This is a genomic window from Pseudomonas sp. CIP-10 (assembly GCF_020911845.1).
Taxonomy (GTDB): Bacteria; Pseudomonadota; Gammaproteobacteria; order Pseudomonadales; family Pseudomonadaceae; genus Aquipseudomonas; species Aquipseudomonas alloputida.
Genome location: NZ_CP087160.1, coordinates 1,477,844 through 1,589,198 on the forward strand (window position 1 = coordinate 1,477,844; position 111,355 = coordinate 1,589,198).

110 protein-coding genes (2 of these 110 cut by a window edge) are annotated in these 111,355 nt (G+C 62.7%); 63 read left to right on the plus strand and 47 right to left on the minus strand.

Annotated features, from left to right (window positions below):
- A protein-coding gene (locus tag LMH93_RS06675) for a LysR family transcriptional regulator (protein ID WP_070095968.1) crosses the window boundary here: on the minus strand, positions 1 to 416 show its 5' end (the start). It extends 472 nt beyond the left edge of the window; 416 of the gene's 888 nt are visible here — the first part of the coding sequence; the start codon lies at positions 414 to 416; the stop codon falls past the left edge of the window.
- A gap of 141 nt (positions 417 to 557) precedes the next feature.
- On the opposite strand from LMH93_RS06675, the gene moaB reads away from it, so the two are divergent.
- Entirely contained in the window at positions 558 to 1,097 is a 540-nt protein-coding gene (gene moaB / locus LMH93_RS06680; RefSeq protein ID WP_012051495.1) for a molybdenum cofactor biosynthesis protein B, read from the plus strand.
- An 86-nt stretch (positions 1,098 to 1,183) separates the two neighbouring features.
- Here the strand turns inward: moaB and LMH93_RS06685 are convergent, their stop codons facing one another.
- Together LMH93_RS06685 and moaA are read right to left on the minus strand one after the other, a co-directional pair.
- Positions 1,184 to 2,083 (minus strand): bestrophin family protein, encoded by a 900-nt coding sequence (locus LMH93_RS06685; protein WP_230064943.1) that lies wholly within the window; start codon positions 2,081 to 2,083, stop codon positions 1,184 to 1,186.
- Between the two features lie 20 nt (positions 2,084 to 2,103).
- Positions 2,104 to 3,108, minus strand: coding sequence for a GTP 3',8-cyclase MoaA (gene moaA / locus LMH93_RS06690; protein ID WP_230064944.1), 1,005 nt, complete (start codon positions 3,106 to 3,108; stop codon positions 2,104 to 2,106).
- A 222-nt stretch (positions 3,109 to 3,330) separates the two neighbouring features.
- Between moaA and LMH93_RS06695 the strand changes: the two genes are divergently transcribed.
- A complete protein-coding gene (locus LMH93_RS06695) occupies positions 3,331 to 5,661 on the plus strand; it encodes an FdhF/YdeP family oxidoreductase (protein WP_230064945.1) in 2,331 nt (776 codons plus the stop codon).
- 109 nt (positions 5,662 to 5,770) lie between these two features.
- Here LMH93_RS06695 and LMH93_RS06700 read toward each other — a convergent pair whose 3' ends face one another.
- On the minus strand, positions 5,771 to 6,232 hold the full coding sequence (locus LMH93_RS06700) for an Lrp/AsnC family transcriptional regulator (protein ID WP_003254691.1): 462 nt from the start codon (positions 6,230 to 6,232) through the stop codon (positions 5,771 to 5,773).
- A gap of 92 nt (positions 6,233 to 6,324) precedes the next feature.
- On the opposite strand from LMH93_RS06700, the gene LMH93_RS06705 reads away from it, so the two are divergent.
- On the plus strand, positions 6,325 to 7,506 hold the full coding sequence (locus LMH93_RS06705) for a trans-sulfuration enzyme family protein (RefSeq protein ID WP_012051500.1): 1,182 nt from the start codon (positions 6,325 to 6,327) through the stop codon (positions 7,504 to 7,506).
- Between the two features lie 212 nt (positions 7,507 to 7,718).
- Here the strand turns inward: LMH93_RS06705 and LMH93_RS06710 are convergent, their stop codons facing one another.
- Positions 7,719 to 7,955, minus strand: a complete 237-nt coding sequence (locus LMH93_RS06710; protein WP_003254689.1) for a YdcH family protein — start codon at positions 7,953 to 7,955, stop codon at positions 7,719 to 7,721.
- A 252-nt stretch (positions 7,956 to 8,207) separates the two neighbouring features.
- On the opposite strand from LMH93_RS06710, the gene LMH93_RS06715 reads away from it, so the two are divergent.
- The 4 genes from LMH93_RS06715 (at position 8,208) to LMH93_RS06730 (ending at position 12,393) form a co-directional block, all read left to right on the plus strand.
- Positions 8,208 to 9,845 (plus strand): phosphoethanolamine transferase, encoded by a 1,638-nt coding sequence (locus LMH93_RS06715; RefSeq protein WP_060539146.1) that lies wholly within the window; start codon positions 8,208 to 8,210, stop codon positions 9,843 to 9,845.
- Between the two features lie 189 nt (positions 9,846 to 10,034).
- The gene (gene rnd, locus LMH93_RS06720) at positions 10,035 to 11,168 is read left to right on the plus strand and encodes a ribonuclease D (protein WP_047604268.1); all 1,134 of its coding nucleotides are present in this window, start codon (positions 10,035 to 10,037) and stop codon (positions 11,166 to 11,168) included.
- Entirely contained in the window at positions 11,165 to 11,458 is a 294-nt protein-coding gene (locus LMH93_RS06725) for a YcgL domain-containing protein (RefSeq protein ID WP_003254683.1), read from the plus strand. The genes rnd and LMH93_RS06725 overlap by 4 nt, the downstream gene beginning before the upstream one ends.
- Before the next feature lie 2 nt (positions 11,459 to 11,460).
- Positions 11,461 to 12,393, plus strand: a complete 933-nt coding sequence (locus tag LMH93_RS06730; RefSeq protein ID WP_004575888.1) for a D-2-hydroxyacid dehydrogenase — start codon at positions 11,461 to 11,463, stop codon at positions 12,391 to 12,393.
- 112 nt (positions 12,394 to 12,505) lie between these two features.
- On the opposite strand, the gene LMH93_RS06735 is transcribed toward LMH93_RS06730, so the two are convergent.
- Positions 12,506 to 13,099 (minus strand): nitroreductase family protein, encoded by a 594-nt coding sequence (locus tag LMH93_RS06735; protein WP_003254681.1) that lies wholly within the window; start codon positions 13,097 to 13,099, stop codon positions 12,506 to 12,508.
- Between the two features lie 145 nt (positions 13,100 to 13,244).
- Between LMH93_RS06735 and LMH93_RS06740 the strand changes: the two genes are divergently transcribed.
- The 3 genes from LMH93_RS06740 to LMH93_RS06750 are packed head-to-tail and all read left to right on the plus strand — an operon-like array spanning position 13,245 to position 15,165.
- Positions 13,245 to 13,694 (plus strand): YcgN family cysteine cluster protein, encoded by a 450-nt coding sequence (locus tag LMH93_RS06740; RefSeq protein ID WP_004575890.1) that lies wholly within the window; start codon positions 13,245 to 13,247, stop codon positions 13,692 to 13,694.
- Between the two features lie 41 nt (positions 13,695 to 13,735).
- A complete protein-coding gene (locus LMH93_RS06745) occupies positions 13,736 to 14,944 on the plus strand; it encodes a hypothetical protein (protein WP_230064946.1) in 1,209 nt (402 codons plus the stop codon).
- A 2-nt stretch (positions 14,945 to 14,946) separates the two neighbouring features.
- Positions 14,947 to 15,165 carry an aldehyde dehydrogenase family protein gene (locus LMH93_RS06750; protein ID WP_127644235.1) on the plus strand — a complete coding sequence of 73 codons (219 nt, stop codon included), beginning with the start codon at positions 14,947 to 14,949 and terminating at the stop codon, positions 15,163 to 15,165.
- 64 nt (positions 15,166 to 15,229) lie between these two features.
- Here the strand turns inward: LMH93_RS06750 and LMH93_RS06755 are convergent, their stop codons facing one another.
- Together LMH93_RS06755 and LMH93_RS06760 are read right to left on the minus strand one after the other, a co-directional pair.
- Positions 15,230 to 15,700: an RNA methyltransferase gene (locus LMH93_RS06755; RefSeq protein ID WP_003254677.1), complete on the minus strand. Its 471-nt coding sequence runs from the start codon at positions 15,698 to 15,700 to the stop codon at positions 15,230 to 15,232.
- Positions 15,701 to 15,772: 72 nt separating this feature from the next.
- Positions 15,773 to 16,144: a YajD family HNH nuclease gene (locus tag LMH93_RS06760; protein ID WP_003254676.1), complete on the minus strand. Its 372-nt coding sequence runs from the start codon at positions 16,142 to 16,144 to the stop codon at positions 15,773 to 15,775.
- 132 nt (positions 16,145 to 16,276) lie between these two features.
- Between LMH93_RS06760 and LMH93_RS06765 the strand changes: the two genes are divergently transcribed.
- Positions 16,277 to 16,555 (plus strand): hypothetical protein, encoded by a 279-nt coding sequence (locus tag LMH93_RS06765; RefSeq protein ID WP_003254675.1) that lies wholly within the window; start codon positions 16,277 to 16,279, stop codon positions 16,553 to 16,555.
- 243 nt (positions 16,556 to 16,798) lie between these two features.
- Here the strand turns inward: LMH93_RS06765 and LMH93_RS06770 are convergent, their stop codons facing one another.
- The gene (locus LMH93_RS06770; protein ID WP_230064947.1) at positions 16,799 to 18,841 is read right to left on the minus strand and encodes a S9 family peptidase; all 2,043 of its coding nucleotides are present in this window, start codon (positions 18,839 to 18,841) and stop codon (positions 16,799 to 16,801) included.
- A gap of 178 nt (positions 18,842 to 19,019) precedes the next feature.
- On the opposite strand from LMH93_RS06770, the gene LMH93_RS06775 reads away from it, so the two are divergent.
- The 3 genes from LMH93_RS06775 to LMH93_RS06785 are packed head-to-tail and all read left to right on the plus strand — an operon-like array spanning position 19,020 to position 20,836.
- On the plus strand, positions 19,020 to 19,517 hold the full coding sequence (locus tag LMH93_RS06775) for a hypothetical protein (RefSeq protein ID WP_003254673.1): 498 nt from the start codon (positions 19,020 to 19,022) through the stop codon (positions 19,515 to 19,517).
- 14 nt (positions 19,518 to 19,531) lie between these two features.
- Positions 19,532 to 20,305, plus strand: a complete 774-nt coding sequence (locus LMH93_RS06780; protein ID WP_003254671.1) for a class II glutamine amidotransferase — start codon at positions 19,532 to 19,534, stop codon at positions 20,303 to 20,305.
- Positions 20,306 to 20,314: 9 nt separating this feature from the next.
- The gene (locus LMH93_RS06785; protein WP_012051506.1) at positions 20,315 to 20,836 is read left to right on the plus strand and encodes a DUF2937 family protein; all 522 of its coding nucleotides are present in this window, start codon (positions 20,315 to 20,317) and stop codon (positions 20,834 to 20,836) included.
- Positions 20,837 to 20,970: 134 nt separating this feature from the next.
- On the opposite strand, the gene LMH93_RS06790 is transcribed toward LMH93_RS06785, so the two are convergent.
- Positions 20,971 to 21,882 carry a LysR family transcriptional regulator gene (locus LMH93_RS06790; RefSeq protein WP_003254668.1) on the minus strand — a complete coding sequence of 304 codons (912 nt, stop codon included), beginning with the start codon at positions 21,880 to 21,882 and terminating at the stop codon, positions 20,971 to 20,973.
- Between the two features lie 130 nt (positions 21,883 to 22,012).
- Between LMH93_RS06790 and LMH93_RS06795 the strand changes: the two genes are divergently transcribed.
- Genes LMH93_RS06795 through LMH93_RS06810 form a run of 4 tightly spaced genes read left to right on the plus strand, consistent with a single transcriptional unit; the run spans position 22,013 to position 25,685 of the window.
- The gene (locus LMH93_RS06795) at positions 22,013 to 23,299 is read left to right on the plus strand and encodes an MFS transporter (RefSeq protein WP_003254666.1); all 1,287 of its coding nucleotides are present in this window, start codon (positions 22,013 to 22,015) and stop codon (positions 23,297 to 23,299) included.
- Between the two features lie 9 nt (positions 23,300 to 23,308).
- Complete coding sequence (locus tag LMH93_RS06800) at positions 23,309 to 24,085, plus strand: 5-oxoprolinase subunit PxpA (RefSeq protein ID WP_033726002.1); 777 nt, start codon at positions 23,309 to 23,311, stop codon at positions 24,083 to 24,085.
- Positions 24,085 to 24,771, plus strand: coding sequence for a 5-oxoprolinase subunit PxpB (gene pxpB / locus LMH93_RS06805; protein WP_003254664.1), 687 nt, complete (start codon positions 24,085 to 24,087; stop codon positions 24,769 to 24,771). The genes LMH93_RS06800 and pxpB overlap by 1 nt, the downstream gene beginning before the upstream one ends.
- Positions 24,768 to 25,685: a biotin-dependent carboxyltransferase family protein gene (locus LMH93_RS06810; protein WP_003254662.1), complete on the plus strand. Its 918-nt coding sequence runs from the start codon at positions 24,768 to 24,770 to the stop codon at positions 25,683 to 25,685. Before pxpB ends, LMH93_RS06810 begins: the two co-directional genes overlap by 4 nt.
- A gap of 81 nt (positions 25,686 to 25,766) precedes the next feature.
- Here LMH93_RS06810 and LMH93_RS06815 read toward each other — a convergent pair whose 3' ends face one another.
- The 3 genes from LMH93_RS06815 to LMH93_RS06825 form a co-directional block, all read right to left on the minus strand.
- Complete coding sequence (locus tag LMH93_RS06815; RefSeq protein WP_003254660.1) at positions 25,767 to 26,945, minus strand: vWA domain-containing protein; 1,179 nt, start codon at positions 26,943 to 26,945, stop codon at positions 25,767 to 25,769.
- 13 nt (positions 26,946 to 26,958) lie between these two features.
- The gene (locus LMH93_RS06820; RefSeq protein ID WP_003254658.1) at positions 26,959 to 27,804 is read right to left on the minus strand and encodes an AAA family ATPase; all 846 of its coding nucleotides are present in this window, start codon (positions 27,802 to 27,804) and stop codon (positions 26,959 to 26,961) included.
- 187 nt (positions 27,805 to 27,991) lie between these two features.
- Positions 27,992 to 29,065, minus strand: a complete 1,074-nt coding sequence (locus LMH93_RS06825) for a DUF748 domain-containing protein (RefSeq protein WP_003254656.1) — start codon at positions 29,063 to 29,065, stop codon at positions 27,992 to 27,994.
- A 132-nt stretch (positions 29,066 to 29,197) separates the two neighbouring features.
- Between LMH93_RS06825 and cysK the strand changes: the two genes are divergently transcribed.
- Together cysK and LMH93_RS06835 are read left to right on the plus strand one after the other, a co-directional pair.
- Positions 29,198 to 30,172: a cysteine synthase A gene (gene cysK / locus LMH93_RS06830; protein ID WP_003254654.1), complete on the plus strand. Its 975-nt coding sequence runs from the start codon at positions 29,198 to 29,200 to the stop codon at positions 30,170 to 30,172.
- Positions 30,173 to 30,345: 173 nt separating this feature from the next.
- A complete protein-coding gene (locus LMH93_RS06835; protein WP_003254653.1) occupies positions 30,346 to 31,281 on the plus strand; it encodes an aspartyl/asparaginyl beta-hydroxylase domain-containing protein in 936 nt (311 codons plus the stop codon).
- 110 nt (positions 31,282 to 31,391) lie between these two features.
- Here LMH93_RS06835 and LMH93_RS29630 read toward each other — a convergent pair whose 3' ends face one another.
- The gene (locus LMH93_RS29630) at positions 31,392 to 31,520 is read right to left on the minus strand and encodes a hypothetical protein (protein WP_003254652.1); all 129 of its coding nucleotides are present in this window, start codon (positions 31,518 to 31,520) and stop codon (positions 31,392 to 31,394) included.
- 195 nt (positions 31,521 to 31,715) lie between these two features.
- On the opposite strand from LMH93_RS29630, the gene LMH93_RS06840 reads away from it, so the two are divergent.
- The gene (locus tag LMH93_RS06840) at positions 31,716 to 32,597 is read left to right on the plus strand and encodes a DMT family transporter (RefSeq protein ID WP_003254651.1); all 882 of its coding nucleotides are present in this window, start codon (positions 31,716 to 31,718) and stop codon (positions 32,595 to 32,597) included.
- A gap of 3 nt (positions 32,598 to 32,600) precedes the next feature.
- On the opposite strand, the gene LMH93_RS06845 is transcribed toward LMH93_RS06840, so the two are convergent.
- The gene (locus LMH93_RS06845) at positions 32,601 to 33,059 is read right to left on the minus strand and encodes a DUF4265 domain-containing protein (protein ID WP_004576044.1); all 459 of its coding nucleotides are present in this window, start codon (positions 33,057 to 33,059) and stop codon (positions 32,601 to 32,603) included.
- Between the two features lie 13 nt (positions 33,060 to 33,072).
- Complete coding sequence (locus tag LMH93_RS06850; RefSeq protein ID WP_004576045.1) at positions 33,073 to 33,948, minus strand: DMT family transporter; 876 nt, start codon at positions 33,946 to 33,948, stop codon at positions 33,073 to 33,075.
- 204 nt (positions 33,949 to 34,152) lie between these two features.
- Here LMH93_RS06850 and aceK point away from each other — a divergent pair, with 204 nt between their 5' ends.
- Positions 34,153 to 35,868: a bifunctional isocitrate dehydrogenase kinase/phosphatase gene (gene aceK / locus LMH93_RS06855; protein ID WP_003254647.1), complete on the plus strand. Its 1,716-nt coding sequence runs from the start codon at positions 34,153 to 34,155 to the stop codon at positions 35,866 to 35,868.
- Positions 35,869 to 35,887: 19 nt separating this feature from the next.
- Here aceK and LMH93_RS06860 read toward each other — a convergent pair whose 3' ends face one another.
- Entirely contained in the window at positions 35,888 to 36,748 is an 861-nt protein-coding gene (locus LMH93_RS06860) for a DUF6279 family lipoprotein (RefSeq protein ID WP_003254646.1), read from the minus strand.
- A gap of 130 nt (positions 36,749 to 36,878) precedes the next feature.
- On the opposite strand from LMH93_RS06860, the gene LMH93_RS06865 reads away from it, so the two are divergent.
- Positions 36,879 to 37,715 carry a CvfB family protein gene (locus tag LMH93_RS06865; RefSeq protein WP_003254644.1) on the plus strand — a complete coding sequence of 279 codons (837 nt, stop codon included), beginning with the start codon at positions 36,879 to 36,881 and terminating at the stop codon, positions 37,713 to 37,715.
- Positions 37,716 to 37,720: 5 nt separating this feature from the next.
- Here the strand turns inward: LMH93_RS06865 and LMH93_RS06870 are convergent, their stop codons facing one another.
- Complete coding sequence (locus tag LMH93_RS06870) at positions 37,721 to 38,101, minus strand: hypothetical protein (RefSeq protein ID WP_003254641.1); 381 nt, start codon at positions 38,099 to 38,101, stop codon at positions 37,721 to 37,723.
- Positions 38,102 to 38,336: 235 nt separating this feature from the next.
- Between LMH93_RS06870 and LMH93_RS06875 the strand changes: the two genes are divergently transcribed.
- From LMH93_RS06875 to def, 3 genes are all read left to right on the plus strand, one after another.
- Positions 38,337 to 38,516, plus strand: a complete 180-nt coding sequence (locus tag LMH93_RS06875) for a CsbD family protein (RefSeq protein WP_003254639.1) — start codon at positions 38,337 to 38,339, stop codon at positions 38,514 to 38,516.
- 160 nt (positions 38,517 to 38,676) lie between these two features.
- Positions 38,677 to 39,633: a YihY/virulence factor BrkB family protein gene (locus LMH93_RS06880; RefSeq protein WP_003254637.1), complete on the plus strand. Its 957-nt coding sequence runs from the start codon at positions 38,677 to 38,679 to the stop codon at positions 39,631 to 39,633.
- Positions 39,633 to 40,169, plus strand: a complete 537-nt coding sequence (def, locus tag LMH93_RS06885; RefSeq protein WP_098091209.1) for a peptide deformylase — start codon at positions 39,633 to 39,635, stop codon at positions 40,167 to 40,169. The genes LMH93_RS06880 and def overlap by 1 nt, the downstream gene beginning before the upstream one ends.
- Here the strand turns inward: def and LMH93_RS06890 are convergent.
- Entirely contained in the window at positions 40,124 to 40,528 is a 405-nt protein-coding gene (locus LMH93_RS06890; RefSeq protein ID WP_144000369.1) for a GNAT family N-acetyltransferase, read from the minus strand. The genes def and LMH93_RS06890 overlap by 46 nt on opposite strands.
- A 318-nt stretch (positions 40,529 to 40,846) precedes the next feature.
- Between LMH93_RS06890 and LMH93_RS06895 the strand changes: the two genes are divergently transcribed.
- The 5 genes from LMH93_RS06895 (at position 40,847) to LMH93_RS06915 (ending at position 43,852) form a co-directional block, all read left to right on the plus strand.
- Positions 40,847 to 41,104: a DUF2790 domain-containing protein gene (locus LMH93_RS06895; RefSeq protein ID WP_003254632.1), complete on the plus strand. Its 258-nt coding sequence runs from the start codon at positions 40,847 to 40,849 to the stop codon at positions 41,102 to 41,104.
- 188 nt (positions 41,105 to 41,292) lie between these two features.
- Positions 41,293 to 41,718 (plus strand): YybH family protein, encoded by a 426-nt coding sequence (locus tag LMH93_RS06900; RefSeq protein WP_014860685.1) that lies wholly within the window; start codon positions 41,293 to 41,295, stop codon positions 41,716 to 41,718.
- Between the two features lie 44 nt (positions 41,719 to 41,762).
- A complete protein-coding gene (locus LMH93_RS06905; RefSeq protein ID WP_014860684.1) occupies positions 41,763 to 42,107 on the plus strand; it encodes a YciI family protein in 345 nt (114 codons plus the stop codon).
- 21 nt (positions 42,108 to 42,128) lie between these two features.
- A complete protein-coding gene (locus tag LMH93_RS06910; RefSeq protein WP_003254626.1) occupies positions 42,129 to 42,614 on the plus strand; it encodes an SRPBCC family protein in 486 nt (161 codons plus the stop codon).
- Positions 42,614 to 43,852, plus strand: a complete 1,239-nt coding sequence (locus tag LMH93_RS06915) for an RNA polymerase sigma factor (protein WP_003254625.1) — start codon at positions 42,614 to 42,616, stop codon at positions 43,850 to 43,852. Before LMH93_RS06910 ends, LMH93_RS06915 begins: the two co-directional genes overlap by 1 nt.
- A gap of 118 nt (positions 43,853 to 43,970) precedes the next feature.
- On the opposite strand, the gene LMH93_RS06920 is transcribed toward LMH93_RS06915, so the two are convergent.
- Both LMH93_RS06920 and LMH93_RS06925 read right to left on the minus strand, forming a co-directional pair.
- Positions 43,971 to 44,441 carry a MaoC family dehydratase gene (locus LMH93_RS06920; protein ID WP_014755701.1) on the minus strand — a complete coding sequence of 157 codons (471 nt, stop codon included), beginning with the start codon at positions 44,439 to 44,441 and terminating at the stop codon, positions 43,971 to 43,973.
- 34 nt (positions 44,442 to 44,475) lie between these two features.
- Complete coding sequence (locus LMH93_RS06925) at positions 44,476 to 45,420, minus strand: alpha/beta hydrolase (protein ID WP_014860682.1); 945 nt, start codon at positions 45,418 to 45,420, stop codon at positions 44,476 to 44,478.
- A 218-nt stretch (positions 45,421 to 45,638) separates the two neighbouring features.
- Between LMH93_RS06925 and fadD2 the strand changes: the two genes are divergently transcribed.
- Complete coding sequence (gene fadD2, locus LMH93_RS06930) at positions 45,639 to 47,327, plus strand: long-chain-fatty-acid--CoA ligase FadD2 (protein WP_019750689.1); 1,689 nt, start codon at positions 45,639 to 45,641, stop codon at positions 47,325 to 47,327.
- A 331-nt stretch (positions 47,328 to 47,658) separates the two neighbouring features.
- Positions 47,659 to 49,356 (plus strand): long-chain-fatty-acid--CoA ligase FadD1, encoded by a 1,698-nt coding sequence (gene fadD1, locus LMH93_RS06935; protein ID WP_003254620.1) that lies wholly within the window; start codon positions 47,659 to 47,661, stop codon positions 49,354 to 49,356.
- 286 nt (positions 49,357 to 49,642) lie between these two features.
- Here the strand turns inward: fadD1 and LMH93_RS06940 are convergent, their stop codons facing one another.
- Both LMH93_RS06940 and LMH93_RS06945 read right to left on the minus strand, forming a co-directional pair.
- Positions 49,643 to 50,950: an NAD(P)/FAD-dependent oxidoreductase gene (locus tag LMH93_RS06940; RefSeq protein ID WP_003254619.1), complete on the minus strand. Its 1,308-nt coding sequence runs from the start codon at positions 50,948 to 50,950 to the stop codon at positions 49,643 to 49,645.
- 24 nt (positions 50,951 to 50,974) lie between these two features.
- Positions 50,975 to 52,339, minus strand: coding sequence for a glutamine synthetase family protein (locus LMH93_RS06945; protein WP_003254618.1), 1,365 nt, complete (start codon positions 52,337 to 52,339; stop codon positions 50,975 to 50,977).
- A 571-nt stretch (positions 52,340 to 52,910) separates the two neighbouring features.
- Here LMH93_RS06945 and hrpA point away from each other — a divergent pair.
- From hrpA to LMH93_RS06960, 3 genes are all read left to right on the plus strand, one after another.
- Positions 52,911 to 56,816: an ATP-dependent RNA helicase HrpA gene (gene hrpA, locus LMH93_RS06950; protein ID WP_003254617.1), complete on the plus strand. Its 3,906-nt coding sequence runs from the start codon at positions 52,911 to 52,913 to the stop codon at positions 56,814 to 56,816.
- 174 nt (positions 56,817 to 56,990) lie between these two features.
- Positions 56,991 to 58,112, plus strand: a complete 1,122-nt coding sequence (locus tag LMH93_RS06955; RefSeq protein ID WP_230064948.1) for a beta-ketoacyl-ACP synthase III — start codon at positions 56,991 to 56,993, stop codon at positions 58,110 to 58,112.
- A 131-nt stretch (positions 58,113 to 58,243) separates the two neighbouring features.
- A protein-coding gene (locus tag LMH93_RS06960; RefSeq protein WP_230064330.1) for an IS3 family transposase occupies positions 58,244 to 59,598 on the plus strand; the annotation gives its coding sequence in 2 pieces (ribosomal slippage) (positions 58,244 to 58,717 and positions 58,720 to 59,598; 1,353 coding nt in all).
- A gap of 148 nt (positions 59,599 to 59,746) precedes the next feature.
- Here LMH93_RS06960 and LMH93_RS06965 read toward each other — a convergent pair.
- Positions 59,747 to 60,991, minus strand: coding sequence for a putative porin (locus tag LMH93_RS06965; protein ID WP_003254615.1), 1,245 nt, complete (start codon positions 60,989 to 60,991; stop codon positions 59,747 to 59,749).
- Positions 60,992 to 61,253: 262 nt separating this feature from the next.
- Here LMH93_RS06965 and LMH93_RS06970 point away from each other — a divergent pair, with 262 nt between their 5' ends.
- Complete coding sequence (locus LMH93_RS06970; protein ID WP_004576866.1) at positions 61,254 to 62,381, plus strand: GNAT family N-acetyltransferase; 1,128 nt, start codon at positions 61,254 to 61,256, stop codon at positions 62,379 to 62,381.
- A gap of 105 nt (positions 62,382 to 62,486) precedes the next feature.
- On the opposite strand, the gene LMH93_RS06975 is transcribed toward LMH93_RS06970, so the two are convergent.
- The 4 genes from LMH93_RS06975 to LMH93_RS06990 form a co-directional block, all read right to left on the minus strand.
- On the minus strand, positions 62,487 to 64,319 hold the full coding sequence (locus LMH93_RS06975) for an ABC transporter ATP-binding protein (RefSeq protein WP_230064949.1): 1,833 nt from the start codon (positions 64,317 to 64,319) through the stop codon (positions 62,487 to 62,489).
- 62 nt (positions 64,320 to 64,381) lie between these two features.
- Positions 64,382 to 64,939, minus strand: a complete 558-nt coding sequence (locus LMH93_RS06980) for a peptidylprolyl isomerase (RefSeq protein WP_230064950.1) — start codon at positions 64,937 to 64,939, stop codon at positions 64,382 to 64,384.
- A complete protein-coding gene (locus LMH93_RS06985) occupies positions 64,933 to 65,745 on the minus strand; it encodes an alpha/beta fold hydrolase (RefSeq protein WP_003254611.1) in 813 nt (270 codons plus the stop codon). The genes LMH93_RS06980 and LMH93_RS06985 overlap by 7 nt, the downstream gene beginning before the upstream one ends.
- Positions 65,746 to 65,758: 13 nt before the next feature.
- On the minus strand, positions 65,759 to 66,682 hold the full coding sequence (locus LMH93_RS06990; RefSeq protein WP_003254610.1) for a LysR family transcriptional regulator: 924 nt from the start codon (positions 66,680 to 66,682) through the stop codon (positions 65,759 to 65,761).
- A 48-nt stretch (positions 66,683 to 66,730) separates the two neighbouring features.
- On the opposite strand from LMH93_RS06990, the gene LMH93_RS06995 reads away from it, so the two are divergent.
- From LMH93_RS06995 to LMH93_RS07005, 3 genes are all read left to right on the plus strand, one after another.
- On the plus strand, positions 66,731 to 67,045 hold the full coding sequence (locus tag LMH93_RS06995; protein WP_003254609.1) for a hypothetical protein: 315 nt from the start codon (positions 66,731 to 66,733) through the stop codon (positions 67,043 to 67,045).
- A 108-nt stretch (positions 67,046 to 67,153) separates the two neighbouring features.
- A complete protein-coding gene (locus tag LMH93_RS07000; protein WP_003254608.1) occupies positions 67,154 to 67,753 on the plus strand; it encodes an FMN-dependent NADH-azoreductase in 600 nt (199 codons plus the stop codon).
- Between the two features lie 267 nt (positions 67,754 to 68,020).
- Positions 68,021 to 68,896 carry a carboxylate/amino acid/amine transporter gene (locus tag LMH93_RS07005; RefSeq protein WP_003254607.1) on the plus strand — a complete coding sequence of 292 codons (876 nt, stop codon included), beginning with the start codon at positions 68,021 to 68,023 and terminating at the stop codon, positions 68,894 to 68,896.
- 42 nt (positions 68,897 to 68,938) lie between these two features.
- Here the strand turns inward: LMH93_RS07005 and LMH93_RS07010 are convergent, their stop codons facing one another.
- A complete protein-coding gene (locus tag LMH93_RS07010; protein WP_230064951.1) occupies positions 68,939 to 70,240 on the minus strand; it encodes a mechanosensitive ion channel family protein in 1,302 nt (433 codons plus the stop codon).
- A 103-nt stretch (positions 70,241 to 70,343) separates the two neighbouring features.
- Between LMH93_RS07010 and LMH93_RS07015 the strand changes: the two genes are divergently transcribed.
- Positions 70,344 to 71,705: a DEAD/DEAH box helicase gene (locus LMH93_RS07015; protein ID WP_230064952.1), complete on the plus strand. Its 1,362-nt coding sequence runs from the start codon at positions 70,344 to 70,346 to the stop codon at positions 71,703 to 71,705.
- 71 nt (positions 71,706 to 71,776) lie between these two features.
- Here LMH93_RS07015 and LMH93_RS07020 read toward each other — a convergent pair whose 3' ends face one another.
- Positions 71,777 to 72,049: a hypothetical protein gene (locus tag LMH93_RS07020; protein WP_003254599.1), complete on the minus strand. Its 273-nt coding sequence runs from the start codon at positions 72,047 to 72,049 to the stop codon at positions 71,777 to 71,779.
- A 215-nt stretch (positions 72,050 to 72,264) separates the two neighbouring features.
- Here LMH93_RS07020 and LMH93_RS07025 point away from each other — a divergent pair, with 215 nt between their 5' ends.
- The 4 genes from LMH93_RS07025 to LMH93_RS07040 all read left to right on the plus strand — a co-directional run bounded on the left by LMH93_RS07025 (position 72,265) and on the right by LMH93_RS07040 (position 74,279).
- A complete protein-coding gene (locus tag LMH93_RS07025; RefSeq protein WP_010955211.1) occupies positions 72,265 to 72,543 on the plus strand; it encodes a BrnT family toxin in 279 nt (92 codons plus the stop codon).
- A complete protein-coding gene (locus tag LMH93_RS07030; RefSeq protein ID WP_004576871.1) occupies positions 72,521 to 72,775 on the plus strand; it encodes a BrnA antitoxin family protein in 255 nt (84 codons plus the stop codon). The genes LMH93_RS07025 and LMH93_RS07030 overlap by 23 nt, the downstream gene beginning before the upstream one ends.
- Positions 72,776 to 72,851: 76 nt before the next feature.
- Positions 72,852 to 73,247, plus strand: a complete 396-nt coding sequence (locus LMH93_RS07035; protein WP_003254595.1) for a hypothetical protein — start codon at positions 72,852 to 72,854, stop codon at positions 73,245 to 73,247.
- A 105-nt stretch (positions 73,248 to 73,352) separates the two neighbouring features.
- A complete protein-coding gene (locus LMH93_RS07040) occupies positions 73,353 to 74,279 on the plus strand; it encodes a DMT family transporter (RefSeq protein WP_004576872.1) in 927 nt (308 codons plus the stop codon).
- Positions 74,280 to 74,378: 99 nt separating this feature from the next.
- Here the strand turns inward: LMH93_RS07040 and LMH93_RS07045 are convergent, their stop codons facing one another.
- Entirely contained in the window at positions 74,379 to 75,551 is a 1,173-nt protein-coding gene (locus tag LMH93_RS07045; RefSeq protein ID WP_108192208.1) for an MFS transporter, read from the minus strand.
- A gap of 106 nt (positions 75,552 to 75,657) precedes the next feature.
- On the opposite strand from LMH93_RS07045, the gene ptrR reads away from it, so the two are divergent.
- Positions 75,658 to 76,551, plus strand: coding sequence for a putrescine utilization regulator PtrR (gene ptrR, locus LMH93_RS07050; protein WP_003254589.1), 894 nt, complete (start codon positions 75,658 to 75,660; stop codon positions 76,549 to 76,551).
- Between the two features lie 124 nt (positions 76,552 to 76,675).
- Positions 76,676 to 76,804 (plus strand): PA1414 family protein, encoded by a 129-nt coding sequence (locus LMH93_RS29635; RefSeq protein ID WP_009683677.1) that lies wholly within the window; start codon positions 76,676 to 76,678, stop codon positions 76,802 to 76,804.
- A gap of 126 nt (positions 76,805 to 76,930) precedes the next feature.
- Here the strand turns inward: LMH93_RS29635 and LMH93_RS07055 are convergent, their stop codons facing one another.
- Positions 76,931 to 78,310, minus strand: a complete 1,380-nt coding sequence (locus LMH93_RS07055; RefSeq protein ID WP_012051556.1) for a sodium:solute symporter — start codon at positions 78,308 to 78,310, stop codon at positions 76,931 to 76,933.
- A gap of 132 nt (positions 78,311 to 78,442) precedes the next feature.
- Complete coding sequence (speB, locus tag LMH93_RS07060; protein ID WP_003254586.1) at positions 78,443 to 79,393, minus strand: agmatinase; 951 nt, start codon at positions 79,391 to 79,393, stop codon at positions 78,443 to 78,445.
- A 223-nt stretch (positions 79,394 to 79,616) separates the two neighbouring features.
- Between speB and LMH93_RS07065 the strand changes: the two genes are divergently transcribed.
- The 3 genes from LMH93_RS07065 (at position 79,617) to LMH93_RS07075 (ending at position 82,877) form a co-directional block, all read left to right on the plus strand.
- Entirely contained in the window at positions 79,617 to 80,510 is an 894-nt protein-coding gene (locus LMH93_RS07065; RefSeq protein ID WP_003254585.1) for a LysR family transcriptional regulator, read from the plus strand.
- Between the two features lie 137 nt (positions 80,511 to 80,647).
- Positions 80,648 to 82,213 carry a methyl-accepting chemotaxis protein gene (locus tag LMH93_RS07070; RefSeq protein WP_060538487.1) on the plus strand — a complete coding sequence of 522 codons (1,566 nt, stop codon included), beginning with the start codon at positions 80,648 to 80,650 and terminating at the stop codon, positions 82,211 to 82,213.
- A 64-nt stretch (positions 82,214 to 82,277) separates the two neighbouring features.
- Positions 82,278 to 82,877 (plus strand): tRNA-uridine aminocarboxypropyltransferase, encoded by a 600-nt coding sequence (locus tag LMH93_RS07075; protein ID WP_003254580.1) that lies wholly within the window; start codon positions 82,278 to 82,280, stop codon positions 82,875 to 82,877.
- Positions 82,878 to 82,939: 62 nt separating this feature from the next.
- Here LMH93_RS07075 and LMH93_RS07080 read toward each other — a convergent pair whose 3' ends face one another.
- The 3 genes from LMH93_RS07080 to LMH93_RS07090 all read right to left on the minus strand — a co-directional run bounded on the left by LMH93_RS07080 (position 82,940) and on the right by LMH93_RS07090 (position 85,570).
- A complete protein-coding gene (locus tag LMH93_RS07080) occupies positions 82,940 to 84,298 on the minus strand; it encodes a TolC family outer membrane protein (RefSeq protein ID WP_004576875.1) in 1,359 nt (452 codons plus the stop codon).
- 311 nt (positions 84,299 to 84,609) lie between these two features.
- Positions 84,610 to 84,975, minus strand: coding sequence for a YbaN family protein (locus tag LMH93_RS07085; RefSeq protein WP_003254578.1), 366 nt, complete (start codon positions 84,973 to 84,975; stop codon positions 84,610 to 84,612).
- A 7-nt stretch (positions 84,976 to 84,982) separates the two neighbouring features.
- Positions 84,983 to 85,570 (minus strand): YecA/YgfB family protein, encoded by a 588-nt coding sequence (locus LMH93_RS07090; protein WP_003254577.1) that lies wholly within the window; start codon positions 85,568 to 85,570, stop codon positions 84,983 to 84,985.
- A gap of 243 nt (positions 85,571 to 85,813) precedes the next feature.
- On the opposite strand from LMH93_RS07090, the gene recQ reads away from it, so the two are divergent.
- Together recQ and LMH93_RS07100 are read left to right on the plus strand one after the other, a co-directional pair.
- On the plus strand, positions 85,814 to 87,961 hold the full coding sequence (recQ, locus tag LMH93_RS07095) for a DNA helicase RecQ (protein ID WP_003254576.1): 2,148 nt from the start codon (positions 85,814 to 85,816) through the stop codon (positions 87,959 to 87,961).
- Positions 87,962 to 88,112: 151 nt separating this feature from the next.
- On the plus strand, positions 88,113 to 88,550 hold the full coding sequence (locus LMH93_RS07100; protein WP_003254575.1) for a MarR family transcriptional regulator: 438 nt from the start codon (positions 88,113 to 88,115) through the stop codon (positions 88,548 to 88,550).
- 33 nt (positions 88,551 to 88,583) lie between these two features.
- Here LMH93_RS07100 and LMH93_RS07105 read toward each other — a convergent pair whose 3' ends face one another.
- Complete coding sequence (locus tag LMH93_RS07105) at positions 88,584 to 90,770, minus strand: patatin-like phospholipase family protein (protein ID WP_003254573.1); 2,187 nt, start codon at positions 90,768 to 90,770, stop codon at positions 88,584 to 88,586.
- 67 nt (positions 90,771 to 90,837) lie between these two features.
- On the opposite strand from LMH93_RS07105, the gene LMH93_RS07110 reads away from it, so the two are divergent.
- Positions 90,838 to 91,119, plus strand: coding sequence for a SelT/SelW/SelH family protein (locus LMH93_RS07110; RefSeq protein WP_012051562.1), 282 nt, complete (start codon positions 90,838 to 90,840; stop codon positions 91,117 to 91,119).
- On the opposite strand, the gene LMH93_RS07115 is transcribed toward LMH93_RS07110, so the two are convergent.
- Together LMH93_RS07115 and LMH93_RS07120 are read right to left on the minus strand one after the other, a co-directional pair.
- On the minus strand, positions 91,120 to 92,010 hold the full coding sequence (locus LMH93_RS07115) for a DMT family transporter (RefSeq protein WP_003254570.1): 891 nt from the start codon (positions 92,008 to 92,010) through the stop codon (positions 91,120 to 91,122).
- Between the two features lie 259 nt (positions 92,011 to 92,269).
- Positions 92,270 to 93,037 (minus strand): helix-turn-helix transcriptional regulator, encoded by a 768-nt coding sequence (locus tag LMH93_RS07120; protein ID WP_003254568.1) that lies wholly within the window; start codon positions 93,035 to 93,037, stop codon positions 92,270 to 92,272.
- A gap of 127 nt (positions 93,038 to 93,164) precedes the next feature.
- On the opposite strand from LMH93_RS07120, the gene LMH93_RS07125 reads away from it, so the two are divergent.
- Entirely contained in the window at positions 93,165 to 93,962 is a 798-nt protein-coding gene (locus LMH93_RS07125; RefSeq protein ID WP_003254566.1) for a UDP-2,3-diacylglucosamine diphosphatase, read from the plus strand.
- Between the two features lie 38 nt (positions 93,963 to 94,000).
- Here LMH93_RS07125 and LMH93_RS07130 read toward each other — a convergent pair whose 3' ends face one another.
- A complete protein-coding gene (locus tag LMH93_RS07130) occupies positions 94,001 to 94,312 on the minus strand; it encodes a DUF962 domain-containing protein (protein ID WP_003254563.1) in 312 nt (103 codons plus the stop codon).
- Positions 94,313 to 94,465: 153 nt separating this feature from the next.
- Here LMH93_RS07130 and LMH93_RS07135 point away from each other — a divergent pair, with 153 nt between their 5' ends.
- The gene (locus LMH93_RS07135) at positions 94,466 to 95,527 is read left to right on the plus strand and encodes an AraC family transcriptional regulator (protein WP_003254561.1); all 1,062 of its coding nucleotides are present in this window, start codon (positions 94,466 to 94,468) and stop codon (positions 95,525 to 95,527) included.
- On the opposite strand, the gene LMH93_RS07140 is transcribed toward LMH93_RS07135, so the two are convergent.
- A complete protein-coding gene (locus LMH93_RS07140) occupies positions 95,484 to 96,938 on the minus strand; it encodes a TrkH family potassium uptake protein (RefSeq protein ID WP_004576878.1) in 1,455 nt (484 codons plus the stop codon). The two genes, LMH93_RS07135 and LMH93_RS07140, sit on opposite strands and share 44 nt — an antisense overlap.
- A gap of 102 nt (positions 96,939 to 97,040) precedes the next feature.
- Here LMH93_RS07140 and LMH93_RS07145 point away from each other — a divergent pair, with 102 nt between their 5' ends.
- Positions 97,041 to 97,598, plus strand: coding sequence for an NAD(P)H nitroreductase (locus LMH93_RS07145; RefSeq protein WP_003254557.1), 558 nt, complete (start codon positions 97,041 to 97,043; stop codon positions 97,596 to 97,598).
- 130 nt (positions 97,599 to 97,728) lie between these two features.
- Here LMH93_RS07145 and LMH93_RS07150 read toward each other — a convergent pair whose 3' ends face one another.
- The 5 genes from LMH93_RS07150 to LMH93_RS07170 all read right to left on the minus strand — a co-directional run bounded on the left by LMH93_RS07150 (position 97,729) and on the right by LMH93_RS07170 (position 101,755).
- Entirely contained in the window at positions 97,729 to 99,069 is a 1,341-nt protein-coding gene (locus tag LMH93_RS07150) for a sensor histidine kinase (RefSeq protein ID WP_003254555.1), read from the minus strand.
- A gap of 58 nt (positions 99,070 to 99,127) precedes the next feature.
- A complete protein-coding gene (locus LMH93_RS07155) occupies positions 99,128 to 99,544 on the minus strand; it encodes a Spy/CpxP family protein refolding chaperone (RefSeq protein ID WP_102885769.1) in 417 nt (138 codons plus the stop codon).
- 158 nt (positions 99,545 to 99,702) lie between these two features.
- Entirely contained in the window at positions 99,703 to 100,380 is a 678-nt protein-coding gene (locus LMH93_RS07160) for a response regulator transcription factor (protein ID WP_003254551.1), read from the minus strand.
- A 480-nt stretch (positions 100,381 to 100,860) separates the two neighbouring features.
- Positions 100,861 to 101,160 carry a YciI family protein gene (locus LMH93_RS07165; RefSeq protein ID WP_003254549.1) on the minus strand — a complete coding sequence of 100 codons (300 nt, stop codon included), beginning with the start codon at positions 101,158 to 101,160 and terminating at the stop codon, positions 100,861 to 100,863.
- Position 101,161: 1 nt separating this feature from the next.
- Positions 101,162 to 101,755: a septation protein A gene (locus tag LMH93_RS07170; RefSeq protein WP_003254547.1), complete on the minus strand. Its 594-nt coding sequence runs from the start codon at positions 101,753 to 101,755 to the stop codon at positions 101,162 to 101,164.
- Positions 101,756 to 101,822: 67 nt separating this feature from the next.
- On the opposite strand from LMH93_RS07170, the gene LMH93_RS07175 reads away from it, so the two are divergent.
- The 6 genes from LMH93_RS07175 to LMH93_RS07200 all read left to right on the plus strand — a co-directional run bounded on the left by LMH93_RS07175 (position 101,823) and on the right by LMH93_RS07200 (position 108,243).
- Complete coding sequence (locus tag LMH93_RS07175) at positions 101,823 to 102,683, plus strand: PHP domain-containing protein (RefSeq protein ID WP_003254545.1); 861 nt, start codon at positions 101,823 to 101,825, stop codon at positions 102,681 to 102,683.
- Between the two features lie 13 nt (positions 102,684 to 102,696).
- A complete protein-coding gene (locus LMH93_RS07180) occupies positions 102,697 to 103,326 on the plus strand; it encodes an L-threonylcarbamoyladenylate synthase (RefSeq protein ID WP_003254544.1) in 630 nt (209 codons plus the stop codon).
- 110 nt (positions 103,327 to 103,436) lie between these two features.
- Positions 103,437 to 104,177 carry a segregation and condensation protein A gene (locus tag LMH93_RS07185; RefSeq protein WP_162470266.1) on the plus strand — a complete coding sequence of 247 codons (741 nt, stop codon included), beginning with the start codon at positions 103,437 to 103,439 and terminating at the stop codon, positions 104,175 to 104,177.
- The gene (scpB, locus tag LMH93_RS07190) at positions 104,164 to 104,931 is read left to right on the plus strand and encodes an SMC-Scp complex subunit ScpB (protein ID WP_003254540.1); all 768 of its coding nucleotides are present in this window, start codon (positions 104,164 to 104,166) and stop codon (positions 104,929 to 104,931) included. The genes LMH93_RS07185 and scpB overlap by 14 nt, the downstream gene beginning before the upstream one ends.
- Positions 104,932 to 105,118: 187 nt before the next feature.
- On the plus strand, positions 105,119 to 106,186 hold the full coding sequence (gene rluB / locus LMH93_RS07195) for a 23S rRNA pseudouridine(2605) synthase RluB (protein ID WP_003254539.1): 1,068 nt from the start codon (positions 105,119 to 105,121) through the stop codon (positions 106,184 to 106,186).
- A 638-nt stretch (positions 106,187 to 106,824) separates the two neighbouring features.
- On the plus strand, positions 106,825 to 108,243 hold the full coding sequence (locus LMH93_RS07200) for an amino acid permease (RefSeq protein WP_178085909.1): 1,419 nt from the start codon (positions 106,825 to 106,827) through the stop codon (positions 108,241 to 108,243).
- A gap of 137 nt (positions 108,244 to 108,380) precedes the next feature.
- Here LMH93_RS07200 and LMH93_RS07205 read toward each other — a convergent pair whose 3' ends face one another.
- Positions 108,381 to 109,265 (minus strand): LysR substrate-binding domain-containing protein, encoded by an 885-nt coding sequence (locus tag LMH93_RS07205; RefSeq protein ID WP_230064953.1) that lies wholly within the window; start codon positions 109,263 to 109,265, stop codon positions 108,381 to 108,383.
- Positions 109,266 to 109,417: 152 nt separating this feature from the next.
- On the opposite strand from LMH93_RS07205, the gene ydiJ reads away from it, so the two are divergent.
- Positions 109,418 to 111,355: the 5' portion of a D-2-hydroxyglutarate dehydrogenase YdiJ gene (ydiJ, locus tag LMH93_RS07210; RefSeq protein ID WP_230064954.1), read on the plus strand. It continues 1,083 nt past the right edge of the window; only the first 1,938 of its 3,021 coding nucleotides appear in the window; its start codon is at positions 109,418 to 109,420; the stop codon falls past the right edge of the window.

Consider the following 111,355-nt stretch of genomic DNA (forward strand, 5'->3'; position numbering starts at 1 on the left):
TGGTTGCGGCTGAGGCCGTCGATGACCTGTTCCGAACTCAGCGAGCTGAGCTGAAAGTGCAGTTCGGGGTATTTTTCGCGCAGGGGCAGCAGCAGGTGCATGGGGTTGAAACTGGCCAGCGGCACCGTGCCCAGGCGCAGGCTGCCGACCACTTGGCCACGGCAACTGGCAGCCTCGGCCTGCAGGCCGTCATGGGCGGCGAGCAGGGTACGGGCCCAGGCCAGGATGCGCTCGCCGGCCTCGGTGAAACCTTCGAAGCGCTGGCCCCGCTTGACCAGCACCAGGTCCAGTTCGTCTTCCAGGTTGCGCAGGCGCATGGACAGCGTCGGTTGGGTGATATGGCACAGCGCCGCCGCCTGGCCGAAGTGGCGGGTCTGGTCGAGGGCGATGAGGAACTTGAGCTGCTTGATGTCCATGGAAGTGCCTGGCGTCTGGTTATGCAGACCTTAACCCACGTCTGCGATAGATGTCATTGATCGGCCGGTACGTCATATCGATTGGACGCCTCTGGGGGTATGCCTCTAGCGTGGTGAAAATACCCTTCAAGGAGCTTCACCGTGCGCGTCCAACTTGATGCGGTCTTCGTACCGCTGAACATCGCCGTGCTGACTGTCAGCGACACCCGTACCTACGACAACGATACTTCCGGCGCGCTGCTGGCCAACCGCTCGGTCGAGGTCGGTCACCGGCTGGTGGCGCGAGCGCTGCTCAAGGACGACCTGTACAAGATCCGCGCTCAGGTGGCCAGCTGGATTGCCGATGAACAGGTGCAGGTAGTGCTGATCACCGGCGGTACCGGCTTTACCGGGCGCGACAGCACACCGGAAGCGGTCGAGTGCCTGCTGGACAAGCGTATCGATGGGTTTGGCGAGTTGTTCCGGGCATTGTCGATTCTCGATATTGGCAGCTCGACCGTGCAGAGCCGGGCGTTGGCCGGTTTGTCCAACCGCACGTTGGTGTGCTGCCTGCCGGGCTCGACCGGGGCCTGCCGCACCGCCTGGGAAGGGATTCTGGCCGAGCAGCTGGATGCACGGCACCGGCCATGTAACTTCGTCAAACACCTGTTGCCGATCGAGGCCTGCGCAAGCCGGGGCTGAGGGTTACCGGGGGGGGCGGGCCCTGTGCTGTCCCTCGTAGGAGCGGTTTTACCCGCGAAGAGGCCAGAACAGGCAACCACCCCCGGTCAGCTCAACACATACCCCACCGGCAACAAGGCGGGAGGCAGCTGCTGTTCCCCCAGCCCGGCCAGCACATCGCGCTCCACAGTCCGCACCATGGCATCGGTCGGCAGATCGTTCTCATCGCGCCCGAACGGGTCTTCCAGCTCGTTGCCGATCGCATCCAGCCCGAAGAACGTGTACCCCACGATGGTGGTGAACAGCGGTGCCAGCCAGCCCAGTGGCTCGGCCAGGGCAAACGGCAGCAGCAGGCAGAAAATGTAGATAGTACGGTGCAGCAGCAGCGTGTAGGGGAACGGCAAGGGTGTGCCCTTGATCCGCTCACAGGTGGCCTGCACTTCGGTCAGGCCCACCAGGCGCTGCTCCAGCAGGTTGTAGCGCCATTCGCTGATCTGTTGCTGTGCGGCCAACCGTGAACAGTGTTCGCCGATTTCACGCAGGATGCCGTCGCACACATTGTGCGGGCTGATCGCATCGGCCCTGGCCAGCCACGGCCTGGCAGCTTCCCGTTCGTCCTCGTTACGCAGCCGGGCATTGAGTGCATGGGCGAAACCACACAGGTTGCGCAGCAGTTCGGCGCGCAGTGTTTCGTCGGTAATCGCCACGCTTTCCCGCACGAACGAGCGGGTTTCGATAATCAGTTTGCCCCAGGCCTTGCGCCCCTCCCACCAACGGTCGTAGCACGCATTGTTTCGAAAGCTCATGAAGATCGACAGCGACAGGCCCAGCAAGGTGAATGGCGTGGCGCTGACCGGGTAGAAATACGTCGGGAAATGCCGCTCGACCAGCACGATCAGCGCGGCCAGCAGTGTCACCATCAGGCAACGCAGGGCAATGCGTTTGACGATCGACCCCTTGAGGGTGAACAGCACGCGCAATACATCGGTGGAGAGTGGGACGATCATGGAAATCCAGAGACGGCTGCTCAGCCGCCGGTCATGTTCATGAAGCGCAGGATCTGCACATCGCCACCGACTTCGAAATGATGGCGATAGGGCTTGAGGTGCAGCGAGTCGCGAATGGCCTTTTCCAGGCGTTCGGGGTTGCCCGGGTGGGCGCGCAGCACGTGCTTGAGGTCTACCGAGTGTTCGTTGCCCAGGCACAGCAGCAGGCGGCCTTCGACGGTGAGGCGCACGCGGTTGCAGGTGGCGCAGAAGTTGTGGCTGTGCGGGGAAATGAAGCCGACCCGGGTGTTCACGGCTTCGGCCAGGCGCCAGTAGCGGGCCGGCCCCATGGACGACTCGGTCGATTCGACCAGCGTGAACTGCTCGGCCAGGCGTGCCCGTACTTCATCGCTGGAGCAGAACGATTCGCCACGTTCATGCTCGCTTATCACCCCCAGCGGCATTTCCTCGATGAAGGTGATGTCCAGCTCGCGTTCGATGGCAAAGCGCACCAGATCGACCAGTTCATGGTCGTTGCGGCCTTTGAGTACCACGCAGTTGAGCTTGGTGCGTTTGAAACCGGCCTGGCGTGCGGCGTCGATGCCGGCGATTACCTGGGCTAGGTCGCCGGTGCGGGTCAGCTGCTTGAAACGGTCGGCATCCAGGCTATCCAGGCTGATGTTCAGGCGTGTCACCCCGGCGTCGAACAGCGGCTGAGCCAGGCGCCCGAGTTGCGAGCCGTTGCTGGTCAGGCACAGCTCGCGCAGGCCGGGCAGGGCGGCGATGCGCCCGCACAGGTCGACGATGCCCTGGCGTACCAGTGGCTCGCCACCCGTCAGGCGGATCTTTCGGGTGCCCAGCGCGACGAAGCGTTCGGCCACCTGGAACAGTTCTTCGAGGCTGAGGATTTGCTGGCGCGGCAGAAACTGCATGTCTTCGGCCATGCAGTACACGCAACGGAAGTCACAGCGGTCGGTGACCGACATCCGCAGGTAGTCGATTTTCCGGTTGAAGCCGTCGATCAGGGCCCGGCTGTTCTGTTCCACGTTCGCACTCGAATGGGTTGGGACATGACTCCAAGCTATAACCTGGCCGCAAGGCCGTCAAATTGCTTTGCCTGACCGGTTGATCGATGGCCTCTATCGCCTGGGACAGCCTCTGGCAGCCATGATCGAAACCGCTTATCACGCCGTAAGATCTTTCGATTGGACGCTCCTTCCCACGCTCCATAGGCTGGAAAAAAGCATCGAAGCGTGAGGATTCATCGCATGAGCCAGGACGAACACATCAGGGACTACAAGGGCGCCGCTGCCGGCTGGGGGGCGCTCAAAAGCGTGACCAAGAGCTGGCTGGGCAGCGACAACGCCTTCAAGAACCTGCGGGCCATGCTCAAGACCAACCAGAACGGCGGTTTCGACTGCCCCGGCTGTGCCTGGGGCGAGTCGCCGGAAAGCGACATGGTCAAGTTCTGCGAAAACGGCGCCAAGGCGGTCAACTGGGAAGCCACCGGCCGCTCGGTCGACCCGGCTTTCTTCGCCCAATACAGCGTCAGCGCGCTGAAGGAGCAGACCGACTACTGGCTTGAATACCAGGGCCGCCTCACCCACCCGATGCGCTACGACGCCGCCACCGACCACTATGTCGAAACCACCTGGCAGGAGGCCTTCGAGCTGGTCGCCAGGCACCTGCGTGCGCTGCAGTCGCCGGATGAAGCCGAATTCTACACCTCGGGCCGGGCCAGCAACGAAGCGGCGTTCCTTTACCAGCTGTTCGTGCGTGCCTACGGCACCAACAACTTCCCGGATTGCTCGAACATGTGCCACGAAGCCAGCGGCGCGGGCATGTCGGAAACCCTCGGGGTGGGCAAGGGCACCGTGGTGTTCCACGATCTGGAGCTGGCCGACGCGATATTCGTCATCGGGCAGAACCCCGGCACCAACCACCCGCGCATGCTCGAACCCCTGCGCGAAGCGGTCAAGCGTGGCGCCCAGGTCGTCTGCTTCAACCCGCTGAAAGAGCGTGGCCTTGAGCGCTTCCAGCACCCGCAGCACCCGTTCGAAATGCTCAGCAACGGCTCCGAGCCGACCTCCAGCGCCTACTTCCGCCCGGCCTTGGGTGGGGACATGGCGGCAATGCGCGGTATTGCCAAGTACTTGTTGCAATGGGAGCGCGAGGCGCAGGCCAAGGGCGAGCCGGCGGTGTTCGACCATGCCTTCATCGCCGAGCACACCAGCGGCGTCGACGATTACCTGGCGGCGGTGGACGCCACGTCCTGGGAGCACATCGTCAAACAGTCGGGCTTGACCCTGGCCGAGATCGAGCTGGCCGCCCGCATGTACCGCAAGGCCGAGCGGGTCATCATGTGCTGGGCCATGGGCGTCACCCAGCACCGCCATTCGGTGCCGACCGTGCAGGAAATCGTCAACCTGCAGCTGCTGCGCGGCAACGTCGGCAAACCCGGCGCAGGCCTGTCGCCGGTGCGTGGCCACAGTAACGTGCAGGGTGACCGTACCATGGGCATTGACGAGAAACCCTCGGCGGCGCTACTCGATGCCATCGAACAACGTTTCCAGTTCAGTGTGCCGCGTACCCATGGGCACAACGCAGTGTTGGCGATCAAGGCTATGGAAGAGGGGCGGGCCAAGGTGTTCATTGGCCTGGGCGGCAACTTTGCCCAAGCCACCCCGGACACCGCGCGCACCCACGCGGCGCTGCAGAACTGCGCGTTGACCGTGCAGATTTCCACCAAGCTCAACCGCTCGCACCTGGTCACCGGCCGCGATGCGCTGATCCTGCCGTGCCTGGGCCGTACCGAAATCGACCTGCAGGCCGAAGGGCCGCAAGGCGTGACCGTGGAGGACACCTTCAGCATGGTGCACATCTCCAACGGCCAGTTGCGCCCGCGCTCGCCGCATATGCGCTCGGAACCGTGGATCATTGCCGGCATGGCCAAGGCCACGCTGGGCAACCAGCCGATCGACTGGGAGCACGCGGTGGCGGATTACAACCGCATTCGCGACATGATCGCTGACGTGATTCCGGGCTTTACCGGTTTCAATGAACGCTTGAACAGCCCCGGCGGGTTCCACCTTGGCAACAATGCCGCCGATCGCAACTTCCGCACGGCCACGGGCAAAGCCCGCTTCATGCCCCACGCGCTGCCCGAGGAACTGGTCAACGCCAAGGTACTGGCCCGTGGTGACAAGCCCGACCTGATTTTGCAGACCCTGCGTTCGCACGACCAGTACAACACCACCCTGTATGGCCTGGACGACCGTTACCGTGGGGTGTTCGGCCTGCGTGAGGTGGTGTTCGTCAATGAGGCGGACATCCGTCGCCTGGGCTTCGAACCGGGTGAGCAGGTAGACCTTGTGTCGTTGTGGGAGGATGGCGTGGAGCGGCGGGTGTCCGGGTTCCGCCTGGTGGCGTATGACGTGCCTGAGGGGCAGGCGGCGGCGTATTATCCGGAAACCAACCCGTTGGTACCGCTGGAAAGTTATGGTGAGGGGACCTATACCCCGACCTCGAAATTCGTGGCGATCAAGGTCGAAAAGGCCAAGGCGGGGAACCGCATTGCGGCGGTGTTGGCCTCGGATTGATGGGGTGCCTGTGCTGGCCTCTTCGCGGGTGAACCCGCTCCTACGGGACCCCACAGCGCTTGAGGTTGAGGTGATCCTGTGAGGTTGCCCGCGAAGAATCCAGCACCGGTCAGGCGCGATGCACCGGGTAAGCCGTGGTGTACTTCATCTGCTCCATGGCAAAACTGGACGTGATGTTCGACAACCCATCGGTACGGGTAATCAGCTTTTTGTAGAACCGGTCATACGCCGCAATATCACCCACCACCACCCGCAGCATGTAGTCCCAGTCCCCGGACATGCGGTAGCACTCCATCACTTCCTCGAACCCGGTCACCGTCGCAGCAAACTGCTCCAGCCATGCGCTGTCGTGGCGCTGGGTCTTGAGCTGGACGAACACGGTAAGCCCCAAGCCTAGCCGTTCGGGGTCCAGCAGGGCGACGCGGCCGAGGATGTAGCCGTCTTCCTCCAGGCGCTTGACCCGCTTCCAGCACGGTGTGGTGGACAGGTTGACGGCCTCGGCCAGGTCCTTCAGCGAGATCGAGGCATCACGCTGTAGCAGGGTAAGAATGTGCTGGTCGAAACTGTCCATATCGCGCGCTGGCCGTGCAGAAAAATATTTCACAGATTACCCCAAGGCCAGATGATTTGGGTTGTGCGATAGTTGCAGCTTTCATTCTGCCAATGGGCCTGACCATGTCCGACAAGCCGCGCAATTTCGCCACCCGTACCATTCACGCCGGCGAGCAGTTCAGCGTTGCCGATAACGCCATTTTTCCGGCCATCGTCACCGCCAGTTCGTTCACCAAGCGCAGCCTGGACGATAAGCCGGAATATTCCTACAGCCGCGTCGGCAACCCCACCCGGCATGCCTACGAAACCTGTGTCGCTGCCTTGGAAGAAGGCGTGGGCGCTGTGGCCTGCGCCTCGGGGGTCAATGCCACCGCAACCGTGCTTGAGCTGCTGCCCAAGGATGCCCACGTGGTGGTGATGAACGGCGTGTACGGTGGCACGTTCCGCATCATGGAAGATTACCGCAGCCGCACCTCGGGGCTGACCACCACCTATGTCGATCTCAACGACCTTGAAGCCGTAGCGGCTGCGATCAAGCCGGAAACCCAGCTGATCTGGATCGAGTCGCCGACCAACCCGTTGCTGCACCTGGTCGACATCAAGGCGGTGTGCGACCTGGCCAAGGCCAAGGGCATCCTCACCTGCATCGACAACACCTTCTGCTCGCCGTGGAACCAGCGTCCGATCACCCTGGGTGTGGACCTGGTGATGCACTCGGCCAGCAAGTACATCGGTGGCCACTCCGACCTCACCGGCGGTGTGGTGGTGGCGGCCAATGATGCGTTGCTGGCGCGCCTGCGCCGTATCAGCATGGCGATAGGGGCGGTGCAGGGGCCGTTCGACTGCTACCTGGCCCTGCGCGGTCTGAAGACCCTGGATGTGCGCATGGAGCGCCAGTGCGCCAATGCCCTGCAGGTGGCGCGCTTCCTGGAAGGTCACGCGCAGGTCGAGCAGGTGTATTACCCAGGGCTGGAAAGCCACCCTCAGCATGAGCTGTGCAAACGCCAGATGCGCAGTGGCGGGGCAGTGGTGGCGATGAAAGTGAAAGGCGACCGCGCCGCGCTCAACCGCCTGGTGGAGGCGCTGCAGATCTTTGTCCTGGCCGACTCGCTGGGTGGGGTGGAAAGCATGATCAACCATTCCTGGAGCATGTCGCACTGCTCGCTGAGCCCAGAGCAGAAAGGGGTGATGGGGATCAGCGAGAACCTGCTGCGGTTGTCGGTAGGTATCGAGGATTACCGTGACCTGGTCGAGGACCTGGATGGGGCGTTGAAAGCGCTGGTTGCTGTGTAGGGCTGCAGGCCTCTTCGCGGGCTCGCCCGCTCCTGCTGGTGGTAGGAGCGGGTTTACCCGCGAATACGGAGGCGACGGCAACGGTGACCGGCCAGGGATACTGGCCAGCAGGCCCGGCCCTTTCGCGGGTGAACCCGCTCCTACGACGGTCTGCACATCGGTGTAGGAGCGGGCTTGCCCGCGAAGAGGCCGGTGGATTCAATAAATGCCTGTCAGGATTTGGGCGGATGAATGATCCGTTCGATCTTGTCCTTGATCAGCAACCTTTCCTTGCGCAGGCGGTTAACGGCCTCGTCGTTGGTGCCGTTGCCTTCGGCGGCTACCACCTCCTTGTCCTTGGCGTTGTACTCCTTGTGCAGTTTGTGCAGGTCCTGATCCTTCTCTATGAGTGCCTGGAATGCATCAGCGGTAACGTGCAGGTCAGCGAGCAGATCGTGCGGAACTGGCATTTCTTCACCTCTGTCAGGGTTGTCGGTAAGGTCCTGACCATTGAGGATAGCTGTCTTTGCGCAGGCTTGTGACGGCGGTTCAGGCTGAATGGCAGCTGAATGGTTTAGAGATAATTGGTAAAAGACGCGCCCTCACGAAATTGTTACCGAGTTTTTCACGAAAAATTGATGACGTGCTTTCTAGAGTTCGCCCAACTTTCCCACAGTGCCATCTGGCCTGGGGGTGATAATCACTCTTGATTGCGAACGCTGATGCTCAACTTCAAATCCCTGCGGACTGAATGGGTCACGCTGCTGGCCAGTCTTTACCTGCTGATCGGCTTCAACATGTTCCTCTGGGAGCACCTGCAAGCGGCGGTTCCTGCCGGCCTGTCGGGGTTGTGGCTGAGTCTGGCGTTTGCTGTGCTGATGCTCTTCGCCTTCAATCTCATACTCACGTTATTTGCTTTCCGGTATGTATTGAAGCCGGTACTTATCGTGTTGTTCATGAGTGGCGCGGGCGTGGCTTACTTCATGAACCAGTACGGCGTACTTATTGACGCCGCCATGTTCCGCAATATGGCCGAGACCAATGTTGCGGAAGTGCGCGACTTGATGTCGTTCAAGTTTGCCGCGTATATCCTGCTGCTGGGTGTGCTGCCATCGGTGCTGCTGTGGAAGGCGCAAATCGCCTACCGCCCGTGGCACCGCGAGCTGCTGGGCAAGTTGCTGGTCAGTGGTGCCTGTGTGGTGACCATTGGCTCGGTAGCGTTGGTCAATTATCAAGGGCTGTCGTCGCTGTTTCGCAATCACCATGAATTGCGCCTGATGCTCACCCCCAGCAATATCGTCGGGGCCTCCATTGGTTATGTCAGCGAGCGTGTCGGTACGGCTTCGCGCCCGTTCCAGCATTATGGCGAAGATGCCAAGCGTGATGCGGCCTGGCAAAAACATGAGCGCAAGTCGCTGACCGTGCTGGTGGTCGGGGAAAGTGCCCGGGCAGACCATTTCGGCGTGCTGGGCTATGACCGCGATACCACGCCCAATCTCGCCAAAGAGCAAGGCCTGCTGGCGTTTTCCGACGTGCACTCGTGTGGTACGGAAACGGCGGTTTCGGTGCCTTGCATGTTCTCGGGCATGAAGCGCAGGGATTACGATGCCCGCGTAGCGAAGAACCGCGAAGGGCTGTTGGACATCCTCCAGCGTGCCGGCCTGGCCGTGCAGTGGCGTGACAACCAGTCGGGCTGCAAAGGCACCTGCGACCGCGTTCAGTTCATCGACGTCAGCAACCTCAATGATCCGCAGCTGTGCGCCAATGGCGAATGCCATGACCAGATCCTGCTGCAAGGCCTGGACGCGTTGATCGACAACCTCGACAAGGACACCGTGCTGGTGCTGCACCAGATGGGCAGCCACGGCCCCGAGTACTTCAAGCGCTACCCCAGTGATGGCGAGCGCTTCACACCGGTGTGCCAGAGCAACGCGTTGAACCAGTGCAGCAAGGAGCAAATCATCAACGGATACGACAACACCCTGGCCTATACCGACAAGGTGCTGGCCTCGCTGATCGATACCCTGCGCAGCAAGCAAGACAAGGTCGACACGGCGATGATCTACCTGTCCGACCACGGCGAGTCGCTGGGCGAGTACAACCTGTTCCTGCACGGCACGCCCTACGCCATCGCTCCCGAGCCGCAGAAGCACGTGCCGCTGCTGACCTGGTTCTCCGACAGCTACAAGGAGGACTTCGGCGTCGATACCGACTGCCTGGCACGGCTCAGCGATGCCCCGCTGTCCCAGGACAACCTGTTCCACTCGATGCTTGGCCTGTTGCAGGTGCATACCGAGCTCTACCAACAGTCGCTGGACATGTTCGCCAGTTGCCGGCCCTGGCTGGCGGCCAAGCGCTGAAGCCAGTCGCGTTTCATGCAAGCTTGGGCGATCCCTGTGGGAGCGGGCAAGCCCGGGCCATACACCGTGTTGCCTTCATTCGCGGGTGCGCCCGCTCCCACAGGGTGGACTGCCCCCGAAAAGCGGGACAGTTTCACCCGCAGTGCCCGCGCCGTATATACTGCGCGCCAATGTTAGTGGGAGAGCCTTGTGGCCATCGAAATTCACTGGATCCGTGACGACCAGAGCCTGGCCGAACACTGCCGCGACTGGCACCTGCTGCCCTTCGTCGCCGTCGACACCGAATTCATGCGGGTCGACACCTTCTACCCGAAAGCCGGGCTGATTCAGATCGGCGACGGCCAACGCGCCTTTCTGATCGACCCGCTGCTGATCGGCAACTGGCAACCCTTGGCCGACCTGCTGGAAGACAGCGGTGTGGTCAAGGTGCTGCACGCCTGCAGCGAAGACCTTGAAGTGCTGCTGCGCCTGACCGGCAAGCTGCCTCAGCCGCTGTTCGACACTCAGCTGGCCGCCGGTTACCTGAACCTGGGCTTCTCCATGGGCTATTCGCGGCTGGTGCAGGAAGTGCTGGGCATCGAATTGCCCAAAGGCGAAACCCGCTCCGACTGGCTGCAACGCCCGCTCTCGGAAACCCAGGTCAGCTACGCTGCCGAAGATGCCGTGCACCTGGCCGAGCTGTTCACCGTGCTGCGCCCGCGGCTGAGTGACGACAAGTATGCCTGGGTGCTGGAAGACGGCGCCGAGCTGGTGGCTGCGTTGCGCCGTGAAGTCGAGCCTGAAAGCCTGTACCGCGACGTCAAGCTGGCCTGGAAGCTGGCGCCTCAACAACTGGCAGTGCTACGTGAGCTGTGCGCCTGGCGCGAGCGCGAAGCGCGCAACCGCGATGTGCCGCGTAATCGTATCCTCAAGGAGCACTCGCTCTGGCCCATGGCCAAAAGCCAGCCGAACAACCTGTCGGCCCTGGCCAAGATCGACGAGATGCACCCACGCACCATTCGTCAGGACGGCGAGTGCCTCATCCAGCTGATCAAGCGCGCCGCCAGCCTGCCTGCCGAGCAATGGCCTGCGCCCTTGCCCGAGCCGCTGCCGATCGAGGCTGCGGGCCTTCTCAAGCAGCTGCGTGCCATCGGCCAGGCCGAAGGCGAGCGCCTGGGGATTGCGCCCGAGTTGATGCTGCGCAAGAAAGCCCTGGAGGCGCTGCTCAAGAGCGGATACCCCAATGGCCCTTATCAACTGCCCGATTCGCTGCGCGGCTGGCGCCGTGAGCGCATGGGCCAGGCCCTGCTGGAGAACCTGGCAGGTGCCGGAGAAACCCGATGAAACGTATTTGCTCGATCTACAAGAGCCCACGCAAGAACGAAATGTACCTGTACGTACTCAAGGCTGACGGCCTGGAGCGCGTGCCTGAAGGCCTGCTGCCGTTCTTCGGCACCCCCGTGCACGCTTTTGACCTGGTGCTCAGCCCTGAGCGCAAGCTGGCCCGCGAGGACATCACCAAGGTGCTGGAGAACCTCGAAAGCCAAGGCTACCACCTGCAGATGCCGCCGCTGGAAGATGAGTACATCGAGCACCTGCCCGAAGAGCTGCTGCGCCGAAACGACCCCGTCTGACCATGCGTGTACTGATCGCTGAGCATGACCATGCTCGATACGCCGGGCTTTTGCGCGCCGCCGCGCCAGAAGTGGAAGTGTTGACCAGCGGCGACTCTGCCGAACTGGCCCGCCAGGCACCGCAGTGTCCGGTGTGGCTGGGCCAGCCGGACTTGCTGGCCAGTCTGCTGCGCCAAGGCCACAAGCCTGGCTGGATACAGTCGACATGGGCGGGTATCACGCCGTTGCTGGCCGACGGCCTGCCGCGTGATTACCGCCTGAGCCGCGCAGTAGGCATCTTCGGGCAGGTGATGGCCGAGTACATGCTCACCTATATGCTAGGCCATGAGCGTGAGGTGCTGTCGCGCCTGGTCAGCCAGGTCGAGCGGCGGTGGGATGACCGCCCGGGGCGCAGCCTGGAAGGGCGCAAGGTCCTCATTGTGGGTGTAGGCGACATTGGTCAGCGTGTGGCCGAGTTCCTGCAGCCGTTTGGTGTGGCGCTGTACGGCGTTGCCAGCAGCGCCCGTGAGCAGGCGCCGTTCGTCGAGGTGGCGGCGCTGGCCGACCTGCCGCGCTTGGTTGGCCAGGTCGACTACGTGCTGAACCTGCTGCCGGATACCCCGGCGACTCATGACCTGTATGACGCAGCGCTGTTCAAGTGCTTCCAGCCCTCGGCCTTGTTCATCAATGCCGGACGTGGTGTGGCGGTGGTCGATGCCGACCTGGTCGAGGCGTTGAAGGAGGGCCATCTGGCCGGTGCGGTGATCGATGTGTGCCGCCAGGAGCCGCTGCCCAAGCAACACCCGTTCTGGACCGCCTGGGGCTTGCTGCTGACCGGGCACAGCTCGGCGCCCACCTCGCCGGCGGCGATGGTGCGCTTGTTTGCGGAGAATGTGCGAGCGTATGCGGCGGGGCAGGGGTTGCGTGGCGAAGTCGATTTCGCCCGGGGCTACTGATTGCTGTGGCCCGTACCGGCCTCTTCGCGGGTAAACCCCTCCAGCACAGGGTGGTGATATCCCCGTAGGAGCGGGCTTGCCCGCGAAGAGGCCAGCACGGCCAACACAAACCTTACAGGCTGAAATCGCCTTCAGCAGCCAGCTCGCTCAGCGGCTTGCGCGGGCTTGGCACTTCACGCGCCTGCAGGGCTTCATCCAGGCTGGCCTTGTCGCCCAGCTTGCCGATCGCCACCATGGCATGCAGTGCGTAACCTTCGGGAATCTTCAGTTCCTGACGTGCCAGGTCCTGATCGAAGCCGGCCATGCCATGGGTATGCCAGCCGCTGATGCTGGCCTGCAGGGCCAGGTGCCCCCAGGCAGAGCCCGTGTCGAAGGTGTGCCACAGCGCCGGTTTTTCTTCCGTAGCGCCCGGGGCCGCGAAGGTAGTCTTCGAAATGACCAGCACCAGCGCCGACGCTTGTTGCGCCCAGCTGCGATTGAAGGGCACCAGCAGGCTCAGGTAACGCTCCCAGTTCGGCGTGTCGCGGCGGGCATAAAGGAAGCGCCAAGGCTGCGAATTATAGGCCGACGGTGCCCAGCGGGCGGCCTCGAGGAAGCTCAGCAGGGTTTCTTCGCTGATCGGCTCGGCGGTGAAGGCGCGTGGTGACCAGCGGTTGATGAACTGCTCGTTGATGGCGTAATCGGCAATGCGGGGGTTGGCGCTCATGGCGGCTCCTGCAAACGGACGGGAAAAGCGCACGCTACTGCGTGCCGTCGCGACTGACAAGCGGTCTGGCTTTGCCGAAGGCCAGGCTCTAGACTGGCGCCGCCGCGCGCCGTGGCCCCCAAGATGAAGGTAGGAACCCTGTGTGATGATCGCTGAAAACGCGCCGTTCTGGCGGCGCAAGACCCTCGAACAACTCAGCCAGCAAGAGTGGGAGTCGCTGTGCGATGGCTGCGGCCTGTGCTGCCTGCAAAAGCTCGAGGACGAAGACGACAACAGCGTCTATTACACGCGCATCGCCTGCAAACTGCTGGACCTGGATACGTGCCAGTGCAGCGACTACCCCAACCGCTTCGCCCACGTGCCAGACTGCATCCAGCTGACCCCGGGCAAGGCCGACCAGTTCAAGTGGCTGCCGAGTACCTGCGGTTACCGTCTGGTCAGTGAGGGCAAGGACTTGCCGGCTTGGCATCACCTGGTCTGTGGCGACCGGCAACAGGTTCATGAACAGCGCATTTCCCAGTCGGGGCGTATGCTCAGTGAACACGATGTGCACGAAGACGACTGGGAAGACCACCTGATCTTTCGCGCCAGCTGACCGGCGCGGCCCGCTGCCTCGGGGAAACAAGGAGTTTCTGTATGCGTTGCCAGCTGTTGTTGCTGTTGGGCCTGATGGCCAGTTCGCCGGCCTGGGCGAAGAAGGTCGACCTCCACTACCAGGTGCGCTTGCTACCTGCCAGCGGCCAGGCCGAGGTCCGCGTGACATTGGCCGAAGGCAGCGCCGTGCGCAGCCTGGACTTCGACTTGGGCAAGGCTGGGGCCTACAGCGGCTTCCAGGCCGATGGGCAATGGCAGCTGAAGGGGCAGCGTGGTATCTGGCAGCCAGCGGCCGGCAAGACCAGCCTCAGCTACCGTGTGCAGCTGAACCAGAAGCTGGCCAGCGGCGCCTATTCATCACGCATCACCCCACACTGGGCACTGTTCCTCGGCGACCAGCTGATACCCCCTGCGCGCCTCGACCAGCAGGATGGTACCGAGCTGGTGGCGCGCCTGGCTTTCGACCTGCCCGAGGGCTGGAAGAGCATCGAAACGTCCTGGCCGCGTATCGGCAAGGGGAAGTTTCGCATCGACAACGTGTCGCGCCTGTTCGATCGCCCGACCGGCTGGATGCTTGCCGGCGACCTGGGCAGCCGCCGCGCTCGCCTGGGCGAGACCGAAGTGACCGTGGCCGCGCCGGTGGGGCAGGGCATGCGGCGCATGGACAGCCTGACCTTGCTCACATTCGTCTGGCCACAACTACAAGCTGTGTTCCCGCGTAACCCGCCCAAGCTGCTGTTGGTCGGGGCGCGTGACGGCATGTGGCGAGGGGCTATGGCTGCGCAGGGCTCGTTGTACCTGAACAGTGCCCGGCCCATGGTCAGCGAAAACGGCAATAGCCCGTTGCTGCGCGAATTGGTGCAACTGTTCGCGCAGATTCACGGGCGTGACGGCAGTGACTGGCTGGTAGAGAGCCTGACCGATTATTACGCCAACGAGTTGCTACGCCGCTCGGGCGGGATGAGTGATGACCGTTACCAGGTCTGGCAGGCGCGTCTGAGCAAGCAGGGCGCCAAGGTCAACCGGCTCAAGGGTGAACGCGCAAGCCCGGCCCAGGTGGCCCGCGGCGTGATGCTGTTGCAGGCGCTGGACAAGGAAATCCGCATTCACACCCAGGCCAAACGTTCGTTGGACGATGTGGTGCGGGGGCTGATGCGCCTGCCCAGCGTCAGTACCGAAGACTTTGTGCAGATCAGCGAGAACGTGCTGGGGCGGCGTTCCGATGTGCTGCAGAGCAAGGTGCTGCACTAGGCATCCCTGCGCCTGACAATCGGCAGGGCGGCATCGTCTGCAAGTCGCATTTCAAGCGTATCAAGTCGTACCTGGAATACACCGCCGAGCAGAAACTCAGCATTGTTCACGGGGCGAAACCGAGGTTGGGAAGCGTGCAGCCAACCACCGTCGGCAGCGTTGATCGCGACAACCCATGGTTTGTCGAGGCAATGTTCGGCCCGGTTTCGGTGCTGTTCTGACGGAGCTCAGCACTCGGTCGCCCTGTGTTGGCAGGTCTGTCCTGCCGCCGCAGTGGCGGCCTTTTTATTTGAACTTGGGCCCCGAGCGGGTATTCAGCCCCTTGGCCAAGCGGTCGTACAGCACCACATTCACCGTTGCTGCCAGGTTCATGCAGCCCTCGGTCGGGATGTAGATAGTCTCTTCACACCATCCCCGCACCTCTTCGCTCAACGAGCCATCCTCTGGCCCGAAGATGTAAATGGCCCGGTCCGGATGGGTGTAATCCGGCAATGGCCGCGCACCCTCCACCAGTTCTACCGCTACTGGCGTGCAGCCCAGCGGGATAATGCGCTGCAGGTCGTCGATGCCGATCAACGGGATGTCGTAGTGCACGCGCTTGGTGTCGGTGACGAAGTCACGCGCGCGTTCATAGCGTTTGCCCGTGTAGAACACCGAATTGACGCCATAGCAGCCCGCTGCGCGCATCACAGAGCCGACGTTTTCTGCCGACTTGGGGTTGAACAGGCCGATGCAGCTGTATCGTTTGTTTGCCACGTACCGGGGCCCTTCGCGAAAAAAAGCGCGATTATACGGGCTGCCCGGTAGCAGCGGGGGGCGAATCGATGGTCAGTCTTTCTTCAGCATGCCCGCCAGCCCGGCAAACGGGTTGTGCGTAGCCTTGGCAATGCTCGGGGTGCTGGTGGAGCCTTCGCTGAAGTACTGCTGGTCGGTGTAGCGCGAGTGTTCGTTGTCGTGGCAGTACAGACACAGCAGCTCCCAGTTGGAGCCGTCCTGAGGATTGTTGTCGTGGTTGTGGTCACGGTGATGCACGGTCAGCTCGCTCAGGCGCTTGCCGGCGAACTCGCGGGCGCAGCGGCCGCACACGTGCGGGTACATTCTCAGGGCCTTGTCGCGGTAGCCCATTTCCTTGTCGCGCTTGGCATCGGCCAGGATGCGGTCGAGGCGCGCGGTGGCGGCGGCAGAAGAGGTGGAGCTCATGGTGTTTCCTTTGTTCTGATCAGGCAAGTGACGGTTATGCCATTGAGTCTAGCGCGCTTGCAGGTCAGGCGGACAGGCGAAAGCGTTGAATTAGGCGTAGCCTGTAGAAAGGTTCCCGACAGGAGGTTGCTGATGTTTCACGCGATCCTCGCCGCGCTGTTGATGGCTGGCCTGCCCTTGGCAGAAGCTGCCAGTACGCCACCCAGGCTCACGCCGCCAGTACCCGGCGCGCCCGGTACGCCGACGCCTACGCCATACCCGCAGATTACCCCGAGTACGCCGCCCAAGGCTTATGACAGCCAGCCGGGGGCGCCCTTGTTGCCGCCGATGCCAGTGCCCGGCCCGCCGAAGGATCAGCCATTGCCCGGGTTGCGGCAGGACCCGCCGAAGCCGGTTGTGGAGGATGATTGACGGGCGGGAGCTGAGGGCGTCTGGGGCTGCTTTGCAGCCCATCGCGACACAAGGCCGCTCCCACACGGATCGCGCCAGCTTTTAGAAATTGAGCAAGACAGTTGCTCCCACAGGTTGGACTGGATTCCGCGCTGTGGACTGCACCTCAGAAGATGGACAGATGTCCAACATCTGGGGTGCAGTCCACTGTCCTGTGGGAGCGGCCTTGTGTCGCGAAAGGGGCGCAACGCGCCCCCCGCTCTCTCAAAGGATACCCAGCTCGCCAAACACGAACGCATACTCCAGGGCCACATCCTTCAACCCCTGGTACCGCCCGCTCATCCCGCCATGCCCAGCCCCCATCTCGGTCTTGAGCAGCAGCAGGTTGCTGTCGGTCTTGAGCGTGCGCAACTTCGCCACCCATTTGGCCGCCTCCCAATACTGCACGCGGCTGTCGTTGTAGCCCGCCACCACCAGCATCGCCGGGTAGGCCTGCGCTTTCAGGTTCTCGTACGGCGCATAAGCCTTGATCCGTTCATACACCTCCGGTTCCTCAGGGTTGCCCCATTCGTCGTACTCGGTCACGGTCAGCGGCAGCTCCGGGTCGAGCATGGTGTTGAGCACGTCGACGAAGGGCACTTCGGCAATGGCGCAGCGGAACAGCTCAGGGCGCAGGTTGAGCACCGCGCCGATCAGCAGGCCGCCAGCGCTGCCACCACTGATGGCCAGGCGGTCGGCGGCCGTCACGCCCTGGCTGATCAGGTGCTCGGCGCAGGCGATGAAGTCGCTGAACGTGTTGTGCTTGTACTCCTGCTTGCCGGCACGGTACCAGGCCTCCCCCAGTTCACCACCACCTCGCACATGGGCGATGGCAAAGGCCACGCCGCGCTCCAGCAGGCTCAGGCGCGCATGTGAGAACCAGGGGTCGAGGCTTTCGCCATAGGCACCATAGCCGTACAGGTACAGTGGCACGGTCTTGCCCAGGTCCTGGCGGCGGCGTACCAGGCTGATCGGCACCTGGGTGCCGTCCGCTGCGGTTGCCCACAGGCGCTCACTGACATAGTCATCGGCATCGAATGCACCGAGCACCGGGGTTTGCTTGAGCACCACCTGGGCGCCCGTGGACAACGCCAGCTGGCGCACCTGGGCCGGGCGGTTGAGTGCTTCGTAGCGCAAGCGTATGCGAGTGCTGGCAAATTCCAGGCTGTCCTGCACGTACAGGCTGTAGGCGGCGTCTGGCAGTTCGACGCGGTAGGCCGGCAGGCCCTGTGGGCGTACTTCGATGATCGGCAGGCCGCCTTCGCGCAAGCTCAGGGTGAGGGCACCGGCGTTCAGGCTGAGGCCTTCGAGCATGACCGCGTCGCGGTGCGCCACCAGCACCTGCCACTGTTCGCGGCTTGGCACTGGTGCGACTGGCGCGTGGTACAGGGCGAAGTTGATGCCATCCTGGTTGGTGCGGATGAACCAGCGCCACTGGCCGTCGAGTTGGCCGTGGTCGGGGAAGTATTCGTGGCCTTCGACGCGCGGCGCCAGACAGGTGAACGGCGCCTGCGGGGTGTCGGCGTCCAGCACCCAGGCCTCGCTGGTGGTCTTGCTGTTCAGCAGCAGCACCAGCTGGCGCTCGGAGCTGGTGCGGTAGCAGTGCAGGAAGAAACGCCCGTCTGGCTCTTCGAACACGGTGTGCGCGGCGTCGGTGCCCAAGGTGTGGCGACGCAGGCGCCATGGGCGGTGGGTGTCGTCCAGCTCAGCGAAGAATAGCGTCTGGCTGTCGTTGGCCCAGGTCAGGCTACCGTCGCAGTTGTCGAAGGGCAGGGCAGTGACACGGCCACTGGCCAGGTCTTTGACGTACAGGGTATAGATTTCGTCGCCGCTGGTGTCGAGGCTGTAGGCCAGCAGACGGTGGTCGGGGCTGATGTTGAACGCGCCGAGGGAGAGGAAACCGCCGTTGGCCAGGGCGTTGGGGTCGAGCAGCAGTTGCTCCTGGCTTTCATCGACGGTGTTCGAGTCGTCGGCCGGGCGTGGGCAGCGGTAGTGACGCGGGTATTCGTCGCCGGCGGTGGTGCGGGTGTAGTACAGGTAGGGGCCCCAGGGCGCCGGCAACGAGAGGTCGGTCTCCAGGATGCGGCCTTTGATCTCTTCGAACAGTTGCTCACGCAACGGTGCCTGGTCGGCCAGGCAGGCTTCCTGGTAGGCGTTTTCAGCGTGCAGGTAAGCAAGTACCTCGGGGGTATCGCGCTGTTGCAACCAGGCATACGGGTCGGTGGCCTGGTCGGCTTGGGCAATCGGGGGTTGGGGCTTGGCTGGCATTGAAGATCTCTTGATTGGGGTTGCCTGTGCCGGCCTCTCGCGGGTAAACCCGCTCCTACAGGGATCGCACCGAGGCAGGAGCGGGTTTACCCGCGAAGAGGCCGGCACAGGCAAACACTGTCTGCGCCCGGAAAAGTGTTTATCATAGGCATCTCTTTGCCTGGCTTGCACGAACACCATGACCGAGAACGACTACACCTTCGCCTGGGGCTTGTACGCAGTAGCCGCCTTAGGGTGCCTGCTGGTGGGCTTCAAGCTCACCGGCTGGATGTGGCGCTGGCTGCGCGAACCGCTACGGGTGGTGCTGGCGGTGCTGCTGCTGACCCCGACCATCGTCGACCCGGTCAAGGACAGCTTCGCCCCTGCAATCGCCATCACTGCGCTGGATGTCGCTTTCAAGGTCGGTAACAACGCCTGGCGCGCTGTGTCCGACTTCGCCATGTATGGCATGATCGCCTTCGGCCTGTACTTCCTCTTCGTGCTGCTGCGCTGGCCGCTGGAAAAGCGCGCGCACGCACGCCGTGAGCAGGCCGAAGCCGCCGCCAGGCGTCAGCGGGCCGAGGATGACCAGCTCGGCACCCAGGCGCCGCTGGCTGCCGAGCGCAGCGACCGTTACCGTGACGACTTGCCGCCAGCCGCTACGCGTGGCGCAGGCCGGGTCGAGCCTCGTCTGTAAACGGAGACACGCCTATGTGCGAACTGCTGGGCATGAGTGCCAACGTCCCTACCGACATTGTTTTCAGCTTCACCGGCCTGATGCAGCGGGGCGGGCGTACCGGCCCGCACCGTGACGGCTGGGGGATAGGCTTTTACGAAGGCCGCGGCCTGCGCCTGTTCCAGGACCCGGCCGCGAGCAGCGAGTCGGAAGTGGCCAACCTCGTGCAGCGCTACCCGATCAAAAGCGAAGTGGTGATCGGTCATATCCGTCAGGCCAACGTCGGCAGGGTGTGCCTGTCCAACACCCACCCGTTCGTACGGGAAATGTGGGGCCGCAACTGGTGCTTCGCGCACAACGGCCAGCTGGGTGACTTCAAGGGCCTGGCCAGTTTCTACCGGCCAGTGGGCGACACCGACAGCGAAGCGGCCTTCTGCGACCTGCTCAACCGCATCCGCAGCGCTTTCCCCGAACCGGTGCCGGTGGAGCAGCTGCTGCCAGTGTTGGTCGAAGCCTGTGCCGGCTACCGTGGTCAGGGCGTGTTCAACTGCATGCTCAGCGACGGCGACTGGCTGTTCTGCTTTTGCTCGACCAAGCTGGTGCACATTACCCGCCGTGCGCCATTTGGTGCCGCACGATTGAAGGATGTCGACCTGATCGTCGATTTTCATACCGAAACCACCCCCAACGACGTGGTCACGGTGATTGCTACCGAGGCCCTGACCGAGAACGAGACCTGGCACCGCTACGCGCCGGGTCAGTGGGCCCTGTGGCGGCACGGCGAGTGCGTGGCGCACGGCCAGAGCTAAGGACGCTGCATGTTCAGAAGTTACCTGCGATTGCTGTTGTTCACCTTCGGCCTGCTGGCCGGTATCCAGGTCCCGGGGCTGGTCAAGGACTACAGCCAGCGGGTCGAGGCGCACCTGTTCGAATCGCGCGAGGCACTCGATGGGTTCCGGCAAACGGCCGAGCGCTTTTTCAAGGGCGACTTGCAGGCGCTGCTGCAGCACTACCGCAGCAGCGACGACCCGGTGTTCAACAGTGATGCCAACAGCATCGAAAGCCTGATGATCCGCAACGAACTGCTGGAAAACGAATGGCAGGTGCTGCAAGGGTCATGGGCCGAGCGTACCTGGCATGTGCTGGTACAGGCCGACCCGCAGTTGCGTGAAGAAACCCTCAATGGCTACAGCTACCAGATTCTGCTGGTGCCCGAGGCGATTGGCTGGGGTGTGGGTGCCGGTTTTGTGCTGGCCTTTGTGGTCGAAAGCGTGTTGTTGGGGATTGGCTGGCTGATCCTGGGCGGGCGGCGCAGGGTGGTGAAAGAGAGCTGGCGCTAAGTTCTGCTGTACCTGTACCGGCCCTTTCGCGGGCTTGCCCGCTCCCACAGGATCATCACAGGCCTGGCGGGCCAGGTTGTACCTGTGGGAGCGGGCAAGCCCGCGAAAGGGCCGGTACAGGCAGAGACTGTTGGTCAGACCAGCACGATCCGCTGCCCCCCCACATCCCGCGCATACCGCTCCAACACCTGCCGGCAAACCCCAACCACCTCATCGACCAACGCCACCCCGGTCTGCCACGCCACCACCAGCTCAAGGCTCGGCGGCGGCTGCAACCCTTCCAGCAGCACCAGCTCGCCCCGGCCCAACTCGGCATCCACCAGCGCCGGCGGTAGCGCGCCAATGCCAAAACCGTCGCGCAACAGCCGGGTAATCGCCGCCACCGAGTTCACACAATTCAACCGCGGCGCCTCTGCCCCCGCAGCCTGCAGCAAGCTCAGCACCTCTTGGTGCGGCCGTGAATTCTTCGAGAAGGTGATGATGCGCTCGCGCCCAAGTTCGGCCAGCGATGCATAGTCCCGGTGCTGGTGGGCGCCTGCGGCCACCACCCAGCCCATTGGGTAGCGCGCCAGGTCGAGGCTGCGGATCGATTGCTCGCGCAGCAAGTCGGTCTGCAAGATCACGTCAAGAAAGCCCTTCTGCAGCTGCTCGCGCAAGTTCAGCGCGGTGTCGGCCACCAGTTCGATTTCCACCTGCGGGTAGCGCTCGGTCAGCTCCGCCACCAGCGCGCTCATCCAGGTGTGGATCACCGTGTCCATTACCCCGATGCGAATGCGCCCGACCTTGGCCCGGTCGCTGTCCAGCGACTGCTTCATGGCCTTGGCGGTTTCCAGCATGCGTTCGGCGTATTCCAGCACCTTGCCGCCCTCCGGGGTCAGGCTGACGCCGCGGGAGTCACGCAGCAGCAGCTTCACGCCCAGGTCAGCCTCCAGTGCGGCAATACGGCTGGATACCGAAGCCTGGGTGGTGAACAGCTTTTCTGCCGTCAGGCGGAAGCTCTTGAGCCGGGCGACCCAGACGAAGGTTTCGAGGAAGCGAAGGTTCATGATCAGTTTTTCTTGTTCCAGACCGGCGGTTTTTTTCGTTGGACGCAGGCGAGGTGGCCTCTGAACAATGGCGCCCAGGCCGCGACGCTTCATGTCGCCCATAAAACAATACCAACAAGCCGAGGCATCCATGAACCCCACCGGCGTGCAACAGCAGGTCAGTTCCCTCCGTTCGTCCGGGCCTTTCGCCTGGTACCGCGACATCGACAAACAGCAACGACGTACCTTCTGGAGCTGCAAGATTGGCTATGGCCTGGACGGCATGGACACACAGATGCTCAGTTTCGTCATCCCTACGCTGATCATGCTGTGGGGTATCACCACCACCGAAGCCGGGTTGATCCACACCAGCACGCTGATCGCCTCGGCTGTAGGAGGCTGGGTGGCCGGTATCCTCTCCGACCGCATCGGCCGGGTGCGTACCCTGCAACTGACGGTGTTGTGGTTCGCCTTCTTCACCTTTCTGTGCGGCTTCGCTCAGAACTACGAGCAACTGTTGATTGCCCGAACCCTGATGGGCTTTGGCTTCGGTGGCGAGTGGACCGCCGGCGCGGTGTTGATCGGCGAGGTGATCCGCGCCCAGGACCGCGGCAAGGCGGTGGGCATGGTGCAGTCCGGTTGGGCAATTGGCTGGGGCCTCACGGCCATCCTCTATGCGCTGCTGTTCTCCTGGCTGCCGGCAGAGCAGGCCTGGCGTGCGTTGTTCCTGCTGGGGCTGGTACCGGCAATCTTCGTGATCTTCGTTCGCCGCCTGGTCAAGGATCCTGAGGTCTATCGTAAGGCCAAGGCAGTGGAAAACGCCGAGGCACCCTCGCGCTTCTACGAAATCTTCGCGCCGGGCATGCTCTGGACCACCGTGCGGGCATCCCTGCTGACCACCGGCGCGCTCGGCGGTTACTACGCCATCACCTCATGGCTGCCAACCTTCCTGAAGAACGAACGCGGCCTGAGTGTGCTGGGCACGGGGGGCTATCTGGCCATGGTGATCGTCGGCTCGTACATGGGCTATGTGGTCAGTGCTTATCTGTCCGACCTGCTGGGGCGCAAGAAGAACTTCATCCTGTTCGCCGTGGGCTCCTTCGTCATTGTGCTGTTGTACACGCAGATGCCGGTCAGCGATGGCGTGATGCTGTGGCTGGGCCTCCCGTTGGGCTTCTTCGCCTCGGGTATCTTCAGCGGCATGGGGGCGTTTCTGACCGAACTGTTCCCCACGCGCATTCGGGGTTCGGGGCAGGGCTTCTGTTACAACATCGGCAAGGTCATTGCCGCGTTGTTTCCGTTGATGATCGGCATGCTCGGCCAGAATGTTCCGCTGGGCCTGGGTATCGGCGTGTTTTCTGCGGTGTCCTACGGCATTGTGATCGTGGCGGCCTTGAGCTTGCCTGAAACCCGCGGCAAACAGCTGCAGGCGCGGTAAGGTAGGCCTATGCACAACGACAAGGGAGACCGCGTGGTGGAACGCCTGCTACTCAATTGCGACATGGGTGAGAGTTTCGGCAGCTGGCGCATGGGCCTGGATGCCGAGGTCATGCCTTACATCGATTGCGCCAACATCGCCTGCGGCTACCACGCCGGCGACCCCGGTATCATGCGCCGTACCGTGGCCCTGGCGCTGGAGCACGGGGTGACTATCGGCGCGCATCCGGCCTACCCGGACCTGGTCGGCTTTGGCCGCCGTTCCATGGCCTGCAGCCCGGAAGAAATCCGTGACCTGCTGCATTACCAGATCGGTGCGCTGGATGGCATCTGCAAAGTGCTGGGTGGTCGCGTGGCCTATGTGAAGCCCCATGGCGCGCTGTACAACGACATGATGGCCGACCCGCTCAAGCTGCGTACCGTGCTGGAGGCCGTAGCGGCCTATGACAGCAACCTGCCATTGATGCTGATGGCCACCGCCGACAACCGTGCCGCCCAGGCACTGGGCGATGAAATCGGCGTGCCGCTGTGGTTCGAGGCGTTCGCAGACCGCGCCTACACCGCCAGCGGCCATCTGCTGTCGCGGCGCCTGCCGGGCGCGGTGCATCACGACCCGGCGCGGGTGGTGGAACAGGCGGTGCGTCTGGCCCGAGGCGAAACGCTGTTGGCTGACGATGGCAGTGCCTTGCAGCTTGCCGCCCGCACCCTCTGCGTGCATGGCGACAACGACAGTTCGGTGGCGGCGGTGCGGCAGATTCGCCAGGCCCTCGATGGGCTGGAGGCGTGATGAAACCGCGAATTGAAGTGGTCGCCATCGACAGCCTGATGGTCCGCCTGTTCGACCGTATCGATGAGGCCAACATGCCATGGATGCTCGCCGCCAGCCGGCGCTTGAGCGCGGCGTTCGGCGAGCACCTGCTGGACCTGGTGCCGTCCTACACCACGCTGATGGTGCAGTCTGCCCTGCCGCCAGGCGAGGCCAGGGCGCGAATCGCTCAGGCGCTGGACGGCTTGCAGCCTGACACCGGCAGTGGCGGCCGCCGACACGAGATCCCGGTGTGGTACGACGCCAGTGTCGGCCCCGAGCTGCCTGTGCTGGCGGCCCGCAGCGGCTTGAGTGAAGCGGAGATTGTTCGGTTGCACGGCGAACGTGATTACCCGGTGTTTGCCCTGGGCTTCGCGCCTGGTTTCGGCTTTATGGGCCTGGTCGACGAGCGCCTGGCCAGCCCTCGTCTGAGTACCCCGCGCAAGCGCGTGGCGGCGGGCAGCGTGGGTATTGCCGAGCGCCAGACGGCGGCCTACCCGGCAGTATCGCCGGGTGGCTGGAACCTGATCGGGCGCACCCCGGTGCGGTTGTTCGACCGTGAGCGTGAGGGTTACAGCCTTTTGCAACCCGGTGACCGGGTGCGCTTCGTGCCGGTTTCGCGCAGCGAATTCCTGGCCATGGGTGGTGATGTGGAGGCGCAGGGATGAAGCAGTTGATGATTGAGGCCAGTACGCCGTTGTGCCAGTTACAGGATGCCGGGCGCTTCGGCGTGCGCCACCTTGGCGTGACCCAGGGCGGGGCGCTGGACTGGGTGGCGATGCACTGGGCCAACTGGCTGCTGGGCAACCCGTTGGGGGCGCCGGTGGTCGAGGTGGCGCTGGGTGGTTTTTGCGTGGTGGCTGAACAGGATTGCGTGCTGGCCCTGGCCGGTGCCGACCTGGATGCGTGTGTCGATGATCAGCCGCTGGCGCCATGGCGCAGCTTTGCCCTGGCCAAGGGGCAGCGCTTGACCCTGAAGCAGCCCAAAGTGGGTGTGCGGGCGTATCTGGCGGCACCGGGTGGGTTCCTGGGTGAGGAGGTGCTGGGCAGTTGTGCCACCGTGGTACGTGAAGCACTGGGTGGCATCGATGGCCAGGGGGCTGCGCTGGCTAAACACCAGGCATTGGCTTTTACCGGTAGCAGTGCACCCCTGCGCGAAGTGCCGCACGCGTTGTGCCCACAGTTCGCCCCAAAGCCGGTGCTCGACCTGGTGATGGGCGCGCAGATCGGTGAATTCAGCGGTACCAGCCTGTTCGAGGCATTCAACCGGGAATGGACGCTGGACAGCCGGGCCGACCGCATGGGCATCCGGTTGTTGGGGCCGCAGCTGGTGTACCAAGGGGCGCCGATGATCTCCGAAGGGATCCCGCTGGGAGCGGTACAGGTGCCGCCGGACGGGCAGCCGATCGTGTTGCTCAATGACCGGCAGACCATTGGTGGGTACCCGCGGCTGGGCGCGCTGACGCCGCTGGCGCTGGCGCAACTGGCGCAGTGCATGCCGGGGGCGGTGGTGCGGTTCAGGGCGGTGGTGCAGGACGAGGCCTGGCGGGAGCAGCAGGATTACCTGAACCGTTGGCGGTAGAGCGGGCGGCCTCTTCGCGGGTGAACCCGCTCCTACACACGTCCTGTGCATGCCTTGACGGTGATGTTGGAGCAGGCAACCTCACTTGGACAGGTAGCGCATCCCGTCCTCCAACCCTTGCAGGGTCAGCGGATACATCTTGTCCTCGATCAGGTCGCGCACCAGATGGGTCGACGCGGTGTAATCCCAGGCCTGCTTGGGGTACGGGTTGATCCAGATGACCTTCCTGAATTTTTCCATGAAACGCTGGATCCACACATACCCGGCTTCTTCGTTCCAGTGCTCCACGCTGCCACCCGGCTGGGTGATCTCGTAGGGCGCCATGGCCGCGTCACCGACGAACACCACCTTGTAGTCATCGCCGTACTTGTGCAGCAGGTCGAAGGTGGAAAAACGTTCGGACGTGCGGCGCAGGTTGTTCTTCCACACTGACTCATAAACGCAATTGTGGAAGTAGTAATACTCCAGGTGCTTGAACTCGGTCTTGCAGGCCGAGAACAGCTCTTCGCAGACTTTGACGTGGGCATCCATCGAACCGCCAATGTCGAGCAGCAACAGCAGCTTCACGGTGTTGCGCCGCTCGGGGCGCATCTGGATGTTCAGCAACCCGGCATCACGCGCGGTGTGGTCGATGGTGCCGTCGATGTCCAGCTCTTCGGCGGCGCCTTCGCGGGCGAACTTGCGCAGCCGGCGCAGGGCCAGCTTGATGTTGCGGGTGCCAAGCTCGACCTGGTCGTCGAGGTTCTTGTACTCGCGTTGGTCCCAGACTTTTACTGCCTTGCCCTGGCGCTTGCCGGCCTCACCGACGCGGATGCCCTCGGGGTTGAAGCCGCCCGAGCCGAATGGGCTGGTGCCGCCGGTGCCAATCCACTTGTTGCCGCCAGCGTGGCGTTCCTTCTGCTCTTCGAGGCGCTGCTTGAAGGCCTCGATAAGCTTGTCCAGGCCGCCGAGCGACTGGATCTGTGCGCGTTCCTCATCGGTCAGCGAGCGCTCGAATTCCTTGCGCAGCCAGTCTTCGGGGATCAGCGCCTCGATGTGCCGGTCGAGGTTTTCCAGGCCCTTGAAGTAGGCTGCGAAGGCACGGTCGAACTTGTCGAAGTGGCGTTCGTCCTTCACCAGGATGGCGCGGGCGAGGTAGTAGAACGCGTCCATGTCGGCGAACACCACGCGCTTTTGCAAGGCCTGGTGCAGGTCGAGCAGTTCACGCACCGAAACCGGCACCTTGGCCGCACGCATCTCATTGAACAGATTGAGCAGCATGGCCCTGCTCCTGTCAGCGGTTGCCGCGCCGGCTCATGAAGGCCAGGCGCTCGAGCAGTTGTACATCCTGCTCGTTTTTTACCAGCGCACCGGCCAGCGGCGGGATGGCCTTGGTCGGGTCGCGTTCGCGCAACACCGCTTCACCGATGTTGTCGGCCATCAGCAGCTTGAGCCAGTCGACCAGCTCGGAGGTGGACGGCTTTTTCTTCAGGCCCGGCACCTTGCGTACGTCGAAGAACACGTCCAGCGCCTCGCTGACCAACGACTGGCTGATGTTCGGGTAGTGCACGTCGACGATCTGCTGCAGGGTCGTGCGGTCGGGGAAGGCGATGTAGTGGAAGAAGCAGCGGCGCAGGAAGGCGTCCGGCAGCTCTTTTTCGTTGTTCGAGGTAATGATGATGATCGGACGCTGTTTGGCCTTGATGGTCTCGTCGATTTCGTAGACGTAGAACTCCATCTTGTCGAGCTCTTGCAACAGGTCGTTGGGGAATTCGATATCGGCCTTGTCGATTTCGTCGATCAGCAGGATGACCCGCTCGTCGGCCTCGAAGGCCTCCCAGAGCTTGCCCTTTTTCAGGTAGTTGCGCACATCGTGCACCTTGTCCACGCCTAGCTGCGAATCGCGCAGGCGGCTGACCGCGTCGTACTCGTAGAGGCCTTGGTGGGCCTTGGTGGTGGACTTGATGTGCCAGGTGATCAGGCGCGCCCCGAACGAGGCCGCCAACTGCTCGGCGAGCATGGTTTTGCCGGTGCCCGGTTCGCCCTTGACCAACAGCGGGCGTTCGAGGGTAATGGCCGCGTTTACCGCCAGCTTCAGGTCGTCTGTGGCGACGTAGTCGCGGGTGCCTTCGAACTTCATGGGGGGTTGTCCTCTGTTTAGGGCTGTGCGGGCCTTTTCGCGGTACAGGGTTGTAGGTGCGGGTTTACCCGCGAAGCGGCCCGAACAGGCAGCACATAATCCGGATTTGTTTCCGACTATAACGCGGGGCCAGGCGGCTGCAAACGCAGACCGGGTATTCAGTCCCTGAATGCCCCGTCACGCTGTCTCAGTCAGACTTCGGCGCTGGTTGCTCATAGCGCGCATTGAATGCCTGGACAAACCCGTTGCGCAGGATCTGCAAGAACGCCTCGAAGGCACTGACATCCTGTTTGCGCACACTGCCGCTGAGCTCCACCCGGGTAGCGAACTGGTTTTTCGGCTGGTTCTTCAGCACCGTCTCGGTCGCCCCCACCAAGGCCTCCCACACCGAGCGGAAGAAACCCTTGTCCTTTTCCTCGACGTCCTGTTGCCAGTCGAACACGTCGACATCACGCAGCAGCGGTTTTATATAGCCGTTCAGCCGGCCGTTTTCTGCCTGGGCCTCGATGACCACGTCACCGTGCCCGGCATTGAAGTCGAATTTGCCGTAGGCGCTGGCAAAGTCATTCAGTTTGCGCAGCTCGATGCCGGTGGCGCGAAGCCTGAATTCGAAGTCGTCGAAATCACTGAAAGGATCGAAGGTGGCACGGCTTTCTACGCTCGCATCCCCCGCGATGAGCGCCGTGCCTTCGAAACTTGCGTCGCGACGGCCTTTCTGGTCGCGCACGTTGGTCAGGTTGCGGATGCTGGCGTTCAACCGGGTGGCCTTGAGGTCGACCGGTGGCTTGGAATTGAAGTTGCGGAACGTCAGCACGCCATTGTCGATACGCACTTCGTTGAGGGTGATGGGCAGGAGTTTTTCCAGCTGCTGGCGCCAGTCGGTACCTTGGCCGGTCTGCGACGCCTGTTTGCTACCACCGTCGACAAAGTTCAGCTCGGGATGCACGAAGGTCACCTCCGCCACCACTGCCTTGTCGTACCACAACGCATGCCAGCTCACCGAGAGGTCGATCAGTGGGGCGTCGAGAAACGGTACGGGCACCTTGCCGGTGGTCTTGACGATTTTCAGCCCGTTTATCTGATAGGCACCGCGCCACCAGGCCAGGTCCACATCGGCTACCTGGCCGCGGTAGTCTCCCATGTCGGCCAGCTTGTCGTTGAGGTAGTCGCGCACCAGGTAGGGCAGGGCCAGGTGCAGCGCCACCAGCAGCACGATCAGGCTGGCCAGGCCGACCAGCGGCCAGCGATAGCGGGCTTTCATGAGGCTGTCTCCAAGGCGGGATGTGCGGTTGACCGCAACGTGCCGGGCTGAGTTCGAACAGGCTTTACGGGCCACCGCCGCAGGCTTACCCTTGAGGCATTTCCCTGCTTTTTCATGCCAAGGACCCCTGCCATGAGCCGTATCTTTGCAGACAACGCCCACTCCATCGGTAACACGCCGCTGGTGCAGATCAATCGCATCGCCCCGCGCGGCGTGACCATCCTGGCCAAGATCGAAGGGCGCAACCCCGGGTACTCGGTCAAATGCCGCATTGGCGCGAACATGGTCTGGGACGCCGAAAGCAGCGGCAAGCTCAAACCGGGCATGACCATCGTCGAGCCCACCTCGGGCAACACCGGTATCGGCCTGGCCTTCGTCGCCGCCGCCCGCGGCTACAAGCTGATGCTGACCATGCCCGCCTCGATGAGCCTGGAGCGCCGCAAGGTGCTGAAGGCACTGGGCGCCGAGCTGGTATTGACCGATCCGGCCAAGGGCATGAAGGGCGCCATCGAGAAGGCCAACGAAATCGTCGCCTCCGACCCGGAGCAGTACTTCCTGCCGGGCCAGTTCGAAAACCCGGCCAACCCGGCCATTCACGAGAAAACCACCGGCCCTGAGATCTGGAACGACACGGACGGCGCCATCGACGTGCTGGTGGCGGGTGTGGGCACTGGCGGCACCATCACCGGCGTGTCGCGTTACATCAAACATACCCAGGGCAAGGCCATCCTGTCGGTGGCAGTGGAGCCCGTGGCATCGCCGCTGATCAGCCAGACCCTGGCCGGCGAAGAACTCAAGCCCAGCCCGCACAAAATCCAGGGCATCGGCGCCGGCTTCGTGCCGAAAAACCTCGACCTGTCGATCGTCGACCAAGTGGTGACGGTGACCGACGAAGAGTCCAAGGCCATGGCGATTCGCCTGATGCAGGAAGAGGGCATCCTTTGTGGTATTTCCTGCGGTGCGGCAATGGCGGCAGCGGTGCGCCTGGCCGAAAAACCGGAAATGCAGGGTAAGACCATCGTCGTAATCCTGCCCGATTCGGGCGAGCGATACTTGTCGAGCATGCTGTTCAGCGACATGTTCAGCGAGCAGGAAAACCAGCAGTAATCGGCCTTCCCGCTGATCCGGCGCAACAATCGGCGGCCTGGTTTATTGCAAAATCTTCATGAATGCGATCCCGCCCGGGTTGTTTTTACCGCGGCGGGATCGGTTTATGATGGCAGGATGATTTTCTGGAGAGCAGGCAGCGCAGCCCTGGCTCTTCCCCAAGGAGTGAAAGCATGACCTTTTCCTTTGCAGCCAAGGCGGGTGTCTTGCTGGTGTTTTTCGGCAGCGTGCTGTTCGTGCACCTGCGCGGCAAGGCCCGCCTGCCGGTGTTGCGCCAGTTCGTCAACCATTCGGCGCTGTTCGCCCCCTATAACGCGTTGATGTACCTGTTTTCCGGCGTGCCGTCCAAGCCCTACCTGGATCGCCAGCGCTTCCCGGAGCTGGACGTGTTGAAGGACAACTGGCAGGAAATTCGCGAAGAGGCCATGCGCCTGTTCGACGAAGGCTATATCCGTGCCGCTGAGAAAGATAACGACGCCGGCTTCGGTTCGTTCTTCAAGAAAGGCTGGAAGCGCTTTTACCTGAAGTGGTACGACAAACCGCTGCCTTCGGCGCAAACCCTGTGCCCGCGCACTGTCGAGCTGGTCAGCAGCATCCCCAATGTCAAGGGCGCAATGTTTGCCCTGCTGCCCGGCGGCAGCCACCTGAACCCGCACCGCGACCCGTTCGCAGGCTCGCTGCGTTATCACCTGGGGCTGTCCACGCCCAACTCCGACGCATGCCGCATCTACGTGGACGGTGAGCAGTACGCCTGGCGTGATGGCGAAGACGTGATGTTCGACGAAACCTACGTGCACTGGGTCAAGAACGAAACCGACGTAACCCGCGTGATCCTGTTCTGCGACATCGAGCGCCCGCTGAGTAGCCCACTGATGACGCGCATCAACCGTAAGGTCAGTGCCTTCCTCGGCCGCGCCACCGCGCCGCAGAACACCGACGACGAGCGCGTGGGCGGGATCAACCAGGCGTACGCCTGGAGCAAGCGCTTCAGCAACAGGATCAGCAGCCATGTGAAGCAGTTCAAGCGCGCCAACCCCAAGGCTTACCGCGTGCTGCGGCCGGTACTGGCGGTGGTGGTGGCGTATCTGTTGTATCGCTGGTTGTTCTGAGTTTTTCTGCGCTAACCAGCCTCTTTGCGGGGCAATCCCGCTGCCACCGGTGCGCCTCATCCTTCAAGGACGAGGGTGCGCTTGTGGCAGCGGGGTTGTGCCGCGAAGAATCACTCGCTATATTCCAGAACATTCACTTTCTCAAAGACCGCGTTCATGCCAGCCATCCCTTCCACCACACGCTTTGCCATCGCGCCAGTCGCGGGCTTGGTCGTGCGTGGTAGCCAGCAGCCGGTCATGATCTGTCACTCCCCACCACCTGTCAGTGGCGTCGTAGGCGGCGTAGCTCCGCCTCATTGCGTGGTTGTGCTGGGCTGATCGGCTTCGTGCCGCAACCCTTCGCACGCGCAACGTACTGAACACGGTCGGCTACTGCTCACGTTGAAGCGCACGCCGTCCGTTTGGCTTATCTGCCTACTATCAGGTGGCAATTCATGTCTGTCTTTACCAAAACGTCCGTGGCCTCGGCGGCCACTACCTGCCTGTTCGTCCTGCTGTGGAGCAGCGGGGCGATCGTCTCCAAGCTCGGCCTGGCGCATGCCAGCCCGTTTGCCTTTCTGCTGTTGCGCTCGGCGCTGGCCCTGGCCGGCCTGTTGCTGATCGGCCCGTTGCTAGGGCTGCGCTGGCCGCGTACTCGCGGGAGCATTCTGCGCGCCCTGGGTACCGGTTGTGTGCTGCTCGGTGCCTATCAGATCTTCTATCTGTTGGCGCTTGATACCCATGTCACCCCCGGCGTCATGGCCACGGTGATGGGGGTACAACCGATCCTCACCGTGGTGCTGATGGAACGCCAGCGCTCCTGGAGCCGTTTGTTCGGCCTGGGTTTGGGGTTGGGTGGCTTGATCATGGTGGTCTACCAGGGCATCAACCTGGGCGGGGTATCGCTGGCGGGCATGCTGTTCGCCCTGCTGGCGTTGGTCAGCATGACCTTTGGCTCGATCCTGCAGAAGCGCATTACCGACAACCCCATGGGCACGCTGCCGCTGCAGTACCTGGCCGGCTTTGCCATGTGCGCGCTGTTCGCACCTCTGCAACCGCTTCATGTCGAGTGGACCGGCAGCTTCGTCGGTGCGCTGCTGTGGATGGGCCTGGTGGTCTCGCTGCTGGCAACCTTGCTGCTGTACCGGCTGATCGCCAAGGGCAACCTGGTCAATGTCACCAGCCTGTTCTACCTGGTGCCGGCAGTGACTGCGGTAATGGACTTGCTGATCTTCGGTAACCGCCTGGCACCGCTCAGCCTGTTGGGCATGGGGCTGATCGTGGTAGGGCTGCTGTTCGTGTTTCGCAAGCCTGCCGCGCGCCTGGCCGAGGCGTAGGCCCTAGCGGAATTCTTCGGGGATGGCGTGGCGCAACACGCCTTCCTCGAAGTCCAGCAGGCCGGCTTCGCGCTGGGTGAGCAGGTAGTAGAGCAGGGTATCGAGCGAGCGTTGCGGTGGGACCTCGACCGCCAACATCTTCACTGCTTGCTCGGTTTCACAGGCGCAGCCGAAATCCAGCAATGCTGCGCGCACCTGGTCGAGGGTTTCCGGTGGTTTGACGACCACCCGGAACACCGAGCTGCCGCTGCTGTGGCGCAGCGCTGCGAACCAGGTTTCGCCTGCTTCCTCGCGGGTGTCGATCACGTCGCCCGGGGCGATGCCATAGACATGGAAGGGGATGTTGTCGATGGCATAGCCGCCTTCCACGGCCTTGGCCCACAGGCCCTCGACCGAGGCTGGTGGGTAGCCGTTCTCGTCCTGTTCCAGGCGGAACAGGACCTTTTTGTACGCGCTGTTCATGCCGTACTCCGCTTCAGCTGCGCGCCGGGCGCAGCACCAGCCACAAGGCCAGGCCAATCAGCAGGCCGCCGTATAGGTGCGCCATCGACAACGGCTCATTCAGCAGCCATGCCCCCCACAATACGCCGAATACCGGGATCAGGAACGTTACGGTGCTGGCTTTTACCGGGCCGATTTCCTCGAGCAGGCGGAAGTACAGGATGTAGGCAAAGGCGGTGCACAGCAAACCCAGCCCCAGCAACGACAACCACACCTCCCAGCCCCCCCAGCTGGCGGGCGGTTGGGTGAGTGCGCTCCAGCCGAACAGCGGGGTCAGCATGAGCGTTGCGCCGAGCATGCTGCCCAGCGCGGAAAGACGGCTGTCCAGGCCACTGATCCAGCGGCGGGCGAGGAACCCGGCAAAGCCGTAGCAGGTGGTGGCCGCCAGGCAGGCGAGGGCGCCTTGCAGCAGGGCCATGTCCAGTGCCACCGGGCCGGCGCCGCTGAGGATGCCGACGCCGAACAGGCCAAGGAAGATGCCGCAGAGTTTGGCCAGGGTCATTGGCTCGCGGAAGAACAGTACGCCGACCAGCACACCCATCAGCGGAGTGGTGGCGTTGAAGATCGCCGAATAGCCGGCCGGCAGCACCTGGGCCGCCACCGAGTAGAAGGTGGCGGGGATGCCGGAGTTGATCATGCCCAGCACCAGGCACGCACCGAGCTTGCCCTGGAAGTCCCAGCGCACGCGGGCGGCGGCCAGAAGCACGATCAGGCCCAGGCAGGCGATGGAAACCCGGAAGAACGCGGTCGGCACCGTGCCCAGTTCGGGGGCGATGATGCGCATGAACAGGAAACTCGCTCCCCAGACGGCGGCAAGGGTCAGCAGGCGGGCTAGGGCGATGGGGCTCACAACGGTCTCCGGAGGTAAGGCAGGGGCGCGAGTGTACGCCACGGGGCGGGGGGATTCTTGTGCTTTCTTGCTGTGTAATTCCTCTTGGGCTGCGGGGCTCTGGGCAAGGCAGCTGCAACTACAGCTCGGGCCTTCAATGGCCGTAACCCATGAAGCCAAGGGCGGCTAAGCTCTGTACTCAATCCCAGCTCCGAGGCCCCACGCATGTCCCAGCCCTGGCCCGCTGTCGAAATCGCCCGGATGATCCTCGCCGGCTTCGACGACTACCGCGATCATTTCCAGCGCATCACCCTGGGTGCTCGCCAGCGCTTCGAGCAGGCGCGCTGGCAGGATATCCAGCAGGCCGCCGCCGCCCGCATCAATCTCTACGAAGAGAAAGTCGCCGAAGTCAACGGTTGGCTGCGCCAGGCCTTTGCCGCAGAGGTGCTGCTGGACGTGGAACAGTGGCCGCTGGTGAAAAACGCCTATATCCACCTGATCGACCCACGCCTGGACGACGAGCTGGCAGAGACCTGGTACAACTCGCTGTTTTGCAGCCTGTTCAGCCATGACCTGATCAGCGACGGCTGCATGTTCATCCACACGACCCGGCCTTCCATGCGCGGCCGCGAGCGCGCGGCGCAAACCCGTACCTATCGGCTTGACGGCAGTCTCAGGAACTTGCTGCGCGCGGTGTTCGCCGATTACCCGTTCGACATGCCGTATGGCGACCTGGAAGGCGACCTGGCGCGGCTGGAAGAACAACTGCGCGAATGCCTGCCCGACTGGGTGTGCAAGGACCCGGCGCTGGCCGTGGAGCTGTTTGTACCCGTGCTTTACCGCAATAAGGGGGCCTATCTGGTCGGCCGCCTGTACAACAGCGATGAGCAGTGGCCGTTGGTGATTCCCTTGTTGCACCGCGAGGGCCACGGTATCGAAGCCGATGCACTGATCACCGACGAGGCCGAGGTGTCGATCATCTTTTCGTTTACCCGCTCTTACTTCATGGCCGATGTCCCGGTGCCCGCCGAGTTCGTCAATTTCCTCAAGCGCATCCTGCCGGGCAAGCACATTGCCGAGCTATACACCTCGATCGGGTTCTACAAGCAGGGCAAGTCGGAGTTCTACCGCGCGCTGATCAACCACCTGGCCAGCAGTGATGACCGCTTTGTCATGGCGCCAGGGGTGCGGGGCATGGTCATGAGCGTGTTCACCTTGCCCGGCTTCAATACGGTGTTCAAGATCATCAAGGACCGCTTCTCGCCATCGAAAACCGTGGACCGCGCCACGGTGATCGACAAGTACCGGCTGGTGAAGAGCGTCGACCGGGTGGGGCGTATGGCTGACACCCAGGAGTTTGCCGATTTTCGCTTTCCGCGCAGCAAGTTCGAGCCGGATTGCCTGGCCGAGTTGCTGGAGGTGGCACCGTCGACGGTGGCGCTGGAGGGCGACACGGTGCTGATCCGCCACTGTTGGACCGAGCGGCGCATGACGCCGTTGAACCTGTACCTGGAGCATGCCACCGAGGGCCAGGTGCTGGAGGCGCTGGAGGACTACGGCCTGGCCATCAAGCAGCTGGCGGCGGCGAACATCTTCCCCGGCGACATGTTGCTGAAGAACTTTGGTGTGACCCGTCATGGCCGGGTAGTGTTTTACGACTATGACGAAATCAGCTTCCTGACCGAGGTGAATTTCCGCCACATTCCGCCACCGCGTTACCCGGAGGACGAAATGTCGGGCGAGCCGTGGTACTCGATCGGGCCGCATGATGTGTTCCCCGAAGAGTTTCCGCCGTTTCTGTTTGCCGATATGGGCCAGCGGCGGTTGTTCAGCCGCTTGCATGGGGAACTGTATGACGCGGATTACTGGAAGGGGCTGCAGGCGGCGATACGTGAGGGGAAAGTGATCGATGTGTTTCCGTATCGGCGCAAGGCCCGGTGAATCAGGTCGAACAGACCTGTCACGCCTTCAAACACTTCATCTCGCTCAAATGGGTACGCACCTTGCTCAGCCGTTCCTGCAGGAACCGCCGCTGTTGCGGCGTGCTTTGCCGCACCAGGTCCACCAGCAGGCTGCGCGCCTGCCGCTCGGTATTCTGATACGCCGCCCGGTACTCGGGTGTCCACAAACTCTCCTTGCGCTGCAACAAGGTCGCCAGGCGCGGCTCGAAGCTGGAGTCGTTGCGCTGGTTCATCGCCAACAGCAGTTGCTGTTGCCAGTGGGCACGGTTGGCGATCCATTCACGGTTCTGATCACCCAGCGCTTGAGACCAGGTCTGGATGCGTTGCTTCTGTACCGCCGTCAACTCGCCAAACCATGGCGTCAGGCGTTTTTCCATGCGCTCGCTACGGCGGGCCATCTGCTTCGGCAATGGTGTATCCACATACTGCTTTTGCCGCTCACTGATGTCATCGCGGAAGGCTTCACGCATCTGCGCTACCTGGTCGTCGCTCATGCCGCGCAGCAGTTCGGTGGCCGAAGGGGTGATTTCCTCGGCCACCCGACCAATTGCCTCACGGACCTCCCGGGTGCTTTGCTGCAGCGCTTGGTCGGTGACCTGGTCGTCGGCGACCATGTCACGTAGCCGGTCGAGCCAGTCGAGGTAGCCGGGCAGTTGAGTCTTGCAATGCCAGGCCAGGTGCTCGCGCAACCGATCGTCCAGCAGCGCCCTTTGCTCGCGGTTCATGTCCAGGTAGTCGCTCAGCGACCACGGCACCAGGCGGTCGAGGTTGCGATAGGCCAGGTCGATGCGGCTGCAGGCGGCCAAGGCCAGGGCGAAGCCGATGGCGATAAGCAGGGCTTTGGGCAGGCGTAGCGGCATGTGCTGTTCCTTCCTCAGGCTGGCCAGAAGGTAGATGCAAGTGCGGCCTGGCGGTTCCACTGCATGAGTGGTCGGGCCATGTGGTGGCTTCAGGTGTAGAATAGCCGCCTTGTCTTGAGGATCATCGGAAATGGCTCTGCTTGGGCGTTACAACAGTTTGCAAATCGTGAAACACGTGGACTTCGGTCTGTACCTGGACGGCGGCGCCGATGGCGAAATCCTGCTGCCCGGGCGCTACATCCCGAAAAACGCCGAGACCGAGGTCGATGACTGGTTGAACGTGTTCATCTACCTAGACAGCGAAGACCAGCTGATCGCCACCACCGAGAAGCCCAAGGTGCAGGTTGGCGAGTTCGCCAGCCTGAAGGTCAAGGACATCAACGGTGCCGGTATCTTCCTGGACTGGGGCCTGTCCAAGGACTTGCTGATGCCGTACTCGGAAGAGGCACGGCCACTGAAGATCGGTGATTACTGCGTGGTGCACGTGTACCTCGACAAGCGCACCCGCCGGATCACTGCCACGTCGCGCCTGGACCGCTACCTCGATGTCACCCCGGCCGACTACAAGGTTGGCCAGCCGGTCGAGCTGCTGGTGGCCGGCGAAACGCCGATGGGTTTCAAGGCCATCATCAACAACCGCCACTGGGGCCTGATCCACAAGAACGAGGTGTTCAAGTTCTTGCGCTCGGGCATGCACGAGAAAGGTTTCATCAAGGAAGTGCGCCAGGACGGCAAGCTTTCACTGAGCCTGCAGCCGGTAGGCGCCGCCCTGGCGGACACCCTGCAAGAGCAGATCATGGCGCGCCTGGAAGCCGAAGGCGGGGTGTTGGGGGTGTGCGACAAGAGTGACCCTGCGTTGATCAGCAAGCTGTTCAACGTCAGCAAGGGCAACTTCAAGAAGGCCATTGGCGGGTTGTTCAAGCAGGGCCTGATCGTCATCCATGACGATCGCATCGAGAAAGCCTGACGGCCTTACGCCTGTACGAAGTTGCGGAAGTCCAGCTGCTCGCCACCCGGACGGGTGTCGCGCAGCAGCGAGTCACGGTCGGCGCTGAGGGCCAGGCTGATGGTGGAGCGGCGCTTGCCAGGCTTGCGCACTTCCATCTGCTCCAGGTGAGCCTTGAGGAAATTGGTGGGCACCTTCAGGTGCTGCAGTTCATCGCTTTCTGGCGTGTGCAGCAGCAGGTTGACCCAGTCGGCCTGGCCCTTGCCCAGCAGTGCCACTGGCACTTCGAACCACCACAGGTTGCGTTTGTTGTCCAGGATGGCGAACAGGGTATTGCTGCTGGTCAGCACCGGCCGGGCCAGTGCTTCGTTGCGCCGGGCGATGGCGGCGGGTTTGTCGAGTTTCATGCAGGTTCCTGCGAGTTGACGCTATGAAGGCCTGCATTGTGAGGGGTGGCACTGGGCGGGGCAAGGTTTGTGACTTGCGGTGCCTGTGCCGGCCTCTTCGTGGGCTTGGGCGGTATTCGCCTGCCGTTTTACCGTTCGGCTTCTGGCCGGAAAATCCGTTGAAACTCCTGGCCCAGGCGTTGGGTCAACCTACTGTCGACACGGTTCACGTGTCTCCATTTGCAGGAGTTTTGCCATGAGCGGTACTAAAGACAAAGCGAAAGGCTTGGCCAACGAAGCGATCGGCAACGTGAAACAGGGTGTTGGCAAGGTGACCGACAACGACAAGCTGCGGGCCGAAGGCAAGGCGCAGGAGCTTAAAGGCGAGGCGCAACAGATCAAGGGCAATGTGAAGGATGCGGTGAAGAAGCCTTGACTTGAGGTGAGGCGGCCTGTGCCGGCCTCTGGCGGGTAAACCCGCGGAGAGGCCGGCACTATTCGTAAGCAAATTCTTCAATCACGGCCGGGAGCAGCACAGCACGGGCACGGTCTATTAGACTTGCCTGTGTAACGATCAAGCGGCGAAAGGAGACGCTATGATTTTCCCCGACCTGCGCGGCTTGCCCCTGCACCGCGTGCTGGTTCGCACCGTCAAGGAATTCCTCGACGACGAGATGTCCACCTATGCCTCAGCGCTGGCCTACCAGGCGCTGTTCTCGCTATTCCCCTTCCTGTTGTTCCTGATTGCCCTGATCGGTTTCCTGCACTTGCCGGACTTTTTCTCCTGGCTGCGTCTGCAATCGGAACTGGTGTTACCGCCCCAGGCGCTGGAGCAGGTGAACCCGGTGATCGACCAGTTGCAACAATCCAAGGGCGGGCTGCTGTCGGTGGGTATCGTGATCGCCCTGTGGACCGCCTCCGCCGGCGTGCGCCTGATGATGAGCGCCATGAACGCCGCTTACGATGTGCCCGAAGGGCGCCCGGTGTGGAAGCGTATCCCGCTTTCCATTTTCTACACCGTGGGCCTGGCTGGCATGCTGCTGGCGGCCGCAGCGCTGATGGTGCTGGGCCCGCAGGTGATGGAATGGATAGCCGCCCAGATCGGCATGCAGGAGTTCATCGTCACACTGTGGACCATCCTGCGCTGGCCGGTGATCATCATTCTGCTGATGGTGGCAGTGGCCCTGATCTATTACGTGATGCCTGATGTGAAACAGCAGTTTCGCTTCATCACCCCGGGCTCGGTGCTGGCGGTTGTGGTGTGGATCGTGGCCTCACTGGGCTTTGCCTACTACGTGAAGACCTTTGCCGACTACAACGCCATGTACGGCAGCATTGGTGCAATCATCGTGCTGTTGCTGTATTTCTATATTTCGGCTGCCGTGCTGCTGCTCGGCGCCGAAATGAATGCGGTGATCGAGCACATGTCAGCCGAAGGCAAGAACCCGGGCGAGAAAGACTTCGACGGGGAAAAGCCCAAGGAAACCTTGACTGTACTGGGTCACGAGCACCCGAACCCGAGCAAGCCTCATAGCGTCGAGCCGAACCCCTGATGATCCGTGACATTCTCAAGATGGGCGACGAACGCCTGCTGCGCATCGCTCCGCCAGTGCCCGAGCACATGCTTGGCAGTGCCGAACTGCAGCAACTGATCGACGATATGTTCGAAACCATGCGTCACGTAGGCGGTGTGGGCCTGGCCGCCCCGCAGATCGGCATCGACCTGCAGTTGGTGATCTTCGGCTTCGAGCGCAGCGAGCGATACCCCGATGCCGAGGCGGTGCCGCAGACCATTCTGCTGAATCCGGTCATCACCCCGACCTCAAGCGAGATCGAGGACGGCTGGGAAGGTTGTCTGTCGGTGCCTGGCTTGCGCGGCGTGGTGCCGCGCTTCAAGCATATCGGCTACCAGGGCATCGACCCCCAGGGCAACCCGATCAACCGCTTTGCCGATGGCTTCCATGCGCGGGTGGTGCAGCACGAGTGCGACCACCTGATCGGCCGGCTATACCCCTCGCGCATCCAGGACTTTGCCAGGTTCGGCTACACCGATGTGCTGTTCCCTGGGCTTGAGGTCAGCGACGACTGACCTCGCTGCAGGGCTACCAGGCGTTTGTTGCGCTGGTAGCGAAGCAGGCGGCTGGCCAGGGCTTCTGGCAGCTGTTGGGCCAGGTCGAAACCCAGGCGCTGGTAGAAGGGCGTCAGGTCGGGATGACAGAACAGCCAGACGGGCCCGTCAACCTGCGACAGTGCTGCCTCGATCAACTGCGCGGCCACCCCTTGGTTGCGTCGCTGCGGGGCGACGAACAGGCCCGTCAGCCAGAATCCCTCACCCACCGCACTCAGGCTCAGCCCGGCGATGATGCCAGGGTCCCGCGCTACCCACAGTTCGGCGTCGCTTGCAGCGCGCATGCGTGAACTGTGCTGGCGGTAGAAGTGGTCCAGCAAACGGCGTTCTGTGTCCGAAAGCGTCGAACAGGACAATTTTTCAGAAATGGTGAGTCCTACCCTGAAACGTGGCCAGAGGCTCTGGCCTGATGATTTGCGGTCACTTTGTCGCAGATTGTTGCAAAACCGGCAAGGGTGAATATCCGACTCCGGGGTTCAACTATTACTGGCCGGGAGTAGAATTTTCTTCATCCCCCCTGGCAGTACGAAGCGGGATCGGTACTTCGTGCCATCTAGACCCTAGATGACAACTTCTCCGCGCCGGATACGGCAATAGAAGTCAATCGATCAGCTTGAACGCTCTAAAGGCAAAACCACATGAAACCATTACTGATTCTTGCATTGGTCGGTATGTCCTCGTTCGCCCTCGCCGATGAGGCCAAACCCGTCTCCAGCGAGCCTGTGGCTCAGCAGTACGACTACTCGATGAACCTGGACATCAAGCGGGTGATCAACCTGTCGACCATCCCCAATGTCTGCGAAGTGGTACCTGCGACCATGACCTATGAAGACCATCAGGGCCAGGTGCACACCATCCAGTACCGTGCCATGGGAGAAGGTTGCCAGCAGGGTTGACTGGCGGTGCCCGCCACAGGGGCTGAAAACGCTGTGGCGGGCACTTGCTGGCCCTGATGCGATCACCCAGGTGCTCCGCCAATACAGAATAATGTCCCCGCCTGTCGAATCCTCCGCTTCCCGTTCGACCATAGCTGAAGGCACGCGTCACACACCGTGCCCCCTATGATCTGTCGGAGGTACCCCCGATGAGCACCGCAGCCGAATCCGAAATCCGCCAATTGATCGAGCGCTGGATGCAAGCCGTGCGCGATCGCGACATCCCGGGCATCATCGCCCCCTATGCCGACGATATCGTCGCCTTCGATGCCATCCAGGCCCTGCAATTCAAAGGCAAGTCCGCCTACACGGCGCACTGGGAAATGTGCATGGGCATGTGCACCGGCCCCATGGTGTTCGAACTTGCCCAACTTACCGTGTACGCCGCTGGCGATCTGGCCCTGGCCCATTGGCTGAACCGCTGCGGCCCGGGCGACGACGAAAGCCAGTGCGGCTTCATGCGCGCCACGGTGGGCTATCGTCGTAAAGGCGGCCAGTGGCAGGTCATCCACGAACACTGGTCGGCGCCTTTCGACATGGAAACGCAAAAGGCCCTGTTCGATCTCAAGCCCTGAGCCTTTATCGCCAAACGCACTTTGCCAATGCCTTGGAGGCGACCATGAAATACCTGTGCCTGGTCTATTGTGACGAGGGGCTGTTGCACAGCCTGCCCGACAGCCCGGCAGACGCTGAATGCATGGCCTACGCCGAAGCCATTCACGGTTCCGGGCGCATGCTGGCGGCCGAGGCGCTGAAGTCGGTGCAGACGGCCACCACGGTGCGTATGCGTAACGGGCGCATGAGCCTGACCGACGGCCCGTTCGCCGAAACCAAGGAGCAACTGGCGGGCTTTTACCTGGTGGAGGCCCGCGACCTCAACGAAGCGCTGAATATCGCCAAGGGCATCCCTGCTGCGCGGGTCGGCAGTGTCGAGGTGCGACCGGTGCGCGAGCTGCAACCCTGACAGCCAAGGAGAACAATTAGCATGAGCCTTGCCCCCATTGCCCAGGCGCAACACGAGTTGTCCATCAACCGCCTGATCGACGCCCCACCGGCCAAGGTATTTCGCGCCTGGACCGAACCCCAGTGGCTGATGCAGTGGTGGGGGCCGCGCGGCATGACCACCCCGGAGTGTGAGATGCAGTTGTGGGCCGGTGGCCTGTTTCGCACCTTGATGCGCGCGCCGGATGGCAGCGAGTACCCGAACCAGGGCGTCTTTCTGGAAATTGCCGCGCCACGCCGGCTGGTGTTCACCGATGCCTTCGGCCCCGGTTGGGTGCCGTCGGACAAGGCCTTCATGACCGCCGTGATCAGCTTTGACGAGGAACAGGGCAAAACCCGCTACACCGCCCGTGCCTGGCACTGGAATGCCACCGACTGCCGGGCTCATGAAGAAATGGGCTTCCACCAAGGCTGGGGAGAAAGCCTGGACCGCCTGGTGGAGGTGGTGACCCAGCGGATGCCCGACTGATGGCAGCACTGGCCCAGGTGAGCGCCGAAGTCGAGGCCGTGTACCGGCAGGAGTCGCGGCGCATACTGGCGACACTGATCCGCTTGCTGGGTGATTTTGACCTGGCCGAGGAGGCCATGCATGACGCCTTCTTCATTGCCGTCGAGCGCTGGCAACGCGACGGTATCCCCGCAAACCCGCGAGCGTGGCTGGTCTCTGTCGGGCGCTTCAAGGCCATCGACGCGCTGCGCCGGCGCGTCCGCTTCGACCGCTCCCAGGCGGACTTGAGCATGCTGCTGGATGGTCAGGCGCAGGACCCCAGTGAAGAAGAACTGCTGGCGGATGACCGCCTGCGGCTGATCTTCACCTGTTGCCATCCGGCCCTGTCGGCCGACGCTCAGGTGCCATTGACGCTTCGCGAAGTCTGCGACCTGACCACCGAGCAGATCGCCCGCGCCTTTCTGCAAAGCCCGACAACCATCGCCCAGCGGATCGTGCGTGCCAAGGCCAAGATCCGTGACGCGGGCATACCGTACCAGGTACCGGAGCTGAATGAGCTGCCCGAGCGCCTGGAAAGCGTGTTGCGGGTGATCTACCTGGTGTTCAATGAGGGCTATTCGGCGTCATCGGGCGAAACACTGCTGCAGCAGGAATTGAGCGATGAAGCCATTCGCCTGGCGCGGTTGCTGGTGCAGTTGCTGCCCGACCCGGAGGCAGTCGGCCTGCTGGCGTTGATGCTGCTGCAGGCGTCCCGGCAGCGGGCGCGCATCGATGGCCAAGGCGATTTGGTGGTTCTGGAGCAGCAGGACCGTAGCTTGTGGGACCGGCAGTTTATTGCCGAAGGCTGTGCCCTGGTGCGCCAGGCCCTGCAGAGCCGTGCGTTCGGGGCCTATACCGTCCAGGCGGCGATTGCTGCCGTGCATGCCGAAGCGGCGACGGCTGAAGAGACGGACTGGGGAGAGATCGTCGGCCTGTATGACGTATTGCAGCGGTATTGGCCATCAGCGGTGGTGGCGCTTAACCGGGCGGTGGCGCTGGCGAAGCGGGATGGGCCGGAGGTTGGCTTGCGGGAAGTCGAAGGGATTCTGGCGCGGGGGGAGTTGCTGGACTATCACCTGGCACATGCGGCGCGCGCCGAGTTGCATTGCCAGCTGGGGCAGGTAGAAGAGGCGCGAGCGGCCTGGCAGCAGGCGCTGGCCTTGACCCGACAGGCGCCTGAGCGGCGGCATATCGAGCGGCGTTTGCAGGCTATCGAATGATGTGGGGGGGCCGGCTCTTTGCGGGCCAGCCCATATCCCACAGGCTGCCCGCTAAATCAACGAATTAGCGGGTTACCCAGGAGAGCAGCCTTGAAGTAGGTGCTGGCTGCATCACACTTCAGCTCGCCACAAAATTCGGCGGCGACACCAGCTCGACGGTCTGCTGCTTGCGCGGCGCCAGGATCTCGGCTTCACCCGCGACCACCAGCTCGTCGTTCTGGTTGTAGACGTTGGTGGCGATGCGCACCTTGAACTTGGGCAGCTTCTCGAGGATTTCCAGGCGCACGGTCAGGGTGTCGCCAATTTTCACCGGCTTCTGGAAGCTCATCTGCTGGCCCAGGTAGATGGTGCCAGGGCCAGGCAGTGTGCAGGCCACTGCCGCACTGATCAGCGCGCCGCTGAACATGCCATGGGCAATACGTTCGCGGAACATGCTCTTGGCGGCGAATTCGGCATCCAGGTGAACCGGGTTGTGGTCACCGGACATCGCGGCGAACAGCTGAATGTCACGTTCTTCAACGGACTTCTTGTATTCGGCCGTCTGGCCGACTTCGAGGGCTTCGTAAGGCGTGTTGGTGACCTGGGACATCGATGCTTCCTTAAGCGTTGGGCGAGGGCGGCTATCATTCACTGCGCGCAGGGCGGCCAAGGGCCAGCGCCTGTTCAAGCCAGCAGAGAATATCGGCGATGACCTCGCCACGGTTGATTTCGTTGAGTACTTCATGCCGCGCCTCCGGGTAGACGCGCAGCTGTACATGTCGGTTGCCGGTCGCGCGCAGGGCGTCGGCCAGATGGGTGAGACGCTTGCCGGCACTGACCGGATCACATTCACCGCCAATCACCAGCATCGGCAGGTTGGGATCGATCTGCGCGAGGTTACCCGGCTGACTGATCTGCGCCAAGCCTTGCAGCAGGTCGAGCCACAACTGGTTGGTGCAGCGAAAGCCGCACAACGGGTCGTTCACGTACTGATCGACCTCGCCCGGGTCGCGGCTGAGCCAGTCGAAGGCTGTGCGATTGGGCTTGAAGGCGCTGTTGAACGAACCGAAGGACAACCATTCGATCAGTGCACTCTTGCCCAGTGGCCCCTGGCGCCAGGATTCCAGCCGGGCAATCAGCCGCGCAAAGCGGTACAGCACGGCCGGTTGGTAGTTGGAGCCGCTGAGGATAGCCCCGTGCAGGCTGCCACTGTGATGCAGCAGGTACGCCTGGGCGATATAGCTGCCCATGCTGTGGCCGAACAGGAACAGCGGCGTGCACGGGTACTGCTGGCCGATATGCTGGGCCACACATCCCAGGTCGTTGACCACGGCATTCCAGCCATGATGGCGGGCGAACAGGCCGAGGTTGCCCAGCTCGGCAGTGCGCCCGTGGCCACGCTGATCGGCAGCAAACAGGGCAAAGCCGGCCTCGCTCAGGGCCTGGCCCAGGCGCTGGTAGCGCCCGGCATGCTCGGCCATGCCATGGGCCAGCAGCACCACGGCCTTTACCGGTGTGGCCGGCAGCCATTGGTGTACGTACAGGCTGCAGTGCTCACTGGCGGGCAGCCAGAAGGCGTCGTGAGGCATGGCGGGTCCTTGTGCGCGCGGTTACCCGAACAGTGTATGCACAACCGGCCGGATTGCAGGAGGGGCACAAATAAGATTCACAATGTTAATGGCGGCACTTGGCGTATATGCCACCTTGGGTTTACCTGCTAACGTCGAATCAACGCCTTTTCGCCGGCAGGCGGTCAGGTAAAGGACTAAAGGACGCAGTGCAGGTCCAGGCAGAGGAACAATAATAAATGCAAGCCGACTTCTGGAATGACAAGCGCCCGGCAGGCGTGCCTTCCACCATCGACATCAATGCCTACGCCTCGGTGGTCGAGGTGTTCGAGCGCTCCTGCAAGCGCTTTGCCGACCGCCCGGCGTTCAGCAACCTGGGCGTGACCCTCAGCTACGCGGAACTGGAGCGCCATTCGGCAGCCTTCGCTGCCTGGTTGCAGCAGCACACCGACCTCAAACCGGGGGAGCGCATTGCCGTGCAGATGCCCAATGTGCTGCAGTACCCCATCGCCGTATTCGGTGCCATGCGCGCCGGGCTGATCGTGGTCAATACCAACCCGTTGTACACCGAGCGCGAGATGCGCCACCAGTTCAAGGACAGTGGCGCGCGTGCGCTGGTGTACCTGAACATGTTCGGCAAGCGCGTGCAGGAGGTGCTGCCCGATACCGGTATCGAGTACCTGATCGAGGCAAAGATGGGCGACCTGCTGCCGGCCGCCAAGGGCTGGCTGGTCAACACCGTGGTCGACAAGTTGAAGAAGATGGTGCCGGCCTACCAGTTGCCCCAGGCGGTGCCGTTCAAGCAGGTGCTGCGCGAGGGCCGCAGGCTGTCGCCCAAACCGGTGTCGCTGAACCTCGATGACATCGCCGTGCTGCAGTACACCGGCGGCACCACCGGCCTGGCCAAGGGCGCCATGCTCACCCATGGCAACCTGGTGGCCAACATGCTGCAGGTGCTGGCCTGCTTCTCGCAGCACGGCCCCGATGGGCAGAAGCTGCTGAAGGACGGCCAGGAAGTGATGATCGCGCCGCTGCCGCTGTACCACATCTATGCCTTCACCGCGAATTGCATGTGCATGATGGTCACCGGCAACCATAACGTGCTGATTACCAACCCTCGGGATATTCCCGGCTTCATCAAGGAGCTGGGCAAGTGGCGTTTCTCTGCCTTGCTGGGCCTCAATACCTTGTTTGTCGCACTGATGGACCACCCGGGCTTCCGTCAGCTGGACTTCTCGGCGCTGAAGGTCACCAACTCTGGTGGCACCGCGCTGGTCAAGGCCACCGCCGAGCGCTGGGAAGACCTTACCGGGTGCCGCATCGTTGAAGGCTACGGCCTGACAGAGACCTCGCCGGTGGCCAGCACCAACCCCTATGGCCAGCTGGCGCGTCTGGGTACGGTGGGCATCCCCGTGGCGGGTACTGCGTTCAAGGTCATCGATGATGATGGCAACGAACTGCCGCTGGGCGAGCGGGGCGAGCTTTGCATCAAAGGCCCGCAGGTCATGAAGGGTTACTGGCAGCAGCCCGAGGCAACGGCCCAGGCACTGGATGCAGAAGGCTGGTTCAAGACCGGTGATATCGCGGTGATCGACCCGGACGGCTTCACCCGCATCGTCGACCGCAAGAAGGACATGATCATCGTCTCGGGCTTCAACGTGTACCCCAACGAAATCGAGGATGTGGTGATGGGGCACCCCAAGGTCGCCAACTGTGCGGCTATCGGCGTGCCGGACGAGCGTTCCGGCGAGGCGGTCAAGCTGTTCGTGGTGCCGCGCGAGGGGGGGCTGAGCGTTGATGAGCTGAAGGCCTACTGCAAGGCCAACTTCACCGGCTACAAAGTACCCAAGCACATCGTGCTGCGCGAATCGTTGCCCATGACGCCGGTGGGCAAGATTCTGCGGCGGGAGTTGCGCGATATAGCGTGATACCGGGATGGCTTCTTCGCGGGTAAACCCGCTCCTACACCGCCAATGTAGGAGCGGGTTTACCCGCGAATGCCTCTAAACCGCTCTAACAGGCCATATACAGCCTTATCTGCGACATTTTGGATAATTACTCTAAAAATGACCTGTATTGTTCATTGAGTCATTTTTGTGGCCGCAAGGCCTGTTTTGGCCTCTAGGCGACCCCAGACAAAGCTGTTACTCTCGGCCCGCTTCCAGATGATCCGGTTTGCAACGAACCGTCATCTCATATCAATAATAAGCGCATCGACGCGTGAATCGAACTTCGCTGTTGCTGAAGGAGTGGGCTTCCATGATCGAAAATTTTTGGAAGGATAAGTACCCAGCCGGGATTACGGCGGAAATCAATCCTGACGAATTCCCCAATATCCAGGCGGTACTCAAGCAATCCTGCCAACGCTTTGCCGACAAACCGGCCTTTAGCAACCTGGGCAAGACTATCACTTATGGCGAGTTGTATGCGTTGTCGGGGGCGTTTGCCGCCTGGCTGCAGCAGCATACCGACCTCAAGCCGGGTGACCGCATTGCCGTGCAACTGCCCAATGTCCTGCAATACCCGGTCGCGGTCTTCGGTGCCATGCGTGCCGGGCTGATCGTGGTCAACACCAACCCGCTGTACACCGCGAGGGAGATGGAACACCAGTTCAACGACTCGGGTGCCAAGGCCCTGGTGTGCCTGGCCAACATGGCCCACCTGGCCGAAAAAGTGGTGCCCAAAACCCAGGTCAGGCACGTTATCGTCACCGAAGTGGCCGACCTGCTGCCGCCACTCAAGCGCCTGCTGATCAACAGCGTGATCAAGTACGTGAAGAAGATGGTGCCGGCCTACAACCTGCCGCAGGCCGTGCGTTTCAATGACGCCCTGGCGCTGGGCAAGGGCCAGCCAGTGACCGAGGCCAACCCGCAGGCCAACGACGTGGCGGTGCTGCAATACACCGGCGGTACCACCGGCGTGGCCAAAGGCGCCATGCTGACCCATCGCAACCTGGTGGCCAACATGCTGCAGTGCCGGGCACTGATGGGCGCCAACCTGCACGAAGGCTGCGAAATCCTCATCACTCCGCTGCCGCTTTACCACATCTATGCGTTTACCTTCCATTGCATGGCGATGATGCTGATCGGCAACCACAACGTGCTGATCAGCAACCCGCGAGACTTGCCGGCAATGGTCAAGGAACTGGGCAAGTGGAAGTTCAGCGGCTTTGTGGGCCTTAACACCCTGTTCGTCGCCTTGTGCAATAACGAGGCGTTCCGAGCCCTGGATTTCTCGGCGCTGAAAATCACCCTGTCGGGCGGCATGGCCTTGCAGCTAAGCGTGGCCGAGCGCTGGAAGGCCGTTACCGGTTGCGCCATCTGCGAAGGCTACGGCATGACCGAAACCAGCCCGGTGGCGGCGGTGAACCCGTCGGAAGCGAACCAGGTGGGCACCATCGGTATTCCGGTGCCGTCGACCTTGTGCAAGGTCATCGACGACGCCGGCAATGAGCTGCCGCTTGGCGAAGTGGGCGAGCTGTGTGTCAAGGGCCCGCAGGTGATGAAGGGCTACTGGCAGCGTGAAGATGCCACGGCCGAGATTCTCGACAGCGAAGGCTGGCTGAAGACCGGCGACATCGCCGTGATCCAGGCGGACGGCTACATGCGCATCGTCGACCGCAAGAAAGACATGATCCTGGTCTCGGGCTTCAACGTGTACCCCAACGAGCTGGAAGACGTGTTGGCGGCCTTGCCGGGCGTGCTGCAGTGCGCTGCCATCGGTGTGCCGGACGAGAAGTCGGGTGAAGTGATCAAGGTCTTCATCGTGGTCAAGCCGGGCATGACCGTGACCAAGGAGCAGGTGATGGAGCACATGCGTGCCAACGTTACCGGCTACAAGGTACCGCGCCACATCGAGTTCCGCGATTCGCTGCCTACCACCAACGTGGGCAAGATCCTGCGCCGCGAACTGCGTGATGAAGAGCTCAAGAAGCAAGGCTTGAAGAAGATCGCCTGACCATAAGCCTGCACGCTCAGTGTGGGAGCGGCCTGGTGTCGCGAAAGGGCCGCGAAGCGGCCCTGGGGTTTCGGCGGCGATGCAACAATGGCTGGGGGCGCTTTGCGCCCCTTTCGCGACACAAGGCCCCACAATAAGATGCGGCGCCGTCTTCAGACACTGTGAGCCCCTGTAGGAGCGGGTTTACCCGCGAATGCGGTAGTGGCGACAACGGTGAACGGCGGGTGGAGAAGGGTCAGCAGGGCCGGCTCTTTCACGGGTAAACCCGCGCCTACATCCGCGCAACTCAGCGCAGTTTCTCGAGCATCTGGTAATACCACATCCCCGCCGCCAGCAGCGGGTTCCCCAGCAAGTCCCCCATCGGCACCCGCACATGCTTGCACTGGGCAAAGGTGTCGAACTTCTCCAGCGTGCCGGTCAACGCTTCGGCCATGATCTCGCCCATGATGTGGCTGGTGGCAATGCCGTGCCCCGAGTAACCCTGGCAGTACCACACGTTGTCCGACAGCTTGCCCAGCTGCGGGATGCGGTTGACCACGATGCCCATGGCGCAGCTCCACTGGAACTCGATCGGCACCCCCTTCAATGCCGGGAAGGTGCGTTCGATGCAGGGGCGCAATTCGCCTTCGATGTCGCGTGAATCCTTGCCTGAGTAGTTGGCGCCGCCGCCGAACAGCAGGCGCTTGTCGGCCGTCAGGCGGTAGTAGTCGAGGACGAAGCGGCAGTCGTACACCGCCAGGTCCTGCGGGTTGATCTGCTCGGCCAGTTCACCCAGCGGCGCGGTGGTGACGATACCGCCCATGGCCGGGAAGATCTTGCCCTTGAGCTGGCGCTTTTCCAGCTTGTGATACACATCGCCGGCCAACATCACCTGGCGTGCCTCGACCCGGCCGTGGGCGGTAACCACCGCCGGGCGCGGGCCATGGACGATGTCCAGCACTTCGGAATTTTCGAATATCAGTGCACCCAGGCCATGCGCGGCACGGGCTTCGCCCAGGCACAGGTTGAGTGGGTGCAGGTGCAGGTTGCGCAGGTTCTTCAACGCGCCCAGATAAAGCGGGCTTTGCAGATGCTCCGCCACTGCAGCGCGGTCGAGCAGTTGCACCTGCTCGCCCATGCCGCGGCGCTGTGCTTCGGCCTCGAACGCACGCAGTTCGTTCATGTGCGAAGGCTTCATGGCTGCATGCAGGTGGCCACGCTTGAGGTCGCAATCGATGCCATAGCGCGCCACGCGCTGCTCGATCACCTGGTGCCCACGCCAGCGCAAGTGCCAGATGAAATCGTCCACTTCGGCGCCCAGGTGGTTGCGCATCTGCGAACGCATGGCCTCGTCGCCCGACAGGCTGCCGGTGACCTGGCCGCCGTTGCGACCGCTGGCGCCCCAGCCGATACGGTTGGTTTCGACGATGGCGACCTTCAGGCCGCGCTCGGCCAGTTCAACCGCCGTGGCCACGCCCGTAAAGCCACCGCCGATGATCGCCACATCCACCTGCACCGTGCCTTTGAGTTGCGGGTACTCGCTGTGGTCGTTGAGGGTGGCGCTGTAATAGGACGGCGCGCGCTGCGCCGGGCCGTTGTTCAATGCTGCGTTCATGGGTGTTCCTTGTTTTGTAGGGGCTCAGGCCTGGTGCAGGTACCAGCGCCAGTCCTGTTCGCTGACTTCAGCCATGAACTGGCGGTACTCGGCGCGCTTGACCTTCAGGTACACGCCAAGGAAGTCTTCGCCCAGTGCTTCACGGGCCCATTCGGAATGTTGCAGGGCGTCGAGGGTGGTCAGCCAGTCGGTGGGCAGGTGTTCGGTGGCCTGAGCGTAACCGTTGCCTTCAACGGGGGCACCTGGGTCAAGCTGTTCGCGGATGCCGCGGTGGCTGGCAGCGAGGATCGCCGCTGCAGCCAGGTAAGGGTTGGCATCCGCGCCACAGATGCGGTGCTCCACATGGCGACTGTTGGCAGGGCCTCCTGGCACACGCAGGCTCACGGTGCGGTTGTCCACGCCCCAGGTTGGCGCCAGGGGCGCATAGCTGTTGGCCTGGAAACGTCGGTACGAGTTGGCGTTGGGGCAGAACAGCAGCAGCGAGTCGCGCAGGTGGCGCAGCATGCCGGCCACGGCCTGGCGCAGCAGCGGGGTGCCGGCCTTGTCTTCGCTGGCGAACAGGTTGTTGCCGGCGCTGTCGGCCAGGCTCAGGTGCATGTGCATGCCGGTGCCGGCCAGTTGGGCAAATGGCTTGGCCATGAAGCAGGCCTGCATGCCGTGGGCATGGGCCACACCTTTTACCAGGCGCTTGTAGCGCACCGCCTGGTCCATCGCCTGCAGCGCATCGCCATGCTCCAGGGTGATTTCCACCTGGCCGGGGGCGTACTCGGAAATGGCCGTGCGCGCCGGGATGCCTTGGGCCTTGCAGGCAGCGTACAGGTCGGCGAGGAACGGTTCGATCTGCTCCAGTTCGCGCAGGCCATAGACCTGGGTGCTGCGTGGGCGACCGCCATCGTTGTCCAGTGCCGGTTGTGGGCGGCCCTGGGCATCACGCTGCTGGTCAAGCAGGTAGAATTCCAGCTCGCAGGCCATCACCGGGTGGTAACCATCGGCCTTCAACGCTTCGATGGTGCGCAGCAGCACATGGCGTGGGTCAGCGATGCTGGCCGGCAGCCCCTCGCTGGGGTGCATGCTCACCTGCACTGCAGCGGTTGGCACCCGGCGCCAGGGCAGCCGCACCAGGCTGCCGTCAAGCGGGTAGGCACGGCAGTCGATATCGCCTACATCCCACACCAGGCCGGAGTTTTCCACGTCGTCGCCATTGAGGGTCAGGCCAAGGATGGTGCTGGGCAGTGGCCGGCCTGTCTGGTACACGGCCAGCAGTTCCTCGCGGTGCAACAGCTTGCCGCGTGGCACACCGTTGGCGTCGAGGATGAACAGTTCGAACAGCTCGATATCGGGGTTGTCGGCCAGAAAACGGGTAGCCTGCTCTACAGGGGCAAAGTGCATGATCAATTCGCTCATAGGCGCGCAGGGCCACCGCGCAAGCAGGCGGCCCAGTTGAGTCAAACGGCCAGACGGTGGCCGGGTTTGGTCACAATGGCGTGAGCGAGGTGTCCGGTGGGCGCGCGTGACGGCAGTGCCACAAGGCCCAGAAGGCGAGGATGATGTGGACCAGCGGATTTTCCCCGGCACGGCTCCGGGCCTTCGGTAGCGAAGGGCGGGACGACGGTGGGGCGATAGGCTGGGCGGGAGTCATGCCTTTGATACTCACATGCGGCGTAAGGTTGATTAAAGCAGTGAATGGCAACCTTTACATCGCACTTGGCTAAACATTCTGGTGAAAGCATCACGGTCAAAGTGGGAGCGGGCTTGCGTCGCGAAAGGGCCGCGTAGCGGGCTCCGGCCATCAGCGACCATTCAGAAGTTGCTGGGGCCGCTTTGCAGCCCTATCGCGACACAAGGCCGCTCTCACAGGGCGCGTGCAAGCAGCAGAGAATCCGCAAATCTGCGACAATCGCCCGACTTTCCGAATGCCGATCATGAAAAAGCAGGCTCACCTGCATCACTAAAAAGCCCCATGACTGACCACGCCATCGACAAACTGCTGCAAAACCTCGACCACGCCATGATTGCCGACCGCCATCGCCTGCGCCGGCAACTGCACGAACTGCGCAAGCGCCCCGACGAGGCGAAGCTGGCGCAGTGGGTGGAGAAGGTCCAGGCCTCCTGCGCTCAGGTCACCGCGCGTCAGCAGAGCGTGCCGACCGTACGCTACGACGACAACCTGCCCATCGCCGCCAAGCGTGACGAAATCAAGAAGGCCCTGGCCGAAAACCAGGTGTTGGTGATCGCCGGCGAGACCGGCTCTGGCAAGACGACCCAGTTGCCGAAAATCTGCCTGGAACTTGGCCGTGGCAGCCATGGGTTGATCGCCCATACCCAGCCACGCAGGATCGCAGCGCGTAGCGTGGCCGCGCGAGTCGCCGAAGAGCTGGGCACGCCCTTGGGCGCGCTGGTCGGCTACCAGGTGCGTTTCGAAGACCAGAGCGATTCCAATACCTTGGTCAAGCTGATGACCGACGGCATCCTCCTGGCCGAAACCCAGCACGACCGTTTCCTTGAACGCTACGACACGATCATCGTCGACGAAGCGCACGAGCGCAGCCTGAACATCGACTTCCTGCTCGGCTACCTGAAAACGTTGCTGCATCGTCGACCGGACCTGAAGCTGATCATCACCTCGGCCACCATCGACCTGGAGCGCTTCTCCAGGCACTTCGACGGTGCGCCGATCATTGAGGTGTCCGGGCGCACCTTCCCGGTGGACACCTGGTACCGCCCGCTGACCAGCGAACAGGACGAGGAGGGCAACCAGATCGAGGATGACCTCACCGTCGATCAGGCCATCCTTGCCACCCTCGACGAGCTGGCGCAGCACGAGCGTAGCGAGGGCAAGGGGCCGGGCGATGTGCTGATCTTCCTGCCGGGCGAGCGGGAAATCCGTGATGCCGCCGAGATCCTGCGCAAGGCGCAATTGCGCCATACCGAGATTTTGCCGCTGTACGCGCGCCTGTCGCCGGCCGAGCAGCAGCGTATCTTCCAACCGCACACCGGGCGCCGCGTGGTGCTGGCCACCAACGTCGCCGAAACCTCGCTGACCGTGCCTGGCATCCGCTATGTGATCGACACCGGTACCGCGCGCATCAGCCGCTACAGCTACCGCGCCAAGGTCCAGCGCCTGCCGATCGAGGCGGTGTCACAGGCCAGTGCCAACCAGCGTAAAGGCCGTTGCGGCCGGGTCGAGCCGGGCATTTGCGTGCGTCTCTACAGCGAAGAGGACTTCAACAGCCGGCCAGCGTTTACCGACCCGGAGATTCTGCGCACCAACCTGGCGGCGGTGATCCTGCAGATGTTGCACCTGCGCCTGGGCGCAATCGATGCCTTCCCGTTCATCGAGCCGCCGGATGGCAAAGCCATCAGCGACGGTTTCAACCTGTTGCAGGAGCTTTCGGCGGTTAACCGCGAGAACCAGCTGACGCCAATTGGCCGCCAGCTGGCGCGCTTGCCGATCGACCCACGGCTGGGCCGCATGCTGCTTGAAGGCGCGCGCCTGGGCAGCCTGCAGGAAGTGCTGATCGTCACCAGCGCGCTGTCGGTGCAGGACCCGCGTGAACGCCCTCCAGAACGCCAGCAGGCCGCCGATCAGGCGCACGCACAGTGGAAGGACGTGGACTCGGACTTCGCTGCGCTGGTCAACCTGTGGCGCGGCTTCGAGGAACAACGCCAGGCGCTGACTGCCAACCCGCTGCGCAACTGGTGCCGCAAGCAGTTCCTGAACTACTTGCGGCTGCGCGAGTGGCGCGATGCTCATCGTCAGTTGGCGCTGATTTGCCGTGACCTGCAGCTGACGGTGAACAAAGAACCGACCGATTACCAGAAGATGCACAAGGCAATCCTCAGCGGGCTGCTCAGCCAGATCGGCCAGAAGACCGAAGAGGGCGACTACCAAGGCGCCCGCCAGCGGCGCTTCTGGGTGCATCCATCGTCGGGCCTGGGACGCAAGCGCCCGCAGTGGGTCATGGCTGCCGAGCTGGTCGAAACCACCAAGCTGTATGCGCGCATGGTGGCCAAGATCGAGCCGGACTGGATCGAGCCGCTGGCCGGCCACCTGATCAAGAAAAACCATTTCGAGCCGCACTGGGAGAAGAAGCGCGGGCAGGTGGTGGCCTACGAGCAGATCACGCTCTACGGGCTGATCCTGGTCGGCCGTCGGCCGGTGCACTACGGCCCGATCGACCCGGCGACCTCGCGCGAGCTGTTCATCCGTGAAGGCCTGGTGGGTGGCGAAATCCAGTCGCGGGCCAAGTGCCTGGCGGCCAACAAACGCCTGCTTGAAGCGCTGGACGAGCTGGAAGCCAAGGCTCGCCGGCGTGACATTCTGGCTGACGAAGAAACGCTGTACGCTTTCTACGAAGCGCGCCTGCCGGCGGAAATCCACCAGACGGCGACCTTCGACAGTTGGTACCGCATGGGCAGCCAGAAGGACGCCAACCTGCTGATCATGCGCGAGGAGGACGTGCTGGCCCGCGAGGCCAGCGAAGTGACCGCCGCACAGTACCCCGACAGTATGCAGGTGGGCGATTTGCGCCTGCCGCTGAGCTACCACTTCGAGCCCGGCCACCCCCGCGATGGTGTGACGGTGCGGGTGCCGGCGCCGCTGTTGCCGAGCCTGCCGGGCGAGCGCCTGGAGTGGCTGGTGCCGGGCCTGCTGGAGGCCAAATGCGTGGCGCTGGTGCGCAACCTGCCCAAGGCCCTGCGCAAGAACTTTGTCCCGGTACCTGACTTCGTCAAGGCTTCGCTGGCGCGCATGACCTTCGGCCAAGGGGCGCTCCCGCAGGCCCTGGGCCAGGAGCTGCTGCGCATGACCGGTGCACGTGTGTCGGACGAGGCCTGGGACGAGTCGGTCAACCAGGTCGAAGGCCACCTGCGCATGAACATCGAAGTGGTCGATGGCCAGGGCAAGTTCCTTGGCGAAGGCCGCGACCTGGCGGAACTGACCGCGCGCTTTGCTGCCGCCAGCCAGGCTGCCCTGGCCGTGCCGCGTGACGCCAAGGGTGAGCAGCCGGTGCAGGCCAAGGCCTTCAGCGAAGTGAAGCAGACCGCCCAGCAGAAGATCGCCGGCCTGTCGATGACCGTGTACCCGGCGCTGGTGGAAGACAACGGCACTGTGCGTGAGGGGCGTTTCTCGACCCAGGCCGAAGCCGAGTTTCAGCACCGCCGCGCCTTGCAACGGCTGTTGCTGCAGCAACTGGCCGAGCCGGCCAAGTTCCTGCGCGGCAAGCTGCCGGGGCTGACCGAGCTGGGCCTGCTGTACCGTGAAATGGGGCGGGTCGAGGCGCTGGTCGAAGACATTCTGCTGGCCAGCCTGGACAGTTGCATCCTTGAAGGCGAACAACCGTTGCCACGTGATGGCGCGGCCTTGGCCGCGCTGGCTGAACGCAAGCGCGGCAGCTGGGCCGAGCATGCCGAGCGCCTGGCAAGGCAGACCCTGGAAGTGCTGAAGCTGTGGCATGGGCTGCAGAAGCGCTTCAAGGGCAAGATCGACCTGAGCCAAGCGGTGGCGCTGAACGACATCAAGCAGCAGCTGGGCAACCTGGTGTACCCGGGCTTCGTGCGCGAAACGCCTGGGGTGTGGTTCAAGGAGTTGCCGCGTTACCTCAAGGCGGTTGAGTTGCGCCTCGAGAAACTCGGCTCGCAAGTACAGAAGGACCGGGTGTGGAGCGGCGAGCTGGCCAATTTGTGGGCGCAGTACAAGGCCCGTGCCGACAAGCATGCCCAGGAAGGCAAGCGCGATGAGCAACTGACTGTGTACCGTTGGTGGCTGGAAGAATATCGCGTGTCGCTGTTTGCCCAGCAGTTGGGGACCAAGGTGCCGATTTCTGACAAGCGATTGAGCAAACAATGGAGTCAGGTGGAAGGCTAACCTCTATTATTTGTGGCAAACTTTGGGGCGTTTGGGGCCGCTTTGCGGCCCTTGGCGGGTGAGCCCGCCTTGCGGGGGTAAACGTAGGCCCCTGAATTGGCACTAAAGTGCCATTAACCTGTCATGTTTCCAGCCAGCGCCCTGTGGCGGTGGCCTTTGACCAGAGGAACGACCGTGCATAACGTCGTGATCAGCGGCACCGGCCTGTACACCCCGGCCCAGAGCATTTCCAACGAAGAGCTGGTGGCTTCCTTCAACGCCTGGTCGCAGCAGTTCAACCAGGACAACGCTGCCGCCATCGAGCGCGGTGAAGTCGAGGCGGCGCCGCTCTCCGACGCGGCGTTTATCGAAAGGGCCTCGGGCATCAAGAGCCGCTTTGTCATGGACAAGGCCGGTATCCTCGACCCGCAGCGCATGAAGCCGCGCTTGCCCGAGCGCAGCAACGATGAACCGTCGGTGCTGTGTGAAATGGCCGTGGCCGCTGCCCGCCAGGCCCTGGAGCGCGCAGGCCGAACGGCGGCCGATGTCGACGGGGTGATCGTCGCCTGCTCCAACTTGCAGCGCCCGTACCCGGCCATCGCCATCGAAGTGCAACAGGCACTGGGTGTCCAGGGCTTTGCCTTCGACATGAACGTGGCCTGCTCGTCGGCCACCTTCGGTATCCAGACCGCCGCCAACAGCGTAGCGCTGGGCCAGGCGCGGGCGGTGCTGATGGTCAACCCCGAAGTGTGCACCGGCCACCTCAACTTCCGTGACCGCGACAGCCATTTCATTTTTGGCGATGCCGCCACCGCCGTGTTGCTGGAGCGTGCCGACCAGGCCACTTCGGCGCACCAGTTCGACATCGTCAGCAGCAAGCTCTGGACTGAGTTCTCCAACAACATCCGCAACAACTTCGGCTTCCTCAACCGTGCGGCGGAAGAGGGTGAAGGCGCTGCGGACAAGCTGTTCATCCAGGAAGGCCGCAAGGTGTTCCGCGAGGTGTGCCCGAAGGTGGCCGAGCTGATCGGGGAACACCTGCAGGAGAATGGGCTGCAACCGGGCGACGTGAAGCGCTTCTGGCTGCACCAGGCCAACCTCAGCATGAACCAGTTGATCGTCAAGAAACTGGTGGGGCGTGAAGTGTCCGAGGAAGAGGCACCGGTGATTCTGGACCGTTACGCCAATACCAGCTCGGCGGGGTCGGTGATTGCCTTCCACCTGTACCAGGATGACCTGGCCAAAGGCTCGTTGGGCGTGTTGAGCTCGTTTGGTGCGGGGTATTCGATTGGTAGCGTGATTCTGCGCAAGCGCTGATTCATCAGGCGCCTGTTACGGCCTCTTCGCGGGCTTGCCCGCTCCCACAGGTACAGCACAGTTCTCAAGGTCTGTGGTGATTCTGGACTGCCCCCAAGAAGTTGGACACCAATCCAACCCTTGGGGGATCTATGGGTAAGTACACCGAGCAATTCAAGCTCACAGCGATCACAGCCTACCTGGATGGCAGCAACGGTTTCCGAAAGGTGGCTCAACACTTAGGTATCGATTTCAGCCTGCTTCGACGCTGGGTGGCCAGTTATCAGGCCAATAATGGCATTGTTACAGGCTCGCATGGGCGGCGCTATACCAGTGATTTCAAACAGCAGGTGCTTAGCTATATGCACGAGCATCGGCTTTCGCTGCGCCAGACCGCTGCCCACTTTGGTCTTGGGCAGTCCTCTCAGATAGGCATTTGGCAGCGGCAGTACTACAGTGGCAGTCCTGCACCCTCTACTGCCATCAAGCCAAGAAAGCCAATCGACGTGTCGAAGAAGATCAAGCCTGCCAAACCCACCGATACCAATGATGATCAGAAGTCTCGAGATCAGCTGATGGCTGAACTTGAGTACCTGCGCATGGAGAATGCTGTCCTAAAGGAGCTCAAGGCTCTGCGCGAGGAAAAGGAACGAACACGCGGGAAAAAGCCCTGATCGTTTCCAAACTCAAGCGCAGGTTTCCTTTGCCTGACCTCCTTCAGTTGGTCGAGCTGGCGCGCAGCACCTTCTACTACCAGCTCAAAGCTCAGCAGAAGCCAGACCGGCATGCTGAGCTCAAGGCATTGGTGCATCGCGTCTATCACGAGCAGAAACGGCTTTATGGTTATCGCCGTATCGCACTCGTAATCAGGAAGGAAAAGCGGGTGAACAAGAAGGTCATTGAACGGCTGATGGCTGAGCAGGGATTGAAATCAGTAGTGCGCCCCAAGAAATATCGCTCCTATCGAGGTACCGTCGGCAAAGTGGCAGCGAATGTACTGGAGCGAAATTTTATCGCTCAACGCCCAAACCAGAAGTGGGTGACTGACGTAACCGAGTTCAAAGTAGCTCAGCAGAAGCTCTATCTGTCGCCCGTGATGGATTTGTACAACGGCGAAATCGTGGCCTACGAAATGGCCAGCCGCCCGTGCTATAGCCTGGTTGGGAACATGCTTGGCAAAGCGCTCGATTGCCTGGGAGAGAAACCGAAGCTCGTGCTGCATTCGGATCAGGGATGGCATTACCAGCAGGCGCAATACCGCCGTAAGCTAAGCGAATGTGGGGTAAAGCAGAGCATGTCTCGAAAAGGCAATTGCCTGGACAACGCGGCCATGGAAAGCTTCTTCGGCACGCTCAAATCTGAGTTTTTCTACCTGAAGCGTTTCGAGAGCATTGATGAGCTGAGAGCGGGTCTGGATGAGTACATTCACTACTACAACCATGATCGCATCAAGCTGAGGCTCAATGGCCTGAGCCCTGTGGAGTACAGGGCTCAGGCTGCAGCTTAAAACTGTCCAACTTTTGGGGGGCAGTCCATTCTGTGGGAGCGGGCAAGCCCGCGAAGGGGCCGGCGCATTTCACACAGGCAAAAAGAAGCGGGAAACGCCGGATGGGGTCGGCGTTTCCCGCTTCAGGTGAAGCAGAGCAGGGTGTTGCTTAGAACTTGGCTTCCAGGTCTACCTGCAGGGTGTCGACGTCAGCATTGCTGTTCGGCAGCTGCGACAGGTCGGTCTTGGCCATCAGGTAGGCAGCACCCAGGGAGAAGTTCTTGTCGATTTCGTAACCGACCTTGAACTTATGACCGCGCGAACCGGTGTAGCCGTTGCCGAAGTCCGAATCGGTGAACAGGCTGACCACCGCGTTACGCTGCACATCGCGGTAGTTGTAATCCAGGCTCCAGGCACCCATTTTGGTTTTCAGGCCAGCCAGCCAGGCCTGATCTTCGCCGTCGGTGCTGTCGGTGTTCTTCACGTACTGGCCATAGGCCGACAGCGGAATCGCCAACCCAGTGAAGTCGATCTGGCCAAAGCCTTCCACCAGATTGAACTCGTTGGTGGTGTTGCCGAACGACTGCAGGATGGCTGCTTCCTTGTCGTTGTCGTAACCATAGATGCTGGCACCCACGGTGAGCTTGAGTACGTCGGCCGGCGCGAACTTGGCGCCCAACTGGCCGTGGTAAACCTGTGCATCGTGCTTGTACTGGACGCCGTCACCATCGACGTTGTCCTTCAAGGTGTACTGACCGGCGCTGGCAAACACTTCGGCCCCGCCCAGGTCAGCCTTGTAGGTGGCCGCCACACCTTCCGGGTTGATGTCGCTATCCCAGATGATGTCGCCCATGCTCACCCAAGGCTGTTGCATCTTGCCGCCAATCAGGTGCAGGTTAGGGACTGCAGTCGGGTGCCAGTCGAGGTAGGCCAGGTCGACCCACAGCGACTTCTTGTCGAAGTAGTTGTCGAAGCTCTGGTTGGTCGAACGTCGGTCAGCGCTGCTGCCAGTGGCGATACGAACCCCAGCGTCAACCTGCGGGTTGATCTCGCTGTAGAAGCCGACACGGGCACGTACTCGCTGGCGGTCCTGGTTGCCGCTGCTGCTGTTCGGATCGTCGACGTTGACGTCTTCGTAACGCAGGCGCACGTCACCCTTGATCTGGGTCTTGGCGGCCCATGCCACTTTTTGTTCAAAGGAGCTCATACGTTCGGACTGAGCTTTCTGGTCGGCCTTTTCCTTGGTTTCTTTTGCCAGGTCGCCCTGCAGTTCGTTGTACTGCGCCTGGTTGATCGAGCCATTGGCGCGGAGCATTTCGAGCAGCTTGGCGTCGACAGCAGCACTGGCCGGGGCACTCAGGGCCAGCATCATGCCGGTGAGGCTTACTCCGGTAAGTGTGGAAACAAGACGCATAAGGTTCTCCCTACTGAAAAAAATGGGGGAGGCTCAAGCGCCTGCCCCTGCGTTGGCATGTCTTCGGAAAGGGCCTGAATAGACAGGTTCTAGGGTTCCGGAAAACAGGCGCAAGTATTGCGGGGGCCAATGACAGATTAATGTCTGATTAGTGGCACTGTTGTTAAGTAATTGAGAATTAAAGGGCCCACCCGGCGTTCGTCATTTGAGCGACGGGCCTTCCTTGGGGATACTGACGGTCTTCAGAGAGCGAGCCGAAAACGTGACCAGCCTGTACAGCCTTGCCCACCTGCGTGATCTGCCGACGGCCACCTGGGATGCCCTTGTGCCAGCCGGCCAACCCTTCCTGCGCCATGCTTTTCTCAGTGCAATGGAGGACAGCGGCAGCGTGGCGCGCAACACTGGCTGGGCCGCCGAGCACCTGGTGCTGGAGCGAGGCGGGCAGGTGCGGGCGCTGTTGCCCGCGTACCGCAAATGGCACTCGTTTGGCGAGTATGTGTTCGATCATGGTTGGGCCGATGCGTGTGAGCGGGCCGGTATCGCCTACTACCCAAAACTGCTTGGCGCTGTGCCGTTCAGTCCGGTCAGCGGCCCACGGCTGCTGGCGGCCGATCCGGCTGACGGCTTGTTGATGCTGCAGGCCCTGCCGGAGTATCTGGGCAAGGGTGGGCTGTCCGGAGCGCACATCAACTTCACCGACCCGGCGCTGGACGCGCAGTTGGCGGGCCTGCCTGGGTGGATGGAACGCCTGGGTTGCCAGTTTCACTGGCAAAACCGGGGGTATCGCGACTTCCAGGACTTTCTCGACAGCCTCAGCTCGCGCAAGCGCAAGCAGATGCGCAAGGAGCGCGAGCAGGTGGCGGGGCAGGGTATCGACTTCCGCTGGTACCGCGGTGATGAACTGGACGAGGCACAGTGGGACTTCGTCTTTCTGTGCTATGCCAACACCTATGCGGTGCGCCGTCGTGCCCCCTACCTGACGCGCGATTTTTTCAGCCTGCTGGCCGAGCGCATGCCCGAGGCGGTGCGCGTGGTGATGGCCCGCCAGGGTGGTCGAGATGTGGCCATGGCCTTGAGCCTGGTGGGGGGCGATAGCCTGTTTGGCCGCTACTGGGGCTGCCTGGATGAGTTCGACCGGCTGCATTTCGAGACGTGTTTCTACCAGGGCATGGACTTTGCCATTGCCGAGGGTTACCAGCGTTTCGATGCCGGGGCACAGGGCGAGCACAAATTGATACGCGGGTTCGAGCCGGTGTTGACGCGGTCGTGGCATTACCTGCTGCACCCAGGGTTGCGGCGGGCGGTGGAGGATTTTCTGCTGCAGGAACGGGAAGGGGTCAAGGGGTATGCCGAGGAGGCGCGGGGGATGTTGCCCTACCGCCGGGACTGAGAGATCTGTGTTGCCTGTGCCGGCCTTTTCGCGGGTAAACCCGCTCCTACAACGATAGCGAACCTGTGTAGGAGCGGGTTTACCCGCGAAAAGGCCGCGCAGGTGTCAATCGACCCCGACAAAGCCTCCGGTCTGGTGGTGCCACAACCGGGCATACAGCCCTTGCTGCTCCAGCAACTCACTGTGGCTGCCACTTTCGACAATCCGCCCCTTGTCCAGCACCACCAGCCGGTCCATACGGGCAATGGTGGAAAGCCGGTGGGCAATGGCGATTACCGTCTTGCCCTGCATCAGCGTCTCCAGGCTTTCCTGGATCGCCGCTTCCACTTCCGAATCCAGCGCCGAGGTGGCCTCGTCCATGATCAGGATCGGCGCGTTCTTCAGCAGCACCCGTGCAATGGCGATACGCTGACGCTGGCCACCCGACAGCTTGACCCCGCGTTCGCCCACATGGGCATCGAAACCGGTGCGGCCCTGGGCATCCGAAAGCTGTGGGATGAACTCGTCAGCCCGCGCGCGGCGCACAGCTTCGTGCAGTTCTGCATCGCTGGCACCGGGCCGGCCGTACAGCAGGTTTTCGCGGATCGAACGGTGCAGCAGCGAGGTATCCTGGGTGATCATGCCGATCTGTGCACGCAGGCTGGCCTGGCTCACCTTGGCAATGTCCTGGCCGTCGATGAGGATGCGCCCACCCTGCACGTCGTACAGGCGCAACAGCAGGTTGACCAGGGTCGACTTGCCTGCCCCGGACGGGCCGATCAAACCGATTTTCTCGCCCGGGCGGATGTCCAGGTTGAGCCCTTCTATGACATTGGTGGCCTTGCCGTAATGGAAGTCGACCTCATCGAAACGCACCGCGCCGCGGCTGACCTTCAGTGCCGGCGCATTGGGCAGGTCGGTGACGGTGACTGGCTGGGCGATGGTCTGCAGGCCGTCCTGCACCATGCCGATGTTCTCGAAGATGCCGTTGACCACCCACATGATCCAGCCCGACATGTTGACGATGCGGATCACCAGGCCAGTGGCCAGGGCGATGGCACCCACGGTGATCAGCGATTGGCTCCACAGCCACAGGGCAAGGCCGGTGGTGGCGACCACCAGCAGGCCATTGAGGGTGGTGATGACCACGTCCATGCTGGTGATCACCCGGGAGGCCAGCTGGGTTTTCTCGGTCTGCTCGCGGATTGCCTCACGCGCGTACTGCTGTTCGTAGTCGGTATGGGCAAACAGCTTCAGCGTTGCGATGTTGGTGTAGCCGTCGACGATACGCCCCATCAGCTTGGAACGTGCGTCCGAAGACACCACCGAGCGCTCCTTGACCCGTGGCACGAAGTAGAACAGCGCGGCAATGTAGCTGATGATCCACGCCAGCAGCGGCAGCATCAGGCGCCAGTCGGCCTCGGCGAACAGCACCAGCGAGGTGATGGCGTAGATCAGCACATGCCATAGCGCGTCCACCGCCTGCACGGCGGAATCGCGCAGCGAGTTGCCGGTCTGCATGATGCGCTGGGCAATACGCCCGGCGAAGTCGCTCTGAAAGAAGTTCAGGCTCTGCTTTAGCACATAGGTATGGTTTTGCCAGCGGATCAGGCTGGTCATGCCGGGGTTGATGGTCTGGTGCACCAGTAGGTCGTGCAGGCCGAAGAACAACGGCCGCAGCAGCAGAATCACCACCAGCATCCAGATCAGCTCGCCGCTGTGCTCGCTGAAGAAGTTGGCATTGGGCGTACCCTGGGCCAGGTCGATGATGCGGCTGAGGTAGCTGAACATCGCCACCTCGATCAGCGAGGCGACCAGGCCGACCACCAGCAGGGCCACGAAGCTGGGCCACACCTGGCGCAGGTAATACAGGTAGAACGGCCACACCGTGCTCGGGGGGGCTTCGCTCGGTGCCTCGCGGAAAATATCGATCAGTCTTTCGAAACGGCGGTACAGCATGGGCGACAACACTCCTGTTCGTCCGACCTTCAGGCGGTTTCACATCCTTGTGAAGCCTGCGGTCAGTCGATACGTTTGGCGGACTTGATATAGACCGGATCGGCCGGTACGTCGCGCATGCCTTTTTTGATGGTGGTCGGCGAGTTGACGATCTGATCGACCACTTCCATGCCTTTGGTCACCTTGCCGAATACGGCATAACCGGCGTCGCGGCCTGGGTTGAGGAAGTCGTTGTCGGCGACGTTGATGAAGAACTGGCTGGTGGCCGAGTTCGGGTTGGACGTGCGCGCCATCGACAGGGTGCCGCGGGTGTTCTGCAGGCCGTTGCTGGCCTCGTTCTTGATCGGGGCCTGGGTATCTTTTTGCACCATCTGGTCAGTGAACCCACCGCCCTGGACCATGAACCCCGGGATCACGCGGTGGAAGATGGTGTTGTTGTAGAAGCCGCTGTCGACGTACTCCAGGAAGTTCTTGGTACTGAGCGGTGCCTTCTCGGCGTTCAGCTCGATTTCGACCTGGCCGAAGCTGGTGTCCAGCAGGACGTGCGGGGTCTTGTCGGACGCCATGACACTGGTGGCAAAGGCGACCGAGCAGGCGGTGAGCAGGAGTTTTTTCAGCATGGGCTCAAAGATCCTTGAGAGGTGGAAGCGGCTGCGAGGAACTGCAGCAGGGTCTGGTTGAAGACCTCGGGTTGATCGAGGGGTGTAGCGTGCCGGGAATCGTCGACGACGACCAGCCTGGCGTTGGGTATGAGGGCGACATAGCGCTGTTTCAGTTGTATCGGCGTGTAATCGTGGTCGGCGGCGATCACCAGGGTAGGACAGTGAATCTGCCCGATGCGTTCCTGCACGCCCCAGTCGACGATGGCGTCGAAGCTTTTCAGGTAGGCGCGCTTGTCGTTGCGCGCCCAGCGCTGGGCCATCTTCTGTCGCAGGTCTGCTTGTTGTGGTTTGGGGAACAGCCGCTCGGCCAGCCCCTTGCCGACGGTTTCGACACTGAGGATGCGCGCCAGGCTCCAGCGCTTGAGCCACCACGCCCAGTCACTGCGGGTGCGGCGCTTGACCTCAGGGGCGCTGTTGACGATGCACAGGCTGCGCAACCATTGAGGGTGGTCGACGGCAAACTGGAAGCCGACCATGCCGCCCATGGACAAGCCGACGAAGTGCACCGGGCCTGTGTGCAAGTGTTCGAGCAGGGCCAGCAGGTCGGCACTGAAGGTGGCGATCTGGTAACCGTCAGCGGGTTTGTCGGAGCGACCGTGGCCGCGGATGTCCATGAGTATCACCCGGTAGTGGCGGCTGAACAGCGGCACCTGCAACTCCCAGTCCTGGCAGCTGGAGCCCAGGCCGTGCAGCAACACCAGGGGTTCGCCCTGGCCATATTCCTCGTAATGCAGTGTGCATCCTTCGTGTTCGAAATAGGCCATGGGCGCGGTCCTCTCAGGCTTGTGGGGGGGCTGCGAAGGGCACGTCCAGTGGCGCGGTGTCGAAATTGCGCAGCAGGTCGATGAGAATCTGCGTGGCCGGGCCCAGGGTCTTCTCTTTGCTCGAGTAAAGGTAGAACAGTGGGTGGCGGCTGCCACCCTGATCCAGCGGCAATGGCTTGAGCACGCCTTCGCGCAGTTCGCGCTCGATCATGTGACGGGGCAGCCAGGCAAAACCCAGGCCGCTGCTGACGAAGGTGGCGGCGGTGCCCAGGCTGCCGACGGTCCAGCGCTGCTCGGCGCCCAGCCAGCCGACGTCGCGCGGTTGGGCGCGGCCAGAGTCGCGGATCACCACCTGCAGCTGGCTTTCCAGGTCCTGGAAGGTCAGTTCGCGTCCCAGGCGGTGCAGGCTGTGCTCGGGGTGGGCGACGGCGATGAACTCCACTGCGCTCAATTCGGCGCCCAGGTAGCCGCCGATGCTGTAGCTGCTGATGGCCAGGTCGGCGATGCCTTCGTGCATCACTTCCTCCACGCCAGACAGCACTTCTTCACGCAGGCGTACCCGGCAGCCGCGGCTTTGTGGCATGAATGCAGCCAGCGCGCGTACCAGACGGGCGCTGGGGTAGGCGGCATCGACCACCAGGCGCACCTCGGCTTCCCAGCCTTGTTCCATGTGGTGGGCCAGGTCTTCGAGCTGGCTGGCCTGCTTGACCAGGTGGCGCGAGCGGCGCAGCAGCACATTGCCGGCCTCGGTCAGCACCGCCTTGCGGCCATCGATGCGCAACAGCGGGACGCCCAGTTGCTCCTGCATGCGGGCCACGGTGTAGCTGACCGATGACTGCGAGCGGTGCAAGGCCTCGGCGGCCTGGGCAAACCCGCCGTGATCGACCACTGCTTGCAGGGTTCGCCACTGGTCAAGGGTTACGCGCGGCGCTTTCATCTTTCGCTCCTGTTGTCCTAAGCTGCGCTCTTTCAAGGAGAGCGGCCCATGAAGAAATGTTGTGCGGCAATACTGATGTGCCTGCCCCTCGGGGCCATGGCTTATCCCATCGATGTGGAGAAGGAGCTGACCGGGGTCAAGCTCGACTACACCGCCTATGACACGGCCTATGACATTGGCGCCATCACCCTCAACAACTATGGGCAGGTCCCGGCTGCATGCAAGGTGACCTTCCGCAATGGCCCGGAGGCACCGCGGGTACGCCGTGTGAACGTACCGGCAGGTAAAAGCGTCGATGTCACTGCCAAATTCAATCGGCAAATCATCAAACTGCGGATCGCCTTGAACTGCACTGCGGAATAAACTGATTAATCGATAGATTGGACCCACTTTTTACGCTTTTTTATCGATAGGTCAAGCCTTAATCTCACCTCCATCGAATCGCACCCTTTTTGCCGATGGAGGCATCCCATGTCCCGTGTACTGATCATCGAAAGCAGCGCCCGCCAGCAGGATTCCGTTTCCCGTCAGCTGACCAAAGATTTCATCCAGCAATGGCAGGCTGCCCACCCGGCCGATCAGATCACTGTGCGCGACCTGGCAGTAAGCCCGGTACCCCACCTGGACGCGAACCTGCTGGGCGGCTGGATGAAACCCGAAGAACAGCGCAGCGCCGCCGAACTGGAGGCCCTGGCCCGTTCCAACGAACTGACGGATGAGTTGTTGGCTGCCGACGTGCTGGTAATGGCTGCGCCCATGTACAACTTCACCATCCCCAGCACCCTGAAAGCCTGGCTGGACCATGTGCTGCGTGCCGGCATCACCTTCAAATACACCCCGACCGGCCCGCAAGGCCTGCTGACCGGCAAGCGCGCCATCGTCCTGACTGCCCGCGGCGGCATCCATGCGGGTGCCAGCAGTGACCATCAGGAACCGTACCTGCGCCAGGTCATGGCTTTCATCGGCATCCACGATGTCGACTTCATCCATGCCGAAGGCCTGAACATGAGCGGCGAGTTCCACGAGAAGGGCGTCAACCAGGCCAAGGCCAAGCTGGCGGCGGTGGCCTGAGGGTTCACGAATTCCCAAACCTGACACCTGTTTTTGCTCCTTTGGGTGTACCTGCCCGGCTTGTATGGCCGGGCTTTTTTTATGCCTGGGGTTTTTAGGTCGCCAGTGCCGGCCTTTTCGCGGGTAAACCCGCTCCTACAAAGGCCATTGCAGATAACTGCGCGCAGGCGAGCCGCGAAGAGGCCGGTACAGCCCCTACATTCCTCATGGTTGAACTCATTCGCTGCAACCCGCTAAGGTCGCGGCCTTGATTCACGAGAGGCAACCATGGGCTACCTGATAATCGTCGCGCTGATCCAGGCGTTTTCCTTCAGCTTGATCGGCGAGTACCTGGCCGGGCACGTCGACAGCTATTTCGCAGTGCTCGCCAGGGTGCTGCTGGCCGGCCTGGTGTTCCTGCCGCTGACCCGCTGGCGCCAGGTCGAGCCACGCTTCATGCGTTCCATGCTGCTGATTGGCGCGCTGCAGTACGGCATCACCTATGTCTGCCTGTACCTGAGCTTCCGCGTGCTTACCGTACCGGAGGTGCTGCTGTTCACGATCCTCACGCCGCTACACGTGACCTTGATCGAAGATGCCCTGAACCGGCGCTTCAACGCTTGGGCGCTAGTGGCCGCGCTGGTCGCCGTGGCCGGTGCTGCCGTGATCCGCTTCGACAGCATCAGCGGCGAGTTTTTCATCGGCTTCCTGCTGCTGCAACTGGCCAACTTCACCTACGCTGCCGGCCAGGTGCTGTACCGTCACCTGGTCGCTCGCCACCCCAGCGACCTGCCACACTACGCCCGCTTCGGTTACTTCTACCTCGGTGCCTTGCTGGTGGTGCTGCCGGCCTTCCTGCTGTTCGGCAATACCCAGCACTTGCCGAGCACTGACGTGCAATGGCTGGTGCTGTTGTTCCTGGGGCTGTGTCCGACGGCGCTGGGGCTGTACTGGTGGAACAAAGGTGCATGTCTGGTTTCTGGCGGTACGCTGGCGGTGATGAACAACCTGCATGTGCCGGTGGGGCTGCTGCTGAACCTGTTGATCTGGAACCAGCACGAGCCGCTGGGGCGGCTGTTCATCGGCGGGGGGATCATCCTGGCGTCGGTGTGGCTGAGCCGCCTGGGTGGGCGCGCACAGGCGCCGCTGGCCGGCAAGGCCTGACTCGCCCTTTGATCCGGGGGCTGCAGGGCAGCCCCGGCAATCTCAAGCCTCACTCATATCTTCAATGCGACGCGGCATCGGCTCTGCCGCCGTGCGCCCGGCCAACCCCACGCGCATGTCATTGCCACTCGGCTGCTGATACAGGCTCAAGCCGAACTCCGGCAACACCGCCAGCAGGTAGTCGAAGATATCCCCCTGGATCCGTTCGTAATCCGCCCATACCGTGGTGGTGGTGAAGCAGTAGATCTCCAGCGGCACGCCTTCGGCGGTGGCCTGCATCTGCCGCACCATGCAGGTCATGTTCGGGTGCACGTTGGGGTGGTTCTTCAGATAGGCCAGGGCAAACGCGCGGAAGGTGCCGATGTTGGTCAGCTTGCGGCGGTTGGCCGACAGGTCCGCCACCGGCCCCAGCGCCTCGTTCCAGTTTTGCAGTTCCTGGCGCTTGCCCGCCAGGTAGTCACTCAGTAGCTGCACCTGGCTCAGGCGCTGTTCTTCTTCGCGGGTGAGGAAGCGCACGCCGGTTGCGTCGATGAACAGGCTGCGCTTGATGCGCCGGCCACCGGACTGCTGCATGCCGCGGTAATTGCGGAATGACTCGCTCATCAGGCGCCAGGTGGGGATGGAAACGAGGGTCTTGTCGAAGTTCTGCACTTTCACCGTGTGCAAGGTGATGTCCACCACGTCGCCATCGGCGCCTACCTGCGGCATTTCGATCCAGTCCCCGACATGCAGCATGTCGTTGCTGGTCAGTTGCACGCTGGCGACGAATGACAGCAGGGTGTCCTTGTACACCAACAGCAGTACCGCCGACATCGCACCCAAGCCGGACAGCAGCAACAGCGGCGAGCGGTCGATCAGGGTGGCGACGATGATGATCGAGGCGAAGATCCACAACATCATCTTGGCCAGTTGCACGTAGCCCTTGATCGAGCGGGTGCGGGCGTGTTCGGTGCGGGCATAGATGTCGAGCAGGGCATCCAGCAGGCATGACAGCGCCATGGTCATGAACAACAGGGTAAAGGCCAGGGCGACATTGCCAAGGAAGTGCTGAGCGGTGTCGGACAGCTCAGGCACCAGCTTCAGGCCGAACTGCAGCACCAGGGACGGGGTTGTTTGCGCCAGGCGGTGGAACACCTTGTTGTGGCGCAGGTCGTCCAGCCACTTCAGCGCAGGCTGGCGGGCCAGCAGGCGCGCGCCGTGCAGTATCAGGAAGCGCGCCAGGCGGCCGACTACCAGGGAGATGAGCAGCAGTACCGCCAGACCGATGGCGGCGTGCAGCATGGGATGTTGGTCGAGGGTGCCCCACAGGTCGAGGGAGTCACGCCAGATTCGTTGGATATCCATGGGCTTGCGTACAGTCTTGTTGCGAAACGAAGCCGTATTAGAGCGCGGATAGCGACAAAGTTGCCAAAAGAAATTCGGCTAAGGCTGCAGAAAACGTTACCCTATGCAACTGAATTTCCCGCACTTGTCTGAGGTTACCTCCGTGTTCTCCCAATTCGCCCTGCATGAACGCCTGCTTAAAGCCGTGGCCGAGCTTAAATTTGTCGAGCCAACCCCGGTGCAGGCCGCGGCCATCCCCCTGGCCCTGCAAGGGCGGGATCTGCGTGTGACTGCGCAGACCGGCAGCGGCAAGACGGCGGCCTTCGTACTGCCACTGCTCAACCGTCTGGTCGACCTCAGCGGTCCGCGTGTCGAGATTCGCGCGTTGATCCTGCTGCCGACCCGTGAGCTGGCCCAGCAAACCCTCAAGCAGGTGCAGCTGTTCTCGCAGTTCACCTACATCAAGTCGGGCCTGGTGACTGGCGGCGAAGACTTCAAGGAACAGGCCGCCATGCTGCGCAAGGTGCCCGACGTGCTGATCGGCACCCCGGGTCGCCTGCTCGAGCAGCTCAATGCCGGCAACCTCGACCTGTCCCACGTGCAGGTCCTGATCCTGGACGAAGCCGACCGCATGCTCGACATGGGCTTTGCCGAAGACATGGAGCGCCTGTGCAAAGAGTGCGAGAACCGCGAGCAGACCCTGTTGTTCTCGGCTACCACCGGTGGCGCAGCCCTGCGCGACATCATCGGCAAGGTGCTGAAAGACCCTGAACACCTGATGCTCAACAGTGTCTCGCAACTGGCTGAAGGCACCCGCCAGCAGATCATCACCGCCGACCACGACCAGCATAAAGAGCAGATCGCGCAGTGGTTGCTGGCCAACGAAACCTTCGACAAGGCGATCATCTTCACCAACACCCGCGCCATGGCCGACCGCATCTACGGTCACCTGGTGGCCAAGGACGTGAAGGCTTTCGTGCTGCATGGCGAAAAGGACCAGAAGGACCGCAAGCTGGCCATCGAGCGCTTCAAGCAGGGCAGCTCCAAAGTGCTGGTGGCGACCGACGTGGCAGCCCGTGGCCTGGATATCGACGGCCTGGAGCTGGTGATCAACTTCGACATGCCACGCAGCGGTGACGAGTACGTACACCGTGTGGGCCGTACCGGCCGTGCCGGTGGCGAAGGTCTGGCGATCTCGCTGATCACCCACAACGACTGGAACCTGATGTCGAGCATCGAGCGCTACCTCAAGCAGCAGTTCGAGCGCCGGGTCATCAAGGAAGTGAAGGGCACCTACAACGGGCCGAAGAAGGTCAAGGCCTCGGGCAAGGCGGCCGGCAGCAAGAAGAAAAAGGTCGAGAAGAAGACCGGCGACAAGAAAGCTGCCGCCAAGCGCAAGCCTACTGCCAAGCCGAAGGCCAACGCGCCTCTGGCCAGTGCAGATGGCCTGGCGCCACTGAAGAAGCGCAAGCCTGCTGCTGAATAAGACTCACGCAGGCCCTTTGCAGAAGCGACACAAGCTTGCTTCTGCGAAGGGCGTGCGCAGGCGACGAACCATCACTCCGCCTTTTTCTCTGCCTGCTTCAACTCCTTGATCCGCTGGTCGATCAGCTGACACTTGTCGGGCAAGTCCTTGCTCGCCGTCCCCAGATCCATCCCCTGAAGCTCATCATTGATCTCCTTGGCCTTTTGCGGGTTCTGCTCAGTCAACTGAGTGACCAGCCCGGCCAGCTCCTCACGTTTTTGCGTTGCTTCTTCAGGTGTGCAGGCCCAAGCGGGCAGGGCGCAAAGCAGGGCAGCGGCACAGGCTATGGGCAGTAGCGGTTTCATCCTTCCAACCTCCGGCGGTGGTGATGCCCGGTGGAGGGCTGTGGGGGTAGGGAAGTTCAGGGCTTGCGACCGATGGAAGATTTCTTTGGTGGCGGTAGTCCGTTTCTGAAACGCTCCCGTATCCCTCCAGCGCCGTTGAGCAGCACGCTACATCGCTCTAGTCTCGAAGGAAAAGAGGGGGTATTGTATGTACAGCTGTAAATACAGGTCGTCCCATGTTCTTTGAATGGGACGAAGGGAAAAACCAGAGCAATATCCGCAAGCACGGCATCGACTTTGCCGACGTTCCTGACATGTTCAACCATCCCATGCTGATCCGGCGTGATGAGGATGTGGAATGTGCTGAAGAACGTTGGGTCAGCCTAGGATGGCTAAAGGCGCTGATAGGTGTCGTCGTGTACACGGAGAGGCGGGGTGAGGTGATACGCATCATTTCTGCAAGAAAAGCCACCAAACGGGAGGCCAGGTACTATGACCAAATCATCGAGAACTGACTGGAGCCGCCTGGCCCGACAGGACGACAAGGATATCGACACATCAGATATCCCTGAACTGGACCAGGACTTTTTCCGCCAGGCCGAGCTGCGCGTTCCCGCCAAGCAGACGGTGACCATTCGACTGGACTCAGATGTCCTCGCCTGGTTCAAGGAGCAGGGCAGCGGCTACCAGACCCGCATCAATCAGTTGCTGCGCCAATACATGCAAGCGCAACAACGCCAGCGCTAAGCGCTTCGGAACGCTTGGCAACCTTGGCGGGTCCCAACCTGTGTACCCCTTTCGTCCACAGCAGGAGCCCGTAGCCATGAGCATCGCCTACGACTGGGACCTGATCGAACGCTTGCTGCACGAAGTGCAGAACGGCGCCGGTCACAGCTTCACGCCCCGCCCTTATGCCGAGCAGCATGCTGCTGCACTGGCCGCCAAGGGTGAGCCAGTGGGTGACGTGGATCACCTGAAAACCCGTGCATGCGAGTATGAAAAGCTGCTATTTGAGCGCGGATTCATTGAATGCCGGCCTGAAGAGGACGGCGGCAATGGCGAAAACTTCGTCCTGACCGAACGCGGCTCGCGCTTGATGAGCCTGATCGACAGCAGCATCCCCGGCTTCGAGCACCCGCGCCAGGTGCTGGATGAGCAGGAAGATGCGCTGGACGAAACGACGTTCGAACAGGTATCTGCGAAGGCACAGATTGCTTGAGGTCGTTTTAAGGCTGGCAAGTGCAGCGTTCAAAACCCGATAATCGGTAGCTTCTGAACGCTGCCGAGCCTTGCCCATGCCTACGACCACCCCAGAGGCCCGCTTATGAGCGCGGTCCGCAAGAACCCTGACGCCTTTGCCTTCCAGGTAATGCTGGGCCTTTGCCTGATCTGGGGCTGCCAGCAGGTACTGATCAAGACCGCCGCCGCAGACATTGCTCCGGTGATGCAGGCAGCACTGCGCAATGGCATTGCCGCTGTGCTGGTAGGCCTGATGCTGTGCTGGCGGGGTGGCTGGGAGCAGGTCGGCACCACCTGGCGCGCAGGGTTGGTGGCGGGCGGGCTGTTCGGGGTGGAGTTTCTGTTCATTGCCGAAGGGCTGAAACTGACCTCGGCGGCGCACATGTCGGTGTTCCTCTATACCGCGCCGGTATTTACCGCCTTGGGCCTGCATTTTCGTCTACCCAGTGAACGCTTGCGGCTGCTGCAGTGGCTGGGCATTCTGCTGGCCTTCGGCGGCATTGCCATGGCCTTTGCCGGTGGCACTTCGTTCGAGCACATGGACAGCCGCACCTTGCTGGGAGATGCCTTTGGCGTGATCGCCGGGCTGGCCTGGGGCGCGACCACGGTGGTGGTGCGTTGTTCACGGCTATCGGAGGCGCCGGCGACCTTGACCCTGTTCTATCAGCTGGCGGTCGGTTTTGCCGGGCTGCTGCTGATCGCCCTGCTCAGCGGGCAGATCGGCGCGGTGTCGCTGACGCCGCTGGCGATGGGCAGTGTATTGTTCCAGGGGATTGTGGTGTCGTTCATCAGCTACCTCACCTGGTTCTGGTTGCTGCGCAAATACCTGGCGTCGAACCTCGCGGTGTTTTCCTTCATTACCCCGTTGTTTGGGGTGACCTTTGGCGTTTTGCTGCTGGATGAGCCGCTCAGTGCGAATTTCGTGGTGGGCGCGTTGATGGTGTTGCTGGGTGTGATCCTGGTAAGTGCCGAGCCTTGGGTGAAACAACAATTGCGGCGGTTGGTAGGGTGATGTGTTGCCTCTACCGGCCCCTTCGCGGGCAAGCCGCGCCTGCACAGCCGTTGTAGGCGCGGGCTTGCCCGCGAAGGGGCCGGTACAGACTGCATCGCCTCAGGATGCAGCCTTGGCCTGACAGGCGCTTCCCTGCTGTGCGTTACCCGGCAACTGGACCAGTACGCCAGCCACCGCCAACCCGCCCGCCGCCAGCATCAATGCCGGTTGCAGCCCGCCACTGTAATGGCTGCTGAGCGCCGCCAGCAGCGGCCCACTCAACTGCCCCAAGGCAAAGCACGCGGTCAGCAGCCCGGCATTGCGCTGTGTGGCATGTGGCGCCAACTCGCGCGAGCGCTGCATGACCAGTTGCATGCAGGCCAGGAACGGCCCGCCACACAGCGCAACACCCAGCACCAGCCCGATACCCCCACCCATCAGGCAGGCCAGCACACCCAGCCCTTGCAACCACAGGGTGGTGGTCAACCAGGTCGAGGTGCGGCCACCACGGCGCACGCTCACCAGCAAAACGCCCAGCGCCGCCGCCAGGCCAAACGCCGGCCAGAACAGGTCAGCCAGCCACTGCCCGCGAAACTGCTGATTGGCCATCTGTGACAGAAAGGTGGCTGGCAGGATGTAGCCCATGCCATACAAGCCATACACCAACCCCAGGCGGCCAATGCCGACACTGCGCGTCGGGCCTTGTCGCACTGGCGGCTGAGCCGGTGCCGCTTGCAGTGCCCGTGGCAACCACGGCCGCACGGCCAGCAGCATCACCAAGGCAGCCACGGCATAGATCAGCCACAGTGCAGCCGAGCCCAACCCCTGCACATGCGCGGCCAGTGCCAGTAGCCCGGTCACGGCAATACCCAGGCCGGGTCCGGCGAAAACCAGCGCTCCCAGGCGCTGGCGGTTGTGGGCAGTGGCTACTTGCTGGCTGAGGCTGGTGATCATCACCAGCACCCAGGCGCTGGCTACGCCTGTGCCGAAGCGCAGCAGCAGGTGGCCCCAAAAGCCGTTGGCAGCCCAGGAGGCCAGGGTCAGCAGCACACACAGCCACAGCCCCCCGTGCAGGCGCAGCCGTACCTGGCCTGGCGAGCGGGCGAACATGGCGTCCACCGCACCCACGAAATAGCCCAGGTAATTGGCCGCCGCGACCAGCCCGGCGACTGTCAGGTCGAACTGGCCTTCGGCAATCAGTTGTGGCAGTTGCGGGGTGAGGGCGAAACGACCGATGCCCATGGCCATCATCAGCGCCACGGCGCTGGCGAGCAGTTGAATGAGTGGCGACATGACAGGTCTCCTGCGCGGATGTAAGTGATGGCTGGCAGGTTAGGGTGCTTTTATTTTCAATAAAATTGAATAATGATGATCAAGTTGTTCTGTTTTGGAGAATGCCGTGGAATTCAGCCAACTGCGTATCTTTCAGGCCGTGGCCGAGGAAGGCTCGGTTACCCGCGCCGCAGAGCGCCTGCACCGGGTGCCATCAAACCTCTCCACGCGCCTGCGCCAACTCGAGGAGCAACTGGGCGTCGAACTGTTCCTGCGCGAACGTCAGCGCCTGCAACTGTCGCCAGCAGGCAAGGTGCTGCTGGACTATGCCAACCGTATGTCCGCCTTGCGCGACGAAGCGCTGGGCGCCGTGCGTGGCGGTCAGCCGGCTGGGGACTTCGTGCTGGGGACCATGTACAGCACGGCGGCGACCCACTTGCCGGCGTTGCTGGCGCGCTATCACCAGGCTTACCCGCAGGTGAACCTGCAAGTGCGTGCAGCACCCAGCGGCGAGTTGCTTGAAGGGCTGTTGAACCACTCCCTGGATGCTGCTCTTGTGGACGGGCCACCGAGCCTTGCCGGGTTGGATGGCGTGCCGCTGTGCGATGAGCAACTGGTACTGATCACCAGCCCCGAGCACCCGGCGGTCCTCACCGCCAAGGACGTGGCGGGCAAGGCGGTGTTCACCTTCCGCCAGGGCTGCTCGTACCGCATGCGCCTGGAGGCCTGGTATGCCCATGCCCATACGCCGATGGGGCGGGTGATGGAGATCGAGTCGTACCAGAGCATGCTGGCCTGTGTGATCGCGGGTGCGGGTGTGGCGATGATGGCCCAGTCGATGCTCGACAGCCTGCCTGGACGTGATCGGGTGAGGGTGCACCCGCTGCAGGCACCTTTCGATCAGGCGGTCACCTGGCTGATGTGGCGCCAGGGTATGCGCGGGGCTAATCTGCAGGCATGGATCGACCTGCAACAAAGCGAAACGATTAACCAGTCGTCGGAATGCGCCGCCACGGCTTGATCCGAGTCAAAATCGCCCTTATCTGTAGGAACAGAGGCATGCGTAATACAGGACATAGGGCTATGATCTGTATGAAACATTGCAGGATTGATTTGCCGTGAGGCTGACCCGTCAAGGGGGCATTATGAATAAACCACTGTCAAACTGGCTCCACGACCTGGCCGTCGCCTTGGGGCTGATTCCACCACCCTTGCAGCCGGTGCCGATCCCGACTGATGAAGAGCAGCGCAAACGTCAACCGCGTCGGCGCTGATTAACGACAAAGGCCGCTTCACCCAGGTGGGTGCAGCGGCCTTTTTGTGTCTGCTGATTGTCTATTGCGTGTACTGGCCCTTTCGCGCGTGCAAGCCCGCTACAAACGAAAGGGCCGGTACAGCAGTCAGGCCAGCTTCACCGCCGCCACCGACTTGCGCGACACCAGGCTCACGCCCACAAAGCTCACCAGCCCTACTGCCAGGCTGTAGTAGATCGGGGTATTGGCCTCCAGCCCGTCCAGGAACATGAACAGCAGGGCGGTGGCAAAGCCCAGCGACATGCTGGCAATCGCGCCTGCAGTGGTCGCACGCTTCCAGAAGATCGCCCCGATCAGCGGGATCAGCATGCCGCCGACCAGCAGGTTGTAAGCCAGGGTCAGGGCGTTGATCACATCATTCACCATCAGCGCGATGCCCAGCACCACCAGGCCGGTGAGCAGGGTGAACAGGCGGCTGGTGCCCAGGCTCGACTGCTTGCCGCCACGCAGCTTGGGCAGCAGGTCTTCGGTCACGGTGGTCGAGGCAGCCAGCAGACCGGCGCTGGCGGTGGACATCATGGCCGCCAGGGCCGCGGCCATCAGCAGGCCACGAATGCCATCGGGCAGGGTGGTTTTGATCATCTCGGCAAAGGCGTTGTTCGGGTTGGCCAGGTCGGGCATCAGCACATGCGCAGCCATGCCGATCGCCGCACAGGCCAGGCCATACAGCACGCAATACACACCGGCGGTGGTGCCGGCTCGCTGACAGACCTTTTCGTCACGGGCGGTGAACACTCGCTGCCAGATGTCCTGGCCGATGAGGATGCCGAAGAAGTAGATCAGGAAGTAAGTGATGATGGTGTCCCAGCCAATGGTAGTCAGCTGGAAGCTGGCCGCTGGCAGTTTGGCCACCAGGGTGTCCCAACCACCGGCCTTGTACAGGCACACTGGCAGCAGGATGAACATCAGGCCGACGGTCTTGATCACGAACTGGACGATATCGGTCAGGGTCAGCGACCACATACCGCCGATGGTCGAGTACAGCACTACCACGCCGCCGCCGAGCATCAGCGAAGCCCAGAACGGCAGGTCCAGCAGCACCTGCAGGACGGTGGCCATGGCCAGGGTCGAGGTGACCCCGATCATCAGCGCGTAAGCCAGCATGATGACGGCGCTGGCCTGGCGTGCGGTGGGGTTGTAGCGCTGTTCCAGTACCTGGGTCACGGTGAAGATGCGCAGGCGCAGCAGCGGTTTGGCGAGGAACAGGTTGATGGCGATGATGCCCAGGCCCAGGGCTGCGCACAGCCAGAAGCCGGAAATGCCGTGGACGTAGCCCAGGCGCACGGTGCCGACGGTGGAAGCGCCACCGAGTACGGTGGTGGCCATGGTGCCCATGTACAGCACCGGGCCGAGGTTGCGCCCGGCTACCAGGTAGTCTTCATGGGTTTTCGCGCGGCGCATGCCATACCAGCCAAGCCCGAGCATGCCGGCGGTGTAGATCATTACAACAATGATGTCCAAGGCCATTGGGGGTCTCCCGATTATCTTTATTATGGCGAGATCGACCGCGCGGGCGTTTGCACGGCGCCCGGCGGTCTTTTCTTGTGTTGGCGGGCCTCAGTGGCCCTCCCTCATGGCTCCTGCCGGGGTAGAGCGGTATTAGCGACGCACCACGCCAGGTAGCACGCAGAGCATCTCGAACAGCAGGTTGGCACCGAGCAGCGAGGTGTTGCCGGTGGTGTCGTAAGGCGGGGAGACTTCGACAAGGTCACAGCCGATCAGGTCCAGGCCGTGGCAGCCGCGAATGATCTCCATCGCCTGGATGGTGGTCAAGCCGCCGATCTCCGGGGTTCCGGTACCGGGCGCCCAGGCCGGGTCGATGCCATCGATGTCGAAAGACAGGTAAACCGGGCCACCGCCGACTTTTTCCCGCACTTCGGCCATCAGTGGCTCCAGTGACTTGTGCCAGCACTCTTCGGCCTGGACCACGCGGAAGCCCTGGCGACGGCTCCAGTTGAAGTCATCGGCGGTGTAGCCCTGGGCGCGCAGGCCGATCTGCACCACGCGGTCACAGTCGAGCAGGCCTTCTTCCACGGCGCGGCGGAAGGTGGTGCCGTGGGCGATCTTCTCGCCGAACATGTGGTCGTTGACGTCGGCGTGGGCATCGATGTGTACCAGGCCGATCTTGCCGTGTTTCTTGTGCAGCGCACGCAGGATCGGCAGGGTGATGGTGTGATCGCCCCCCAGGGTCATGGGGATGACGTTGTGCTCGACGATCTCGTCATACGCTTCTTCGATGATGCGCACGGCGTCCAGCAGATTGAAGGTGTTGATTGCCACATCGCCGATATCGGCGACCGACAGCGAGTCGAACGGGGCGGCACCGGTCGCCATGTTGTACGGGCGGATCATCACCGATTCGGCGCGGATCTGCCGCGGGCCGAAGCGGGTGCCGGAGCGTAGCGAGGTACCGATATCCAGCGGTACGCCAATGAAGGCGGCATCCAGGCCTTCGGCGCTTTGCAGGTGGGGGAGGCGGAGCATGGTGGCGATGCCGCCGAAACGCGGCATTTCGTTGCCGCCCAGTGGTTGGTGGAGAGTCTTGTCCACGGTGGGCCTCATCAGTCGGTCGATTGTTGTGTTTGTTCGAACCTGTGCCGCCGCGCGCCATTCACGTGTGGTTTGCCGGCGGGCAGGGACATTTCGGCCAAGTCTGCTCAAGGGAGTACCGGGGAAGAATCGCTACCGACAAATACTTAGTTCAGGATTTTCTGAACTAAAGGCGGTAGAGCAGTTAGACTGCGCGCACATACCCTTGTGGAACCGTTGCACCATGGCCTCGACCTTGCCCGACCTGAAACTGCTGCGCATCTTCATCAGCGTGGTGCGCCACCAGGGCTTTGCCAACGCCCAGCGCGAGCTGAACCTGTCGACCTCGGCCATCAGTACCTACATGAGCCAGCTGGAGGGCGCCTTGGGTATCGTGTTGTGCCACCGGGGTCGGGGTGGCTTCAGCCTGACCAGCAAGGGCGAGCTGTTCCATCAGGAAACCCTGCGCCTGCTGGCCGAGCTGGACGGTTTCGAGCAGTATGCCGCCGCCCTCAAGGGCGAACTGCGTGGCACCCTCAACCTTGGCGTGATCGACTCCACGGTCGGTGACCGCGCCTTGCCGCTGGCCGAAGCCATCGGTGCCTACAGCCAGGAGCACCCGGCGGTGCACCTGCACCTGTCGGTGTCCAGCCCCTACGAGCTGCAATTAGGTGTGCAGGACAACCGCCTGGACCTGGCCATCGGCGCGTTTTCTTCGCGGATGAGCGGCCTGCTCTACCAGCCGTTGTACCGCGAACAGCACTGGCTGTACTGCAGCAGCCGCCACCCGTTGTATGCCGAGCGGCGCATTCCCGAGCAGGTGGTGACCCAGCAGCGCATGGTCGGCCGTGGTTATTGGAGCCAGGCCGAACTGGCCCGGCATGGCTTCAAGCACAGTGCGGCGACGGTTGAAAGCATGGAGGCGCAGCTGATCCTGATCCTTTCCGGAGCCTATATCGGCTACTTGCCTGAACACTACGCCCAGGCCTGGGTCGACAAAGGTGACTTGCGTGTACTGTCGCCGTCGACCTTTGGTTACCAGGCCCCGTTCTCGCTGATCATTCGCCGCGGGCGCAGCCGCGAACCGCTGATCCAGACCTTCCGTGACCTGCTGAAAAGCCAGCTCAACGTGGGCTGAGATGCGACGCATTCATGCATTCCGTCGGGAGCGGGTTAAATTCCGGTAAACGCTGGCCGCTAACCTGATAGCGCTCTGCTACATATCAACTTGCGCTGATGATTTCCCCTTATTTCATCCTGCAAGGATCGCCCAAGATGCGCATGAATTTGCCCGTCACTGAGCACGAAAGAACCTTCCCCGGCGATCAACGCCTTATTTCCACGACTGACCTCGGCAGCCGAATCACCTACTGCAACGACGCCTTTGTGGCAATCAGCGGCTTTACCTACGACGAGCTGGTCGGCCAACCGCACAACCTGGTGCGCCACCCGGACATGCCGCCTGCGGTGTTTGGCCACATGTGGGAGACCATCAAGCAGGGCAAACCTTGGATGGGCATCGTCAAGAACCGGGCGAAGAACGGCGATTACTATTGGGTAAGCGCCTATGTCACGGCGATCTACGAACAAGGCCGGATCAGTGGCTACGAGTCGGTGCGCTCGGTGCCCACGCGCGAGCAGATCCGCCGTGCCGAGGCACTGTATGCGCGTTTGCGTGATGGTCGCGGCCCAGTGCCGTGGGCTGCTCGCCTGGGGCACGGCCTGGGCCATGGCTGGCCACTGATCGGCGCAGGCCTGCTGTCGGCGGCGGGTTACCTTTGGTTGCCCCCCTATGCGGCGCTCGCGGTGCTGATGGCAAGTCTGCTGCTGGCTTGGTACTGGGTCGAGCACCGGCAGAACCAGGCCATTCGCCGCACGTTGGCTGAGCATCCCAAGGCCTTTACCAGTCCGTTGGTGGCGCTGACCTACAGCGACAACCCAGGCTTGCAGGGCCAGCTCGACCTGGCCATCATCAGCGAAGAAGCCCGCCTGCAAACGGCCCTGACCCGGCTGGTGGATGCCGGTGTCGGGGTAAAGTCGCGGGCGGCGCAATCTTCCGACTTGTCCGATGCCCAGGCGCAGATGCTCGACCGGCAGCGCAGCGAGACTGACCAGTCCGCCACCGCCATCGCGCAGATGGCGGCGACCATCCAGCAGGTCACCCACAACGTGCAAAGTACGGCACACGCGGCAAGTGATGCCGACCAGCTGGCGCAGCAGGGCAGCGAGCTGGCCCTGAAGAGCCTGCAAGCCATGGGCAGCATGAGCGACGCGGTCAATGACATTGGTCAGGCGGTCAACGCCTTGGCCGAGCAGACCCAGTCGATTGGCAGCGTGGTCGACGTGATCACTTCGATTGCCGAGCAGACCAACCTGCTGGCGCTTAACGCCGCCATTGAAGCGGCGCGCGCCGGTGAGCAAGGACGCGGGTTCGCCGTGGTGGCTGATGAGGTGCGGTCGTTGGCGCAGCGTACCCGCGCGTCGACCGAAGAGATCCACCATATCATCGCCTCGTTGAGGGCCGGGGCGGAGCGAGCGGTGAGCACTGCCAGCCGGGGCGAGCAGATTTCCCGGGACAGTGTGCACAGTGTCGAGGCGGTGCAGGCGGCGCTGAGCGGGATTGCCGTGGCGGTCAGCCGCATCACCGGCATGAGCCAGCAGATGGCCACGGCATCGGAGCAACAGAGCCATGTGGCTGAAGACATCAACCAGCAGATCGTGAGGATTGCCCAACTTTGCGACCAGAGTGCCGGGCAAGCCAGGCAAGGCGCGGAAATCAGCCAGGACCTCGAGCGCATGGCGGAGTACCTGCATAGCCTGGCGGAAAGGTTCAACCGTTGAAATCGCGGGGCCCGCAAAGCGGGCCCCTGTTATGTGGCAAACTGTCCCCGCCAAGGAGACCGCCATGCCCAGACCCCGCTGCGAGCGCTGCCAGCGCCCGCTCGACCATTGCCTATGCCCACTGATCCCCGCGCTCGACAGCCGCACCCGTGTGATCCTGCTGCAGCACCCCAGTGAAACTGCCCATGCCCTGAACACGGCGCGCCTGGCTGCCCTTGGCCTGAACAATGCCGAGTTGCGGATTGGAGAGGTGTTCGATGACCTGCATGACCTGCTCGCCACCCCCGGATACCACCCGGTGCTGCTGTTCCCGGGTGATGACGCCCAGGTGCTGACAGCTTATGGCGAGGCGGGCGACAAACCTTTGCTGCTGATCGTGCCCGACGGCACCTGGCGCAAGGCGCGCAAACTGCTGTACCTGAACCCATTGCTGGGGGGGCTGCCACGGGTGACGCTGGGGCAGGTGGCCGCTTCACGCTATCGGTTGCGCAAAGCGCCGGAGGCGGGAGCATTGTCGACGATCGAGGCGGTGGTCGGGGCATTGAACACGCTGGAGCAACCGGCCTGCTTCGATGCACTGCTGGCGCCGTTCGAGGCGTTGATCGAGGGGCAGATCAGGGCCATGGGCGTAGAGACTTTTCAGCGTAATCATGGCCGCGAATGAGGGTTGGGGGCTGCTTTGCAGCCCATTCGCAGCACAAAGCAGCCCCGCTACCTAAAACCCGCTCAACGCATCTCAGGCAGACGCGCCTCGGTGCGGACTTCGGTGGTCGCCAGCGCCTCTGGTGGCAACGAAATATGCTGTTTGCTCAGCAATTCACCCATGGTCGCCAGTACGCGGTAGCGCGAGAACTCTTCGGTATAACGCACCTCGGTGTAGCGACGGTCTGCGTTGTACAGCTCGTTCTCACTGTCGAGGACGTCCAGCAGGGTGCGCTGGCCCAGGCCGAACTGGTCCTGGTAGGCCGCGCGCACACGTTTGGTGGTCTCGGCGTATTCGCGCGCGGTTGGCAGCTGCTTGCTGGCGTTGTTCATGGCGTTCCACGCCAGGCTCAGGTTTTCGGTCAACTCACGCAGGGCGTTGTTGCGAATGTCCAGTGCCTGGTTGATCTTGTGCGCGTCGGACTGCAGGCGAGCCTTGTCGCTGCCACCGCGGAACAGGTTGTAGTTCATCTCCACGCCAGCTTGCCAGTCGTTGTTGTTGTGGCCTTTCTCGCCGCCGGTGTTGTTGTTGGCACCGGTTGCCAGAATGGCGTCGAAGCGCGGGTAGAAGGTCGACTTGCCCACTTCGTACTGCCGCTCGGCGGCGTTGACGTCAGCCTGGGCAGACTTGATGTACGGGTTGTTCTGGCGCATGCCGTCGCGGGCTTCGTCGAGGGTGCCTGGCACCTCGCCCCTGATGCTCTGCGGGCTTTCCAGCTCGTCCGGGGCGCGACCGATCACGCTGAAGAAGTTGGCCTCGGCATCGGCCAGGTCGACTTCGGCGGTGTCCAGGTTGTTTTCCGCCAGGGCGCGACGGGCGCGGGACTGGTCGAGGTCGGCGGTGCTGCCGACGCCGCGCTCGTTGCGCAGGCCAATCTGGTCGTTGACGCGCAGGTGAGCTTGCAGGTTGTTCTTGGCCAGCGTCACCAGTTCACGGCGTTTGAGCACTTCCAGGTAGACCTCGACTGCACGCAGGGCGACATCCTGGGCAACGGCCTGGGTGTAATAGGCGCGGGAGGTAGAGACCGCCTCGGTGCGGCCTACTTCATTCGAGGTGTTGAAGCCGTCGAAGATCATCTGCCGCAGGCGCAGTTCGGACTGGGTGTAGTTGAGGGTTTCCTTGTTGTGGTTACCCTCGGCACGGGTCGTGGCGTTGTCCGAGCGCTGGCGGCCGTAACCGGCAACCAGGTCCACGGAAGGGTAGTAGCCACCACGCGCGAACTTCACGTCTTCATCGGCCGACAGCTTGCTGTTACGGTTGGAGCTGACTTGTGGGTGGTAGTCCACGGCGCTTTGGACAGCCTCGGTAATCGACATCGCCTGTACGTTGGCACTCGCCAGGGCCAACAGTAAAGCACTGGTGATGGGGTTCAAAACGCGCATGGTACATCTCCCTGATCCTGGAATTGATCCTGCTGTTCGCCAAAAAAATGACGATAAACGTATCGCGTATAGTGTTGCAGGTTTTTAACAACACAGCTAAGTACATTCAACGCGATAGATAAGAAGATTTATTCATATCAAATTGCCATATAAGATCGTTGTTGTCTAATAAGTGTGTATTCAAGGGCACGGAACGAAGGCGGGAAATGCCTTGAAAACCCATGGATACAAGGTCTACACGCGGTTCCAGAACTAATTCGGATAAAGAAGGTGTTGATTAGGCGAAAGCGATATTTGGCGACAAAATATTGTCACTTTGGCTTGTGCAGGGTTTTCAGCCTGAGCAGGTACAGGGTAACCAGTACGGCACTGGTCAGCATGAAGGTACGTGCCCAGAACAGCGGGACCAGGTAGCACGACAGGCCAATGCTGGCCCACATCAGGCCGATGGCGTAGACCTTGCCCTTGAGGGGGATGCCTTCACCACTGAGGTAGTCACGGATCCATGGTCCCAGCTTGGGATGATGGACCAGCCAGTGGTGAAAGCGCGGCGAGCTGCGGGCAAAGCAGGCCGCCGCCAAAAGCAGGAATGGGGTGGTGGGCAAGACCGGCAGGAATATCCCCAGCACCCCCAGCGCGACGCTGAGCCAGCCAGTGGCCAGCAGCAGGTAGCGCACAGGTTGCTCAGTGGTGGCGTGGCTTGAGCAGCGCCGGTTTTTCGTCAGGGGCGTGCAGCAGCAGGAACAGTGCGCTCAGTGCCTCAGGGATCTGCACGATCATGTCATCCTGCAGGTTGGCGTTGCTGGCGATATCGGCGAACTCTGGCTGTTCGTCAAACAACCCCGAACCCACCATGATCGGCAGCAGCATTTCGCTGACTTCTTCCTCGGCGTTTTCGAACCACGCCTCTTCCCGCAGGAACACGCCTTCCATGAAGCCGATGCACCAGCCGCGCAGGTCGGAATCGTCCGGCTCATCGGTCAGGTCGAGCTCGCAGGGCAGGTCGAATTCTTCGTCGCTGGCCAGCTGGCGGGCAATGTGCGCCTTGAGCGCCACCAGGGTGGCCTCGATCTCGGTGCGCTGGGCTTCGCTGGCGTAGTGCGGCTCCTCGGCGAACAGGGCGTCGATCCACTCGCGCTCGGGCACGTCCTCGGCGTTGATCGAAAGAGCGGTGAGGTAGCCGTGTGCGGCGACATAGTCCAGCGCTTCTTCGTGCAGCTCGTCGGCGTCGAGGAAGGCTTGCAGGCGGGTCAGTTGCTCGGCGAAGGACATTACAGGGCTACCTTGGGGAATAAACGATAACGAATTCTAGCACCTTGCAGCGGCAGCGGGGCAAAGGGAACGTCTATCGCCGCGGTGCATGTGCAGCGCGGTGCTGCGGTATACTCCGCGATTTTTCATCCAGGGGCAGGTTTTAACGGCTGCCTGGCAAAAACCGCTTACGCATTTGGCGTGTGCGGGGCGGGTTTTTCGTCCAGCCTTTATCCAGGATGGTACGGCGATTTGGAGTTGCACATGCTCGAACAGGCTCAGCGCGTTCTCAAGGACATCTTCGGCTACGACAGTTTCCGTGGGCGCCAGGCAGCGATCATCGAATGCGTGGCCAATGGCGGCGATGCCTTGGTACTGATGCCCACCGGTGGCGGCAAATCGCTGTGTTTCCAGGTGCCGGGGCTGCTGCGCCCGGGCTTGACGGTGGTGGTATCGCCACTGATCGCGCTGATGGACGACCAGGTCGCCACCCTTGACGAGCTGGGTGTGTCTGCGGCCGCCCTGAACTCTACCCTGACGGCGGAGCAGCAGCGTGAACTGGCCGGGCGCCTGCGCCGTGGTGAAGTCAAGATGCTGTACCTGGCGCCGGAGCGCCTGGTGCAGCCGCGCATGCTCGACTTCCTGCGCGATCTGGACATCTCGCTGTTCGCCATTGACGAGGCCCACTGCGTTTCGCAATGGGGTCACGATTTCCGCCCCGAGTACCTGCAGCTGGGTCAGCTGGCCGAACTGTTTCCGCATGTGCCGCGCATTGCGCTTACCGCTACGGCCGACATGCGAACCCGCGAGGAGATCGTTCAGCGCCTGCACCTGCAGGGCGCCGAGCGCTTCCTGTCGAGTTTCGACCGGCCCAACATCTTCTACCGCATCGTGCCCAAGGAGGCACCGCGCAAGCAGTTGATGGCCTTTCTCGGCGAGCGTCGTGGCAACGCTGGCATCGTCTACTGCCTGTCGCGCAAGAAGGTCGACGAAACCGCCGCCTTCCTCTGCAGTCAGGGGTTCCCTGCGCTGCCGTATCACGCCGGCCTGGCCGCCGAGACACGTGCGGCCAACCAGCACCGCTTTCTCAACGAGGAAGGGCTGATCATGGTCGCTACCATTGCTTTCGGCATGGGTATCGACAAGCCCAACGTGCGCTTCGTTGCTCACCTCGACCTGCCCAAATCGCTTGAGGCCTACTACCAGGAAACCGGCCGGGCCGGCCGTGACGGCCTGCCCTCCGATGCCTGGATGGCCTACGGGCTGCAGGACATGGTGATGCTCAAGCAGATGCTGCAGAACTCTGAAGGCGACGAGCGCCACAAGCGCATCGAGCAGCACAAGCTGGACGCCATGCTGGCGCTGTGCGAAGAAACGCGCTGCCGCCGCCAGTCGCTGCTGGCCTACTTCGACGAAACCCTCGAACAACCGTGCGGGCACTGCGACAACTGTGTCGACAACATCCAGACCTGGGACGCCACCGAGCCGGCCCGCCAGGCGCTGTCGGCGGTGTTCCGCACCGGCCAGCGCTATGGTGTTGGCCACCTGGTCGATGTGCTGTTGGGCAAGGACACCGAGAAGGTGCGCAATTTCGGCCACGAGAAGCTGTCGGTATTCGGCGTTGGCAAAGGCTTGGCCGAGGTCGAGTGGCGTTCACTGTTCCGTCAGCTGGTGGCGCGCGGCCTGGTCGATATCGACCTGGAAGGCTACGGCGGTTTGCGCCTGTCCGACAGCTGTCGGCCGCTGCTGCGCGGCGAGGTGACCTTGCAACTGCGCCGTGATCTCAAACCGCAGACCACGGCCAAAACCTCGTCGTCCAGCGGCGGCAGCCCGGCCAGCCAGCTGGTGCGTGCCGAAGAGCGCGATCTGTGGGAAGCGCTGCGTACCCTGCGCCGCAAGCTGGCCGAAGAACACAGTGTGCCACCCTACGTCATCTTCCCCGACTCGACACTGCTGGAGATGCTGCGCAGCCAGCCGGTCAGCCTCAGCGACATGGCCCAGGTCAGCGGTGTGGGGGCGCGCAAGCTGGAGCGCTACGGCCAGGCGTTCCTCGAAGTGCTGAACAGCAGCGGTGGCACCGACGAGGCACCGAAAGTGGTGCTCGACCTGCGCCACGAACTGGTCAGCCTGGCCCGTGCCGGCATGACCCCGGCGCAGATCGCCGGGCAGCTCAACTGCAGCGAGAAGAATGTGTATAGCCTGCTGGCCGAGGCGCTGGGCCGCCAGGAGCTGAGTCTGGACCAGGCCATCGACTTGCCGGAAGACCTGATGATGGAGGTGCAGGACGCCTTTCTTGATGGCGAGGGTGAGCTGCCACCGGTGTCGGCCATTGCCCCGCAGTTCGGGGCGCGGGTGCCGGAGGGCGTACTTTATTGCGTGCGCGCAGCGCTGGCGGCGGAATTCGAATTGTAAACGCATGCAGGATCGAAGGCAGAAGCGCCATCTGCTGACCTTTGTCATGCTTTTTGACGATTATCGAACGCGTAACCATGGCCGAGCCTTGCCTCGTGGGGCAGGGCATGGTTAGCTGCCTAATAATTAGATCTACTCCAATGAGTTCCTTATGCCCCTGAACGACAACCAACACCGCTTTGGCATGCAACTGGCCCAGATGTCCCGAGGTTGGCGTGCCGAGCTGGACCGCCGCCTGGCCGGGCTCAACCTGTCCCAGGCGCGCTGGCTGGTGTTGCTGCACCTGGCGCGCTTCGAAGACGCCCCGACCCAGCGTGAGCTGGCCCAGAGCGTAGGTGTCGAGGGCCCGACCCTGGCGCGTCTGCTCGACAGCCTGGAAGCGCAAGGGCTGGTGCGCCGGCAGGCGGTGCTGGAGGACCGGCGGGCGAAGAAGATCGTGCTGTGCCCGCCGGCCAAGCCGTTGATCGATCAGATCGAGACCATCGCCAACCAACTGCGGGTAGAGCTGTTTACCGGCGTGGACGAGGCGGACTTGCAGGTCTGTATGCGCGTGCATGCCAAGATCCTGGCCAACCTCGAAAAGTCCTGAGCTCCACCCATCGTTGCAGGTGCAGTGCAAGCCTCAGAAGGTGTGCCCAAGGTTCAGGTACACCGCCTGCTCATGCGCACTGTTGGCGCCGTAGCTGAAGTTCAGCGGCCCTAGAGGCGTCTCAAGCCCCAGGAAGATGCTCGCCGCATTGATGTACCCACTGTCGAATTCGTTGTCATTGTTCCACGCCCGCCCTCGCTCCAGCGAGCCGCCGATGTACAGCGGGAAGTCCAGCGGCACATAGGCCCGTGGCGTCAGCCGGCGGTAATAGACCATGCGCAGCAGGCTCACGTTCTGCCCCGATACCGAGTCCTGGCGGAAGCCTGACAGCTCTCGCGCCCCGCCCATCACAAAGCTCGACGTCACCACTTCGGTGTCGTCCAGCGTGCGCCCGTAGCGCCCACCCAGTACGAACGTGTTCGGCCCGCTGCTGATGGCCTTGTCCAGGGTGAACAGCCACTGCCGGTAATCCTGGTCGGAGTCCAGCGACTTGTCGTATTTGCGCAAGGTCAGGCCGATATCCTCGCCATGGTGCGGGAAGTACACGTTATCGAGGGTGTCGAACGAGTACTTCAGCTCGTAGAAACCTTCGTTGAAACTGACTTTGGGCAGGTCCTGGTCGCCGATGCGCACCTCGGCTTCGCCCCAGGCCTTGCCCACGCCCAGGCGCACTTCACCGCTGTTGCCGATCTGCCGGCCTACGTTCAGGCCAAAGCCATAGCGTTCCAGGCGATACTCGGCGACCGGGTCGTTGTCCAGGGTGGCTTCGATGTTCTGCGAGCCCAGGTCCAGGTACGGCGCGATGAAGTAGCGTGAGCCCACATCCAGGGGTTGGTAGAACTCGCTGTACAGCGCTTGCTGGTCACCGATCTGGCCGCGGGTCAGCCATTCGGCGCCAAGGCTGTTGATGCCGTTGACCCGGTAGCTGGCGCCCAGGTTGAAAGCGCTGTCGCCGCGCAGGTCATCGGACAGGTTCAGGCCCAGGCGCAGGTAGTCCGTGCCGCCGCGTCGGCCCCGGGCGTTGATCACCAGGGTATTGTCGTTGCCCTTGTGCACCACGCGGTACTGCACCCTGTCGAAGTAGTCCAGGCCATACAGCGTACCCATGTCGGTCTGCAGGCGGCCCAGTTCCAGCGGTGCGTCGATCGGCTGGCGGATGTACGAGCGGATTACATCATCGCTGACCTTGGAGTCGTTTTCGATCCGGATTGCGGTGATTACCGGCGTGCGCTGGCGCGGCGAGCGGGCCACGGCCAGGCTGGCGTCGCCCTCGAGCTGGCGCAGGGTGGCCAGGCGTGGGTCAAGCAGGCGAGTGGCGCGGTAACCGGCGTCGATCATGTCGCGGGCACGGCCGAAGTCAGTCACGCCGAAGGCGGTCAGCGATGGCTGGATGAGGATGTCGTCGCGGTGCAGACTGGCCAGTTGTTCTTCGGAGTTGCGCCGGGTCATCAAAGTGATCGACTGATTCAGCACGTCGACCACCGTCAGTAATTGCTTGCGATCGCGCAGCGGGGTGCCGATGTCGACCACGATGGCCAGGTCCACGCCCATTTCGCGGGCCACATCCACCGGAATGTTGTCGACCATCCCGCCGTCCACCAGCAGGCGGCCGTCCAGTTCGACCGGGGCGAACACGGCGGGGATCGACATGCTGGCGCGGATTACCTGGGGCAGGTGACCCCGGCGGAACACGACTTTTTCGCCACTGGCGATGTCGGTAGCCACGGCGCGGAAAGGAATGGGCAGCTTATCGAAGTCGCGGGTGTCGGCGGTATGCGCCAGTTTGCTTTCCAGTAGCAGTGACAAGTTCTGGCCCTGAATCACACCCAGCGGCAGGCCCATGCTGCCGTCGTCGCGAAAGCTGAGCTTCTGCTTGACCAGGAAGTCACGGTCATCCTGCTTGCGCCGGAACGGCACATCCTTGCGCGGCGGGGCATCGGAGAGCGCCTGTTGCCAGTCAAGGGTGGTCGCGAGTTTTTCCAGCTCTTCGACACTGTAGCCCGAGGCGTACAGGCCGCCGACCACCGCGCCCATGCTGGTGCCGGCGATGGCGTCGATGCGCACACCCTGTTCCTCCAGTGCTTTGAGCACGCCGATGTGGGCCAGGCCACGGGCAGCACCGCCAGACAACACCAGGCCGACCTTGGGCCTGGCGGGTTCCGCAGCGATTGCCGTAAGCGAGGTGAGTGCGAGCAGAAAACAGAACAGCAGACGGCGCATCGTGACTCTCAAACCGTGGGCTAAAGACCGCTAGTATAAGCGGCCCCTTACCTGGAGATGTTTCACCATGGCTGACAACAAGCCGGAAATCGTCATCACCTATTGCACCCAGTGCCAGTGGCTGCTGCGTGCGGCCTGGCTGGCTCAGGAACTGCTCAGCACCTTTGCCGACGACCTAGGCCGGGTTGCGCTGGAGCCGGGCACCGGGGGTGTCTTCCGCATCACCTGCAATGACGTGCAGATCTGGGAGCGCAAGGCCGACGGCGGTTTCCCCGAGGCGAAGGCACTGAAGCAGCGGGTGCGCGACCTGGTCGACCCGCAGCGTGACCTTGGTCACAACGACCGCTGATCAGGCGCCCTCGGTCAGTGGCCGCTGCCTGGGCGGCTGCTCGGCAGCCAGGCGGCTGGACAGCACGATGGCGAAGATGATCAGCGCGCCGCCCAGCAGCATGCGCACGGTAGGTGTTTCGGCGAACACTGCCCAGGCCACGGCAATGCCGTAGACCGGCTCCATGCCGAACACGACCGCAGCGGTGCGCGCCTTGATCACTGCCAGGCTGGCGACGAACAGGCTGTGCGCCACCCCCGTGCAGAAAATGCCGAGCAGGGCGATCCACAGCCAGTCCAGGGTCGCAACGTCGGCCAGGCCGGGCGCCGCGAACGGTAGCAGGCACAGGCCCACCACCAGGTTTTGCCACAGTGCGGCCTGCACTGCAGGCAAACGTCCGGAGCCGGCCCGGTTGGTCAGTGACAGCAGCGAGAACAGCAGGCCCGAGAGCAGTGCCCAGAGCAGGCCGCCGGTGGCTTCGCTGGCCAGGTCGAATGCCGGTGTGACCAGTATCAGGCCGATGCTGACCAGCACGACCAAGACGGCTTCGTTACGGTGGATACGCTCGCGGAACAGCAGGCTTTCGAGGATCACCGTAAAGGCCGGGAAGCTGGCGAACCCGAGAGTGGCGATGGCTACGCCGCCCACTTTGACGGCGATGAAGAAGCTGACCCAGTGGCCGGCCAGCAGCACACCACCGAGCAGCAGGCGGCGCGTATCCTGGCGGCTCACGCGTTGCCAGCCCGGGCCGGCCAGGCTGGCGAACAGGGCCAGGGCGAGTACGGCGAAGGCGGCGCGACCGAAGACAATGATCGCCGGGCTGGCGCTGGCGGCCAGTTTGCCGAAGACGCCGGTAAGGCCGAAGAACAGCGCGCCAATGTGCAGTGCGCCGAGGGCGGTGCGGTGGTTCATGATGGGTCCTTGATGAAGATCTCTACAGGCAGTGCCGGCCCTTTCGCGGGTAAACCCGCTCCTACAGGTTGTGCCGGCCCTTTCGCGGGTAAACCCTTTCCTACAGGTTGTGCCAGCGCTTTCGCGGGTAAACCCGCTCCTACAGGTTTTGCACAACCTTCAGGCGGGGGCATCCTGTAGGAGCGGGTTTACCCGCGAAAGGGCCGGTAAAGGCAAAGTCTAAAGCCTCAGGCGAACACGTTCTGTCGCAAGACTGCTGTCAGTTATCGCCAGACTCTCGCCGCAAAGCCAAAGGTGTACACCCGAACGCCCGTAGCATCGCCGCTGAAAAGGCACTTTGCGAGCTATACCCCACCTGCGCCGCAATTTCGCCCATCGGCAGCACGGTCTGCACGATTAGCCGCCGCGCCTTGAGCAAACGCCGCTGGCGAATGTAGTCCATCGGAGTCATCCCGCACTCAGTGGTAAAGCGCGCATGCAGCCGGGCACTGGACAGCCCGGCGATGCGCGCCAGGTCAGCTACCTGCAGCGGGTAAGCCGCATGTTGCTCGATATGCGCATCGAAGGCGCTGTAGGGCAGGCGCTGGCTGGCGTGCACGCTGGCTGCCGCCGTGGCGTTGAGGCTGGCCAGCAGCAGTGCCGCGCCTTGACGGGCAATCAGTGGGTCGTGCACGGGGCTGGTCGCCAGCCAGTCCACCAGTTGCTGCTGGCGCTCATCCAGGCTCACGGCGGCGGGGCGGTCGAGCAGGCGGCGGCTGGCATCGGCATGCTCGCCCAAGTGCTCGCGCAGCCAAGGCTCCCCTGGCACATCAAGCACCAGGCAATCACTGCCGGCATCGCTGGCGCACGTGTGATGAGCACCCGCCGGGACCACGATCAGCCCCTGGCGATCGATGCCGGCGCCATGTCCCTGGACCTCGAACTCCAGGCGGCCGCGCAGGCCGAACACCAGTTGCGGGTGTTCGTGGCTATGGGCGATCAGGCTGTCGCGGTAATGGCGCAGCGAGAGGATCGGGCCGGCGGTCATGGGGGCTTCCTCGCAGGGCAGGCGCCCATTGTGCCTCAATCCCTGCACGCCATCACTCGTCACTGTTTTGCCATGGCGCTGTCATGCACGCCTGCCAGTCTCCAGCAAACTGCGCCGGAGCCTGCCCATGAGCCATGCCGAACTGTCCCGCCCCTCGCGCAAGCAACGCGTGCGTACCCTGTGGATCTCCGACGTGCACCTGGGTACCCGCGACTGCCAGGCCGAACACCTGTCGCAATTCCTCAAGGGCTACCAGGCTGACCGCGTCTACCTGGTGGGCGATATCATCGATGGCTGGAAACTGCGCGGCGGGATCTATTGGCCGCAAGCTCACACCAACGTGATCCGCCGGCTGCTGACCATGAGCAAGCGCGGTACCGAGGTGATCTACGTCACCGGCAACCATGACGAATTCCTGCGCCGCTACTCAAAGTTGATTTTGGGCAACATTCAGCTGGTAGACGAGGCCGAGCACCTGACAGCCGATGGCCGCCGACTGCTGGTGGTCCATGGCGATCAGTTCGATGTGATTACCCGTTACCACCGCTGGCTGGCGTTTCTGGGTGATCGCGCCTACGAATTCACCTTGGTGCTCAACCGCTGGCTCAACCACTGGCGAGCGCGGTATGGCTATGGTTACTGGTCGCTGTCGGCGTACCTCAAGCACAAGGTGAAAGGCGCGGTGAACTTCATCAGCGACTTCGAGAATGCCATTGCCCATGAATGCACCCGTCGTGGGTTTCATGGAGTGGTGTGCGGGCATATCCATCATGCCGAGATACGCAAGGTGGGTGAGGTGGACTACCTCAATTGCGGGGACTGGGTGGAGTCGTGCACGGCCCTGATCGAGCATTGGGATGGCAGCGTCGAACTGTATCGGCTGGCCGAAGCGCAGGCCGTGGCGGCGTTGCGCGAGCCGGCTTAGGGGCCGAGGGCAGAGTGCCGCCAAGCGGCCTCGGACGCTTACAGCCTGAGCTTGCCCAGCAGGATATCCCGGAACATCACGAAATCCCCGGCCAGGCTGTACAGCGGATAGGTAAAGGTCGCTGGCCGATTCTTCTCGAAAAAGAAGTGCCCGACCCAGGCAAAGCCATAGCCGAACACCGGCACGGCCAGCAGCAGCAACCATTTGCCACTGCCAATGGTGTAGGCCAGCAGCGCTATCACCAGGCTGGTGCCGACGAAGTGCAGGCGGCGGCAGGTGGGGTTGCTGTGCTCCCCCAGATAGTACGGATAGAACTCGGCAAAACTGCGAAACTGCGCTGTGCTGTTCATGGCAGTGCTCCGGGATTAATACTTCTGGACAAGATACACGGCGTGGAGCCTGATTCGAGTCTAGAGTGACTGACGGGGCCTACCAGTGACAATAGGCGCCAAATGAGTATCCTTGGGGTTCACCGCAGGAGCGGTTGGTAAAAGAAGCCTGTCATGAGCGAAAGAACAACGTCAGCCAGTTGGGCATCAGGGATCGTGAAGGCACTTGAACTGGAAGGGCTGGATTGCAGAGCCATGTTCAAGCAATTGGGGTTGGACTTTGCCGCCCTCGACGACCCCGATGCACGTTTTCCGCAAGACTCCATGACCCGCCTCTGGCTGCTGGCGGTGGAGCTGTCGGGCAATGAGGCCATCGGCCTGAACATGGCACGGGTGGTCCGCCCGGCGTCGTTCCATGTGGTGGGCTATGCGTTGATGTCCAGCCGCACCCTGGCCGAGGGCTTCGAGCGCCTGGTGCGCTACCAGCGCATCATCGCCGAAAGCTCCGACCTCAGTTTCGTCCTCGGTCCCGAGGGTTATTCGCTGATTCTGACCGTGCACGGTGACCACCTGCCGCCAACCCGGCACAGCGCCGAAGCGTCGCTGGCCTGTGCGTTGGCGCTGTGCAAATGGCTCAGTGGCCGGCCGGTCCAGCCGCGGCGGGTACTGGTGCAGGGGCCGCAGCCGAAGAATGTCGAGCCTTACAAGGTGGCGTTCCATTCGCCGCTGGTGTTCGGCGCCCCACATGATGCACTGGTGTTCGAGCGGGCCGACATGGAGGCGCCGCTGCCGACCGCGAACGAGGCCATGGCGGTGCTGCACGACCGGTTTGCCGGCGAGTACCTGGCACGCTTCTCCGAAAGCCGGGTTAGCCACCGCGTACGCCAGGTGTTGTGCCGCATCCTGCCGCAGGGTGAGCCCAAGCGCGAAACCCTGGCCCAGGCCCTGCACCTGTCGCAGCGCACCTTGCAACGGCGGCTGCAGGAGGAAGGCACCAGCTTCCAGACCTTGCTTGACGACACCCGCCGCGAACTGGCCGAACAATACCTGGCCCAGCCGGGCATGACCTTGCTGGAAACCGCCTACCTGCTGGGCTTTGCCGACCCCAGCAACTTCTATCGGGCGTTCCGCCGCTGGTTCGATGCCACGCCCAGCGAGTACCGCGCCCGCCTGGGCGCGGAAGGCGAAGTGCTCAGTGACGCCAGAACGCCGGCATGCACAACACCAACACCGTGATGATTTCCAGGCGACCCAGCAGCATGCCGGCCGCCAGAATCCATTTGGCCGCGTCAGGCAGCGTGGCGTAGTTGCCCGACGGGCCGATCACTTCACCCAGGCCTGGGCCTACACCCGAAACCGTGCCGGCGGCACCGGTCAGCGCAGTCATCCAGTCCACGCCCAGCAGCGACAGCAGCAGCGCCAAGACACAAATGGTGATGGCGAAGAAGAACGAGAACGTCAGGATCGAACGCACGATGTCTTCATCGAGGCGATGACCGTTGTATTTTTGCTTGATCACCGCGCGCGGGTGAATCAGCTGGTTGAGGCTGGCCTTCAGCAGGATGTAGGCCACCTGGAAGCGGAAAATCTTGATACCGCCGGCGGTCGAGCCAGAGCAGCCGCCAACGAAGCCCAGGTAGAAGAACAGCATCAGCGAGAAGTTGCCCCACAGGCTGTAGTCCCCCAGGGCGAAACCGGTGGTGGTGACCACAGAGGTCACATTCAGCGCCACGTGGCGCAGGGCGTCGAGCCAGTGCAGGTTGGTGCTGTACCAGTACCAGGTGCCCAGTACCAGCCAGGTGACCACCAGCATGCCCAGCAAGCCTTGTACCTGCTGGTCACGAATCAGCGCCTTGCGGTTGCCGCGCAGGGTGGCTACGTAAAGGGTGAACGGCAGGCTGCCCATGATCATCACCACCACCGCCACCCAGTGCACGGCCGGGATATCCCATTTTGCCAACGACTGGTCGGAGGTGGAGAACCCACCCGTAGAGATAGCCGACATGGCGTGGTTGATCGCATCGAACGGGCTCATGCCTGCCCACCAGAAGGCCAACGCACCAAGGATGGAGAAACCGACGTAAACCGCCACGATCGACTTGGCGACCATGTGCGAGCGCGGCATGACTTTTTCCGAGCGGTCGGACGATTCGGTCTGGAACAGGCGCATGCCGCCGATGCGCAGCAGCGGCAGGATCGCCACCGCCATGGCGATGAAGCCGATACCGCCGAGCCAGTGCAGCATCGAGCGCCACATGAGGATGCCCGGTGACATGTTATCGAGCCCGCTGAGTACGGTAGCGCCAGTGGCGGTGATGCCTGACATGCTTTCGAAGAAGGCGTCGGTGTAGCTGATGTGCTGGGTCAGCAGGAACGGTAGCGCGGCGAATACGCACACCACCAGCCAGCTGCTGACGGTCAGCAGGTACATGTCGCGTGGGCGCAGGTGTACATGCTCCGGGCGCCCCTGCACCACCAGGGCCAGGCCGGCGATGAAGGTGATCAGGCTCGACCAGAGAAACGACGGCATGTCACCGGTGCGCTCGAAGATCACCAGGGTCGCCATGGGCACGGCCATGCCGACGGCCAGGGTAATCAGGAAGATGCCGATGATGAAACCAATGATCCTTAAGGTCGGCAACGCCATGTGATCTGCTCAGACTCGAAACGGAAGGGCGCCATTCTACCTATGGGTCTGGTGATGTAAACGCTAGAATGGCCGCACATTCAACTGCCAGGAGGGTAGCCGATGGAGGCTCTCGACGCATTGCTCAACCGTGTTTCCGTGCCACGCCTGACCGACCCGGCGCCCAATGCCGCCCAGCGCGAGGCGCTGTTTCAGGCTGCCCTGCGCGCCCCGGATCACGGCCAGCTGCGGCCGTGGCGTTTTCTTACCATCGAAGGCCAGGGCCGCGAGAAGCTGGGTGAGCTGTTCGCCGAAGCCGTGCAGCACAAGGGCGATGCCAGCCAGGCTGCACTGGACAAGGCCCGTGCGATGCCGCTGCGGGCGCCGTTGCTGATCGTGGTGGTCGCCAGGTTGCAGGACCACTTCAAGGTGCCCAAGTCCGAGCAGCGCCTGGCGGCGGGCTGTGCGGCGCACGGTATTCTGATTGCTGCGCACGCGCAGGGGATCGGCGCGGTGTGGCGTACCGGTGACATGGCCTTCGATGCCCATGTGCACAAGGGGTTGGGGTTGGCCGAGAACGAGGAGCTGATCGGCTACCTGTACGTCGGCACGCCGCTGACCGAGCCGCGGACAGCGCCGGTGCTGGAAACGGCTGATTTCGTCAGTGGCTGGGGTGAGTAACCTGGCCTTGGGCTGATTCAGGTATCAAGGCTTCCGGCCTTGTCGCGGGTGAACCCGCTCCTACAACAGCATCCACATCCCCTGTAGGAGCGGGTTTACCCGCGAAGAGGCCAGGTACCTTTACACCCCATCAACTGCCTGTCGCTTCAGCCAGGGGCAACTCCAGCCTGGCCACAAACCCACCCTGTGGATGATTCTCCAGCACCAGGCTACCGCCATGGCGCTCCGCGGCCTTGCGCGCAATCGCCAGCCCCAGGCCATGCCCCGGTGCTTCCTGCCCTGGCGCGCGGAAGAACGGCTCACCCAGTTGCGCCAGGTGCTCCGCTGCCGCCCCAGGCCCATGGTCACGCACGCTGATCACGATGCGGTCCTGCTCGCGTGCGGCGCTGACCTCGACCGGCTGGCCCGCCGGGTTGAAGCGCAGGGCATTGCGCAGCAGGTTGTCCACGGCACGCTCGATCAGCGTTGGCCAACCCTGCAAGTTCAACCCCGGCTGCGCCTCCAGGCGCACGTCCTGCTCCGGTGCGCTCAGCAGGGCGTCCTTGCGTACGCTGCCGAGCAAGGCATTGATGTCGACGGGTTCGGCATGAGCCTGTTCGGCATCCACTCGGGCCAGGGCGAGGATTTCGCTGATCAGGTCTTCCAGGCGGTCGCACTCGCGGGTCAGGCGTGGCCACAGCGCTTGCCGCTGCTCAGGCTCGGCGCGTTCGGCCAGGGCCAGGGCGATACGCAGCCTGGCCAGCGGCGAGCGCAGTTCGTGGGACACATCGCGTAGCAGCTGGCGCTGGCTGCCAATGGTGCTTTGCAGGCGCGCGCCCATCTTGTTGAAGTCCTTGGCCAGCACGCCAAACTCGTCGCGCCGCGCTGCCAGCCGTGCCAGGCTGTTCTGCTGATAGGTGGTCTGGCCCAGATCGTGTACGGCGCTGCGCAGGCGGCTTAACGGGCGGGTGATGGACAGCGTCACCAGCAGGCTGAACAGGGTCAGCACGACCAAGGCAATGCCCAGGGCGCTGAGTGGCCACAGCAGGCTTTCACGGTGCCAGGCATCCAGCGCCGGGTGGGGGATGCGGTAGATCAGCAAGTAGGTTTCGCCGGTGTCGGGGCTGGTGTATTCCTCGGTCAGCCGGCGCCATGGCAAGCGCCGCTGGTCATTGTGCTGGCGCGCTTCGAAGGCTGCCGCACGGCGTGGAAAGGTACCGGGCACCACGGCCTCACCGCTATCGTCGAGCACCTGCACGTCGATCTTGTAGCGGTCCTTGCGTCGTTCCAGAAAGTGCTGGGCCGCCTCCAGGCCTTCCTGCTCATAGTGCTTGGCCCACTTGCTGGCCAGGGTATTCAGGCCCGGGTGGCGGCTGAGGATCCAGGCGTCCTGGTTGAGCATGTGCCCCAGCAGGATCGACAGGCCTGCGACCAGGGTGATGGCCAGCCAGAAACTGGCCAGGATGCGCCAGAACAGTGAACGCAAGTGCACCTCCTAAACGGGAAAAGCCCGGCCCGCAGTGATGCGGGCCGGGCACGGGGCGGACAGCTTACTGGGCCTTGGCGCCTTTTTCAGCTTTCCAGGCCTGGAACTCCTGCCACTCGGCTTTCTTGGCGGCGCGTTCTTTTTGCAGTTCATCGAACTTCTTCTGCTGGTCAGTCGTGAGCAACTTGCGCACTGCGCTGTCGGTCTTGTCGCGGTTGGCTTGCAGTTCATCCTTCATGGCTTTCTGGTCGGCGGCCGGCAGCTTGGACAGGTAGCGCTCGGTAATGTCGCGGCGCTGCTGCATTTGCTCGCCCATCAGCTTGCCGATCTGCTGGCGCTGATCGCGGCTCAGGTCCAGTTGGTGGAAAGGCGCATCACCGCGATGATGCGGGCCGTCGTGGCGCGGGCCGCCATCTGGCATGGCCATGGCTACGGTCGGCAAAGCGGCAGCGAACATCAGGGCGATAAGGGTCTTGCGCATGGTGTCTCTCCTTTCATAGGCCGGTGATTACCGGATGAGCACAGTCTAGGGAGATCACCGTCAAGCGCAGTCAGGGGAGGGTAAAGGCAAAGTAAAGATGATGGGGCCGTGCAGCCCGGCCTTGTGCCGCGAAGGGGCGCGCAGTGGCCCCGGCGTTTTTACAGGCAGTAGTAATAGCCACGGCTACGCAACGCCACAATGCGTGGCCGGCCATCGGCGTGGGGGCCGATCTTCTTGCGCAGGTTGCTGACATGCATGTCCAGGCTGCGGTCGTACAGGGTCAGCTTGCGGCCCAGGCCGATCTGCGCCAGTTCCTGTTTGTCCAGCGGCTCGCCGGGCTGGCGCAGCAGCGCTTCAAGAATACGGCTTTCGGACAGGGTCAGGGTCATTTCGCGGCCATCGATGCTGGCCACGCCCCGCGCAGGGCTGTAGACCAGGTCACCCAGCTCCATCTGGCTGGTTGTGGCGGTGGGGTGGCTGCGGCGCAGCACCGCGCGCAGGCGGGCAGTGAGCTCGCGCGGGTCGCAGGGTTTGGCCAGGTAGTCGTCGGCACCCAGTTCCAGGCCGAGAATGCGGTCCAGCGGCTCGCCGCGGGCTGACAGCATCAGCACCGGTAGCTCGGCATGCTCGCTGCGCAGCTGCTTGAGAAGCTCCAGGCCACTGCCGTCGGGCAACATCACATCCAGTACCACAGCAGCAGGGGCATGCTCGGCCAGGGCCAGGCGTGCGCTCTGCCCATCGTGGCAGGCACGCACGGAAAACCCTTCCTGGGTCAGCCAGCTGCCGAGCAGCTCGCACAGTTCCTGGTCATCATCAATCAGTAACAGCTCGCTCATGACTCACTCAATTCAACCATTGACGGCGGTTATTCGGCCCGCCAGTGGCAAAGATACCGCAGACTGATGGCCTGAGTATAACTGCTGGTGCCGCGTGGCCCTCTTCGCGGGTAAACCCGCTCCTACAGTGGGCTGTGTCCAACCACCGAGATGTGTCCACCACCAATCTGTGTAGGAGCGGGTTTACCCGCGAATACGGTAGCGGCGGCAACGGTGAACAGCGTGTGGAGATTGGCCAGCAGGCTCGGCCCTTTCGCGGGTGAACCCGCTCCTACAAAGGGCTGTGTCCAACCGCCGACGTGTGTCCACCACCAATCTGTGTAGGAGCGGGTTTACCCGCGAATACGGTAGCGGCGGCAACGGTGAACGGCGGATGGAGATTGGCCAGCAGGCCCGGCCTCTTCGCGGGTGAACCCGCTCCTACGGGCGATGGCACAGATCCGAAGGTTTGTGTAGCGAAGAAGGCCGTGCCGTCTCAGGTCAAGGCAGCACTTGCTTGAACGGCTTGACCACAACCTTGTCGTACACGCCGGCAGCGATGTACGGGTCGGCATCGGCCCAGGTCTGCGCCGCCGCCAGCGATTCGAATTCGGCAACGATCAGGCTACCGCTGAAACCCGCTTCGCCCGGGTCGTTGCTGTCGATGGCCGGGTGCGGGCCGGCCAACACCACGCGGCCTTCGGCCTTGAGCTGCTGCAGGCGTTCGATGTGCGCCGGGCGGGCAGCCAGGCGCTTTTCCAGGGAGTTTGCGACGTCGCTGGCGATAATGGCGTAGAGCATGTCAATCCTTGGGTTTGGAGGTAGAAGGGTCATCGTGCAGGTGGCGCGACAGGTACACGCCTTGCGCCACCAGGAAGATCACGGTCATGCCCAGGCTGCCGAACACCTTGAAGTCCACCCAGAAGTCCTGGAAGGTAAAGGCGACGAACAGGTTGGCCGCGCCGCAGAACAGGAAGAAAGCGATCCAGGCCAGGTTCAGGCGCGTCCAGATGGCATCAGGCAGGGTCAGGGCGTGGCCCATGATGCGCTTGATCAGCACCCGATCGCCGATGAAGTGGCTGCCGGCAAAACCCAGGGCGAACAGCCAGTTCACGACAGGAGCCTTCCACTTGAGAAAGGTCTCGCTGTGAAAGGTCAGGGTCAGGCCACCGAACACCAGGCAGGCGATCAGCGTCAGCCACTGGCCCTTTTCCAGTTTGCGCTGGCGCAGGAACAATACGCCGTACACGACCAGCGAGCTGATGATCAGCATGGCTGTGGCGCTGTAGATGCCGCCAAATTCGAAGTGATGGCCGGCGACTTCCATGGGGCGCGGGTCGAGCTTGTAGACGATGAAGAACAGCAGCAGCGGGATGAAATCGATGAATTGTTTCACAATGGCAGCCAGAATCGGGATGTGACGGCATAATAACAAACATCGATTCCAGCGAAAGCGCTCCTCCATGAATGTTGATCTGCACTGTCACAGCACGGCCTCCGACGGCGCCCTGTCGCCTTCGGTACTGGTTGCCCGGGCCCATGAACACGGGGTGCAAGCGCTGGCGCTGACCGACCATGACACCCTCGAAGGCCTGCCCGAAGCGCGCCAGGCCTGCGTTGACCTGGGTATGCGCTGGGTCAGCGGTGTGGAGCTGTCTTGCACGTGGGGCGGCGCGACCATTCACGTGCTGGGCTATGATTTCCCGCTCGACGCACCGCCATTGCTGGCGGCGATTCAAGCGTTGCACCGCGGCCGCTGGCTGCGCGCCGAAGAAATCGACAAACGGCTGGCGGCCAAGGGCATGCCCGGCACGCTTGAAGGCGCGCGCGCCGTGCAGCACGAGCTGGGTGACAGCGGCAACGCCCCGGCGCGCCCGCATTTTGCCGAATATCTGGTGCGTGCCGGGCACGTCAAGGACCGTGGTGAAGCGTTTCGCAAGTGGCTGGGCGCCGGCAAGCTGGGCGACGTCAAGCAGCACTGGCCGACGCTCGACGAAACCGTTGCCACGCTGAGGCAGTCCAACGCCTGGGTGAGCCTGGCGCATCCCATGCACTACGACCTGACCCGCAGCAAGCGCAGGCGGCTGATTGCCGACTATATTCAGGCAGGAGGGCAGGCGCTTGAAGTGGTCAATGGGATGATGCCTGCCGAGCAAGTGGGCACTATGTCCATTCTTGCCCGTGAGTTCGGCCTGCTGGCAAGCGCTGGCAGTGACTTCCACGGCCCCGGCACCTGGGGCGAGATCGGTGCCTATCGGCCTTTGCCCGAGGATCTGCCACCTTTGTGGCGTCGATTCAGCCATGAACAGCCTTTGGCGCTATGAACAGGACGATTACGTGAGCCAATTTTTCCAGATTCATCCGGAGAACCCACAGGCGCGCCTGATAAAACAGGCCGTCGAGATCATCCGCAAGGGGGGCGTGGTGGTGTATCCGACGGACTCGGCCTATGCGCTGGGTTGCCAGATAGGCGACAAGTCGGCAATCGAGCGGGTGCGGCGCCTGCGCGGGCTGGACAAGACGCACAACTTCACCCTGATGTGCTGCGACATGTCGCAACTGGGGTTGTATGCCAAGGTCGACACCGGCACCTTCCGCATGCTGAAGGCGCATGTACCGGGGCCTTACACCTTCATTCTCAACGGCACGCGTGAAGTGCCGCGTCTGCTGTTGCACGATAAGCGTCGCACCATCGGGCTGCGTGTACCGGACCACGCCATCACCCTGGCCTTGCTGGCCGAGTTGGGCGAGCCACTGATGAGCGTCAGCTTGATCCTGCCGGGCGACAGCGAGCCGATGACCGACCCTTATGAGATCCGTGAACGGCTGGAGCACCATGTTGACCTGGTGATCGATGGCGGGTTTGGCGACCTCAAGGCGTCGACCATCATCGACCTGTCCGGCGACGAGCCGGAACTGATCCGCGAAGGTTGTGGCGACCCCACGCCGTTCCTGGTCAACGCGTGAGCCAGCTGGAAGCGCCTGAGGCGCCGGCCGAACGGGTCGAAGCGCCTCGGCAACTGCAGTTGGCGCTGGTCTATGGCGAAGCCCTGACCGAGCTGCCGCTGGACCTGTACATCCCGCCGGACGCCCTTGAAGTCATCCTCGAAGCGTTCGAAGGCCCGCTGGACCTGTTGCTGTACCTGATCCGCAAGCAGAATATCGACATCCTCGACATCCCTGTGGCCGAGATCACCCGGCAGTACATGGGCTATGTGGAGCTGATGAAAAGCGTGCGCCTTGAACTGGCTGCCGAATACCTGGTGATGGCTGCCATGCTGGCCGAGATCAAGTCACGCATGCTGCTGCCGCGTTCCGCCGACGTCGAGGAGGAGGAGGGTGACCCTCGCGCCGAGCTGATCCGCCGCCTGCAGGAGTACGAGCGCTTCAAGGCCGCCGCCGAGGGCATCGACGAATTGCCACGGGTCGGGCGCGAGGTGGTGGTGCCGCGCCTGGAAGCGCCGCAGGCCAAGGTACGCAAGCTGTTGCCTCAGGTCAGCCTGGAAGAGCTGCTGATGTCCATGGCCGAGGTGATGCGCCGCAACGACCTGTTCGAAAGCCATCAGATCACCCGTGAGACCTTGTCCACCCGCGAGCGCATGAGCCAGGTGCTGGAGCGTCTCAAGGGCGGTGCCTTTGTGCCGTTCATCGCGCTGTTTGCTGCCGAGGAGGGCAAGCTCGGTGTGGTGGTGACCTTCATGGCCATTCTCGAACTGGTGAAGGAATCGCTGATCGAACTTGTGCAGAATGAACCTTTCGCCGCCATTCACGTGCGGCTTCGCCCGGCGCCAGTTGAAGAACCCGATGAACCTGAATGAACCCCGCGACCTGGCGTCGCTGATCGAAGCCTTCTTGCTCGCTTCGGGCAAGCCGCAATCCCTTGAGCGCTTGTACGAGCTGTTCGAGGAAGCCGAGCGCCCCGAGCCCAAGGTGTTCAGGCAGGCCCTGGAGGTGCTGGGCAAGTCGTGCAATGGGCGTGCGTTCGAGCTCAAGGAGGTGGCCAGCGGCTATCGCCTGCAGATTCGCGAGGTTTATGCCCCTTGGGTCGGGCGCCTGTGGGAAGAGCGCCCGCAGCGCTATTCGCGAGCGCTGCTTGAGACACTGGCCCTGATTGCCTACCGCCAGCCGATCACCCGTGGTGAAATCGAGGACGTGCGGGGCGTTGCGGTGAACAGCAATATCATCAAGACCATGATGGAGCGCGAGTGGATTCGCGTGGTCGGCTACCGCGAAGTGCCCGGCCGGCCGGCGATGTTCGCCACCACCAAGGCGTTTCTCGATCATTTCAACCTCAAGAGCCTTGAGGACCTGCCGGCCTTGGCCGAGCTGCGCGAAATGGAACCAGCGCCGCAACTTGACCCGGATGATGCGCCGGTGCCTGCGCACCTGCAGGCGTTGGCGGATGCCAGCCTTGGGGAAGAGGAGGTTGGTGAGCCGAGAGAGGAGACCAGCTTCCGTAGCCTGTTGGTCGAGCTGGATGCCATGGAAGACGGTTTGAAAACCGATTTTGATGATTTGCGGGGAGAAGAGCCTGAGCCTTCGGTGGAGGAAGAGAACAAGGCGCAGCCCTGATTGATCTGCTGCCTGTGCTGCCCGCGAAGCGGCCAGCACAAAGCCCATTGGGCAGAAAATCATGCCCAGCCCCACAAAACCCTCTACCCTCCAGTGCGTTCCCCTGATGAACCGCGTATGATGCGCGGCCTTTTGGCGCGTTCGTCGCCAGAAACCTGTTTTCATTCCTACACCGGGAGGTGCCCAGATGAGTGAGCAAGACCTGAAAGAAACCGAAATCACCCCGCCATCCGGCGAAAAGCTGCAGAAAGTGCTGGCGCGCATTGGCGTGGGCTCGCGGCGTGATGTCGAGGCCTGGATCAGCCAGGGTCGCATCAAGGTCAACGGCGTCGAGGCCACCCTTGGCCAGCGCGTCGACCTGCACGACGCCATCGCCGTCGACGGCAAGCTGATCAAGCGCGAGGAGGCCGCCGAGGCCACCCGCCGGGTGATCATGTACAACAAACCCGACGGCGAAATCTGCACCCGTGACGACCCGGAAGGGCGCCCGACCGTGTTCGACCGTTTGCCACGGCCAAAAGAAGGCCGCTGGATCAACATCGGCCGCCTCGACATCAACACCACTGGCTTGCTGCTGTTCACCACCGACGGTGAGCTGGCCAACCGCCTGATGCACCCGTCCTACGAGATGGACCGTGAGTACGCGGTACGTGTGCGTGGTGAAGTCGACGACGAGATGATCGAGCGCCTGAAAGCCGGCGTAATGCTGGAAGACGGCCCGGCCAAGTTCACCGATATCCAGAAGGCACCGGGTGGCGAAGGCTTCAACCACTGGTACCACTGCGTGGTGATGGAAGGTCGTAACCGTGAGGTGCGTCGCCTGTGGGAATCCCAGGGCATGGTGGTCAGCCGCCTGAAGCGTGTGCGTTTCGGCCCGGTGTTCCTCAATTCGGACCTGCCGATGGGCCGCTGGCGCGAAATGACCCAGGGCGAAATCGACATCCTCGCCGCCGAAGTGGGCCTGCAGCCGGTCGCGCTGCCAGCCATGAAACTCAAGGCCAAGGACAAGATGGAGCGCCTGCAGCGCAAGTCGACCCGCCCGCTGGGCCGTGGCGAGCGCGTGCGCAACCTGCGCCCGGCCCACGAAGGTGCCGCTACTGGCGAACGCCCGGCGCGTCAGCCGCGTGAAGAAGCGCCGCGTAAACCCACCCGTGGCAGCACGGTGGCTGAGCGCCCGAGCGAGATGCGCAAGCGTCCGGGCAAGCCTGATGGCGACAAGCCGGCAGGCCGTGGTCGCGGCAAGCCGCGTGGCTGATAAGCCAGTGTGGTTATCAAGGAACCAGCCTTCGGGCTGGTTTTTTTATGCCTGCGCGAATGTGGACCAAGCCCAAGATATTGAACAAAAAGAATTTTTCGGACGACTGGCAAGTTCTTGAACCGCCTTGTAAAGAAATCTGTACGAATGTGGCCGTTTTCAGTCCGCATTTCAGATCAAGCCCGATCGTGTAAACAAACCTTGCCGGCGCCCCTGTGCCAAAGCCGTCGCCATGGCGCCAGCCACCCTTGCCCAAACCCCCGTCCCCACGGTGTTATAGCCGCCATTGCCTTGTGCAGGAGCCCGTCCAAAGAGCCGGGCTGACAAAACAACAAATGGAGGCGCCATGTACGCCGATCACTTCGCCTTTGAAGGCCTGAACCACAGGAACGCTGCGTTTTTTCCCGAGGAAACGATGCAACGCGTTGACGCCTGCGCGTTTGCAGGGGTATACAGTGCGCCGCGTTTTACCTGTGACCCTCTTGCGTACCGCGCACTCTTGATCACGCCTGGTTGACCTGCTCCGGCGGCACCTGAGGTCAAGAAACCCAAGGTAACCACCTTGCCCATTCCGCTGCGCCACGAGCGCGGTGGGTCCGATTCCGTCACAGATAAAAACAATGCAGGTGACTTCGTTCATGAGTGGACAAAACATGCATTCAGGCGAGCTAAAGCGGGGCCTGAAGAACCGCCATATCCAGTTGATCGCCCTCGGCGGTGCGATTGGTACCGGCCTGTTCCTCGGCTCGGCTGGCGTGATGAAATCCGCCGGCCCGTCGATGATTCTTGGCTACGCCATCTGCGGCTTCATCGCCTTCATGATCATGCGCCAGCTGGGTGAAATGATCGTCGAAGAGCCGGTGGCCGGCTCGTTCAGCCATTTCGCCCACACCTACTGGGGTGGTTTCGCCGGCTTCCTGTCGGGCTGGAACTGCTGGGTGCTGTATATCCTGGTGGGTATGTCGGAGCTTTCGGCGGTCGGCAAGTATGTTCACTACTGGTGGCCGGAGATCCCCACCTGGGTCACGGCGGCAGCCTTCTTCGTGCTGATCAACGCCATCAACCTGATGAACGTGAAGTTCTTCGGTGAAGCCGAATTCTGGTTCGCCATCATCAAAGTGGTCGCCATCGTCAGCATGATCGGTCTGGGTGCCTACCTGCTGACCAGCGGCAGCGGCGGCCCTGAAGCCACCGTGGCCAACCTGTGGACACATGGCGGTTTCTTCCCCAACGGCGTCAGCGGGCTGGTAATGGCCTTGGCTTTCATCATGTTTTCCTTTGGTGGCCTGGAAATGCTCGGCTTCACCGCCGCCGAGGCCGACAAGCCAAAGACCGTGATCCCCAAAGCGATCAACCAGGTCATCTACCGCATCCTGATCTTCTATGTCGGTGCCCTGGTGGTGCTGCTGTCGCTGACCCCGTGGGACAACCTGGTCGCCAGCATCGACGCCTCGGGTGGCAGCTACGGCAGCAGCCCGTTCGTGCAAGTGTTCTCGCTGCTGGGCAGTGACGTGGCTGCCAACCTGCTGAACTTCGTGGTGCTGACTGCGGCGCTGTCGGTGTACAACAGCGGCACCTACTGCAACGCCCGCATGCTGCTGGGTATGGCCGAGCAGGGCGATGCCCCGGCGTCGCTGGCCAAGGTCGACAAGCGGGGCGTGCCAGTGCGTTCGATCCTGGTGTCGGCTGCCGTGACCTTCGTCGCCGTGCTGCTGAACTACCTGATGCCGCAAAACGCGCTGGAGCTGCTGATGTCGCTGGTCGTGGCCACCCTGGTGATCAACTGGGCGATGATCAGCTACTCGCACCTGAAGTTCCGTCAGCACCTCGACCGTACCGGCCAGAAGCCGCTGTTCAAGGCGCTGTGGTACCCGTACGGCAACTATGTGGTACTGGCTTTCGTGGTGCTGATTCTGGGCATCATGCTGATGATCCCGGGCATCCAGGTGTCGGTGTATGCGATCCCGGTGTGGCTGCTTGCGATGTTGGCGGTGTACATGGTCAAGTCGCGTCGCCAGGTGAATGCGGGCGGTGCTGTTGAGACTGTGGCCAAGTAAGGTGCCATAAGCGGTATGCGAAAACCCGGAGTCAGGTGGCTGGCTTCGGGTTTTTGTTGTCTGTACGGGCCCTTTCGCGGGTGAACCCGCTCCTACAGGTGCAGCTTTGCCCTCAGGTCAGGTGATCCCGCCAACAATCAGATCTGCTCCAGCAACCACCCCCTGAATGCCCGCAGCGACGGCAGTGCCTCATTCCTCGGCGGGTAGATCAGGTAATAACTACGTTGGCTGGCAAACGCCATGCCTGGGCTGTACAGCTCGCCCTTGGCCAGTTCCTCCTCCACCAATATGCGCGGCACCAGCCCGATCCCGATCCCGGCACGTACCGCCTGGATCAGGTGCGAGGTCAGCTCGAAGCTAGGCCCCAGCCGCATCGCCCGGTGCGGCAAGCCATGATGGGAAAACCACTCGCCCCACGCATGCGGGTTGTTGGCCACATTCAGCAGCACCTCTTCACTGATCCGCGCCGGGCTCCAGACTTGGCTGCCGACGCCGGCCTCCGGCGGCAAGATCACCACCAGCTCCTCGGCATGCAGGCGATGGCAGACAAGCCCCGGCAAGTCGTGGCTGGCCACGCCGATGGCGGCATCGATTTCGCTGGTGTCGAAGTTGATGGTTTCAATGCGTGAATGAATGTGCACCAGCATGCCTGGGTGAGCGCTGTAGAACGCATGCAGCCTCGGCAACAGCCATTTCGAACCGAAGGTTGGCAGGGTAGCCAGGCGCAAGGTGCCTACCCCCGACTGATAGGCCAGTGCCTGCAAGGTGGCGCTGCGGATGCGCCCCAGTGCCTCGCTCAGCTCGCGCTGGTACAGGCGGCCGACATCGGTCAGCTGCACCTGGCGCCCCTCGCGGCGGAACAGGGTCAGGCCCAACTGCTGCTCCAAGGCTTGCACCTGGCGGCTGACCGCGCTTTGGGTCAGCGACAGTTCGGCGGCGGCACGGGTGTAGCTTTCATGCCGGGCGGCGGCCTCGAAAGCCAGCAGCAGTGACATGGATGGGGTCAGGTGGCGGTAATTCATTCATAAAAGTCATTGATAGCGTCAGGATTATCCGTTTGCCCCTGACGCGAAACTACAGGAACATTGGCCTATACGTCATCCCTGCATGCCTCAACCCATGCCGGGGCGACAGGGATCCCGTGATTTAGCCAATATCAAGAGGCCATCCTTCGATGATCGCCCAGCTGTCCACCGTTGTACCGAGCGCCAATTACCCCGAATTCCTCGAAGCCCTGCGCAACAGCGGCTTCCGTGGCCAGATCAGTGCCGACTACGCAACCCGCACGGTACTGGCCACCGACAACTCGATCTACCAGCGCTTGCCGCAGGCGGCGGTGTTCCCGCTGGATGCCGACGATGTGGCGCGGGTCGCCACGCTAATGGGTGAACCGCGCTTCCAGCAGGTCAAGCTGACCCCCCGCGGTGGTGGCACCGGCACCAACGGCCAGTCGCTGACCGACGGTATAGTCGTCGACCTGTCGCGGCACATGAACAACATTCTCGAAATCAACGTGCAAGAGCGCTGGGTGCGGGTACAGGCCGGCACGGTCAAGGACCAGCTCAATGCTGCGCTCAAGCCGCACGGGCTGTTCTTCGCCCCTGAGCTGTCCACCTCCAACCGCGCCACGGTCGGCGGCATGATCAACACGGATGCCAGTGGCCAGGGCAGTTGCACCTACGGCAAAACCCGCGACCACGTGCTGGAGCTGCACAGCGTGCTGCTCGGTGGCGAACGCCTGCACAGCCTGCCGATCGACGATGCTGCGCTGGAGCAGGCCTGCGCCGCGCCGGGCCGGGTCGGCGAGGTGTACCGCATGGCCCGGGAAATTCAGGAAACCCAGGCCGAACTGATTGAAACCACCTTTCCCAAGCTCAACCGTTGCCTGACCGGCTACGACCTGGCGCACCTGCGCGACGAGCAGGGCCGCTTCAACCTCAACAGCGTGCTGTGCGGCGCCGAGGGCTCGCTGGGCTACGTGGTCGAAGCCAAGCTCAACGTGCTGCCGATTCCCAAATATGCGGTGCTGGTCAACGTACGCTACACCAGCTTCATGGATGCGCTGCGTGATGCCAACGCGCTGATGGCGCACAAGCCGCTGTCGATCGAGACGGTCGACTCCAAGGTGCTGATGCTGGCGATGAAAGACATCGTTTGGCACAGCGTTGCCGAGTATTTCCCGGCGGACCCCGAACGCCCCACGCTGGGCATCAACCTGGTGGAGTTCTGCGGCGACGAGCCGGCCGAGGTCAACGCCAAGGTGCAGGCGTTCATCCAGCACCTGCAAAGCGACACCAGCGTCGAGCGCCTGGGCCACACCTTGGCCGAAGGCGCCGAGGCAGTCACCCGCGTCTATACCATGCGCAAGCGTTCGGTGGGCCTGCTGGGCAACGTCGAAGGCGAAGTGCGCCCGCAGCCGTTCGTGGAGGACACCGCGGTACCGCCAGAGCAGTTGGCCGACTACATCGCCGACTTCCGCGCACTGCTCGATGGCTACGGCCTGGCCTACGGCATGTTTGGCCACGTCGATGCCGGCGTGCTGCACGTGCGCCCGGCACTGGACATGAAAGACCCGGCGCAGGCCGCGCTGGTCAAGCCGATTTCCGACGCCGTTGCCGCGCTGACCAAGCGCTATGGCGGCCTGCTGTGGGGTGAGCACGGCAAGGGCCTGCGCTCGGAATACGTGCCCGAGTACTTCGGTGAGCTGTACCCGGCGTTGCAGCGCCTGAAGGGCGCCTTTGACCCGCACAACCAGCTCAACCCGGGCAAGATCTGCACGCCACTGGGCAGCGCCGAGGGCCTGACCCCGGTCGATGGCGTGACCCTGCGCGGCGACCTTGACCGTACCATTGACGAGCGCGTATGGCAGGACTTCCCCAGCGCCGTGCACTGCAACGGCAATGGCGCCTGTTACAACTATGACCCCAACGACGCCATGTGCCCGTCGTGGAAGGCTACCCGCGAACGCCAGCATTCGCCCAAGGGCCGCGCCTCGCTGATGCGCGAGTGGCTGCGCCTGCAGGGCGAGGCGAACATCGATGTGCTGGCTGCGGCGCGCAACAAGGTGTCGTGGCTCAAGGGCCTGCCGGCGCGTCTGCGCAACAACCGCGCG

Coding starts and splice junctions, on each gene's coding strand:
- LMH93_RS06745 (WP_230064946.1), top strand. CDS start 13,736: ATGCGTTGCCAGCTGTTGTTGCTGTTGGGCCTGATGGCCAGTTCGCCG.
- LMH93_RS06775 (WP_003254673.1), top strand. CDS start 19,020: ATGACCGAGAACGACTACACCTTCGCCTGGGGCTTGTACGCAGTAGCC.
- LMH93_RS06820 (WP_003254658.1), bottom strand. CDS start 27,804: ATGAAGTTCGAAGGCACCCGCGACTACGTCGCCACAGACGACCTGAAG.
- LMH93_RS06900 (WP_014860685.1), top strand. CDS start 41,293: ATGAGCACCGCAGCCGAATCCGAAATCCGCCAATTGATCGAGCGCTGG.
- LMH93_RS06875 (WP_003254639.1), top strand. CDS start 38,337: ATGAGCGGTACTAAAGACAAAGCGAAAGGCTTGGCCAACGAAGCGATC.
- LMH93_RS06835 (WP_003254653.1), top strand. CDS start 30,346: ATGACCTTTTCCTTTGCAGCCAAGGCGGGTGTCTTGCTGGTGTTTTTC.
- LMH93_RS07165 (WP_003254549.1), bottom strand. CDS start 101,160: ATGCTCTACGCCATTATCGCCAGCGACGTCGCAAACTCCCTGGAAAAG.
- LMH93_RS07075 (WP_003254580.1), top strand. CDS start 82,278: ATGCCCAGACCCCGCTGCGAGCGCTGCCAGCGCCCGCTCGACCATTGC.
- rluB (WP_003254539.1), top strand. CDS start 105,119: ATGAGTGAGCAAGACCTGAAAGAAACCGAAATCACCCCGCCATCCGGC.
- LMH93_RS06790 (WP_003254668.1), bottom strand. CDS start 21,882: ATGAACCTTCGCTTCCTCGAAACCTTCGTCTGGGTCGCCCGGCTCAAG.
- LMH93_RS06915 (WP_003254625.1), top strand. CDS start 42,614: ATGGCAGCACTGGCCCAGGTGAGCGCCGAAGTCGAGGCCGTGTACCGG.
- LMH93_RS06695 (WP_230064945.1), top strand. CDS start 3,331: ATGAGCCAGGACGAACACATCAGGGACTACAAGGGCGCCGCTGCCGGC.
- LMH93_RS07205 (WP_230064953.1), bottom strand. CDS start 109,265: ATGAATTACCGCCACCTGACCCCATCCATGTCACTGCTGCTGGCTTTC.
- LMH93_RS06840 (WP_003254651.1), top strand. CDS start 31,716: ATGTCTGTCTTTACCAAAACGTCCGTGGCCTCGGCGGCCACTACCTGC.
- LMH93_RS07035 (WP_003254595.1), top strand. CDS start 72,852: ATGAGCATCGCCTACGACTGGGACCTGATCGAACGCTTGCTGCACGAA.
- LMH93_RS07080 (WP_004576875.1), bottom strand. CDS start 84,298: ATGCGCGTTTTGAACCCCATCACCAGTGCTTTACTGTTGGCCCTGGCG.
- LMH93_RS06685 (WP_230064943.1), bottom strand. CDS start 2,083: ATGATCGTCCCACTCTCCACCGATGTATTGCGCGTGCTGTTCACCCTC.
- LMH93_RS07155 (WP_102885769.1), bottom strand. CDS start 99,544: ATGCGCAAGACCCTTATCGCCCTGATGTTCGCTGCCGCTTTGCCGACC.
- LMH93_RS06725 (WP_003254683.1), top strand. CDS start 11,165: ATGAAACGTATTTGCTCGATCTACAAGAGCCCACGCAAGAACGAAATG.
- LMH93_RS07175 (WP_003254545.1), top strand. CDS start 101,823: ATGAATGTTGATCTGCACTGTCACAGCACGGCCTCCGACGGCGCCCTG.
- scpB (WP_003254540.1), top strand. CDS start 104,164: ATGAACCTGAATGAACCCCGCGACCTGGCGTCGCTGATCGAAGCCTTC.
- LMH93_RS07200 (WP_178085909.1), top strand. CDS start 106,825: ATGAGTGGACAAAACATGCATTCAGGCGAGCTAAAGCGGGGCCTGAAG.
- LMH93_RS06780 (WP_003254671.1), top strand. CDS start 19,532: ATGTGCGAACTGCTGGGCATGAGTGCCAACGTCCCTACCGACATTGTT.
- LMH93_RS07110 (WP_012051562.1), top strand. CDS start 90,838: ATGGCTGACAACAAGCCGGAAATCGTCATCACCTATTGCACCCAGTGC.
- LMH93_RS07090 (WP_003254577.1), bottom strand. CDS start 85,570: ATGTCCTTCGCCGAGCAACTGACCCGCCTGCAAGCCTTCCTCGACGCC.
- LMH93_RS07000 (WP_003254608.1), top strand. CDS start 67,154: ATGTCCCGTGTACTGATCATCGAAAGCAGCGCCCGCCAGCAGGATTCC.
- LMH93_RS07130 (WP_003254563.1), bottom strand. CDS start 94,312: ATGAACAGCACAGCGCAGTTTCGCAGTTTTGCCGAGTTCTATCCGTAC.
- LMH93_RS07100 (WP_003254575.1), top strand. CDS start 88,113: ATGCCCCTGAACGACAACCAACACCGCTTTGGCATGCAACTGGCCCAG.
- LMH93_RS06795 (WP_003254666.1), top strand. CDS start 22,013: ATGAACCCCACCGGCGTGCAACAGCAGGTCAGTTCCCTCCGTTCGTCC.
- LMH93_RS06785 (WP_012051506.1), top strand. CDS start 20,315: ATGTTCAGAAGTTACCTGCGATTGCTGTTGTTCACCTTCGGCCTGCTG.
- LMH93_RS06920 (WP_014755701.1), bottom strand. CDS start 44,441: ATGTCCCAGGTCACCAACACGCCTTACGAAGCCCTCGAAGTCGGCCAG.
- LMH93_RS06880 (WP_003254637.1), top strand. CDS start 38,677: ATGATTTTCCCCGACCTGCGCGGCTTGCCCCTGCACCGCGTGCTGGTT.
- LMH93_RS06925 (WP_014860682.1), bottom strand. CDS start 45,420: ATGCCTCACGACGCCTTCTGGCTGCCCGCCAGTGAGCACTGCAGCCTG.
- aceK (WP_003254647.1), top strand. CDS start 34,153: ATGTCCCAGCCCTGGCCCGCTGTCGAAATCGCCCGGATGATCCTCGCC.
- LMH93_RS06710 (WP_003254689.1), bottom strand. CDS start 7,955: ATGCCAGTTCCGCACGATCTGCTCGCTGACCTGCACGTTACCGCTGAT.
- LMH93_RS06730 (WP_004575888.1), top strand. CDS start 11,461: ATGCGTGTACTGATCGCTGAGCATGACCATGCTCGATACGCCGGGCTT.
- LMH93_RS07120 (WP_003254568.1), bottom strand. CDS start 93,037: ATGACCGCCGGCCCGATCCTCTCGCTGCGCCATTACCGCGACAGCCTG.
- LMH93_RS07140 (WP_004576878.1), bottom strand. CDS start 96,938: ATGGCGTTGCCGACCTTAAGGATCATTGGTTTCATCATCGGCATCTTC.
- LMH93_RS06810 (WP_003254662.1), top strand. CDS start 24,768: ATGAAGCAGTTGATGATTGAGGCCAGTACGCCGTTGTGCCAGTTACAG.
- LMH93_RS06815 (WP_003254660.1), bottom strand. CDS start 26,945: ATGCTGCTCAATCTGTTCAATGAGATGCGTGCGGCCAAGGTGCCGGTT.
- fadD1 (WP_003254620.1), top strand. CDS start 47,659: ATGATCGAAAATTTTTGGAAGGATAAGTACCCAGCCGGGATTACGGCG.
- LMH93_RS07125 (WP_003254566.1), top strand. CDS start 93,165: ATGAGCCATGCCGAACTGTCCCGCCCCTCGCGCAAGCAACGCGTGCGT.
- LMH93_RS06945 (WP_003254618.1), bottom strand. CDS start 52,339: ATGCACTTTGCCCCTGTAGAGCAGGCTACCCGTTTTCTGGCCGACAAC.
- LMH93_RS07005 (WP_003254607.1), top strand. CDS start 68,021: ATGGGCTACCTGATAATCGTCGCGCTGATCCAGGCGTTTTCCTTCAGC.
- LMH93_RS07115 (WP_003254570.1), bottom strand. CDS start 92,010: ATGAACCACCGCACCGCCCTCGGCGCACTGCACATTGGCGCGCTGTTC.
- LMH93_RS07025 (WP_010955211.1), top strand. CDS start 72,265: ATGTTCTTTGAATGGGACGAAGGGAAAAACCAGAGCAATATCCGCAAG.
- LMH93_RS07015 (WP_230064952.1), top strand. CDS start 70,344: ATGCAACTGAATTTCCCGCACTTGTCTGAGGTTACCTCCGTGTTCTCC.
- hrpA (WP_003254617.1), top strand. CDS start 52,911: ATGACTGACCACGCCATCGACAAACTGCTGCAAAACCTCGACCACGCC.
- LMH93_RS07020 (WP_003254599.1), bottom strand. CDS start 72,049: ATGAAACCGCTACTGCCCATAGCCTGTGCCGCTGCCCTGCTTTGCGCC.
- cysK (WP_003254654.1), top strand. CDS start 29,198: ATGAGCCGTATCTTTGCAGACAACGCCCACTCCATCGGTAACACGCCG.
- LMH93_RS07145 (WP_003254557.1), top strand. CDS start 97,041: ATGGAGGCTCTCGACGCATTGCTCAACCGTGTTTCCGTGCCACGCCTG.
- LMH93_RS06990 (WP_003254610.1), bottom strand. CDS start 66,682: ATGAAAGCGCCGCGCGTAACCCTTGACCAGTGGCGAACCCTGCAAGCA.
- LMH93_RS07030 (WP_004576871.1), top strand. CDS start 72,521: ATGACCAAATCATCGAGAACTGACTGGAGCCGCCTGGCCCGACAGGAC.
- LMH93_RS06865 (WP_003254644.1), top strand. CDS start 36,879: ATGGCTCTGCTTGGGCGTTACAACAGTTTGCAAATCGTGAAACACGTG.
- LMH93_RS06975 (WP_230064949.1), bottom strand. CDS start 64,319: ATGCTGTACCGCCGTTTCGAAAGACTGATCGATATTTTCCGCGAGGCA.
- LMH93_RS06735 (WP_003254681.1), bottom strand. CDS start 13,099: ATGAGCGCCAACCCCCGCATTGCCGATTACGCCATCAACGAGCAGTTC.
- LMH93_RS06800 (WP_033726002.1), top strand. CDS start 23,309: ATGCACAACGACAAGGGAGACCGCGTGGTGGAACGCCTGCTACTCAAT.
- LMH93_RS06980 (WP_230064950.1), bottom strand. CDS start 64,939: ATGCTGAAAAAACTCCTGCTCACCGCCTGCTCGGTCGCCTTTGCCACC.
- LMH93_RS07070 (WP_060538487.1), top strand. CDS start 80,648: ATGCGCATGAATTTGCCCGTCACTGAGCACGAAAGAACCTTCCCCGGC.
- LMH93_RS07045 (WP_108192208.1), bottom strand. CDS start 75,551: ATGTCGCCACTCATTCAACTGCTCGCCAGCGCCGTGGCGCTGATGATG.
- def (WP_098091209.1), top strand. CDS start 39,633: ATGATCCGTGACATTCTCAAGATGGGCGACGAACGCCTGCTGCGCATC.
- LMH93_RS06940 (WP_003254619.1), bottom strand. CDS start 50,950: ATGAACGCAGCATTGAACAACGGCCCGGCGCAGCGCGCGCCGTCCTAT.
- pxpB (WP_003254664.1), top strand. CDS start 24,085: ATGAAACCGCGAATTGAAGTGGTCGCCATCGACAGCCTGATGGTCCGC.
- fadD2 (WP_019750689.1), top strand. CDS start 45,639: ATGCAAGCCGACTTCTGGAATGACAAGCGCCCGGCAGGCGTGCCTTCC.
- LMH93_RS07055 (WP_012051556.1), bottom strand. CDS start 78,310: ATGGCCTTGGACATCATTGTTGTAATGATCTACACCGCCGGCATGCTC.
- LMH93_RS06965 (WP_003254615.1), bottom strand. CDS start 60,991: ATGCGTCTTGTTTCCACACTTACCGGAGTAAGCCTCACCGGCATGATG.
- LMH93_RS07160 (WP_003254551.1), bottom strand. CDS start 100,380: ATGAGCGAGCTGTTACTGATTGATGATGACCAGGAACTGTGCGAGCTG.
- LMH93_RS06910 (WP_003254626.1), top strand. CDS start 42,129: ATGAGCCTTGCCCCCATTGCCCAGGCGCAACACGAGTTGTCCATCAAC.
- LMH93_RS07010 (WP_230064951.1), bottom strand. CDS start 70,240: ATGGATATCCAACGAATCTGGCGTGACTCCCTCGACCTGTGGGGCACC.
- LMH93_RS07135 (WP_003254561.1), top strand. CDS start 94,466: ATGAGCGAAAGAACAACGTCAGCCAGTTGGGCATCAGGGATCGTGAAG.
- LMH93_RS06895 (WP_003254632.1), top strand. CDS start 40,847: ATGAAACCATTACTGATTCTTGCATTGGTCGGTATGTCCTCGTTCGCC.
- LMH93_RS07065 (WP_003254585.1), top strand. CDS start 79,617: ATGGCCTCGACCTTGCCCGACCTGAAACTGCTGCGCATCTTCATCAGC.
- LMH93_RS06845 (WP_004576044.1), bottom strand. CDS start 33,059: ATGAACAGCGCGTACAAAAAGGTCCTGTTCCGCCTGGAACAGGACGAG.
- recQ (WP_003254576.1), top strand. CDS start 85,814: ATGCTCGAACAGGCTCAGCGCGTTCTCAAGGACATCTTCGGCTACGAC.
- LMH93_RS07105 (WP_003254573.1), bottom strand. CDS start 90,770: ATGCGCCGTCTGCTGTTCTGTTTTCTGCTCGCACTCACCTCGCTTACG.
- LMH93_RS06765 (WP_003254675.1), top strand. CDS start 16,277: ATGTTTCACGCGATCCTCGCCGCGCTGTTGATGGCTGGCCTGCCCTTG.
- LMH93_RS06985 (WP_003254611.1), bottom strand. CDS start 65,745: ATGGCCTATTTCGAACACGAAGGATGCACACTGCATTACGAGGAATAT.
- LMH93_RS06905 (WP_014860684.1), top strand. CDS start 41,763: ATGAAATACCTGTGCCTGGTCTATTGTGACGAGGGGCTGTTGCACAGC.
- LMH93_RS06760 (WP_003254676.1), bottom strand. CDS start 16,144: ATGAGCTCCACCTCTTCTGCCGCCGCCACCGCGCGCCTCGACCGCATC.
- LMH93_RS06860 (WP_003254646.1), bottom strand. CDS start 36,748: ATGCCGCTACGCCTGCCCAAAGCCCTGCTTATCGCCATCGGCTTCGCC.
- LMH93_RS06770 (WP_230064947.1), bottom strand. CDS start 18,841: ATGCCAGCCAAGCCCCAACCCCCGATTGCCCAAGCCGACCAGGCCACC.
- LMH93_RS07040 (WP_004576872.1), top strand. CDS start 73,353: ATGAGCGCGGTCCGCAAGAACCCTGACGCCTTTGCCTTCCAGGTAATG.
- LMH93_RS29630 (WP_003254652.1), bottom strand. CDS start 31,520: ATGACCGGCTGCTGGCTACCACGCACGACCAAGCCCGCGACTGGCGCG.
- LMH93_RS06825 (WP_003254656.1), bottom strand. CDS start 29,065: ATGAAAGCCCGCTATCGCTGGCCGCTGGTCGGCCTGGCCAGCCTGATC.
- LMH93_RS06705 (WP_012051500.1), top strand. CDS start 6,325: ATGGGCCTGACCATGTCCGACAAGCCGCGCAATTTCGCCACCCGTACC.
- LMH93_RS06995 (WP_003254609.1), top strand. CDS start 66,731: ATGAAGAAATGTTGTGCGGCAATACTGATGTGCCTGCCCCTCGGGGCC.
- LMH93_RS06740 (WP_004575890.1), top strand. CDS start 13,245: ATGATCGCTGAAAACGCGCCGTTCTGGCGGCGCAAGACCCTCGAACAA.
- LMH93_RS06870 (WP_003254641.1), bottom strand. CDS start 38,101: ATGAAACTCGACAAACCCGCCGCCATCGCCCGGCGCAACGAAGCACTG.
- LMH93_RS29635 (WP_009683677.1), top strand. CDS start 76,676: ATGAATAAACCACTGTCAAACTGGCTCCACGACCTGGCCGTCGCCTTG.
- LMH93_RS06715 (WP_060539146.1), top strand. CDS start 8,208: ATGCTCAACTTCAAATCCCTGCGGACTGAATGGGTCACGCTGCTGGCC.
- LMH93_RS06700 (WP_003254691.1), bottom strand. CDS start 6,232: ATGGACAGTTTCGACCAGCACATTCTTACCCTGCTACAGCGTGATGCC.